At 65.7% G+C, this 112,864-nt stretch carries 103 protein-coding genes, 2 tRNA genes and 4 pseudogenes (2 of these 109 cut by a window edge); 53 read left to right on the forward strand and 56 right to left on the reverse strand.

Annotation, left to right across the window (positions count from 1 at the left end):
* Nucleotides 1-199: the end of a DMT family transporter gene (locus DEM25_RS03945; RefSeq protein ID WP_109767815.1), read on the forward strand. Its footprint begins 680 nt before the window's first position; 199 of the gene's 879 nt are visible here — the last part of the coding sequence; the start codon falls outside the window, past its left edge; the stop codon is at nt 197-199.
* Here the strand turns inward: DEM25_RS03945 and DEM25_RS03950 are convergent.
* From DEM25_RS03950 to DEM25_RS03960, 3 genes are all read right to left on the reverse strand, one after another.
* Nucleotides 193-666 (reverse strand): BA14K family protein, encoded by a 474-nt coding sequence (locus DEM25_RS03950; protein ID WP_196780265.1) that lies wholly within the window; start codon nt 664-666, stop codon nt 193-195. The two genes, DEM25_RS03945 and DEM25_RS03950, sit on opposite strands and share 7 nt — an antisense overlap.
* Before the next feature lie 96 nt (nt 667-762).
* Entirely contained in the window at nt 763-1,125 is a 363-nt protein-coding gene (locus DEM25_RS03955) for a DUF1801 domain-containing protein (protein WP_109767814.1), read from the reverse strand.
* Nucleotides 1,122-1,763: a DNA-3-methyladenine glycosylase I gene (locus tag DEM25_RS03960; protein ID WP_109767813.1), complete on the reverse strand. Its 642-nt coding sequence runs from the start codon at nt 1,761-1,763 to the stop codon at nt 1,122-1,124. The genes DEM25_RS03955 and DEM25_RS03960 overlap by 4 nt, the downstream gene beginning before the upstream one ends.
* A gap of 191 nt (nt 1,764-1,954) precedes the next feature.
* Here DEM25_RS03960 and DEM25_RS03965 point away from each other — a divergent pair, with 191 nt between their 5' ends.
* The 3 genes from DEM25_RS03965 (at nt 1,955) to DEM25_RS03975 (ending at nt 4,334) form a co-directional block, all read left to right on the forward strand.
* Nucleotides 1,955-2,704 carry a L,D-transpeptidase gene (locus DEM25_RS03965; RefSeq protein ID WP_109767812.1) on the forward strand — a complete coding sequence of 250 codons (750 nt, stop codon included), beginning with the start codon at nt 1,955-1,957 and terminating at the stop codon, nt 2,702-2,704.
* A 119-nt stretch (nt 2,705-2,823) separates the two neighbouring features.
* Nucleotides 2,824-3,480, forward strand: coding sequence for an outer membrane protein (locus tag DEM25_RS03970; RefSeq protein ID WP_109767811.1), 657 nt, complete (start codon nt 2,824-2,826; stop codon nt 3,478-3,480).
* Nucleotides 3,481-4,016: 536 nt separating this feature from the next.
* The gene (locus tag DEM25_RS03975; RefSeq protein ID WP_120222628.1) at nt 4,017-4,334 is read left to right on the forward strand and encodes an outer membrane protein; all 318 of its coding nucleotides are present in this window, start codon (nt 4,017-4,019) and stop codon (nt 4,332-4,334) included.
* Nucleotides 4,335-4,381: 47 nt separating this feature from the next.
* Here DEM25_RS03975 and glcF read toward each other — a convergent pair whose 3' ends face one another.
* From glcF to DEM25_RS03995, 4 genes are read right to left on the reverse strand one after another with little or no spacing between them, the layout of a single operon-like run.
* Nucleotides 4,382-5,737, reverse strand: coding sequence for a glycolate oxidase subunit GlcF (gene glcF, locus DEM25_RS03980; RefSeq protein ID WP_109767809.1), 1,356 nt, complete (start codon nt 5,735-5,737; stop codon nt 4,382-4,384).
* Nucleotides 5,738-5,768: 31 nt separating this feature from the next.
* Nucleotides 5,769-6,161: a DUF4870 family protein gene (locus DEM25_RS03985; protein WP_109767808.1), complete on the reverse strand. Its 393-nt coding sequence runs from the start codon at nt 6,159-6,161 to the stop codon at nt 5,769-5,771.
* A 26-nt stretch (nt 6,162-6,187) separates the two neighbouring features.
* Nucleotides 6,188-7,423, reverse strand: a complete 1,236-nt coding sequence (gene glcE, locus DEM25_RS03990) for a glycolate oxidase subunit GlcE (protein WP_109767861.1) — start codon at nt 7,421-7,423, stop codon at nt 6,188-6,190.
* A gap of 2 nt (nt 7,424-7,425) precedes the next feature.
* Entirely contained in the window at nt 7,426-8,829 is a 1,404-nt protein-coding gene (locus tag DEM25_RS03995; RefSeq protein WP_109767860.1) for an FAD-binding oxidoreductase, read from the reverse strand.
* A 312-nt stretch (nt 8,830-9,141) separates the two neighbouring features.
* Here DEM25_RS03995 and DEM25_RS04000 point away from each other — a divergent pair, with 312 nt between their 5' ends.
* Entirely contained in the window at nt 9,142-10,179 is a 1,038-nt protein-coding gene (locus DEM25_RS04000; RefSeq protein WP_109767859.1) for a LysR family transcriptional regulator, read from the forward strand.
* A 15-nt stretch (nt 10,180-10,194) separates the two neighbouring features.
* On the opposite strand, the gene DEM25_RS04005 is transcribed toward DEM25_RS04000, so the two are convergent.
* Complete coding sequence (locus tag DEM25_RS04005; protein ID WP_245412819.1) at nt 10,195-11,502, reverse strand: DUF3422 family protein; 1,308 nt, start codon at nt 11,500-11,502, stop codon at nt 10,195-10,197.
* 301 nt (nt 11,503-11,803) lie between these two features.
* Between DEM25_RS04005 and DEM25_RS04010 the strand changes: the two are divergent.
* Nucleotides 11,804-12,509: pseudogene (locus DEM25_RS04010) on the forward strand (FadR/GntR family transcriptional regulator).
* A 43-nt stretch (nt 12,510-12,552) separates the two neighbouring features.
* Here the strand turns inward: DEM25_RS04010 and DEM25_RS04015 are convergent.
* Both DEM25_RS04015 and DEM25_RS17725 read right to left on the reverse strand, forming a co-directional pair.
* Nucleotides 12,553-13,719, reverse strand: a complete 1,167-nt coding sequence (locus DEM25_RS04015; protein ID WP_109767805.1) for an alpha-hydroxy acid oxidase — start codon at nt 13,717-13,719, stop codon at nt 12,553-12,555.
* A 97-nt stretch (nt 13,720-13,816) separates the two neighbouring features.
* Entirely contained in the window at nt 13,817-13,963 is a 147-nt protein-coding gene (locus DEM25_RS17725) for a hypothetical protein (RefSeq protein WP_158585155.1), read from the reverse strand.
* Nucleotides 13,964-14,232: 269 nt separating this feature from the next.
* Here DEM25_RS17725 and DEM25_RS04020 point away from each other — a divergent pair, with 269 nt between their 5' ends.
* Nucleotides 14,233-14,787 (forward strand): hypothetical protein, encoded by a 555-nt coding sequence (locus DEM25_RS04020; protein ID WP_342633461.1) that lies wholly within the window; start codon nt 14,233-14,235, stop codon nt 14,785-14,787.
* A 31-nt stretch (nt 14,788-14,818) separates the two neighbouring features.
* Nucleotides 14,819-15,553 (forward strand): 16S rRNA (uracil(1498)-N(3))-methyltransferase, encoded by a 735-nt coding sequence (locus DEM25_RS04025; RefSeq protein ID WP_109767858.1) that lies wholly within the window; start codon nt 14,819-14,821, stop codon nt 15,551-15,553.
* Between the two features lie 10 nt (nt 15,554-15,563).
* Here DEM25_RS04025 and DEM25_RS04030 read toward each other — a convergent pair whose 3' ends face one another.
* A complete protein-coding gene (locus DEM25_RS04030) occupies nt 15,564-16,031 on the reverse strand; it encodes a YbjN domain-containing protein (RefSeq protein WP_109767802.1) in 468 nt (155 codons plus the stop codon).
* A gap of 153 nt (nt 16,032-16,184) precedes the next feature.
* Here DEM25_RS04030 and DEM25_RS04035 point away from each other — a divergent pair.
* Nucleotides 16,185-17,490: pseudogene (locus DEM25_RS04035) on the forward strand (glutamate--cysteine ligase).
* 11 nt (nt 17,491-17,501) lie between these two features.
* Here the strand turns inward: DEM25_RS04035 and DEM25_RS04040 are convergent.
* Both DEM25_RS04040 and DEM25_RS04045 read right to left on the reverse strand, forming a co-directional pair.
* A complete protein-coding gene (locus tag DEM25_RS04040) occupies nt 17,502-18,797 on the reverse strand; it encodes an NAD(P)/FAD-dependent oxidoreductase (protein WP_109767856.1) in 1,296 nt (431 codons plus the stop codon).
* Nucleotides 18,798-18,812: 15 nt separating this feature from the next.
* Nucleotides 18,813-20,258 (reverse strand): glutamine synthetase family protein, encoded by a 1,446-nt coding sequence (locus tag DEM25_RS04045; RefSeq protein ID WP_109767801.1) that lies wholly within the window; start codon nt 20,256-20,258, stop codon nt 18,813-18,815.
* Between the two features lie 133 nt (nt 20,259-20,391).
* Here DEM25_RS04045 and DEM25_RS04050 point away from each other — a divergent pair, with 133 nt between their 5' ends.
* The 3 genes from DEM25_RS04050 (at nt 20,392) to DEM25_RS04060 (ending at nt 23,488) form a co-directional block, all read left to right on the forward strand.
* Complete coding sequence (locus DEM25_RS04050) at nt 20,392-21,594, forward strand: M24 family metallopeptidase (RefSeq protein WP_109767800.1); 1,203 nt, start codon at nt 20,392-20,394, stop codon at nt 21,592-21,594.
* Nucleotides 21,591-22,586, forward strand: coding sequence for a N(2)-acetyl-L-2,4-diaminobutanoate deacetylase DoeB (doeB, locus tag DEM25_RS04055; RefSeq protein ID WP_109767799.1), 996 nt, complete (start codon nt 21,591-21,593; stop codon nt 22,584-22,586). The genes DEM25_RS04050 and doeB overlap by 4 nt, the downstream gene beginning before the upstream one ends.
* Nucleotides 22,587-22,675: 89 nt before the next feature.
* Nucleotides 22,676-23,488, forward strand: coding sequence for a DUF937 domain-containing protein (locus DEM25_RS04060; protein WP_109767798.1), 813 nt, complete (start codon nt 22,676-22,678; stop codon nt 23,486-23,488).
* A gap of 4 nt (nt 23,489-23,492) precedes the next feature.
* On the opposite strand, the gene DEM25_RS04065 is transcribed toward DEM25_RS04060, so the two are convergent.
* Entirely contained in the window at nt 23,493-24,446 is a 954-nt protein-coding gene (locus DEM25_RS04065; protein WP_109767797.1) for a DMT family transporter, read from the reverse strand.
* 207 nt (nt 24,447-24,653) lie between these two features.
* Between DEM25_RS04065 and DEM25_RS17550 the strand changes: the two genes are divergently transcribed.
* From DEM25_RS17550 to xseA, 3 genes are read left to right on the forward strand one after another with little or no spacing between them, the layout of a single operon-like run.
* On the forward strand, nt 24,654-24,989 hold the full coding sequence (locus DEM25_RS17550; protein WP_147393267.1) for a hypothetical protein: 336 nt from the start codon (nt 24,654-24,656) through the stop codon (nt 24,987-24,989).
* A gap of 8 nt (nt 24,990-24,997) precedes the next feature.
* Nucleotides 24,998-26,086 (forward strand): nucleoside hydrolase, encoded by a 1,089-nt coding sequence (locus tag DEM25_RS04070; protein WP_109767796.1) that lies wholly within the window; start codon nt 24,998-25,000, stop codon nt 26,084-26,086.
* Between the two features lie 57 nt (nt 26,087-26,143).
* A complete protein-coding gene (gene xseA, locus DEM25_RS04075) occupies nt 26,144-27,727 on the forward strand; it encodes an exodeoxyribonuclease VII large subunit (RefSeq protein WP_109767795.1) in 1,584 nt (527 codons plus the stop codon).
* 60 nt (nt 27,728-27,787) lie between these two features.
* On the opposite strand, the gene DEM25_RS04080 is transcribed toward xseA, so the two are convergent.
* Both DEM25_RS04080 and DEM25_RS04085 read right to left on the reverse strand, forming a co-directional pair.
* Nucleotides 27,788-27,864 (reverse strand) — tRNA-His (locus tag DEM25_RS04080).
* A gap of 194 nt (nt 27,865-28,058) precedes the next feature.
* A complete protein-coding gene (locus DEM25_RS04085; protein WP_158585156.1) occupies nt 28,059-28,544 on the reverse strand; it encodes a phasin family protein in 486 nt (161 codons plus the stop codon).
* Between the two features lie 213 nt (nt 28,545-28,757).
* On the opposite strand from DEM25_RS04085, the gene DEM25_RS04090 reads away from it, so the two are divergent.
* Nucleotides 28,758-32,240: an ATP-binding protein gene (locus DEM25_RS04090; RefSeq protein WP_158585157.1), complete on the forward strand. Its 3,483-nt coding sequence runs from the start codon at nt 28,758-28,760 to the stop codon at nt 32,238-32,240.
* Nucleotides 32,241-32,484: 244 nt separating this feature from the next.
* Here the strand turns inward: DEM25_RS04090 and DEM25_RS04095 are convergent, their stop codons facing one another.
* Nucleotides 32,485-34,437 carry an acetoacetate--CoA ligase gene (locus DEM25_RS04095; protein ID WP_109767792.1) on the reverse strand — a complete coding sequence of 651 codons (1,953 nt, stop codon included), beginning with the start codon at nt 34,435-34,437 and terminating at the stop codon, nt 32,485-32,487.
* Nucleotides 34,438-34,599: 162 nt separating this feature from the next.
* Here DEM25_RS04095 and DEM25_RS04100 point away from each other — a divergent pair, with 162 nt between their 5' ends.
* Together DEM25_RS04100 and DEM25_RS04105 are read left to right on the forward strand one after the other, a co-directional pair.
* Nucleotides 34,600-36,441, forward strand: coding sequence for an AsmA family protein (locus DEM25_RS04100; protein WP_109767791.1), 1,842 nt, complete (start codon nt 34,600-34,602; stop codon nt 36,439-36,441).
* A 90-nt stretch (nt 36,442-36,531) separates the two neighbouring features.
* Nucleotides 36,532-36,774, forward strand: a complete 243-nt coding sequence (locus DEM25_RS04105) for a DUF6460 domain-containing protein (protein WP_196780266.1) — start codon at nt 36,532-36,534, stop codon at nt 36,772-36,774.
* Between the two features lie 7 nt (nt 36,775-36,781).
* Here DEM25_RS04105 and DEM25_RS04110 read toward each other — a convergent pair whose 3' ends face one another.
* From DEM25_RS04110 to DEM25_RS04130, 5 genes and pseudogenes are all read right to left on the reverse strand, one after another.
* Complete coding sequence (locus tag DEM25_RS04110) at nt 36,782-37,597, reverse strand: ABC transporter permease (RefSeq protein WP_109767790.1); 816 nt, start codon at nt 37,595-37,597, stop codon at nt 36,782-36,784.
* Nucleotides 37,594-38,490: an ABC transporter permease subunit gene (locus DEM25_RS04115; RefSeq protein WP_109767789.1), complete on the reverse strand. Its 897-nt coding sequence runs from the start codon at nt 38,488-38,490 to the stop codon at nt 37,594-37,596. The genes DEM25_RS04110 and DEM25_RS04115 overlap by 4 nt, the downstream gene beginning before the upstream one ends.
* A gap of 24 nt (nt 38,491-38,514) precedes the next feature.
* Complete coding sequence (locus DEM25_RS04120) at nt 38,515-39,654, reverse strand: ABC transporter ATP-binding protein (RefSeq protein ID WP_109767854.1); 1,140 nt, start codon at nt 39,652-39,654, stop codon at nt 38,515-38,517.
* Nucleotides 39,655-39,717: 63 nt separating this feature from the next.
* Entirely contained in the window at nt 39,718-40,809 is a 1,092-nt protein-coding gene (locus DEM25_RS04125; RefSeq protein ID WP_109767788.1) for a polyamine ABC transporter substrate-binding protein, read from the reverse strand.
* Nucleotides 40,810-40,935: 126 nt separating this feature from the next.
* Nucleotides 40,936-42,643, reverse strand: a pseudogene (locus DEM25_RS04130) (glutamine synthetase family protein).
* On the opposite strand from DEM25_RS04130, the gene DEM25_RS04135 reads away from it, so the two are divergent.
* Nucleotides 42,612-43,478 carry a LysR family transcriptional regulator gene (locus DEM25_RS04135; protein ID WP_109767853.1) on the forward strand — a complete coding sequence of 289 codons (867 nt, stop codon included), beginning with the start codon at nt 42,612-42,614 and terminating at the stop codon, nt 43,476-43,478. The pseudogene DEM25_RS04130 and the gene DEM25_RS04135 overlap by 32 nt on opposite strands.
* A 6-nt stretch (nt 43,479-43,484) precedes the next feature.
* Here the strand turns inward: DEM25_RS04135 and DEM25_RS04140 are convergent, their stop codons facing one another.
* Nucleotides 43,485-44,921 carry a helix-turn-helix domain-containing protein gene (locus DEM25_RS04140; protein WP_109767786.1) on the reverse strand — a complete coding sequence of 479 codons (1,437 nt, stop codon included), beginning with the start codon at nt 44,919-44,921 and terminating at the stop codon, nt 43,485-43,487.
* A gap of 351 nt (nt 44,922-45,272) precedes the next feature.
* Between DEM25_RS04140 and DEM25_RS04145 the strand changes: the two genes are divergently transcribed.
* Nucleotides 45,273-45,521 carry an SMc00767 family acetate metabolism repressor gene (locus tag DEM25_RS04145; RefSeq protein WP_039722642.1) on the forward strand — a complete coding sequence of 83 codons (249 nt, stop codon included), beginning with the start codon at nt 45,273-45,275 and terminating at the stop codon, nt 45,519-45,521.
* A 228-nt stretch (nt 45,522-45,749) separates the two neighbouring features.
* Here DEM25_RS04145 and DEM25_RS04150 read toward each other — a convergent pair whose 3' ends face one another.
* Nucleotides 45,750-48,347: a bifunctional diguanylate cyclase/phosphodiesterase gene (locus DEM25_RS04150; RefSeq protein ID WP_109767852.1), complete on the reverse strand. Its 2,598-nt coding sequence runs from the start codon at nt 48,345-48,347 to the stop codon at nt 45,750-45,752.
* A 1,563-nt stretch (nt 48,348-49,910) separates the two neighbouring features.
* Here DEM25_RS04150 and DEM25_RS17555 point away from each other — a divergent pair.
* The 5 genes from DEM25_RS17555 to DEM25_RS04165 all read left to right on the forward strand — a co-directional run bounded on the left by DEM25_RS17555 (nt 49,911) and on the right by DEM25_RS04165 (nt 55,346).
* Entirely contained in the window at nt 49,911-50,513 is a 603-nt protein-coding gene (locus tag DEM25_RS17555; RefSeq protein ID WP_109767781.1) for a hypothetical protein, read from the forward strand.
* Nucleotides 50,510-50,821: a hypothetical protein gene (locus tag DEM25_RS17560; protein ID WP_109767780.1), complete on the forward strand. Its 312-nt coding sequence runs from the start codon at nt 50,510-50,512 to the stop codon at nt 50,819-50,821. Before DEM25_RS17555 ends, DEM25_RS17560 begins: the two co-directional genes overlap by 4 nt.
* Nucleotides 50,822-51,143: 322 nt before the next feature.
* Entirely contained in the window at nt 51,144-52,232 is a 1,089-nt protein-coding gene (locus tag DEM25_RS04155) for a retron St85 family RNA-directed DNA polymerase (RefSeq protein ID WP_245412820.1), read from the forward strand.
* Nucleotides 52,233-52,366: 134 nt separating this feature from the next.
* Nucleotides 52,367-54,145: an SLC13 family permease gene (locus tag DEM25_RS04160; protein WP_245412756.1), complete on the forward strand. Its 1,779-nt coding sequence runs from the start codon at nt 52,367-52,369 to the stop codon at nt 54,143-54,145.
* Between the two features lie 73 nt (nt 54,146-54,218).
* On the forward strand, nt 54,219-55,346 hold the full coding sequence (locus DEM25_RS04165) for a beta-ketoacyl-ACP synthase III (RefSeq protein WP_109767778.1): 1,128 nt from the start codon (nt 54,219-54,221) through the stop codon (nt 55,344-55,346).
* 77 nt (nt 55,347-55,423) lie between these two features.
* Here the strand turns inward: DEM25_RS04165 and DEM25_RS04170 are convergent, their stop codons facing one another.
* Together DEM25_RS04170 and DEM25_RS04175 are read right to left on the reverse strand one after the other, a co-directional pair.
* Entirely contained in the window at nt 55,424-57,061 is a 1,638-nt protein-coding gene (locus DEM25_RS04170; RefSeq protein WP_109767777.1) for a BCCT family transporter, read from the reverse strand.
* Between the two features lie 48 nt (nt 57,062-57,109).
* Nucleotides 57,110-57,532 carry a universal stress protein gene (locus tag DEM25_RS04175; protein WP_109767776.1) on the reverse strand — a complete coding sequence of 141 codons (423 nt, stop codon included), beginning with the start codon at nt 57,530-57,532 and terminating at the stop codon, nt 57,110-57,112.
* Nucleotides 57,533-57,844: 312 nt separating this feature from the next.
* On the opposite strand from DEM25_RS04175, the gene DEM25_RS04180 reads away from it, so the two are divergent.
* The 5 genes from DEM25_RS04180 to DEM25_RS04200 all read left to right on the forward strand — a co-directional run bounded on the left by DEM25_RS04180 (nt 57,845) and on the right by DEM25_RS04200 (nt 63,270).
* Nucleotides 57,845-59,278 (forward strand): circularly permuted type 2 ATP-grasp protein, encoded by a 1,434-nt coding sequence (locus DEM25_RS04180; RefSeq protein ID WP_109767775.1) that lies wholly within the window; start codon nt 57,845-57,847, stop codon nt 59,276-59,278.
* A gap of 129 nt (nt 59,279-59,407) precedes the next feature.
* Nucleotides 59,408-60,349, forward strand: coding sequence for an alpha-E domain-containing protein (locus tag DEM25_RS04185; protein ID WP_109767774.1), 942 nt, complete (start codon nt 59,408-59,410; stop codon nt 60,347-60,349).
* Between the two features lie 3 nt (nt 60,350-60,352).
* Nucleotides 60,353-61,156, forward strand: coding sequence for a transglutaminase family protein (locus tag DEM25_RS04190; protein WP_109767773.1), 804 nt, complete (start codon nt 60,353-60,355; stop codon nt 61,154-61,156).
* 34 nt (nt 61,157-61,190) lie between these two features.
* A complete protein-coding gene (locus tag DEM25_RS04195; RefSeq protein WP_109767772.1) occupies nt 61,191-61,931 on the forward strand; it encodes a proteasome-type protease in 741 nt (246 codons plus the stop codon).
* A gap of 154 nt (nt 61,932-62,085) precedes the next feature.
* Nucleotides 62,086-63,270, forward strand: coding sequence for an ABC transporter substrate-binding protein (locus DEM25_RS04200; RefSeq protein WP_109767771.1), 1,185 nt, complete (start codon nt 62,086-62,088; stop codon nt 63,268-63,270).
* A 90-nt stretch (nt 63,271-63,360) separates the two neighbouring features.
* Here the strand turns inward: DEM25_RS04200 and DEM25_RS04205 are convergent, their stop codons facing one another.
* A complete protein-coding gene (locus tag DEM25_RS04205) occupies nt 63,361-64,239 on the reverse strand; it encodes a hypothetical protein (protein WP_109767770.1) in 879 nt (292 codons plus the stop codon).
* A gap of 87 nt (nt 64,240-64,326) precedes the next feature.
* Between DEM25_RS04205 and DEM25_RS17565 the strand changes: the two genes are divergently transcribed.
* A complete protein-coding gene (locus tag DEM25_RS17565) occupies nt 64,327-64,539 on the forward strand; it encodes a hypothetical protein (RefSeq protein WP_147393268.1) in 213 nt (70 codons plus the stop codon).
* Between the two features lie 153 nt (nt 64,540-64,692).
* Nucleotides 64,693-65,427 (forward strand): glutamine amidotransferase, encoded by a 735-nt coding sequence (locus tag DEM25_RS04210; protein ID WP_109767768.1) that lies wholly within the window; start codon nt 64,693-64,695, stop codon nt 65,425-65,427.
* A gap of 6 nt (nt 65,428-65,433) precedes the next feature.
* On the opposite strand, the gene DEM25_RS04215 is transcribed toward DEM25_RS04210, so the two are convergent.
* The 9 genes from DEM25_RS04215 to DEM25_RS04255 all read right to left on the reverse strand — a co-directional run bounded on the left by DEM25_RS04215 (nt 65,434) and on the right by DEM25_RS04255 (nt 74,406).
* The gene (locus DEM25_RS04215) at nt 65,434-66,381 is read right to left on the reverse strand and encodes a DMT family transporter (RefSeq protein ID WP_196780267.1); all 948 of its coding nucleotides are present in this window, start codon (nt 66,379-66,381) and stop codon (nt 65,434-65,436) included.
* 114 nt (nt 66,382-66,495) lie between these two features.
* The gene (locus tag DEM25_RS04220; RefSeq protein ID WP_196780268.1) at nt 66,496-67,944 is read right to left on the reverse strand and encodes a branched-chain amino acid ABC transporter permease; all 1,449 of its coding nucleotides are present in this window, start codon (nt 67,942-67,944) and stop codon (nt 66,496-66,498) included.
* A complete protein-coding gene (locus DEM25_RS04225; RefSeq protein WP_109767767.1) occupies nt 67,941-68,966 on the reverse strand; it encodes a branched-chain amino acid ABC transporter permease in 1,026 nt (341 codons plus the stop codon). The genes DEM25_RS04220 and DEM25_RS04225 overlap by 4 nt, the downstream gene beginning before the upstream one ends.
* 1 nt (nt 68,967) lies before the next feature.
* Nucleotides 68,968-69,669: an ABC transporter ATP-binding protein gene (locus tag DEM25_RS04230; protein WP_109767766.1), complete on the reverse strand. Its 702-nt coding sequence runs from the start codon at nt 69,667-69,669 to the stop codon at nt 68,968-68,970.
* Nucleotides 69,669-70,475: an ABC transporter ATP-binding protein gene (locus DEM25_RS04235; protein ID WP_109767848.1), complete on the reverse strand. Its 807-nt coding sequence runs from the start codon at nt 70,473-70,475 to the stop codon at nt 69,669-69,671. Before DEM25_RS04235 ends, DEM25_RS04230 begins: the two co-directional genes overlap by 1 nt.
* Before the next feature lie 109 nt (nt 70,476-70,584).
* Nucleotides 70,585-71,211: a glutathione S-transferase family protein gene (locus tag DEM25_RS04240; RefSeq protein ID WP_109767765.1), complete on the reverse strand. Its 627-nt coding sequence runs from the start codon at nt 71,209-71,211 to the stop codon at nt 70,585-70,587.
* Nucleotides 71,208-72,023, reverse strand: a complete 816-nt coding sequence (gene proC / locus DEM25_RS04245; protein WP_109767847.1) for a pyrroline-5-carboxylate reductase — start codon at nt 72,021-72,023, stop codon at nt 71,208-71,210. Before proC ends, DEM25_RS04240 begins: the two co-directional genes overlap by 4 nt.
* Nucleotides 72,024-72,125: 102 nt before the next feature.
* Nucleotides 72,126-73,442, reverse strand: coding sequence for an O-antigen ligase family protein (locus DEM25_RS04250; RefSeq protein ID WP_158585159.1), 1,317 nt, complete (start codon nt 73,440-73,442; stop codon nt 72,126-72,128).
* Nucleotides 73,414-74,406, reverse strand: coding sequence for a glycosyltransferase family 2 protein (locus DEM25_RS04255; protein WP_109767846.1), 993 nt, complete (start codon nt 74,404-74,406; stop codon nt 73,414-73,416). The genes DEM25_RS04250 and DEM25_RS04255 overlap by 29 nt, the downstream gene beginning before the upstream one ends.
* 150 nt (nt 74,407-74,556) lie before the next feature.
* Between DEM25_RS04255 and DEM25_RS04260 the strand changes: the two genes are divergently transcribed.
* The 3 genes from DEM25_RS04260 (at nt 74,557) to DEM25_RS04270 (ending at nt 77,465) form a co-directional block, all read left to right on the forward strand.
* Nucleotides 74,557-75,732: a glycosyltransferase gene (locus DEM25_RS04260; RefSeq protein WP_109767763.1), complete on the forward strand. Its 1,176-nt coding sequence runs from the start codon at nt 74,557-74,559 to the stop codon at nt 75,730-75,732.
* A 66-nt stretch (nt 75,733-75,798) separates the two neighbouring features.
* Entirely contained in the window at nt 75,799-76,578 is a 780-nt protein-coding gene (locus DEM25_RS04265; protein ID WP_109767762.1) for a WecB/TagA/CpsF family glycosyltransferase, read from the forward strand.
* Nucleotides 76,575-77,465: a DUF6492 family protein gene (locus DEM25_RS04270; RefSeq protein WP_109767761.1), complete on the forward strand. Its 891-nt coding sequence runs from the start codon at nt 76,575-76,577 to the stop codon at nt 77,463-77,465. The genes DEM25_RS04265 and DEM25_RS04270 overlap by 4 nt, the downstream gene beginning before the upstream one ends.
* 6 nt (nt 77,466-77,471) lie before the next feature.
* Here DEM25_RS04270 and DEM25_RS04275 read toward each other — a convergent pair whose 3' ends face one another.
* The gene (locus DEM25_RS04275; RefSeq protein WP_245412757.1) at nt 77,472-78,761 is read right to left on the reverse strand and encodes a lipopolysaccharide biosynthesis protein; all 1,290 of its coding nucleotides are present in this window, start codon (nt 78,759-78,761) and stop codon (nt 77,472-77,474) included.
* A gap of 187 nt (nt 78,762-78,948) precedes the next feature.
* Here DEM25_RS04275 and DEM25_RS04280 point away from each other — a divergent pair, with 187 nt between their 5' ends.
* From DEM25_RS04280 to DEM25_RS04310, 7 genes are all read left to right on the forward strand, one after another.
* Nucleotides 78,949-81,183, forward strand: coding sequence for a GumC family protein (locus DEM25_RS04280; RefSeq protein WP_109767760.1), 2,235 nt, complete (start codon nt 78,949-78,951; stop codon nt 81,181-81,183).
* 105 nt (nt 81,184-81,288) lie between these two features.
* Nucleotides 81,289-82,188: a bifunctional methylenetetrahydrofolate dehydrogenase/methenyltetrahydrofolate cyclohydrolase FolD gene (gene folD / locus DEM25_RS04285; RefSeq protein ID WP_109767844.1), complete on the forward strand. Its 900-nt coding sequence runs from the start codon at nt 81,289-81,291 to the stop codon at nt 82,186-82,188.
* A gap of 92 nt (nt 82,189-82,280) precedes the next feature.
* Nucleotides 82,281-83,240 carry a GlxA family transcriptional regulator gene (locus DEM25_RS04290; RefSeq protein WP_109767759.1) on the forward strand — a complete coding sequence of 320 codons (960 nt, stop codon included), beginning with the start codon at nt 82,281-82,283 and terminating at the stop codon, nt 83,238-83,240.
* Between the two features lie 5 nt (nt 83,241-83,245).
* The gene (locus tag DEM25_RS04295; protein WP_109767758.1) at nt 83,246-83,758 is read left to right on the forward strand and encodes an ATP-dependent zinc protease family protein; all 513 of its coding nucleotides are present in this window, start codon (nt 83,246-83,248) and stop codon (nt 83,756-83,758) included.
* Nucleotides 83,755-84,678, forward strand: a complete 924-nt coding sequence (rimK, locus tag DEM25_RS04300) for a 30S ribosomal protein S6--L-glutamate ligase (protein WP_109767757.1) — start codon at nt 83,755-83,757, stop codon at nt 84,676-84,678. Before DEM25_RS04295 ends, rimK begins: the two co-directional genes overlap by 4 nt.
* Nucleotides 84,679-84,757: 79 nt before the next feature.
* Entirely contained in the window at nt 84,758-85,150 is a 393-nt protein-coding gene (locus tag DEM25_RS04305) for a hypothetical protein (protein WP_120222630.1), read from the forward strand.
* Nucleotides 85,151-85,228: 78 nt separating this feature from the next.
* Nucleotides 85,229-85,726: a copper chaperone PCu(A)C gene (locus tag DEM25_RS04310; RefSeq protein WP_109767755.1), complete on the forward strand. Its 498-nt coding sequence runs from the start codon at nt 85,229-85,231 to the stop codon at nt 85,724-85,726.
* A gap of 36 nt (nt 85,727-85,762) precedes the next feature.
* Here the strand turns inward: DEM25_RS04310 and DEM25_RS04315 are convergent, their stop codons facing one another.
* Nucleotides 85,763-86,395 (reverse strand): cation efflux transmembrane domain-containing protein, encoded by a 633-nt coding sequence (locus DEM25_RS04315; protein WP_109767754.1) that lies wholly within the window; start codon nt 86,393-86,395, stop codon nt 85,763-85,765.
* A gap of 72 nt (nt 86,396-86,467) precedes the next feature.
* On the opposite strand from DEM25_RS04315, the gene DEM25_RS04320 reads away from it, so the two are divergent.
* Entirely contained in the window at nt 86,468-86,881 is a 414-nt protein-coding gene (locus DEM25_RS04320) for a MerR family transcriptional regulator (RefSeq protein WP_109767753.1), read from the forward strand.
* A 48-nt stretch (nt 86,882-86,929) separates the two neighbouring features.
* On the opposite strand, the gene DEM25_RS04325 is transcribed toward DEM25_RS04320, so the two are convergent.
* Nucleotides 86,930-87,634: a class I SAM-dependent methyltransferase gene (locus tag DEM25_RS04325; protein WP_109767752.1), complete on the reverse strand. Its 705-nt coding sequence runs from the start codon at nt 87,632-87,634 to the stop codon at nt 86,930-86,932.
* Between the two features lie 215 nt (nt 87,635-87,849).
* Here DEM25_RS04325 and DEM25_RS04330 point away from each other — a divergent pair, with 215 nt between their 5' ends.
* The gene (locus DEM25_RS04330; RefSeq protein ID WP_109767843.1) at nt 87,850-88,278 is read left to right on the forward strand and encodes a DUF4399 domain-containing protein; all 429 of its coding nucleotides are present in this window, start codon (nt 87,850-87,852) and stop codon (nt 88,276-88,278) included.
* Between the two features lie 95 nt (nt 88,279-88,373).
* Here the strand turns inward: DEM25_RS04330 and edd are convergent.
* From edd to zwf, 3 genes and pseudogenes are all read right to left on the reverse strand, one after another.
* Nucleotides 88,374-90,197: pseudogene (edd, locus tag DEM25_RS04335) on the reverse strand (phosphogluconate dehydratase); the annotation flags it as partial.
* Nucleotides 90,198-90,242: 45 nt separating this feature from the next.
* Nucleotides 90,243-90,962 carry a 6-phosphogluconolactonase gene (gene pgl, locus DEM25_RS04340; protein ID WP_109767750.1) on the reverse strand — a complete coding sequence of 240 codons (720 nt, stop codon included), beginning with the start codon at nt 90,960-90,962 and terminating at the stop codon, nt 90,243-90,245.
* Nucleotides 90,949-92,421, reverse strand: a complete 1,473-nt coding sequence (gene zwf, locus DEM25_RS04345) for a glucose-6-phosphate dehydrogenase (protein ID WP_109767749.1) — start codon at nt 92,419-92,421, stop codon at nt 90,949-90,951. The genes pgl and zwf overlap by 14 nt, the downstream gene beginning before the upstream one ends.
* Before the next feature lie 131 nt (nt 92,422-92,552).
* Between zwf and DEM25_RS04350 the strand changes: the two genes are divergently transcribed.
* From DEM25_RS04350 to DEM25_RS04360, 3 genes are all read left to right on the forward strand, one after another.
* Nucleotides 92,553-94,040 (forward strand): aldehyde dehydrogenase family protein, encoded by a 1,488-nt coding sequence (locus tag DEM25_RS04350; protein ID WP_109767842.1) that lies wholly within the window; start codon nt 92,553-92,555, stop codon nt 94,038-94,040.
* Between the two features lie 7 nt (nt 94,041-94,047).
* Nucleotides 94,048-94,797, forward strand: a complete 750-nt coding sequence (locus DEM25_RS04355) for an SDR family oxidoreductase (RefSeq protein WP_109767748.1) — start codon at nt 94,048-94,050, stop codon at nt 94,795-94,797.
* A gap of 86 nt (nt 94,798-94,883) precedes the next feature.
* A complete protein-coding gene (locus tag DEM25_RS04360; protein WP_147393270.1) occupies nt 94,884-95,309 on the forward strand; it encodes a hypothetical protein in 426 nt (141 codons plus the stop codon).
* 3 nt (nt 95,310-95,312) lie between these two features.
* Here the strand turns inward: DEM25_RS04360 and DEM25_RS04365 are convergent, their stop codons facing one another.
* The 10 genes from DEM25_RS04365 to DEM25_RS04410 form a co-directional block, all read right to left on the reverse strand.
* Nucleotides 95,313-95,669 (reverse strand): DUF5368 domain-containing protein, encoded by a 357-nt coding sequence (locus DEM25_RS04365; RefSeq protein WP_109767746.1) that lies wholly within the window; start codon nt 95,667-95,669, stop codon nt 95,313-95,315.
* Between the two features lie 12 nt (nt 95,670-95,681).
* Entirely contained in the window at nt 95,682-96,983 is a 1,302-nt protein-coding gene (locus DEM25_RS04370; RefSeq protein ID WP_109767841.1) for an NAD(P)/FAD-dependent oxidoreductase, read from the reverse strand.
* Between the two features lie 116 nt (nt 96,984-97,099).
* Nucleotides 97,100-97,873 carry a SapC family protein gene (locus DEM25_RS04375; RefSeq protein WP_109767745.1) on the reverse strand — a complete coding sequence of 258 codons (774 nt, stop codon included), beginning with the start codon at nt 97,871-97,873 and terminating at the stop codon, nt 97,100-97,102.
* Between the two features lie 21 nt (nt 97,874-97,894).
* On the reverse strand, nt 97,895-98,407 hold the full coding sequence (locus DEM25_RS04380) for an invasion associated locus B family protein (RefSeq protein ID WP_158585160.1): 513 nt from the start codon (nt 98,405-98,407) through the stop codon (nt 97,895-97,897).
* A gap of 253 nt (nt 98,408-98,660) precedes the next feature.
* The gene (locus DEM25_RS04385) at nt 98,661-99,458 is read right to left on the reverse strand and encodes an FAD binding domain-containing protein (protein WP_109767743.1); all 798 of its coding nucleotides are present in this window, start codon (nt 99,456-99,458) and stop codon (nt 98,661-98,663) included.
* 13 nt (nt 99,459-99,471) lie between these two features.
* A complete protein-coding gene (locus DEM25_RS04390; RefSeq protein ID WP_109767742.1) occupies nt 99,472-101,832 on the reverse strand; it encodes a xanthine dehydrogenase family protein molybdopterin-binding subunit in 2,361 nt (786 codons plus the stop codon).
* Between the two features lie 54 nt (nt 101,833-101,886).
* Complete coding sequence (locus DEM25_RS04395; protein WP_109767840.1) at nt 101,887-102,357, reverse strand: (2Fe-2S)-binding protein; 471 nt, start codon at nt 102,355-102,357, stop codon at nt 101,887-101,889.
* Between the two features lie 67 nt (nt 102,358-102,424).
* A complete protein-coding gene (locus DEM25_RS04400) occupies nt 102,425-102,916 on the reverse strand; it encodes an SRPBCC family protein (RefSeq protein WP_109767741.1) in 492 nt (163 codons plus the stop codon).
* Between the two features lie 108 nt (nt 102,917-103,024).
* The gene (locus DEM25_RS04405) at nt 103,025-104,245 is read right to left on the reverse strand and encodes a vWA domain-containing protein (RefSeq protein ID WP_109767740.1); all 1,221 of its coding nucleotides are present in this window, start codon (nt 104,243-104,245) and stop codon (nt 103,025-103,027) included.
* Complete coding sequence (locus tag DEM25_RS04410) at nt 104,245-105,183, reverse strand: AAA family ATPase (protein WP_109767739.1); 939 nt, start codon at nt 105,181-105,183, stop codon at nt 104,245-104,247. Before DEM25_RS04410 ends, DEM25_RS04405 begins: the two co-directional genes overlap by 1 nt.
* 100 nt (nt 105,184-105,283) lie before the next feature.
* On the opposite strand from DEM25_RS04410, the gene DEM25_RS04415 reads away from it, so the two are divergent.
* Nucleotides 105,284-106,234, forward strand: a complete 951-nt coding sequence (locus DEM25_RS04415; protein WP_158585161.1) for an XdhC family protein — start codon at nt 105,284-105,286, stop codon at nt 106,232-106,234.
* A complete protein-coding gene (locus tag DEM25_RS04420; protein WP_109767737.1) occupies nt 106,231-106,803 on the forward strand; it encodes a nucleotidyltransferase family protein in 573 nt (190 codons plus the stop codon). The genes DEM25_RS04415 and DEM25_RS04420 overlap by 4 nt, the downstream gene beginning before the upstream one ends.
* A gap of 19 nt (nt 106,804-106,822) precedes the next feature.
* Here DEM25_RS04420 and DEM25_RS04425 read toward each other — a convergent pair whose 3' ends face one another.
* Together DEM25_RS04425 and DEM25_RS04430 are read right to left on the reverse strand one after the other, a co-directional pair.
* Nucleotides 106,823-107,290 (reverse strand): hypothetical protein, encoded by a 468-nt coding sequence (locus tag DEM25_RS04425; RefSeq protein WP_109767736.1) that lies wholly within the window; start codon nt 107,288-107,290, stop codon nt 106,823-106,825.
* 134 nt (nt 107,291-107,424) lie between these two features.
* Nucleotides 107,425-107,499, reverse strand: a tRNA-Phe gene (locus tag DEM25_RS04430).
* 184 nt (nt 107,500-107,683) lie between these two features.
* Here DEM25_RS04430 and DEM25_RS04435 point away from each other — a divergent pair.
* Nucleotides 107,684-108,748 carry a Gfo/Idh/MocA family protein gene (locus DEM25_RS04435; protein ID WP_109767735.1) on the forward strand — a complete coding sequence of 355 codons (1,065 nt, stop codon included), beginning with the start codon at nt 107,684-107,686 and terminating at the stop codon, nt 108,746-108,748.
* A gap of 5 nt (nt 108,749-108,753) precedes the next feature.
* Here DEM25_RS04435 and DEM25_RS04440 read toward each other — a convergent pair whose 3' ends face one another.
* Nucleotides 108,754-109,155, reverse strand: coding sequence for a hypothetical protein (locus DEM25_RS04440; protein WP_109767839.1), 402 nt, complete (start codon nt 109,153-109,155; stop codon nt 108,754-108,756).
* A gap of 151 nt (nt 109,156-109,306) precedes the next feature.
* Between DEM25_RS04440 and DEM25_RS04445 the strand changes: the two genes are divergently transcribed.
* Both DEM25_RS04445 and DEM25_RS04450 read left to right on the forward strand, forming a co-directional pair.
* On the forward strand, nt 109,307-109,654 hold the full coding sequence (locus DEM25_RS04445) for a DUF952 domain-containing protein (protein WP_109767734.1): 348 nt from the start codon (nt 109,307-109,309) through the stop codon (nt 109,652-109,654).
* Nucleotides 109,654-110,748, forward strand: coding sequence for a quinone-dependent dihydroorotate dehydrogenase (locus tag DEM25_RS04450; RefSeq protein WP_120222632.1), 1,095 nt, complete (start codon nt 109,654-109,656; stop codon nt 110,746-110,748). Before DEM25_RS04445 ends, DEM25_RS04450 begins: the two co-directional genes overlap by 1 nt.
* A gap of 2 nt (nt 110,749-110,750) precedes the next feature.
* Here the strand turns inward: DEM25_RS04450 and DEM25_RS04455 are convergent, their stop codons facing one another.
* Nucleotides 110,751-112,097, reverse strand: a complete 1,347-nt coding sequence (locus DEM25_RS04455) for an MATE family efflux transporter (protein WP_109766881.1) — start codon at nt 112,095-112,097, stop codon at nt 110,751-110,753.
* Between the two features lie 106 nt (nt 112,098-112,203).
* Between DEM25_RS04455 and DEM25_RS04460 the strand changes: the two genes are divergently transcribed.
* Nucleotides 112,204-112,864: the 5' portion of a histone deacetylase family protein gene (locus tag DEM25_RS04460; RefSeq protein ID WP_109766882.1), read on the forward strand. The gene runs 284 nt beyond the window's last position; 661 of the gene's 945 nt are visible here — the first part of the coding sequence; it begins with the start codon at nt 112,204-112,206; its stop codon lies off the right edge, out of view.

The following is a 112,864-nucleotide window of genomic DNA, read 5'->3' on the forward strand; positions in this document are numbered from 1 at the left end:
GACCGTGACGCAGGCCGGCATCGTGCAGCTCACCGTGCCGGTGATCGCCGCGCTCGGCGGCATCGCGTTCCTGGGCGAACCGCTGACGCTGCGCTTCGCCCTCGCCTCGACCGCCATCCTGGGCGGCGTTGCCGTCGCCATCGTCGCGCGCGGCCGGCGCGGGCCGGCACCGTCCGCCGTCACCCGGTCGGATCAGTAATAGGGCGACACGCAGGGCCGGCGCGGCCCGTGATAGGGCTGGAACGTGTTGTCGCGCAGCCTGTAGGACCGGTAGCGATGCTCGCACCATTGCTTGTGCGCGTGGCTCAGCCGGATGATGCGCGGATGCACGGCACGCGGCGGATGATAGGGCTGCACCGGAATGTAGCGGTAGCGCGGCACGACGACCACGAAGGCGCGGTGCGGGAACCAGTAGCCATGATGGCGGCGATAGCCGTGCCGCTGGCGGTGATAGCCGCGATAGCCGTTGTAGTAGACGTGGCCGCCGCTCCAGCGGATGCCGACGCTGACGTGGCCGCGCCCGCCGACATGGACGATGCCGGACGATCCGGCCGCCAGCGCGTCGGCGGTCAGCTTCGGCGCCGGCATGGCGTCGGCCGAGGGCGTCAGGGCCAGCCCCGCGGCCACGGCCATAGCCGCCGCGATTGCGATTTGCCTGAATTTCATCGGAACACTCCCGTGATGGTTTGCGGTCCCTACGCGGTTAATAAAGCATGAATCCCGGGAAAGGACCAAGAGACAAGGTGCGGCATGATTGTGTGGTTAATGCCGTCGAACGCGCCCGCTTTTCTTTTTGCGCCGGTGCCAGGTCAGCGCCAGCGCGATGCAGTGCCGGATCGCGGCCTCGTCAACCGGTTCGCCGGCGGGCAGCACGATGGCGCGATTGCCCTCGAATGCGAGCGTGTCGCCGTAAAGGTCGCGGAATTCATCGACCAGCCCGATATGGCAGATGAACATCAGCGCCTCGTCGCCGTTCGGCCGCTCCTGGATGCGCACCGAACTGCCGATGCGCGGCCTTGCGGGTGCAAAGCTCGGCTCACCCCATTTGACGCTCTCGGCCAACTCGCCGACGGCGTCGGTCTCGGCTGCGGCCTGAAGGATCAGCGTTCGCGCCCGCCCGCTCATGGCCGGACGAACGCGGCGCGGGCCGCCTCGACCGCCGGGCGGCAATGGCAGCCCTCCAAATGATCGTTGACCAGCCCCATCGCCTGCATGAAGGCGTAGACGGTCGTCGGCCCGACAAAGGACCAGCCGCGCTTTTTCAGTTCCTTGGATATCGTGGTCGATGTCGGCGTCTTGGCCATGGCGGTGAGCGCGGCATAATCGGCAATGGCAGGCCGCTCGTCCGCGCCGGGCTCTCGCGCCCAGAAAAAGGCGGCAAGCGAGCCGAACTCGTCGCGCATTTCGCGCGCACGTTTCGCATTGTTGATGGTCGAGACGATCTTGCCCCGATGGCGAACGATACCCGCATCGGCCAGAAGGCGCTCGATGTCCGCGTCGCCGAACCCGGCCACTGTGTCGAAATCGAAGCCGGCAAACCCGGCGCGGAAATTGTCGCGCTTTCTGAGGATCGTCAGCCAGGAAAGGCCCGACTGGAAGCCTTCCAGACAGATCTTTTCGAACAGGCGGCGATCGTCGCCGACGGGCATGCCCCATTCGGTGTCGTGATAGGCCATGTAGTCGGGCTTGCCGCCATGCCACCAGCAGCGGACCTTGCCGTCCTCGCCGCGCACAAGCCCCTCGGGCAATGGATCGTCCGTCATTAACCGTGTCCCTTAAGCCGCCATTCACCACCGCCGACAACGCGCCGCTAACCTTGCCAATCGGTTTCCGGCGAACGGCGCATTTTATGAAGCCCGATTCATATTTTGATTGGCGCGCGGAGTCATGGTCCGGGGCGAAGGTTCCTGACAGAGGTCCGGAACCATCGGCCAAACAGTAGTGAGTACGACCGATGACGAACCTCAGACACGGCGCGGCGGCACTGGCCGCGGCGTTCGCCCTTTTCATCGCCGGACCGGCCCAGGCCAACGACCGCTATGCGACGCCGCCGCCGATCGTGCTCAGCCCGGACTTGAGCCAGCCATGGGTGATGCAGCTGCAGAACCCCCGCGCGCAGGGCGTTCGCGCGTCCGTGCCGCGCGTCGTCACCCGCCGCCAGGCCGGCGAGCGCCGCGTCTATCAGCCGCGCCGCCAGCAGCAGCAGGCCGCATTGGCGCAGCCGCCGCAGCCGCAGGTGCGCGGCATCGATCCGATCTACCTGCCGCAGACGGTGGCCTATCATGGCAGCGAGCCGGCCGGCACGATCATCATCGAGACGACCGACCGGTTCCTCTATCTGGTCAATGGCGACGGCACCGCCAAGCGCTATGGCGTCGGCGTCGGCAAACAGGGGTTCGAATGGCGCGGTTCGGAGCGCATCACCCGCAAGGCCGAATGGCCGAGCTGGCGCCCGCCCGCAGAGATGATCGCCCGCGAGGCGCGCAAGGGCCGGCACCTGCCCACCTTCATGGAAGGCGGACCGCAGAACCCGCTTGGCGCGCGGGCGCTCTATCTCGGTTCGACGCTCTACCGCATTCACGGCACCAACCAGCCCTGGACAATCGGACAGGCGGTGTCTTCGGGCTGCATCCGCATGCGCAACGAGGACGTCAAGGACCTTTATGCGCGCGTCAGCGTCGGTGCCAATGTGATCGTGCGGTGACGCTCTTCAAGTGCCCCGGCGCAGGCGCATCGGGGAACTTGATGTCACACCGGGTCGGAATTTGATTGGCTCGACGCCCCGCATCCAGTATTGGATGGTCACGGATTGAAGAGACCATCATGATACGCACATCCCTGATCGCCGCCGCAGTCCTTGCGTCGTCCACCGCCGTCGCATCCGCCGAGTTCCAGTTTTCGGCCTATGGCGGCTGGCAGACCGCGCCACACAGCCTTGTGACCGTCACCGGCATCGGCGCGGAAAGTTTCACGGCGGGCTGGGACGGCCGGTCGTTCGAGATGCCGCCCTATTGGGGCCTGCGCGGCACGTACTGGCTTGAGCGGCTCGACATGCCGAAATGGGGCGTGTCGGTCGACTTCACCCATGCCAAGGTCTATGCGGACGCGGCGACCTTCCCCAAGACCGACAACTGGACACGGTTCGAGTTCTCCGACGGGATCAACATCCTGACGGTCAGCGCGATGCGGCGCTTCGACCGCTGGAACGGGTTCGAGCCCTATGTCGGTGTCGGTGCCGGCCTTTCCATCCCGCATGTGGAAGTGACGCGCCCAGAGGGCACCACCTTCAACTACCAGGTCGGCGGCGCCGCGCTGCAGGCGCAGGTCGGCGCCAACTACCATATCAACGACTGGCTGTCGGTGTTCGGCGAATACCAGTTCAACTATGCGATGAACAATGTGACGCTGACCGAAGGCGCCAAGCTGGAAACCAACATCATCCTGAACGCGTTCGTCGCCGGCGTTTCCGTCCATTTCTGACCGCGCGGTCGCCGGCTTTCATGCCACCAACGCCTGCGAACGGCGTGCCAATCGTCCCGTGGCGGCGCATGGCTGCGCGCCAAGGTTGACGACTTAACGCCGAATTAACCCCGCTCGTTAACCATGCGCGCATCCGGAAGGCGGCGCGTATGGTCGTGTCCGCCGGCTCCGCTCGTTCAGGACCAGATCCATGCGTACCCTTCTGCTTTCGTTCGGCATGAGCGCCGTATTGGTTGCCCCGCTGGCCCAGGCGGCCGATCTCGACATTGTCGAGGCGCCGATGGCCGGCGACTTCAGCGGCGCCTATGTCGCCGCGCGCATCGCCGGCGCCTTCACGCCGGATACCAATTTCAATCTGACCGTCGTCCCGACCAACATCGTCAACGATTATGACCGCTTGGGCTTTGGCGGCGCGCTCGCCGTCGGTTACGAATTCGACTGGGGCAGCAATGTCGCCCTGCGCGGCGAAATCGAGGGTGGCCTGATCTCGGCGGAGATCAAGAGCCACACCCTGGTCGCCATCGCGACGACGCTCGATGGCGGNGTTCAAGCCGTTCATCTCAGGCGGCATCGGCCTTGCAGAGGTCAACTTCAAGAACCATGGCGTCGGCCTCGCAGCGCCGGTGGGCCCCTTGGGTCCGGGCAATGTCACAGCGATGAACGACAAGGATTCCGGTCTTGCATGGCAGATCGGCGGCGGCGTGGGCTATGAGGTCGACGAGCGGGTCACGCTGGAAGCGGGCTACCGTTACTTCCAGGTCAACGACATCAGCCTGACGGCGGTCGATGGCACGGTGACCAACGTCCCGGTCAAGCAGCACCAGGTCATGCTGGGTGTACGCTACGGGTTCTGAGCCCCAACCGACATGGCGCAGTGAGGGCGGCCTGAGGGCCGCCTTTTTCATTCGGCCGCCTCGACCAGCGCTTCAAGACTGGTGCGCTTGCCGGCACGCGCTTCCGGCACACCCGCCGGCCGGTCGCCGCCATAGGCCCAGTTCAACAGCGCAACCGTGTGGACGATCGGGATGTCGGTGCCCGACGCGATCTGCGTGATGCAGCCGATATTGCCGGTGGCGATCACGTCCGGCCGGGTGGATTCGATGTTGCGGACCTTGCGTTCCTTCAACTGCGTGGCGATTTCCGGCTGCATGATGTTGTAGGTGCCCGCCGAGCCGCAGCACAAATGCCCCTCGGGCGGGTCCTTGACCGTGAAACCGGCTGCGGTCAGCAGCGTCTTGGGCAGCGTGGTGATCCTCTGGCCATGCTGCATCGAGCAGGCGGAATGGTATGCCACCGTCAAACCGGGTTCGACCGACGGGGCGGGCAGGTCGATGCCCGCCAGATACTCGGTGATGTCTTTCGCCAGCGCGCTGACCCGGGCCGCCTTTTCGGCATAGGCCGGATCGAGCCGCAGCATGTGGCCGTAATCCTTGATCGTCGTGCCGCAGCCCGAGGCGGTGATGATGATCGCGTCGAGCCCGCCATTGTCGACCTCACGCATCCAGGCATCGACGTTGCGCCTGGCGTCGGCGAGCGCTTTGTCCTCGCGGCCCATATGATGGACCAGCGCGCCGCAGCAGCCCTCGCCCTTGGGGACCACGACTTCCACGCCGATGCGCGTCAGAAGCTTGATCGTCGCCTCATTGATGCCCGGATCGAGAACGGGCTGGGCGCAACCGGTCAGGATCGCCACGCGGCCGCGCGTTTCGCTGGCCGGCGCATGGGCGCCGGGTCGGGCATAGGGCGACGGTCTGGCGATCTTCTTCGGCGCCAGATCGAGCATGGCACCGAAGCGCCTGAGCGGACCGATCGATTTGAGCAGAGGCGCGAGCGGGCGACCGAGCCGAGCCGCGTAGAGCGACGCCTTGAACCGCCCCGGATAGGGCAGGACCTGCGCCAGAATGGTGCGGATCAGACGATCCATGAAGGGCCGCTCATAGGTCTTTTCGATATGCGCGCGGGCGTGATCGACCAGATGCATGTAGTTCACGCCCGACGGGCAGGTGGTCATGCAGGCGAGGCACGACAGGCACCGGTCGATGTGCAGAACCGTCTTCGCGTCGGCCGGCCGGTCGTTCTCGAGCATCTCCTTGATCAGATAGATGCGCCCGCGCGGCGAATCGAGCTCGTTGCCGAGCGTGACATAGGTCGGACAGGTCGCCGTGCAGAAGCCGCAATGCACGCACGAGCGCAGGATCGTCTCCGAATGGGCGACGTGCGGATCGTCAAGCTGCTCGGGCGTGAAACTGGTCTGCATGGCGAGGTGTCCGTTGCTGTGGCTCGAATCTTCAGATCCACCAGGTGAGCGGATCGGAGATCGGCTCACCCCGGCCCAGCGCCTGGATGCCCTTGACCAGGCGGATGATCACCCAGACCGCGACCGCGATCATCAAGAGGAAACCGATGCCGACAAAGGCGAGGATGAAGCTGATCAGCGAGAAGAGGATGCCGATCCAGAAGGTGCGGATCAGCCAAGTGTAGTGGGTTTCCACATAGCCGCCAGCCTTGCCGCGATTGAGATAGGCCATCACCACGCCGATCAGCGCGGTCAGGCCGGTGATGATGCTGGCAAAATAAAGGATGTAGATCAGTTGTGCGTTGCGCGGACCGGCGTCGAACCAGCCTTCGGTGGAGATCGGCTGATTGCTGCCCGGTTCGGGCGGATTGGACGGATTGCTCATGATGGAACTTCCCTTGAACGATGGCGTCAGGCCGCATCGCGTCCGGAATTGAACGCGCGGCGGCCAGAGTTGAACACGCCATCGGGATCAATTGAAGCGCGAATCCGCTCGCTCAGCGCGGCAACCGGCGCCGGTTCGGGGTGGAAAACCGGCGTCCGGGCACGGACGTCTTCGGCGGCACGGACCAGAAGCGCATGGCCGCCGGCGTGGGTGGCGACGGCACCGCGTACCAGGTCCGCCCGGGCATCTCCGCCGTCGAACCGCAGCCAGACAAGCCCGCCCTGCCAGTCGAAAAAGGCCTGGCCGGCGGCGGCGCCGAGAATTTGGCCGGCGACGGTGTGGCCGGCCATCGGCGGCACCGAGATGCGCCAGACGGGGGTGTCGCTTCCATCGGCGAACGGGTGCACATCGCGGATCGCGATCCAGGCCCTTTGCGAGGCGGCCGCATCGAGTTCAGCGATCTGCCGTCCTGTGCCGATCTGCGGCTTGAGGCGCTTGATCCGTTCGGCGACCGAATCGGCGAACCCTTCAAGGCGGAGTAGCGTCGATGCGTGGTTTTCATGGCCGGCGCCGAGGACTGCACCGCTCAACGCGGCCGGCAGGTGCGCCGCACCGGAGACCTCGGCGCTGGTGCCCATGGCGGCGGTCATCAGGCGCGCGGCCTCGGCGCCGTCGGCACCGTCGATCACCAGCGTCGTCTCGGTCTCGGCGCGCGGCAGCACCTTGAAGGCGGTTTCGGTGATCAGGCCCAGCGTGCCCCAGGAGCCGGCCATCAGCTTGACCAGATCGAGACCCGTGACGTTCTTCATCACCCGGCCGCCATTCTTGATCGCTTCGCCCCTGCCGTTGACAAAGCGCACGCCCAGCAGCGAGTCGCGCGCGGCGCCGGCGATGATGCGCCGGGGGCCGGACATGTTGGTCGCCGCAATGCCGCCGATCGTCTGGCCCGCATCGGAGCCCAGAAGCCGGCTCCAGTCGGAGGGTTCGAACATCAGGGCCTGATTGTTGGCCGCCAGGGCCGTCTCGATCTCGGCGACCGGGGTGCCGGCCCGCGCGACGATCACAAGCTCTTCGGGATTGTATTCGACGATGCCCGACAGGCTGGTCGTCACGATGGCGGCATCGGCGGTGACCGGCCGGCCGATGGCGTTCTTGGAACCGGCACCGGAAATGGCGAGCGTCCGGCCGGCAGCTCTTGCCTCGGCCACCATGGCGCAGGCTTCGGCCTCGCTGGCCGGCGTCAACGTTTCTGGCGCGGCCATCGTCATGATGCCTTGCGCATGTCGAGTTCGAGCGGGAAGACCTTGGAGGGGTTGAGCCTCCAATCCGGATCGAAGGCGGCCCGGACCGCCATCTGCTGGTTCAGGTCCGTCTCGGTGAACTGGTGCAGCATCAGGTCGCGCTTTTCGACGCCGACGCCGTGTTCGCCGGTCAGGCAGCCGCCCGCATCGACGCACAGTTTCAAGATGTCGGCGCCGGCCGCCTCGGCCTTTTGCGCCTCGTCCGGATCGTTGACATTGTAGAGGATCAGCGGGTGCATGTTGCCGTCGCCGGCGTGGAACACATTGGCGACGCGCAGGCCGTAGCGCTCGATGATGGTGTAGGTCTCGCGCAGCACGTGGGAGAGCTGTCCGAGCGGAACGGTACCATCCATGCAGATATAGTCGGCGATGCGGCCGGTCGCGCCGAAGGCGGATTTGCGGCCCTTCCAGATCTGCGCGGCCTGGGTTGCCGACTGGCTTTCCTTGACCGACTTGACGCCGTGCTTCTTGGCGATGGCGATGATCCGCGCCAGCATCGCGTCCATCTCGGCGTCCGATCCCTCCACTTCGATGATCAGCAGCGCCTCGACGTCGAGAGGATAGCCGGCCTTGGCGAAGGCCTCGCAGATCTCGATGGCCGGCTTGTCCATGAATTCGATGGCGACCGGTATGATGCCCGAGCCGATGATTTCCGAAACGCAGGCGCCGGCGACTTCCGAGGAATCGAACCCGAACAGGACCGGGCGCGCGCCTTCGGGTCTGGCCAGAAGCCGGACTGTCGCCTCCGTGATGATGCCGATCTGGCCCTCCGAACCGCACAGGAGGCCAAGCAGATCGAGCCCGGGCGCGTCTAGCGCCTTGCCGCCCAGTTCGATGATCGTTCCGTCCATCAGGACAAGCCTGGCGCCGAGCAGATTGTTGGTCGTCACGCCATATTTGAGGCAATGGGCGCCGCCGGAATTCATCGCGATGTTGCCGGCGATCGTGCATGCAAGCTGCGAGGACGGATCGGGGGCATAGAAGAAGCCGTCCGCCGCCACGCGGTCGGAGATCGACAGGTTCGTCGCTCCCGCCTGCACCGTGGCGGTGCGGTTGTCATAATCGACCTCGAGAATGCGGCTCATCCGGCTGACGCCGATGACGACGGCATCCTCCTGCGGGATCGCGCCGCCGGCGAGCGAGGTTCCGGCGCCTCGGGGCACCACCGGCACGCCCTGTTCGGCGCAATATCTCAGCACCGCAGCCACCTCCCCAGTGGTCGCGGGCAGAACGACCGCGAGCGGCACGCGCCTGTAGGCGGTAAAGGCATCGGTCTCGAACGGCACCAGTTCGCGCGGATCGGTGACGAGGCCTTCGCCCGATAAGAGCGCGGCAAGGCCGGCGGCGATCTCCTCGCGGCGGGCCATGATGGCCGGATCGGGCTCCAGAAACGCGATTTCCTGCACGGTGTTCTCCTCCCGCCGACAAGGGCGATGCCATCTTATGGGTCGTGGCCGACAATGGCCACAGCACGGCGGCTCCGCTCCTCGGCTTTCACTGGTAAAGATTATTTACCACTTATCCCGTGACGTTGCAATGCGCGAATCTGCAACCGCGATTTCTACTTTTGCTGGACTTTCGCCGGAGGCGCCCCATTTCCCCGACTTGGACGACCTCAACCGACGGCCGGCGGCGGCTTGTCTCGCGCCGCGGCCGGCAACGATGGCATCCGAGTGGGCATGAGCAATTTTGGAGATTTGGAGATTTTCGCCCGGGTCGTGGCGGCCGGCAGCATGTCCGCCGCCGGGCGGGAACTGGGCCTGTCGCCGGCCGTCGTTTCAAAACGCCTGCGCCGGCTCGAAGACCGTCTGGGCACGCGGCTGTTGCAGCGCACGACGCGGCAGATCGCGCTGACCGAGGCCGGACAGGGTTTTTACGAACGGGTTGTCGCCATACTTGCCGGGGTCGAAGAGGCCGAGGCGTTCGTCTCGCGGCGGTCGGCGCATGCGCGGGGCACGTTGAAAGTCAGTGCGCCGACCTCGTTCGGCCGCATGCATATCGCGCCGCATCTTGCCCCCTTCATGAAAGCCAATGCGGACCTGTCGGTGAACATGCTCCTGTCCGACGATCTGGTGGATATCGTCGGCGAAGGGTTCGACGTGGCCATCCGCATCGCCGAGCTGGCCGATTCGAGTCTTGTGGCGCGCAAACTGGCGCCGGTGCGCCGGGTTCTGTGCGCGACGCCGGACTATCTGGCCGAGCATGGACGTCCCGAGACCCTGGCCGACCTGGCCGACCATAATTGCCTGACACACCAGGCATCGGACATCTGGCGGTTCGAGGGTCCGGACGGCGATGCGAGCTTCAGGCCGCAGGGCAATCTGCAAACCAACTCGTCCGAAGTGATCCGCGAGGCGGTGCTGGCAGGCCTCGGAGTGGCGCTGCGCTCGACCTGGGATGTCGGCGACGAGCTGGCCGCCGGCCGGCTGGTGCAATTGCTGCCGGACCATGAGAGCGCAACCAATGTGGGCATCTATGCGATCTATCCGTCGCGCCAGTTCCTGCCGGTCAAGGTCCGCCTTTTCATCGATCATTTCGCCGATCTGTTTGGCTCGGTGCCCTATTGGGAACGCGGCGCCCAAGCCGGACATGGCCGCGACAACAGGGCCGCGCCGGACGATGCGCCGCAGCGGCCGGGCAACCCGAAGGGTCCGCCGAGCGGCTATCGGGGCAATGGCGCCAACGGGCACGGGGACGGTGCTCCGGCAGGCGAATAATCGCCTCGTCCGCGGTCAGTCCGCCGTCTTGTCGCGTCCCAGATGACGCTGGCGTATGCGCCGCACGATCCACCAGATGGAAAGGATCGTCACCGGCACGAACAGCGCGGTCAGCGCGTCGGTGCTCAAGCCGGGCAACCGGCCCGGGACGCCTTTGATCGCATAGGCGAACAGGCCCACGATGTAATAGGAGACGGCCGCGACCGACAGACCCTCGACCGTCTGTTGCAGGCGCAGTTGCAGCTTGGCGCGGCGGTCCATCGATTCCAGAAGATCGCGGTTCTGCTTCTCGACCTCCACATCGATGCGGGTGCGCAACAGGTTCGCCGCGCGCGCCAGCTTGCGCGACAGGTTGGCCTGGCGCTCCTCGACGGCGCGGCACGTGCGCATGGCCGGCGCCAGCCGTCGTTCGAGGAACGAACGCCACGTGTCGTAGCCGGGGACCGAATCCTCGTCGAGCGCCGACAGCCGGTCGCTGACAATCTCGTCATAGGCACGGCTGGCGCCGAACCGGTAAAGGCTGGAGGCGGCGTCCGCCTCGAGCTGGCCCGCCAGCCCTATGATCTCGTCGAGCAGCACCTCGGCGCCGCCCGGCTCGATCTCGCGCATGCGGTGGGTCAGTTCGGCGAGCCGGTCCTCGGCCTTGCGCATGCGCGGCGACAGACTCTGGGCGACGGGCAGGCCGAGCATGGCCATTGTGCGGTAGATCTCGATGTCGAACAGCCGCTGCGCCAGCGATCCGGTGCGCTGCGGGGTCATGCCCTTGTCGAGGATCAGGATCCGGGTCAGCCCGTCCTGATCCTGCCGGAAATCGGTCGCCACGATGGCGCGGCCGCCCTCGGTCTGGGACAGGCACAGGGTCTGCCGGTCGAACGCCTGGAGCCACTTCTCATACCCGTCGCCATGCGGGCGGATGTCGATACGCACGCCGGCGATCAGCGAACCCGGCGCGGGAAACGCATCGCCGAACGGATGACCGGTCAACGTTTCGCCGGCGGCTTCGGGCAGCGGGCCCTCCCACAGATAGGTCGATGCCTCGGTGTGGCGTTCCCACCACAGGCTCCCCGGCCCGGTGCGAATGCGGTGATGGCGCGCGGTTTCCGCCGGCGGCGCGACGCCGTGCTGGCGCGACAGTTCGGCCAGCACGGCCTGATCGACCGATGCGCCGCCATCGGTGATGAAGCACAGTTTCAGGAGCGCGCGGGGCGCGGTGATCGACGGAGCCGGGCGCGCGTGCACCTCACCGGTGGCCGCCGAACGCTGGGGATGGACGGGAAATCCGAACGCGCCGGCGCGCTGCGCGTGTCCGGGCCGCGCCGGCAGCCGGTCGGCGTCCGTCTTTCCGGCATCCGTGCCCTTGTTTGGCTTGCCTGCCGGCGGGGAGACCTTTTCGCTGTCGGTGGTCGTCACTGATCTCTCCTCGTCGCGCGCCGCGTACCGTTGACGGCCCGGCATGGCTTGCCGGGCCGCGTTCGCCGCTTCACCATCATCTATAGGGCTCGATCGGGCGCAAGGAAAGCAATCGGGACGCCCTTGGGTGCCGGCAAATGGCCGGAATTGGACAATCAAATTGACCAGTCGCGGCACGGCTGGCTAGATTGCGGTCGGAGGAGCATCGGCGATCATGAGTGCAGCGCTTTTTTCGCGGGTCAATCATGCGCGAACCGCCGACGAGGTGGGTGCGCAGATCGAGGCGCTCGTCCTGGAAGGGGTGCTGCGGGTCGGCGACAAGCTGCCGGGCGAACGCGATCTGGCCCAGCAGTTCAACATTTCGCGCCCGATCGTGCGCGAGGCGCTCAAGCAGCTCGAGGAGCGCNATGCTGGAACTGATCGCCGACCATCCCAAGGCGACCGACGACTATCTGGAATATCGCCGCGAGGTGGAGGGTATCGCCGCCGATTTCGCCGCGCGCCGCGCCACGGACGACGACAAGGCGCTCCTGACATCGATCATCGAGCGCATGAAGGCGGCCCACCAGAAAGAGGATGTGGCCGAGGAAGCCGCGCTCGACGTCGAGTTCCATCAGGCGGTCAGCGAAGCGGCGCACAATGTCATTTTGATGCACACGCTGCGCTCGTGCTACCGGCTCCTGTCTAACGGTTCGTTCTTCTCGCGCAGCCTCGTCTACGGCTATCCGGGCGCGCGGGACCGGCTTCTGGATCAGCATCTGGCGGTCTACAAGGCGATCATGGACGACGATCCCGCCGGCGCACGGGCGGCCGCCGAAGCGCATATGGACTTCGTGCAGCAGTGCAAGAAGGACGCCGAAAAGGCCAAGGCCTGGCAGACCGTTTCACGGCTGAGGCGCCAACAGCGCAAGGCTGGCTGAACGCGCCGTCGGTCCGGAGCCGGTTTCCGGCCTTCATTCCGGCCTACATGTTGTGCGGCCAGGGACGGGACGGCTGCAGCAGATTGTGCCGGCCGACGCGGTTGATGTCCGTCTCGCCTGCCAGCCCCATCGTCACATCCAGCTCCTTGTGGATGATCTCCAGCGCCTTGGTGACACCCGCCTCGCCGAGCGCGCCGAGCCCGTAAATGTAGGCGCGGCCGATGTAGGTCGATTTGGCACCCAGCGCGATCGCCTTGAAGACGTCCTGTCCCGAGCGGATGCCGCTGTCCATGTGGATCTCGATCCGGTCGCCCACCGCATCGACGATCGGCGCGAGCACGTCGATCGAGGCCGCGGCGCCATCAAGCTGCCGGCCGCCATGGTTGGAGACGATCAGCGCGTCGGCACCGACCTTGGCGGCGATCTCCGCGTCTTCGACATCGTTGATGCCCTTGAGGATCAGTTTGCCGTCCCATTTCGATTTGACCCACTCGATGGCGTCCCAGTCGAGCGTCGGGTCGAACTGGGCATGGGTCCATTCGGACAGCGAGTTCATGTTGGTCACGCCGGGGGCATGGCCGACAATGTTGCCGAAGGTGCGGTTCTTGGTGCCCAGCATGCCCAGGCACCATTGCGGGCGCAGCGCCAGGTCGGCGATCGATTTCAGCGTCGGCTTGGGCGGCGCCGACAGGCCGTTCTTGATGTCCTTGTGGCGCTGGCCGAGCACCTGCAGGTCGAGTGTCAGCACAAGCGCCTCGCAACCGGCCGCCTTGGCGCGGGCGATCAGGTCCTCTATGAAGCCGCGGTCGCGCATCACATAGAGCTGAAACCAGAAGGGCGCGGTTGTCGCCTCGGCCACGGCTTCGATGGAACAGATGCTCATCGTCGACAGGGTGAATGGAATGCCGAACTTCTCGGCGGCACGGGCCGCGGCGATTTCCCCGTCGGGATGCTGCATGCCGGTCAGGCCGACGGGCGCCAGCGCCACCGGCATCGCCACGTCGCGTCCGATCATCTGCGTCTTCACGGAGCGCTCGTCTATATTGCGGGCGACGCGCTGGCGGATCTTGATGCGGCCGAACGCGTCCTCATTGTCGCGATATGTGGATTCGGTCCAGGCGCCGGAATCGGCATAATCATAGAACATCTTCGGCACGCGGAACCTGGCGCGCCGTTGCAGGTCCTTGATTTCGGTGACAGGTCCGAACATGCATTCACTCCGCTTGAGGTCGCAGAGTGTTAGCCTGTCGGCGGCACGGTGAAAAGATGGCGGAAAGTCTCGGCAGCGGCCATGCCCAGCCGGGGCGTTAGCGGGTCTTGGCGGCAATGGCCGAAACGCCGTAACCGTCGGCGGCGGCGCCTCCGGCCAGCGAGGTTTCGGAGTAGACGGCCATGCCCCACAGCGTAATGCCGAACAATGTGGCAAGCGACAAAAACGTAGCGCGCACGGTCATGATCTCCCCATCATCGGTGCAGCCGGTATTGCCTGAACGCGTTTGGGTGTCAGGGGTTCCGAGCCGCCATTGTCCGCGCGACCACAATGGACCAGAATTGCCTTCGGCAGAGTGACGATCGTCACATTCGCCGGGCCGCGCGGATGCGGGCTAGCCTGCCCGGCCGCCAAGTGCCAGCCCAAATGTTAGACAGTGCAGCAATTATGGCGCTTCAAAACCGTGTAACGCCGTTCGGTGTCATAATTGCAACAAAGGCGCGCGGCGCCTTCATGGGAAATCGCGGCATCATCCACAATGCCGACACCAAAACGCTGCATCCGGTGCGCCGCTGGACGCTCAAGGCCTGGCTGATATGCCTTTGCGATTTCAAAGGGCGGCGGCGGCCGGTGATGGGCAAGGGCAGCTACACCGAATTGTTTTTTCTCGACGAGGCGACGGCGCTGGCGGCCGGGCACCGGCCCTGCTTCGAATGCCGGCGCGCCGACGCACAAGCCTTCAGCGCCGCATTCGCCAAGGGGACGGGTCTGGCCGTGCCCAAGGCGTCGGCGATGGACCGCATCCTGCATGCCGAGCGGCTCGACGGGCGCGCCAAGCGGCTTCATCCGCTGTCGGCCGCACCCGGCCGGCTGCCCGACGGCACCATGCTCGCAGCGGGCACGGATGCCCTGCTGGTTCGGACCGGGCGGCCTTGGGTCTGGTCGCCGGAGGGGTACCGCCGGGTGGACCAATGGCCCGAAAACCTGACCATGCTGACACCGCCGTCCACAATGGCCGCGCTCGCCGCAGGATACCGCCCGCAGATCGATGCGAGCGCGGGCGCTTGACGCGTGGCCCGGCACGGTGCAACGCAGCGCCATGCGTGCCAACTACAAACTGCAGCGGCTTTTCATCGATGCCCCGCTTTCCGCCGGCGCGACCATCGAGACAGACCGGGGGCAGGCCAACTATCTTCTGAACGTGCTGCGGATGAAGGACGGCGCGGAACTGCTCGTCTTCAACGGACGCGACGGCGAATGGCGGGCGGCGCTCGAACCGAAAGGCAAGCGCGCCGCAACGCTCCGGGCAACGGCATTGGAGCGGCCGCAGCCGGCCACGCCCGATCTCGTCTACGCGTTCGCGCCGCTGAAGACCGGCCGGCTCGACTATATGGTCCAGAAGGCGGTGGAGATGGGGGCGGGCGTGTTGCAGCCGGTGATCACCCAGCACACGCAGCAGCCGCGCCTGAACATGGCCAAGGTGCAAGCCAACGCGCTGGAAGCGGCCGAGCAGTGCGGCGTTCTGGCGCTGCCCGACTGTCGCGACCCGGTCCGGTTCGATGCCTTCATCGAAGCATGGGATCCGGGCCGGTGGCTGGTCTTCTGCGACGAGGATCACGAGACCGACAATCCGCTCGAAAGGCTTGCGCCGCTGCGCGGGCGGCCGCTCGGCCTTCTGATCGGGCCGGAAGGCGGGTTTTCGGATGCCGAGCGGGCGCGGTTGCGGGCGCTGGCCTTCGTGACGGCCATACCGCTCGGGCCGCGCATATTGCGCGCCGACACGGCGGCGGTTGCGGCGCTTGCCGTGCTTCAGGCCGCCGCCGGCGACTGGTGACAGGGACGGCCTACTCTTCGAGCACGTTGAGCTTGAAGTCGGCCAGAACGAGTTGCCACCAGTCGATCGTGTCTTCGAGATTGCGCGTGGAAACACCGCCGAACAGGTTCACATCCATCTCGACGACCGGATCCTTGACGTCGTCCAGATAGGCCTTGCCGAACCGCTTGTCGGCGTTCCAGCTGCCGATCTTGCCCAGCGAGACATTGCCCGACGTTTCCCATGCGGCGCGGAACTGGATCGACTTGCAGTCGGCCCCGTCCTGGCAGCCATAGAACAGGACCAGAAAGCGGGTTCCGTCGATCCGCGCGACGATCATCGGATCGCCGGCATCGTCGGTCTCCAGTACCGCGCTGCCGAAGCCCCGCATGAGATTGATGATCGCTTCGGGATCGGTGGCATCGACCAGTTTCTGGGCCGACGCGGCGGTAACCGGCAGCAACAGGCCGGCGAGCACGCAAAGAGCAAATCTTTTCATGTCATCCTCAATCTTGAAAATACAAAAACAGGGCGCAAAACGGGATGCAGCCATCGCGGCCTTTCCCCCAAGGCAACAATGGCAAGACAAGGGCCTTGCCGCAACCGCCGGCATGCGTCATTCAGGCAAGCCAACGTGATCGGAACGGAAGACATGGCGCGCGACACGACCGACGAAAGACCGATCGAGACCGTCGAGGAGCTGGCGGCCGATCTGGAGGCGGGATGCAAGCCGGCCGAAGACTGGCGGATCGGAACCGAGCACGAAAAGTTTCCTTTCTATGCGGCCAACAATGCGCCGGTGCCCTATGGCGGCGAGCGTGGCATCGCCAAACTGCTCGAAGGCATGCAGGACAAGCTCGGCTGGCAGCCGATCATCGATGACGGCAACATTATCGGCCTTTACGAGCCGACCGGCACGGGCGGCGCGATCTCGCTGGAGCCCGGCGGCCAGTTCGAACTGTCGGGCGCGCCGCTGGAAACGATCCACCAGNGGCCTTGGCGCAAGCCCGAAATGGTCGCTGGACGACACGCCGAAAATGCCAAAGTCGCGCTACGACATCATGCGTGCCTACATGCCCAAAAAAGGCGCGCAGGGTCTGGACATGATGCATCGGACCTCGACGATCCAGGTCAATCTCGACTTCTGCTGCGAAGCGGACATGCGCAAGAAGATGCAGGTCTCCTACCGCCTGCAACCCATCGCCACGGCGCTGTTCGCCAACTCGCCCTTCACCGAAGGCCGGCCAAACGGCAAAGTGTCATGGCGGGCCGACATCTGGCGCGACGTCGATCCGGACCGCAGCGGCGTTCTGCCCTTCGTCTTCGCCGACGATTTCGGCTTCATGGACTATGTGCAATGGGCGCTCGACGTGCCGATGTATTTCGTGTTGCGCGAGGGCCGCTACATCGACTGCACCCACGTCACCTTCCGGCAGTTCATGGATGGCGCGCTGGAAGGCGAGATTCCCGATCCGCGCCCCAACAAGGGCGACTGGACCAACCATCTGTCGACGGTCTTTCCCGAGGTGCGCCTGAAGCGTTTCATCGAGATGCGCGGCGCCGATGGCGGGCCGTGGCGGCGGATCTGCGCCCTGCCGGCTTTGTGGGTCGGTCTTCTTTATGACGAGACGGCGCTCGACGCCGCCGACACGCTTACGCAGTCATGGAGCCACGACGATGTGGTGGCGCTGCGCGATGCGGTCCCGGTGGAAGGCCTGCACGCCCGCATCCACAACCAGTCGGTCCGCGAGATCGCCTATGAGGTGCTTGAGATCGCCCGCGCCGGGCTGAAGTCGCGCGCCAAGTTCAATCAGGACGGGTTCGACGAAGCGCATTTTCTGGCGCCGCTCGAAGAAATCGCCGCGCGCGGCACGACCGCGGCGGAGCAGATGGTGACCAAATATCACTCGGTCTGGGGCGGATCGGTGGAGCCGGCTTTTCTGGAGTATGCCTACTGAACCGATGAGCCCTAAAGCCGGTCCAGCATCGCGTACCAGGTCAGGGCCAGAGTCAGCAGCGGCTTGCGGAAACGCCGACCGCCCGGAAAAGGCGGCACATTCAGCTCCCTGAACAGGCTCAACCGGTCGCGGTTGCCGGCAACGGCCTCGGCCCACATCTTGCCGGTGAAATTGGACAGCATGACGCCGTGGCCGGAATAGCCGCCCATGGCGGTGACGCCGGGCATGACCTCGCGCACGAACGGCTGACGCGGCAGGGTGATGCCGACCGAACCGCCCCAGGCGTGGGTGATCTCGATGTCTTTGAGAGCCGGATAGACCTCGACCATCTGCCGACGCACGCCCGCTTCGATATCGGCCGGCGTCTCGCCGCCATAGGCTTCGCGCCCGCCGAACAGAAGCCGGCCATCCCCGAGCCGCCGGAAATAGCGCACGACGAACCGGCTGTCGTCGACGCTCTCGCGACCGGGCAGGATGGTCTCGGCGACCCCGCCTTCGAGCGGCACCGTCGCGCCGATGAAGGAACTGATCGGCATGACATGGCTCGCCATCGTCCGTTCAAGCCTTGCATCGCCATGGGCATTGACCGCGAGCAGCACGCGGTCTGCGGTGACCGTTCCCTCGCCGGTGATCACACGCACCTTGCCCGACGCCGATGCCAGCCCGATGACCTTTGTGTTTTCATGCAGGCGCGCACCGCGCGCGGCGGCCACCCGAGCGGTGCCCACCACCAGCTTGAGCGGATGGATGTGGCCGGTGCCGCCGTCGTAGACGCCGCCGAAATAGCGCTCCGATCCGACGATCTCCGCCGTCTCCTCACGGTCGAGGAACCGAAGATACGGATAGCCGAAACGCTCGGCCATCGTGTCGGCATAGGCGCGATAATCGTCCACATAGCGCGGCTTGTGGACGACCGAGACATGGCCCTGCGTGTAGTCGATATCGATGCCGTTTTCTTCGGCGAAAGCGAGCATGTGCCGCTTGGCTTCCTCGGCGATGTCGAAAAGCGCCTTGGCGCGCTCGAAACCGAGTTCTTTCTCCTGCTCGTCCGCCGACGAACGCTGGCCGGTGTTCAACTGCCCGCCATTGCGGCCCGAAGCGCCGTCGCCGCACCGCGCCGCGTCGAGCAGCACCACCGATGCGCCCAGGCGGGCGGCTTCGGCCGCCGCGGACAGGCCGGTGAAGCCGCCGCCGACGATGCAGATGTCCGCCGTAACGTCGCCGTCGAGCGCCGGATAGTCCGGCCGGTCGCCGACCGTGGCCTCGTACCAGGACAGGCCCGGAGAGATCGGGCTGCGATAATCGATTGCGTCAGTCACAGCTTACACATTCAGCAGCAGGTATTCACGCTCCCACGGGCTGATCACCTGCATGAAGGTCTCGAACTCGCCTCGTTTGACGCCGGCATAATTGGCCATGAACTCGCGGCCCAGAACCCCGTCGAAAGCGTGCTCCTCCTCGAACAGCGAGACCGCTTCGAGCAGACCGCGCGGCAGGTCGATCTCGCCCTCATTGGCCGTCTCGGCGGTCGGGTCGGTCGGCACCAGGCCATAGACCATGCCCAGATAGCCGCAGGCCAGCGAAGCGGCGAGCGCCAGATAGGGGTTGGCGTCGGACGAGGGCAGCCGGTTTTCGACGCGACGCGCCTCGGCGTCGGAGGCGGGAATGCGGAACGCCGTCGTCCGGTTGTCATAGCCCCATGCCGTGTTGACCGGAGCGGCGATCGACTGGGTCAGCCGCCGGTAGGAGTTCACGTAGGGCGCGATCATCACCAGCGCCTTGGGCATATAGTGCTGCATGCCGCCGACAAAGGACCGGAACAGGGGCGACTCGCTGCCGTCTTCGGCGGTGAAGATGTTCTTGCCGGTCTTGGCGTCGATCACCGACTGGTGGATGTGCATCGCATTGCCCGGCGCGCCCTGGATCGGCTTTGCCATGAAGGTGGCATACATGTCCGCCTTGAGCGCGGCTTCGCGGATCGTGCGCTTGAACAGGAACACCTGGTCGGCGAGCGCGAGCGGATCGCCATGGCGCAGATTGATCTCGAGCTGGCTCGGGCCTTCCTCGTGGATCAGCGTGTCGATCTCCAGCCCCTGCGCCTCGCAGAAATGATAGATGTCGTCGATCAGTTCGTCGAACTCGTTGATGCCGGCAATCGAATAGCTCTGCCCGCCGGCGATCGGCCGGCCGGAGCGGCCCGTCGGCGGCTGCAGCGGATAGTCCGGGTCGGTGTTCTTGGCGACCAGATAGAATTCGATCTCCGGCGCCACGACCGGCTTCCAGCCCTTTTCGGCATAGGCATCGACGACGCGCTTGAGCACCTGACGCGGTGTGATCCAGGAGGGTTCACCCGTGCGCTGGTCGACCAGATCACAGACCACCTGCGCGGTCGGATCGCTTTCCCAAGGCACGACGGAGAGGGTGGCAAGGTCCGGCATCAGCTTCAGATCGCCGTCACGCGGATCATAGCGGAACTCGCCGGTCTCCTCGGGATATTCGCCCGAGATCGTCTGCCGGAACAGGGCCGAGGGCAGCGCCAGCGCCGTGTTCGAGGTGAATTTGGACGAGGGCATCATCTTGCCGCGCGGCACGCCGGCAAGGTCAGGCGTGATGCACTCGATGTCCTCGATCGAGCGGGCGGCGAGCCAGGGCCCGGCCTCCGACCAGTCCGCAACGCCGCGCAGATTGTCGATGTAGGCCGGCGGGGGCGGCGTGATGGGCTTTTTTCGGTTTCTTGCAGGGCGCTCGGCGCGGGTGTCTTTCGACATCAATCACCTGGGTTGTTGTTTTCCTCCCTATAGTCGCCGCAACGGGCCGCGTGAAGCGGTTTGTCGCCGCGCCGACATCGGCTGTCGGGCTGGAGACTTGCCGGACCCGGCTTGTACGGCCGACACTGGCGTCATGACATCGTCCGCTTCCGACGACAGCGCCGGCACCGCCCTGCCCTTCGATCGCGCCGAGTATGGCGCGCGGCTGGCACGGACACGTGCCGCGATGGAGGCGGCGGGGCTCGACACGCTTCTGGTCAGCGATCCGTCCAACATGGCGTGGCTGACCGGCTATGACGGATGGTCCTTCTACACCCATCAGGCCGTGATCGTGCCCGGCGATGGCGATCCCGTCTGGTGGGGCCGGGCGATGGACGCACGCGGCGCGCGCCGGACGGTGTGGATGGATGACGACGCCATTGTCGGATACGAGGATCATTACGTCCAAAACCCGGATCATCATCCGATGGAAGCGCTGTGCGGCCTACTTGCGGAGCGCGGTCTGGCGCGCGGGCGCATCGGCGTCGAAATGGACAATTACTACTATTCCGCCAAGGCCCATCAGACGCTTGCCGGACGGCTCGACGGCTGCGATCTCGTCGATGCCGAAGGGCTGGTCAACTGGCGGCGGGCGGTCAAGAGCCCGGCGGAACTCGCCTTCATGCGCCGTGCCGCGCGCATCGTTCAGACAATGCACGGGATGATCGCCGAGATCGCCGAGCCGGGCCTTGCCAAGCATCTGCTGGTCGCCGAAATCATGAAGGCCGGCACTCTGGGCGCGGACGGGCATTGGGGCGACTATCCGGCGATCATGCCGCTGACGCCGTCGGGCATGGACGCGACCGCGCCGCATCTGACATGGGACGACCGGCCGATGCGTGCCGGGGAAGCCACCTTCTTCGAAATCGCCGGCGTCTATCGGCGCTATCATTGTCCGCAGTCGCGGACGCTGTTTCTGGGCACGCCGCCGCAGCGCTACCGCGACGCGGAGCGGGCGGTGCTTCTGGCGGTCGATGCCGGGATCGCGGCGGCCGAACCCGGCCGGACCTGCGGCGACATGGCGGACGCGTTCTTCGACACGTTGGAGGCGCAGGGCTTTTCCAAGGAGTCGCGCGCCGGCTATTCGATCGGCCTGTCTTATCCGCCCGACTGGGGCGAGCGGACGATGAGCATCAGGCGCGGCGACCCGACCGTTCTGCAACCGGGCATGACGCTGCATTTCATGCCGGCGCTCTGGCTCGACGATGGCGGACTGGAAATCACCGAGCCGATCGTCATCACCGAAACGGGCGCGCAATGCCTGACGCAAACGCCGCGCGGGCTCGTCGTCAAATGAGCGCTGCCAGCCCGATCACGGCATCGATCGTTCTTGACGCGGACGGCATCCGGCACGGCCATCTGCGCCTGCCGCACAGCCATGACGGCAGCGCATGGGGCCATGTGATGATCCCGATCACCGTGGCCCGGAACGGCGACGGCCCGACGGCACTTCTGACCGGCGGCAGCCACGGCGACGAATACGAAGGGCCGCTGGCGCTGATGGATCTGGCGAACACGCTCCGGCCCGAGGCCATGGCGGGCCGCGTGATCATCCTGCCGGCGATGAACCATCCGGCTTTTGCCGCCGCACGGCGCACATCGCCGATCGACGGCGGCAATCTGAACCGCGTCTTCCCCGGCGCGCCCGACGGCACGGTGACCGAGAAGATCGCGCACTATGTGGCAAGCGAAATCCTGCCGCGCGCCGACATCGTCCTCGACATCCATTCGGGCGGCAAGACGCTCGACTTCATTCCGTTCGCAGCGATCCACGAGACCGGCGACCCGTCTCAGACCGAGGCGGCGCGCGCGGCCATGGAGGCGTTCGGCGCGCCCCATGCGATGATCATGCGCGAACTGGACCCGGCCGGCATGTTCGACACGGTGGCCGAGCAGGCCGGCAAAGTGTTCGTGACGACCGAGCTTGGCGGCGGCGGCACGGCAACGGCGGCGAGTGTCGGCATTGCCCGGCGCGGCGTGCGCAACCTTTTGATCCATGCCGGCATCGTCGATGGCTCAATCGAGCCTGCGCCGAGCCGGCTTTTGTCGATTGACCATGAGGGCTGCTTCCACTTGTCGCCGGGCGCGGGCATCCTGGAACCGTGCCGGGATCTGGGCGTCATGGTTCAAGAGGGCGAACTCATCGCCCGCATCTGGCCTGCCGACCGCACCGGCGTCGCACCGGCCGAGATCGCTGCCCTTTCGTCCGGACTGCTGGCCGGCCGGCATTTCCCCGGATTGATCGCGATGGGCGATTGCCTGGCCGTGATCGCCCGGCCCGTCGGCTGAGCGGACGCCGCACACGGCACCATCGTCGTGATGGCGCCCGCCGACGCCTGTGCTAGGTTTGCGCCGATCACGGCGATGGAGGCGCACGCATGATGACCCTTTTCGACACGCTGACGCAGGCCCAGAACGGCGAGGCGATGCGGGCCATGGCAGCCCGGTTCGGACTGAGCGAAGAGCAGACACAGTCAGCCATCGAGGCGCTGATGCCGGCCTTTTCGGCGGGACTGAAGCGCAACGCGGCCGACCCGATGGGCGTGGCGAATTTCATGCAGGCGCTGTCGACAGGCCAGCACGCGCAATATTTCGAGGATATGGGGCGGGCGTTTCAGCCGCAGGGCGTGGCCGAAGGCAACGGCATTCTGGGCCATCTGTTCGGCTCCAAGGAGGTCAGCCGGGCCGTCGCCGCGCAGGCCGAGCAAGCGACCGGCATCGGCCAGGAGATCTTCAAGCAAATGCTGCCGGTGATCGCCTCGACGCTGATGGGCGGAATGTTCAAGCAGTCGACCGGACAGGTCAGCCAGGCGTCGGCGCCCGGCGGCAACTTCATGGCCGAGATGATGGAGCAGTTGATGCAGGCCGGCCGCCAACCGACCCGGCCGGCGCAGAACCCGATGGACAATCCGTTCGGGCAGGCGCTCAACCAGATGTTCGGCGGCGGATCGGACGGCGGCGGAAAGCCGGCCGCCAATCCGATGGCCGACAATCCCTGGGGCAAGCTCTTCACCGAGATGATGGGTGGCGGGCAATCCGAACCGGAGCCGGAGCCGAAACCGCGCGGCAACGCCTATGAGGAATTGTTCGGACAGATGTTCGAGACCGGCCGGCAGACGCAGGATACCTATCAGAAGGGCATCGACGACATTTTCGACCAGTATCTGCGCGGCATGATCAAGCACCGCTGACGCATCAGCGCCCGCGCATCACCAGCACATTGCCGGCGATCACCAGCGCCAGGCCCGCTATGGCGGTCAGCGTCCACTGATAACCTTCGAGCGCGGTGGAAATGAGCAGCGCGAAGATCGGGAAGACGACCGTCGCATAGCCGGCGCGCCCCGAGCCGATGCGGCCGACCAGCGTCAGATAGGCGGCAAAGGCGACGACCGTCGAGACGACGGCCAGGAAGATGAGCGACCACAGATAGTCGAACCGCGGGTCCCAGTTGAACGGCTTGCCCAGAACCAGCGCCAGAAACGCGCACCACAGCGCGCCATAGACCATGCCCCACGCATTGGCCGAAACCATCGGGATTTCGGCGCGGCGCCGGGACAGTTGCGCCGAGATCAGCGATCCGGCGGAAAAGCACAGCGTGCCGGCGATGCAAAGAGCCAATCCGGTTGCGACCTGATCGTCAAAGCCACCCTCGGTGATTTTTGGCCAGAACATCAGCGCGATGCCGGCAAAGCCGATGGCGCCGGCCAGCACGGTGTGCCGGGTCGGCAGGTCGCGCCAGACGAGCGCCGCGAGGAACACATTGGTCAGCGAGGCGAGCGAAAAGACGACCGACAGGAGCCCGCTGACCAGATAGGCCGAACCGTAATAGAACAGCAGGAAGTTGGTCGAGAAGATGCACACCCCCATGGCGGCGAAGCGCGCATGTTCGACCAGCGGAAAGCGCATGCGCCGGCCGCTGAGCGCCGCCCAGGCGACCATGATCGCGCTGGCGATGACGAACCGGTAGACGAGCGACACTTCATTGGCGACCACGCCCGGCTGCAGCGACAGCGCATACCAGGAGAACGACCAGGCCATCACGGTCAGCGCGTAAAGGCCGTAATCGATCGGTGCGAAGGCGCCGGTGGCGGGCGAAGCGGCCGGCGTCGGCGCGGCCGGTTCCGGCGCGATGGGCGGTTGGACGGACATGACGGTTTCCTCGACCGGCCCCTACGCCGCGCCGGCGCGGTTGGCAAGCCGACACTTCACCGTGCGACGGGCGGCTGAATTTCTCGACCTACGTTGAAGATCTTTTGTTTTGATTTTCCAAATCAATGAATTGCCGTTCAAAACCCACAAATGGTTTACCTTTTCCGGGAATGTAGATAATAATTGCTCCGATCTGGGAGCTGAAAGATGAAGTATGTTCTTCTTGTCGCATTGATTTTGTTGACGGGTTGCACATCGACGCCGGAGTCGAACGGGACGCAACTTTCAGCGTCCGAAGTGCAGTCGGTTTTCATCGACCGTCCTTGGCGGAGTCCTTCCGGTCGTTTCCTGTTCAAGTCCGACGGCACTTACACGTTCGTTGGCAATAATGGGCAGGTGAACCCTTCACCGTGGAACTACACGCTTCGTCCGGACGGGGTTATCGAAGGCGCCACGACAAATTATACGTTTTTCCGCAAAGCGGATGGCTCATATGTCTATCATCACAGCCGCTCGAACCGTCGCTATCGCGTTCTGCTTTGAACGTCGGCATGCGTGCGACCGTCAATCATAAATTCATGAATCCGGTCCGCGCGAGCGCTCCGTCGTACGCCGAAAAAATTGTCCATATCATCGTAGTGGCGATTGTCTTTGTCTCCTTTGCACTTTCGGCAGCGCTTGCAACCGACAGAGCCAGCACAGAGTTGGCGAGGCATTTTTTGTCCGACACACCAGCTTGTGTCCAGCCAGCGCCAAGCCCGGTGCTGCTGGTGGCGGACCTGACGCTCAACGGCGAGATAGACGACAGCGTCTCGTTGCACATCTACTCAATCCTGGAAGAACTCGGGTGCATTGATGTTCTTGGAGTGGTTTCGATATTCGGCAACGGCGGGTCAACAACCGCCGAAGTCCACCGAAATCTCGATGTCCGCCTTGCCAAACTCGGTGGAGGAACGTGGCGGCTTCTGCGTGGGCCTGATGAAAGCTATCGCAAGGTACGCAACAAACGAGCCACACGACCTCCGGCAGGGCAAAATGGCACACTGGCGGACCAAGAACGCCTTGTCCGGATCGCAGAAATAGTAAATGGGGCCAACGGGCAAGTCGTCATCGTCGAACTCGGGCCAATGACCGTTTCAGCGAGGCTTTTGTCCAGCGGTCTGATCCAGGAATCGAAGATCAGGAAAATACTGGCGGTCGGGGGCCGCAAAGGCGGCGAGAGGTTTGGTCGGCCGGCCGGCCTTGTCGGGCGGCTTGGATCGTTCACCGACTTCAATGTCCGAAAAGACACGAAAGCCGTGGACTCCTTGATTCGCAATTGGCCGGAAAAAATGTTTCTCGTAACCTACCGATCCGGCGTGGGCCAACGGATGATCACGGCCGATATGATCGCCAACGCGATACCGGCCATCTCGGAACACGCAACCGAGCGGCAACAATGGCTCCGGCGCATGCTTGGCTATGAGGGCATACCCTCCTGGGACACATGGACTGCTGTCTATTTCGTGCGTGACGGAAAAATCCGGCTCGATTGCGGGCTCCAGTATGGCCATGTGCGGATGGAAGACGGCGCCAGATGGCCGCGGCTTCTGATCGGAAACCAGCCGGACGATGGATGGCCGATCGAAATGTGTCGCTGACCTGCGTCTTACAAAGCCGATACTTGACCGTCCGCCGGGCGGCTGAAACAAACCGGCATGGCCAGTGATCAGCCCCTTGCCGATTCCCCCACTTCGAACGTCGCCGAATATTCCGTCGGCGAGATCAGCCAGGCGGTCAAGCGCACCGTCGAGGATGCATTCGGGCGGGTGCGCGTGCGCGGCGAGGTGTCGGGCTATCGCGGGCCGCATTCGTCGGGCCACGCCTACTTTCGCCTGAAGGACGACCGCGCGACGCTGGAAGCGGTGATCTGGCGCGGCACGTTTTCCAAGCTGGCCTTCAAGCCCGAAGAGGGTCTGGAGATCATCGCGACCGGCAAGCTGACCACCTATCCCGGCTCGTCGAAATACCAGATCGTGATCGATGCGATCGAGCCGGCGGGCGCCGGCGCGCTGATGGCGCTTCTGGAAGAACGGCGCAAGACGCTGGCAGCCGAAGGCCTGTTCGATGCCGCGCGCAAGCGCCCGCTACCCTTCATGCCGCGCGTCATCGGTGTCGTCACGTCGCCGACAGGCGCGGTCATTCGCGACATTCTTCACCGCATTGCCGACCGGTTCCCCTGCCAGGTTCTGGTCTGGCCGGTGCGGGTTCAGGGCGAAACATCGGCGCGCGAGGTGGCGGCGGCCATTGACGGCTTCAACGCGCTGGCGCCCGGCGGGCCGGTGCCGCGGCCGGATGTTCTGATCGTCGCGCGCGGCGGCGGCAGCCTTGAGGACCTTTGGGGCTTCAACGAGGAGAGCGTCGTGCGGGCCGCGGCCGGCTCGGCCATTCCGCTGATCTCGGCGGTCGGCCACGAGACCGATACGACTCTGATCGACCATGCCAGCGACAGGCGCGCACCGACGCCGACGGGCGCCGCCGAGATCGCGGTGCCGGTCCGGGCAGACCTTGAAGCCCATCTGGCGCAACTGGGCGCGCGTCTTGCCGGCACCGTCTCGCGGCTGGCCGACGACCGGCGGTCGCGCGTGCGGGCACTGGCACGCGGTCTGCCGCAGCCCGACCAGATCCTTGCCCTGCCCCGGCAGCGGCTCGACGGGCTCGACGGTCGGCTGCGATCCAGCCTCGATGCGCGGCTTGCCGAACGGCGCGGGCGGCTGGCGGCGCTGGGCGCCATGCTGGCGCCGGCCCGGCTTTCCGAAAAGGTAGCGCGCGACCGGCAGAGCCTTGACCGTCTGGCGCGCGATTTGCCGCTCGGCCTGTCGCGCGGGCTCGATCTGCGCCGGCGTGAGCTGGCGCATCGCGCGGCGCGCCTGACCACGCGCACCAGCCAAAGGCTGCATGGCGACGGCGTGCGGCGGTTGGCGCAGGCCGTGGCAAGGCTTGACCGGAGAGCGCAGGACAAGGCCGGCGATGCGGCTAGCCGCATAGCGGAAGCGGCGCGGCTGCTCAAATCGCTGTCCTACCAGAGCGTTCTGGAGCGTGGCTATGCGCTGGTACGCGATGCGGACGGCACGCCGGTGCGCGGATCGGCCGGCATTGCATCGGGCGACCGGCTGGCCATCCAGTTTGCCGGCGATGACCGGCTCGATGTGGTCGCCGACGGCAAGGCGCCAAAAAATCCCGGACGGCAAAAACCTGCGCGTCCGGCATCAAAAGGCGGCGGCCAGGGCAGCCTGTTCTAGGGTCAAAAAGCTGGAATTCTTCGGAACGTGGCGATGACGATGGGGCCACCCGGCAAGGGGTGGTACGAGCGGGTGGATTTGAACCACCGACCTCTGGAGCCACAATCCAGCGCTCTAACCAACTGAGCTACGCCCGCAAACCGTTGTTCGCGACGCTTCGCATAGTCCGCTGGCGGCGCTTTTGCAAGACTTGCCTTTGCCGTTCACGAGGTCCGCCAGCGCAAAGAAAAAGGCCGGGCGAACCCGGCCTTCGGACCCGTACTCGGTGATCGGGCCCGGGCCGGAGCGCCGCCGGGAGGAGGATGCGGCGATCCGGCAATTGTGAGGACGGTCAGTCCTGCTTGAGCGCGCCCATGGCCTTTTCGGCGACGGCCTTTGCAGGGGCAGTCATGTCCTCGCCGGCCTTCTGGTAAAGGCCCTGCATGGTCTTGGCGGTATCGACGGCCTTTTCGGCCTGTTCGCGCACGAAAGCGGTCTGCAGTTCGATCATCTCGGCGACCGACTTTACGCCGACCATCTTCTCGAGATGGCTGAACGTGCTCTCGGTGTTGGCGCGCATCGTGTCGATGGCGGCAAGCGAGATCTTCGAAGTGTTTTCCTGTGCCGAATGGATGCCGGCCTCGGCTTCCTTCTGCACATCGTCAAAGGCGGCTTTGGCCTTTTCCATGGCAGCTTTCGACTTGGCGAGGTTTTCCTCGGCCAGCGTACGGAACTGTTCCAGCATGTCGGCCGGATCGGGCATCTGGCCCATGGCGAATGCGTCCTGTGCGGCTTTGGCTGTCGGAGCTTCGGTTTTGGGAGCGGCGGCTTTGGCCATGTCATTGTCCTCCAAGGGTTGAATGAGACTGACCGCTATATAGCGTATCGAATTGTGCATTGCAACAATTTTGTGCGACGCACAATCACCGTTAACCAGAGATTCACTCCGTGACCGGGCCGCGCGGTTGAAAACTGGACGGGTGCCGCTCAATAAGACAATTAAGGTTTTGTTAAGAGCACGATGGCCGACGCGGCGAGCATGGCGGACGACATGACCAACTCACGAAACTGGGACGGGACATCCTTCATCGATATCGCGGTGCAGGACGGCGTCCGGGAGGCGATGCTGTCGGGCCAGGCCGCGCTGATCATCGACCGCAAGAGCGGCGCCCTGCGCTGGTCCAACGGCGCGGCGGCCGGGCTGTTCGGGCTGTCGGCGATCGGCAGCCGCGCGGGCGAAACGGCGCTTTCGCCGGCGGCGGAAACCGGCATGCGCCAAGTGCGCGCCGTGCTTGGCGCGCTGAAGGACGAGCCGCGCACGGCGCTGGTCCGCCTGCGCTCGGGCCTGACAAGCCGGCTGGTCAAGGCCCATGTGCGCCGCATCGATCTGGCCGGTGTTCGAGGCAAGCATGCGCTCGTGACGGCGCCGGCGCGCGATACCCAAATGAACGAGGCCGAATGTCTGGCGGTCGCCCTGACCGGCCTCGAGGACGAGGGCGCGGGGGCCGCCATCATCGACGGCGGCGGCCGGGTGCTCAGCGCCGGCTCTTCTTATGAGGCGCTTGGCGTGCCGGCGGACATCGCCCGCGATCTAGCAGCCCGGACACGCGGAGAAGCCGACCGCCTCGTCAAGCAGATCGTCGATCTGCCGGACACCGGATCGGCCGTTGCCGCCGGCGTCGGGCGTTTGGCCGACCTGCCCGAACGCTATCTGATCGTCGCACTGGCGCTTGCAGACCGACCTGCGGAACCGGCCTCGATCGCCGCCGCTGCGGCTGTGGACCTGATGCCCGGCGACTTCGCGACGGCGGCCGAAATGGATGTGGCGCCGGCCGCATCCCGGAACCCGGACGAGGACATATCCCCGGTCGCCACGGAAAGCGACGCGAGCGGTGTCGGCGCCGACGCCAACCGCAACACGCAAACCGCGGAAGAACCCGAAAGGGAGCCGGCGGAGATCGCCACCGTGCCCGCGCCGGCGCCCTTCACCGGACCGGACCTCGGATCGGGGCCGATACGTTTTGTCTGGAAGACCGATCGCGACGGCGTCTTCGTCGACGTGTCGCCCGAATTTTCCCGCGCCGTCGGACCCAATGCCGCAGAGCTTGCGGGACACGGGTTTGCCGATATCGTCGACCGGCTGGCGCTCGATCCGGCGGGCGAGATTGTCGCCGCCCTGTCGCGTCGCGACACCTGGTCGGGCAAGAGCGTGCTCTGGCCGGTCCAGGGCACCGACCAGCAGGTGCCGGTCGATCTGGCGGCCCTGCCCTATTACAGCCGCGAACGGGAATTCGAGGGCTATCGCGGTTTCGGCATTGCCCGCATGGCCGACATCGCCACCGATCCGGACGCGCGGGGACTGGCGCTGACCACCCCGCTCGGCGCTCCGGCCGAGACCGGTGCCGATTCGGCCGACGAGTACGTCGTGGACGATCAGGGTCCGGCCGCCGAAGCCGATGACGGCGCGGCGGAGACCGGCGAGGCTGCCGGCTCGGATGCGCCCGACCTGTCGCACGAACCGCCCGTGCTTGCAGTGGCGCCGGCCCACCCGATGCGCCGCAGGAGCGACACGATCGTCCCGTTCCCGGACGCCGCCGCCGAGGAGCGGAACAATGCTGCGCCCGGACCGCATCTGAGCGATGAGGAAGCCGAAGCCTTCCGCAAGATCGGACAAGCGCTCGGCCGGCGCGACGATGGCGTCGAGACCGGTACGTTCGAGGGCCAGTCAAGTCCCGCGTCGGCCGGAGACGATGCGACATTGGCGGACGAACCGGGCGAAGAAACCGTTGAGGCCGAACATCACCCGGCTCTCGAGCCGGCCATCGAAAAGGCTGCCGCCGAAGACCGCAAGGCCGAAGGCCATGATGACGAAGACGATCGCCACGACATGCCCGACGATGTCCTGGCGGTGGAAGCCGACGGCTCCACGCTTGAGGACGTGCCGCCCGGCGAGCCCTGGGCCGAAACCCCGGTCGACGGTGAGGCGCCCGTGCCAGCCACGGACGGGCTGGCGCCGGAGACGCTGGACGAATTGCCGTTGCCGCTCCTGATCGTGCGCAACGAGCAGGCGCTCTATACCAATGCCGCGTTCGCCGCCATGGCCGGCGATGCCGACACCGGGGCGTTGAACCAACGCGGCCTCGACATGCTGTTCGGCGGCAGCGCGCCGGACACCGAAGACGATGCCGGCGACCGCGCGATCACGCTGGTCGGCGCCGACGGGCAGCCGATCGCGGCCCGCGCGCATCTGCAGATCGTGCCCTGGATGGGCGCGCGGGCGCTGATGTTCGCGTTCGAACCGCGGCCGCTGGCCGACGACACGACGAGCGCGTCCGCCGCGTTGCCGGGCGATACCGCAACAGGCGGCGCGCCCGAGCCGTCCGACGTCGCCTCGCGGCCCGACCCCCATGCCGTCAGCGCGGCCGAAGCCGCCGAACTGCGCGCGATCCTCGACACGGCCACCGACGGGGTGATCCTGATCGGCGCCGACAGCACGATCCGCTCGCTGAACGGGTCGGCATCGGCGCTGTTCGGCTATCCGAACGAGGAAATCGAGGGCAAGAGCTTTTCCTTCCTGTTCGCCCATGAAAGCCAGCGCGCGGCCATGGATTATCTGCACGGCCTGTCCAACAACGGCGTGGCAAGCGTTCTCAACGAGGGACGGGAAGTGCTCGGCCGCGAACGCAATGGCGGCTTTCTGCCGCTGTTCATGACGATCGGCCGGATGCCGGCGAGCAACGGCTTCTGCGCCGTGATCCGCGACATCACACCCTGGAAGCAGACCGAGCAGGCGCTTCAGGACGCAAAGCGTCAGGCCGAGCAGGCGTCGAACACCAAGTCCGAGTTTCTGGCCAAGATCAGCCACGAGATCCGCACGCCGCTCAACGCGATCATCGGCTTTTCCGAACTGATGGCCGAGGAGCGGTTCGGGCCGATCGGCAATGAACGCTACCGGGACTATCTGGCCGACATCAACAAGTCCGGCCGGCACGTTCTGGACCTGGTCAACGATCTTCTCGACATCTCCAAGATCGAGGCAGGCAAGCAGGAGCTCGAATTCGAGAGCGTCGCGCTGAACGAGGCGATCGGCGAAGCCATCGCAATGGTTCAGCCGCAGGCCAACCGCAACCAGATCATCGTTCGCTCCAGCCTCGAGAGCACGGTGCCGCCGGTCGTCGCCGACCTGCGCTCGGTCAAGCAGATCGTCCTCAACCTTCTGTCGAACGCAATCCGCTTCACCCATGCGGGCGGACAGGTGATCGTTTCGACGAGCTACACCGGCAATGGCGCGGTGCTGCTGCGCATCCGCGACAGCGGCATCGGCATGTCGGAGAAGGAACTGGAAAGCGCGCTCAAGCCGTTCCAGCAGGTCACCGCGGTCGGCCAGCGGCGCGGCGACGGCACGGGGCTCGGCCTGCCGCTGACCAAGGCGCTGGTCGAGGCCAACCGCGCCGAATTCGGCATCAGTTCAGAACCGGGTCAGGGCACGCGGGTCGATATCATCTTCCCGCCCGCGCGCGTTCTGGCGAGTTGACACGGCGCAAGGTTCGCACACGTCCCCGCCAAAGAAAATGCCGGCCCCCTGCGGGAGCCGGCAGAATAAAGATCGCTGTGAGTGGAGGCGGCGCCAATGAGACCCGGTTTCCGACGGGCCAGTTGAAAGTGTTAACGCCAGCTTAAGCGCGAGGCCTTAACGGTTCCTTGCCGGCCATGGTTAACGAAGCGGCGCGCTGTTCCGTAACGACACCGTGGTTAACGTGGCGGCACCTGGCACAAGGTCACGGCTGCAATTCGGCCCGGTCGGCGAAATGCGCCAGCGCTTCGGGATTGGCGAGCGCTTCCTGGTTCTTGACCGGCCGGCCATGGACCACCTCGCGCACGGCCAGTTCGACGATCTTGCCCGATTTGGTGCGCGGAATGTCATCGACCGGCAGGACCACAGCCGGAACGTGGCGCGGCGAAGCGCCGGTGCGCACCTTGGCCTTGATCGCCTTGACTAGCTCGTCGGTGAAGGCTGCGCCTTCGGCAAGGCGCACAAACATTACCACGCGCACATCATTGTCCCACTCCTGGCCGATGCAGATCGCCTCGAGCACTTCGGGCATCTGCTCGACCTGGTTGTAGATTTCGGCCGTACCGATCCGGACGCCGCCGGGATTGAGCGTCGCATCCGACCGGCCATGGATGATCAGGCCGCCATGACCGGTGATCTCGGCGAAATCGCCATGGCACCAGACATTGTCGAAGCGCTCGAAATAGGCGGCACGGTACTTTTCGCCGTCCGGGTCGTTCCAGAAGCCGACCGGCATTGAGGGGAACGGTTTGGTGCAGACCAGTTCGCCCTTTTCGCATTGGACCGGCTTGCCGTCATCGTCCCAGACCTCGACGGCCATGCCGAGCCCCGGCCCCTGGATTTCGCCGACATGAACCGGCTCGCCCGGAACGCCGAGCACGAAGCAGGAGACGATGTCGGTGCCGCCGGAAATCGAGGCGAGATGGACGTCCGACTTGATGCCGTCATAGACGAACTGGAAGCATTCCGGCGACAGCGGCGAGCCGGTGGACGAGATCACCCGCACCGTAGACAGATCGTGCGTGTCGATCGGCCGGAGGCCGGCCTTGCGCACCGCGTCGATATATTTCGCCGACGTTCCGAAGTAGGTCATCTTCTCGCGGTCGGCAAAATCGAACAGCACGTTGCCGTCGGGCGCAAAGGGCGAGCCGTCGAACAGCAGCAGCGTCGCCCGCGAGGCGAGCGCCGTCACCAGCCAGTTCCACATCATCCAGCCGCAGGTGGTGAAATAGAAGACGCGGTCGCCGGCCTTGATGCCGGCATGGTAGCGATGCTCCTTGAGATGCTGCAGCAGCGTGCCGCCGGCGGAATGGACGATGCATTTGGGAATGCCGGTCGTGCCGGACGAATAGAGAATGTAGAGCGGATGGGAAAAGGGAAGCCGCTCGAACGCCACCGGGCGGGCTTCGAAGTCGGCAATGGCGGCGTCCAGCGAGCAGGCTTTCGGCGTTGCCTGGGCGGTCCGCTCCGCCGCGCCCAGATAATCGACGATGAGCACGTTCCTGACCGAGGGCAGGTGCGGCACGATCTCGGCCAGCTTGCCGCCAATGTCGTTGGGCTTGCCATTGTACCAATAGCCGTCGCAGGCGATGAACATGACCGGCTCGATCTGCGAAAACCGATCGAGCACGCCCTTGGGCCCGAAATCGGGCGAGCAGGACGACCAGATCGCGCCGATCGAACTGGCCGCCAACATGCCCGCGACCGCTTCGGGCATGTTCGGGATCATCGCCGCCACCCGGTCCCCGGCCTTCACGCCGTTTGCGACCATCGCCTGTTGCAGCCGCGAGACCAGCGCATGCAGATCGTCCCAGCTCAGCCGCCTTGTAACCTTGTCTTCGCCCTGGAAAACGATGGCTTCGCCCGGACCCGTTTGCCGCAGCAGGTTCTCCGCAAAATTCAGCTTCGCATCGGGGAAGAAATCCGCGCCCGGCATGGCGTTGCCCTTTTCCAGCACGCGTTCACCCTTGTCGCCGATAACGCCGGCATCGTCCCAGACCGCCGACCAGAACCCCTCGCGGTCATCGACCGACCAGCGGTGCAACTCGGCATAGCTGCCGAACGAGCGGCCCGCGCGTTGCGACGCAAAATCCATGAACGCCCTCACCGCCGATGTCTCGACGGCTTTCGGCGATGGTGTCCAAAGGGGTGACGTCATGATGGACCAGCCTCCTCATCTGCCCGATGAACGGTCTGGTACGCGCTGATCCCATCCATCGCAAGCCGGGGCGCCGACGGGCGCGACCAAAGGCGTGAGGATATCGGACAAATCGGCCAAAACCGTTTGTCGGGCCAACCGGTTTTTTGGTAGAGCTTGCGCATGGGTAAGTCTGTGTTGCGTGCTGCCGCGATCCTTGCGGTTCTGGTGGTTGCCATGGCCGGCGCCGTCGCGCTGACCCTGCCTTGGCTGGTATCGACCGACATCGTGCGCTCGTCTATCGAGCGGGAACTGGGCAACTTTTTCGGCACCGACGCCGAACTGGGCGGCCAGACCCAGGTGAGGATTTTCCCGCGACCGCGCACCACACTCAGAGACGTGACGATCGCCGGGCCGGGCGGGCGGGCGGCGCCAATCCTGACCATCGAGAGCATGGAAGCCGATATCGGGCTGGTGGGGCTCGTTATGGGCCGTCCTGAATTCTCCAACTTCCGGCTGGTGCGGCCGCATCTGAGACTGCTGGTCGGGCAGGACGGCTCCATCGACTGGGCGGCACAGAGCGGACGTGCCGGCCGGCTGTTCCGCCGGGCTGCCGACGCTGAGGGGGAGATGTCCGGCGACGCACTGGGTTCGGTGGTGACCGCCCAGGGCCGCATCACGTTCGAAAGGGGCGACGGCACGGTGATCGAGGACATCACGGCCGTCGATGGACAGCTGAACTGGCCGCAGCTCGACGCGCCGCTGTCGCTGTCGGCGGAGGCGATCTGGCGCGGCACCGCCGGCAGTCTGGCCTTCAACACACAATCGCCGCGGGCCTTCTTCCTCAACACGCCGTCCGAGACCGGCCTGACCGTCCAATCCGACGCGGTGGCGCTCGATTTCGACGGCATGGCGAACGCCGGCGGCCCGCTTTTCGCCGACGGCGCGATGAGCTTCTCGACCCCTTCCCTGCAGACGCTGATGACGATCCTCGGCACGGATCTGACGCCCGGACGGGCGCTCGGCGAAGTCGCCCTGTCCGGGCCCGTGCGGCTGGCGCAGCGCCGGATGCGATTTGAGGGGCTGGACATCACGGTGGATGGCAACAGCGGGTCGGGCGTGCTCGAAATCGGCATCAGCGCGCAACGCGCCGAGCCGGCCGTGACCGGCACGCTCGACTTCGCAACGCTCGACATCGCGGCATTCCTGTCGGCGTTCATCGATCTGCCGCAACTGGTTGGCGACGGCCCGCCCTCGATGGCCGATGTGGCGACCCAGATCAGCACCGATCTGCGCGTGTCGGCGGCCGCCGCCACGTTCGGGGACCTGTCGCTCGAAAACCTCGCCGCAACGGCCCAGGTCTCGGACGAAGTCGCGATCTTCGACATCGGCGATGCGCTGGCCTATGGCGGTCACGTGCAGGCACGTCTGGCATTGTCGTTTGCCGAGGGCGGACGGGCCGAGGTGATCCTGTCGGGGCAGGACGTCGATACGGCAGCCATTGGCGAAGCGTTCGCATTGCCCCGCGCGCTGCCGCGCGGGCGCGGCAATTTCTCGGTCACGATGCATGCGCCAACCACAGGTCCCATGCGGTCGGGCCGAACGCTTGACGGCATGGTGTCAGTCGAGGTCCGCAACGGCGTCATGCCCGGCTTCGGGTTCGGCCAGCTTTCCGGGCAGCGCGATATCGTCCGCTATTTTTCGCTCGATATGGAGGCCGGTGGCGAGACCTTTTCAAGTGCCCGGATCTATGGCGACATCGCCGAAGGGCTTTTGACGCTCAAGGACACACGCATCATATATCCCGACGGCGAGGTGCGGCTCGAAGGCATCGTCACGCTGAGCACCGGCAGCCTGGCGCTGACGGCGACCGCCGGCCCGGCAATCGCCGACGCCACAGCGGACAATGCCGGCGCGGAGCCTGCGGCGCCGGCGGAGGACCTTGCCCGCTTCTTCGTCGGCGGTTCGTGGAACCGGCCGTTTGCGGCGCCGGTGCTGCTGCCAATGCCGGGCCGCGATGGTTAGCAACCGGTTAATCCGGCCGGCAAAGTTTTAGCCGATTTTTACCTTCCTGGCGGACAATCACCGCATCGATCGGGCAGTCCGGGGTTTGGCGTGTTCCAGTTTCTCGCCATCACATTGAAGATCAGCGTCGCGTCCATGCTGTTGGGCGCGGGACTTTCGGCGTTCGACATCACGGCAGCCGAGCTTCTGGCGCAGGCTGGCCTGACCCCCGAGCGGCTCAGCGAAATGCTGCAACAAGCCTGGGCCTGGGCGCTGCCGAACATGGTGCTGGGCTCGATCGTCATCGTGCCGCTGTGGTGCGTGAGCTATCTGCTGCGGCCGCCGCGCGGCTGACATGCTCTCAGGCCGGGTCGGCCTGCCGCGCCCGCGCGTCGGCGACGACACGCTGCTTGGTCACAAGCGTCGCGGTGATGACGCCGATCGCAACCAGCCCGATCAGGATCGTGCAGACGGCATTGATCTCAGGCGTGACGCCAAGGCGCACCTGCGAGTAGATTTTCATCGGCAGCGTCGTCGCGCCGGGTCCCGACGTGAACGACGCGATCACCAGATCGTCCAGCGACAGGGTGAAGGCCAGCATCCATCCGGACAGAACGGCCGGGAAGATCACCGGCAGCGTCACCTTCCAGAACGCCTCGAACGGCGTGCAGCCAAGGTCCTGCGCGGCCTCTTCCAGCGACATGTCGAAGCTGACGAGCCGCGACTGGACGACAACGGCGACGAAGCACAGCGAGAAGGTGATATGCGCCAGCGTCACCGTCCAAAAGCCGCGATCCATGTTGATCGAGACGAACAGCAGGAGCAGCGACAGGCCGGTGATCACCTCGGGCATGACGAGCGGCGCGTAAACCATGCCGGTGAACAGCGTCCGGCCGGTGAACCGCGTGTAGCGCACCAGCGCCAGCGCCGCCAGCGTGCCCAGAACGGTGGCGACGGTCGCCGAAACCAGTGCGACACGGATCGTCACCCAGGCCGCGTCCATAAGCCCCTGATTGTTGAACATCTCGACATACCAGCGGGTCGAGAAGCCGGCCCAGACGGTGACGAGACGGGATTCGTTGAAGGAATAGATCACCAGAAGGATGATCGGGATATAGAGGAACGCAAACCCCAGAACGACCGAGGAGACGTTGAACCATGTCCAGCGGCCGCTCATGAACCCGATTCCTGCGCACGGGCCTGGGCGTTCTGGAACAGCACGATCGGCACCACCAGCAGGATCAGAAGGATGATCGCTACCGCCGAGGCGACCGGCCAGTCGCGATTGTTGAAGAACTCCGTCCACAGCGTCTTGCCGATCATCAGCGTGTCCGACCCGCCAAGAAGATCGGGGATGACGAATTCGCCCACCGCCGGGATGAAGACCAGGAGGCAGCCCGCCAGAACGCCCGGCAGGGCGAGGCGTGCGGTGACCTTCCAGAACGCGCCGAGCGCGGTGCAGCCGAGGTCCTGCGCCGCCTCGATCAGCGAATAGTCCATCTTTTCCAGCGTCGCGTAGATCGGCAGCACCATGAAGGGCAGGTAGGAATACACGATGCCGATATAGACCGCCGTGTCGGTGTTCAGGATCGTCAGCGGCTCGCCGATCAGGCCAAAGCTCATCAGGAACTGGTTGAGCAGGCCCTCGGGTTTCAAAATGCCGATCCACGCATAGACGCGGATCAGGAAGGAGGTCCAGAACGGCAGGATGACCAGCATCAAGAGGATGGGCCGCAGTCCCTCCGACGCGCGCGCCATGCCATAGGCCAGCGGAAAGCCGATCAGCAGCGTGAGGAAAGTGGAGACCAGCGCGATGCGCAGGCTCGAGAAATAGGCGTTGCGGTAGAGCGCGTCCTCGGTCAGCCAGACATAGTTGGCGAACGACAGCTGCGACAGTGACTCGCGAAGAGCAGCCCAGCCCTCGCCAATGTCGAACTGCGGCGCATAGGGCGGCATTGCCAGAACCGGCTCGGACAGCGAGATGCGAAAGACGATCAGGAAGGGCAGCAGGAACAGCGCCAGCAGCCATAGATAGGGGACCAGGATCGTCAGGCGGCGGAAGAGGTTCATGGATTGCGCCCCGCGATGGCCATGTCAGCGCTCCAGCAGAATGCCGCAGTCGGGGTCGAACGAGAGCCAGACCCGTTCCTCATAGCCGATCGGATCTTCGACGGCGCGTTCGGAATTGAGCACGGTCGCCTTGATGACGGCGCCGGAATCGAGCCGCACGTTGAAGACGGTCAGTCCGCCCAGATAGGCAATGTCCCAGACCTCGCCTTCGACGGCGTTGTGGTCCTGCTCGGGTTTGGTACGGGTCACATCGACCTTTTCGGGGCGGATGGCGAACCAGGCATGCTTGCCCGCATCCACGCCCGGCTGAGCCACGGCGCGGATGCCGAACCCGTCGCTGGCTTCCATCTCGGCCAGCCCGTTCTCGACGGCCGTGATCCGGCCCTCGAACATGTTCACATTGCCGATGAAGTCGGCGACATAGCGCGTGTTGGGCGCCTCGTAGATCTCGCCGGGCGTGCCGGTCTGCACGACGGTGCCCGCATCCATGACGGCGATGCGGTCGGACATGGTCATCGCCTCCTCCTGATCGTGGGTGACGATCATGAAGGTCAGGCCGAGCTGTTCCTGCAAGTCCATCAGCTCGAACTGGGTTTCCTCGCGCAGCTTCTTGTCGAGCGCGCCGAGCGGTTCGTCGAGCAGCAGAAGCTTGGGCCGCTTGGCCACCGAGCGGGCGAGCGCGACGCGCTGGCGCTGGCCGCCTGACAGTTGATGGGGCTTGCGCCGGGCGAACTGTTCGAGTTTGACCAGCTTGAGCATCTGGTCGACGCGCTCGGCGACGGCGCCCTTCTCCATGCCTTCCTGCCTCAGGCCGAAAGCGATGTTGTCGGCGACATTGAGGTGCGGGAACAGCGCGTAGGACTGGAACATCATGTTGACCGCGCGCTTGTGCGGCGGCACGCCCTTGAGCGGCTGGCCGTCGAGGAAGATATCGCCCGATGTCGGCTCCTCGAAGCCGGCGAGCATGCGCAGCAGCGTGGTCTTGCCGCATCCTGAAGGGCCGAGCAGCGAGAAGAACTCGCGCTCATAGACGTGCATGGTCAGGTTGTCGACCGCGGTGAAATCGCCGAACCGTTTGGTGACGTTCTCAAAAGCGATATAGGGCTTGGCCGAGCCGTCGGCCCATGGCGTGAACGATCGCCGCACATTGCCCAGTGACTTCATGAGACCCCCGAACGTCCCCGAAAACAAGAAACGCCCCGGGCCGTGCGGTCCGGGGCGGTGCGTTTACTGGCCGGTGGTGATCCGCGTCCAGGTCCGCGTCACGCTGCGCTGTTCGCGCTGCGTGTAGGGGGTGACGGTGTAGAGCCGTCCGATCGTCTCCTCATCGGGATAGATCGCCGGATCGCCGATCACGTCCTCGTTGAGGAACTCCTTGGAGGCGGCGTTGCCGTTGGCGAAATAGACATAGTTTGAGGCCTTCGCCATCACCTCCGGCCGCATCATGTAGTCGAGGAAGATGTGCGCCTGTTCGACATTTTCCGCGTCGGCCGGGATCGCCATGTTGTCGAACCACATCAGCGCGCCTTCCTTGGGAATGATGTAGTCGACGGTGACGCCCGCGTCGGCCTCTGCGGCCCGGTCTCGGGCCTGCAGCACGTCGCCCGACCAGCCGACCGCCAGGCAGATGTCGCCATTGGCGAGCGCGTTGATGTACTCAGACGAGTGGAACTTGCGCACGAACGGGCGGATCGGCGCATAGACTTCCTCGGCCTTGGCGAGGCTGTCCGCATCCCGGCCATCGGGGTCCATGCCGGCATAGTTGAGCGCGGCCGGGATCATCTCGGCCGGCGCGTTCAGGTGGAAGATGCCGCAATCCTCCAGCTTGGCGGCCGTCTCCGGATTGAACACCAGATCCCAACTGCCAAGATCCGCATCCTCTCCGAGGCGCTCCTTGACCATGTCGACATTGATGCCGATGCCGGTCGTTCCCCACATATAGTTGACCGCATATTCGTTGCCCGGATCGTAGAGCTCCAGCCGCTCGGCGATCGCCGGGTCCATGTTGGCCAGGTTCGGCAGCGCATCCTTGTTCAACGGCTGGAACACGCCGGCCTTGATCTGGTTGGCCAGAAACGTGCCGGTCGGCACGACGATGTCGTAGCCGGTGGAACCAGCCAGCAGACGCGTCTCCAGGATCTCGTTGGAATCGAACACGTCGTATACCACCTCGATGCCGGTCTCGGCGGTGAACTCCTCAAGGATCGATTCATCGATGTAATCGGACCAGTTGAAGACCTTCACCACGCCCTCGGCATGGGCCGCTCCGGCGGCCAGAACCGCTGCGGTCGTCGTGAACAGAAGGGTTTTGAAACGCATGTCAGAAGCTCTCCCGGTTTTTGTTGTGAGCGCCTTGGGGCGGCCCCGCCGCCCGCAATTGCGGGAAAGCCTATTTGTGTTTTCGGCGGCGCACAAGCGGTTTCGCGCAGCGCGCCGCCCGGCGGCCTACAGATAGGTCGAGCGCTCGAGCGGCGTGATTTCCGACCAGAAAGCAAGGATTTCCGCGCGCTTGAGATCGCGGTAGATGCGCGCCAGTTCCGGCCCCAGCGCGCGCTCGCAAAAGGCGCCCGCAGAGGTCAGCTGCAGCGCTTCATCCATGTCGTCGGGAAGCTGTTCGCCGACGGTCGTGTCGTAGGCGTTGCCCTCGATCGGCGGCGGCGGCGTCTCCATCTTTTCGAGACCGTCCATCATCGCCTGCAAGACGGCGCACAGAAGAATGTAGGGGTTGGCGTCGGCGCCGGCGATGCGGTGCTCGACGCGGCGGTTCTCTTCACCCGATGCTGGAATACGCAGCGCCACCGAACGGTTGTTGTGGGCCCATACGGCGCGGGTCGGCGCATAGGAGCCGGGCTGGATGCGGCGGAAGCCGTTCCAGGAGTTGATGAACAGCAAGAGTGCCTGCGGCATGGTGCGGATCAGTTCGGCGACCACGCCGCCCAGCCGCGCTTCGCCGTCGCCGCCGGCAAAGATGTTGTTGCCGGCCTCGTCGACGATGGACGCGTGCACATGCATGCCGTTGCCCGCATATTCGATGAAGGGCTTGGCCATGAAGGTCGCNCGGGTCGCGGCGGTGTTTGAGATTGACCTCGAACTGGCCGGGCGCGGCCTCCTTGACAATCGTATCGATCGGCACCGACTGGGTGTGCGCGGCGGCGCGTATGTCCTCGAACAAGGGGCCATATTCGGCCAGATCGTCGAGCCCGTACATGCGCTGCCTGTCGGGGCCGACCGCTGTGCCGACGGGCTGGGGCGTCCGTTCGCCGGAAGCACCATCGGCCTCCAGCAGATAGAATTCCAGTTCGAAGGCAACGACCGGATGCAGCCCGCGCTTGGCGAGCGCCTTGGTGATGCGGCCGAGCGCGTTGCGGCAGTCAAAGCGCAGCGGCGTCCCGTCCGGCGCATGGCCGCGCAGCAGCACCTGCGCCGTCTTGCGCTTGGCCCAGGGCACGATGGTCAGCGAGCCGGGCACCGCGCGGAAGAAACCGTCCAGATCGCCGCTTTCGATGTGAAGCCCGGTCTCGACGACCTCGCGCCCCCAGACATCGAGTCCATGGATCGACATGGGAAAGTTGACGCCGTCGCCGAAAGCCTTTTTGAGCGCGTCGGCCGGCGCCCATTTGCCGCGCAGCACGCCGTTCGGATCGACGATCAGGAATTCGACCGCCTGAAGGTCCGGGTGCGCGGCCATGAAGGCGTCATACTCGGCCATATCCGGGTCGCCGGTCGCCCCCGGCTCCACCTCGGCATCCTTCAACGGCACGGTCATGCTTGCTCGATCCTTGTGTTCGACGCGCGAACTTGAAGGCCGGCACGGCGCACTTGTCAATCGCCCCGGCAGGGGTATTGCCGGACCGAAGAGCGGGACCGGCTTTGCCGGGCCGTCCGCCCCAAAGGCGGGCGACGGGTACCAGCAGCGCACGAAGGCGATAGCCGAATGCGTTGCCATGGACCTCGTAGAAACGCTGTTCGGCGTCGCGGGATCGGGCCGGCGGGCGCGGTTTCTGAAAGATGGGCGGCGGCATGATGCCGGACATGAGAACACCTCTTGTTTTTCATGCCTCGAACCTAATACCATCTCCTTCGGCCGAAAATTCCATGAAACCGCAAAGCATTTTGCAAAAATGAAAAACCTGAACTGGGACGATGTGCGCATCTTCCTGCGCGTGGCGCAATCGGGCGGCCTGTCGGCTGCCTCGGCCTCCACAGGACTGAGTCCGGCAACGATCGGCCGCCGTGTGACGGCGCTCGAACAATGCGTCGGCCGCGTCCTGTTCGAACGGTCGCAGACCGGCTACCGGCTGACAGCCGACGGGCGCACGCTGATGGACAAGGCGCTCGCCATGGACGCCACCATGCAGCCGATCACGGACTGGTCGCGCACGAGCGGGCAAAAGCCCGGCGTTCGGATTTCCGCCGGCACATGGACCGCCGAACTGCTTGCCGCCGAATTCGCCGCGCTGTGGACGCCCGGCGATGCATTCCACGTCTGCTTCAAGACGACAGAGGCGCGGCTCGACATCGCCCATCGAGAAGCCGAGATCGCGCTGCGCAGCCAGTCGCCCGATGGCGGCAATCTGGCGGTGCGCAAGATCGCCGATGTGGCGTTCGCGCCCTACCGCGCGGCATCGCCCGCCGCCGACGCGACGCCCGGATGGGTGGCGATCGGCCGCGACGAGGCGCTGACCGCATCGGCGCACTGGCTGCTCGACCAGGAACGCGTCGAGATCGTTGCATGGGCCAACACGCCGCACACGCTGCGCGCGCTGATCCGCGCCGGCGCAGGACAGGGCGTGATGCCCTGCTTTGCCGGCGATCGCGATCCGCAGCTTGTGCGCGCCGGGCCGGTGATCGGCGACCTGGCGCAAGTGCAATATATGGTCACCCATGCCGACGACCGGCATCGCCCCGAGGTGCGCACGCTGATCCGCCGCATCACCGCGCTCGCCGAGGCGAACGCCGCGCTGTTTCGCGGCGAACGCCCGCAATGAGGCCGGTCAGACGAAGTCGAACACGCTGAAGCCGGTCGTCATGTCGTCGAGCCCGAGCGGCCTTGTGATGGGGGGTTCGGCCCGGGCGAGACACCCGGCGCGCTCGCAGACCCGGCAGGCCGGGCCGACAGGCAGCGTCTGCACCCGGCCCGGCGCATCGGGCACGCCGCGCAGCACCGCGCCATAGACGATGTCGTTGCGGTGGGCGATCTCGCAGCCCAGAAGGATCGCCGTGCGGCGCGGCCGTTCGTGAAAGGCGCCCTGCGGCCCTTCGAGCGTGCGGGCGATGATCAGGAACTCGACGCCGTCGGGCATCTGCACGGCTTCCACCAATATGTGGCCGGGCGTGTTGAACGCCTCGTGCACAGGCAGTTTGGGACACGAGCCGCCGAACCGCGCCTGCGGATAGCCGCGCGCGCCGGCGCGGCGGAAGCGGTTTCCGGCCTGGTCGATCTCGGCCATGAAGAAGGGCACGCCCGCCGCGCCGCGCCGCTGCAGCATGGTCAGCCGGTTGGCCGCCTGCTCGAACGACACGCCAAAGCGCGATTTGAGCACGTCGAGATCGTATTTCTCGCGCACCGCGACCTGCAGGAACCGCTCATAGGGCATCATCAGCGCGTGGGCGGCATAGCGCGCCATCTCGAAACGGGCGATGCGCCGCGCTTCGTTCGATGACAGTTTGAGATCCTCGATCTCGGCGGTGATCGCCACCTGCATGCGGATCAGCGCCGCCTCCATCGCCACTTCGCGCTTCTGGTCGAACGGCGAAAGGCGCTCGGAGATGAACAGCCGGTTGGAATGGCGGTCATAGCGGCGCTTCCAGTCGGGCATCGCCTCGACCGGCAGCACCTTGACCGAGATGCCGTGGTCGGCGCGCAGCCAGCCCGTCAGCGCGCCCATCAGATCGTCGCCCGGCGAAAGCAGCTTGGTGAAGCTTTCGGCCTCCTCCTCGAGCCGCGCGAAATGGTTGGGCCGCTTTTCGAGCGTGTCGCGCACCTCGTCGGCAGGCAGGCGCGCCGAGGCGATGCGCGTCTCGCGGCCCTCCCGGGCGAGCATGTCGGACAGATCGCTCAGCCGCTCCTGGCTTTCGCGATAGGCGCGGTAGAGCTTGACGAGCGCCGCGGACACGTTGGGCGCGCCTTCCGAAATCTCGATCAGTTCCTGGTCGCCGGGCAGTTCGCCGGCGAGCAGCGGATCGGCGAACATTTCTTTCAGTTGCGGCAGCACCTGTTCGCCGCCGCCCTGCAATTCGTTGACATCGACCTTGTAGACCGAGGCGAGCTTCAACAGGAGCTGGACGGTGAGCGGGCGCTGGTTGCGTTCGATCAGGTTCAGATAGCTCGGCGAGATGCCAAGGTCTGCGGCCATTGCCGTCTGGGTCAGTTCGCGCTGGGTGCGGATGCGCCGGATGCGCGGTCCGGCGAAGATCTTCTGGTCGGCCATGGCAAGGCTCCTGCGGCTGGCCGATCCATGCCCGATTGTGACAGTTTTGACAAGTTGACGAAAGCAGGCCGTCAAAGCCGCTACCGGCTCACGCCAAAAGCACGGCAGTGCGGCAGATGCCTGTTGTCTTTGCATTTTTGCGTGGCATTGTCGGCATCGGGCGCCACCGGCCTCGCCTTGTCACACGCCGGACCATGATGATCGGTCAATCGCTTTGACCGGTTTTTACCAGGTCCGGCGGATGGCAGGACGGGCGCGGGCCGCGTCCGGACCTGAACCAAAAGGGGCAGTGGACTTTTGTGCGCCGCCCCGCCAATAAGGGCCAAAGGCCACCACGCCACGGAGCATGACATGTCGAGCCACGAACGCCCCAAGACCCACGTCAAGGAACGCGCCGAAGAGCAGTCGTCCACCATGGGCGCCGACCAGCAGGCGGCGATCCGCATGCTGGCCAACGATCTGCACCGGCTCAACCAGTCCGTGATGAAGGCGGTGGAGGCGGGCGTGTCGGTGGAGCTGGTGCGCTCGGCCCGCCACCATGGCGGCGACGGGAACTGGGGCGACCTCTTGATCCCGGTCATCGTCACCCAGGGCAAGTAGACGCGCGCAGGCGCTTCTCGGCTCCCCTCACAGGGGCAGCGCATTCCCGCAACCGGCGCCCCCAACTCGTTATCGCCCGGGCGCAACGCGACCGCGCATCGCCGCTTCTTCGGCGCCAACGCGCCGTCGTGCCTTGTCAGCGGGACTGGCGCGGCCGCAGCGAATGGAACGCCGGAAGCTCTGCGCCGAGTCGGGCGCCGGTGCGCCTGGCCGCCGTAACCGTCAGTGCTAGGCCGCCCGCCGCCAGCTTTCCTGGCGTATGAATTCGATCAGTTGGGCCGAGCGCATCGGCCGTGCCAGCGCGAACCCCTGCAGCGCATCGCAGCCAAGGCTCTTGAGCAGAGCGGCGTGCTCCAGCGTTTCAACGCCCTCGGCGACCGCTTCGATGCCGAGCGAGTGCCCGATCTCGATGATGGCGGCCACCAGTTGGCGCTCGCGATCGGACGCCACCATCGGCATGACGAGCCCGCGATCGATCTTGAGCCGCGCCGGCTGCAGGTGAATCAGGCTGCTGATCGATGCGTAGCCGGTGCCGAAATCGTCTATCTCGATATCCACGCCCAGCGAACGAAGATGCTCCGCATTGCGCACGATGCTGTCGTCGCTCTCGTCCAGGAAGATGGATTCCAGCAACTCGAAAGAAACGCTGCCGGGCTGGATCGGGAGACCGGACAGGCTCTCGGCAAGATCGGAATCGCGAAGCCGCGACGCCGAGACATTGACGGATAGCTTCGGGATTTCGATGCCGGCCGCCAGCCAGCGGGTGCGCTGGAAGAGCGCCTGCTCGAGGATGGTGCGGTCGATCAGCTTGGCAACGTTCAGCTCCTCGGCGATCGACAGGAAAGCCGCCGGCGCCAGCAGGCCGTCGGTGGGGTGCTCCCATCTGGCGAGGGCCTCGACACCCACCAGATCCAGCGTCTTGGCATCGAACTGGGGTTGGAAAAACGGCAGGAATTCACCGTTTTCAAGCCCGCTCAGTACGGCGTCGGACAAGCGCTTGGTGCGAACGATGTCCGCGCGCAATTCATCGGAAAAGAATTCGAAGCGATCGCGGCCGTTTCTCTTTGCCCGATAGAGCGCGATGTCGGCATCGACCAGCAGACGCCTGGCGACCTCCTCGTCCCAGGTGCCCTTGTCGGCAATTGCGATGCCGATGCTGACACCGCACCGGCAGTGGGTTTCCTCGAACGGCAACGGCCGCCGCATCTGTTCGATGATCCGGCCGGCAAGGTCCGCCAAGCGATTTTCGTCGGTCGATCCCAGCACCGCAACGACGAACTCGTCACCGCCGATGCGCGCCACGAAGTCTCCCGGCTGCGCGTTTTCCTGCAGGACCGAGGCCGCATGCCGGAGAACCTCGTCGCCGGCGGCGTGGCCCAGCGTGTCGTTGATCTGCTTGAAACGGTCCAGATCGATGTGGAAGAGGGCCAGTTCACAGCCGGCGCCGCGGCCCGAAAGCCATTCGTCCATGTAGCGCCGGTTCGGCAGCCCGGTCAGGCTGTCATGCAACGCATTGTGCTCCATCTTCGAGCGCGCGTCTTCCAGCAGGACGGTTCTCTGTTCGGCGCTTTCCTTGGCCGCCAGCAGGTGTTTTCGAAGCTCGACATCGCTGGAGAAATCCCAGTTGACGCCCATGATGTAGCGATGGCTGTCGATGTTTGTGTGGACCGCGCCGATCGCCCGGATCCAGCGTGTGGTGCCGTCCTTGAGGACCACGCGGAACTCCGACCTGTAGGCGCCGTTGCTGGCGATCGCACTGTCGAACTCCGCTTCTGCCTTGGCCCGGTCATCGGGGTGCAGGGCGGTCGACCAGACCTCGTAGGATGCCGCATCTTCGTCCGCAGCGATGCCGTAAAGCTCCTTCATCCGGTCGTCCCAGGTCAGGGCACCATTGTCCAGATTGAGCTCCCAGACGCCGATCTTCGACGTATCGAGCGCAAGTTCGAGCCGATGCGACAGGCGCTGCAGCTGCTCCTTTCGCCGCCGCAGTTCCGCGACATGCGAGCGGCGCTCGTCGTAAAGGCGCCCGGCCAGGAACATCGGCACGACCAGAAGCAGGCCGGCGAGCACCACGGCCATCCGCACCTGCCAGGTGTTGGACGGGCCGGCGGGCCATCCGCCGCGGGGCACGGCCGCGACCTGCCAGGTCACCGACGGCAAGGCAATCGTCGCGACCACGGGCGCGTCGGCGAAGGTGGCGGCCGAACCCATGAAGACCGAACTGCCGCGGCCGAACGGATCGACGCTGGCGATGGCGATATCGATGGGCAGGTCGCCGGCAAGAACGCCGCTGTCCTCGAACAGTTCATCGACGTCGATGACCGCCGAGAGCAGCCCCCAGACGGTCCGGCCTTCCCCCTCCGGTCCGGTGAAAACCGGAAAACGCCCGATGAAGGCGCGGCCACCCTGCACCAGGTCCACAGGACCGGCGAGGACGATCTCGCCCGTCCGCACCGCCCGCAAGACGTCGCCGCGCTGCTCGCGGTGTTCTCGGTAGTCGAGACCGATCGCCCGCTCGTTGCCCTCCACCGGGTACATCAGTTCGACGACCAGATCGGGGGCGGCGGCCAGGTTGCGAATCTGGGAATGGCTGCCGACCATCTGGCGCGCGATGGCCGCGAACTGCGCCTGGTCGATGTCGGGCCGCGCCGAAATCACCGCGACGAGTCCGCGGGCCAGCTGCAGGTTGGCGTTGATATTGCCTTCCAGCCGTGCCCGGACGAGGCCAAGCTGTTCGTTTACCTCGGCCCGGACGCTCTGCTGGTGCAGTTTCCGGTTTTGCTGTTCGGCGAAGATGCCCGCCGTCAGCGTGACTGCCAGCGCCATGGCCGCGGCGAGATGGCCGATCTGGAAACCGGAACGAAGGCGCGACAGGCCGGACCTGTCCCTGGGATCGGTGTGCGAACGCTTGTTCACGCGTTGGAACCACGTGCGGGTTGGTCAAAGGTCGCCCAAAATTAGACCGAAATCCGAAAGAAAACCCTAACGCACCACAAAGCGGGCCGGGGTGTGGAGGCGCATGTCCGCCACCGCGCTTCCCTGCAAAGACGCGGATCCGCCTGCCTCATCCCAAGGTGCGGGCGCCAATCCCCGCCCTTAAGCGTCGCGCCGCCGCGCTCGCTGGCGGGGACCCCGTCTCGCCGACCTTTCGGCGCGCACGCGCAGCCGTCCCGCGCCAGCGGGACTGGCGTGAGCGAAGTCTTCTTTAATCGCCCAAGGACTTGCGCTTCGCGCCGTTCCGGCGCTCAACGTGCGCCTTGGGCTGGAACAACGGGCGGTTTGGTGAGCCGCGATCCGAAGTTTTTTATGTTGCGGTCGCCAAACCGCCCGTCCGGCGGGCTTGCGGTGAACGCCGTGCGGGGCGCCGGCCCTTGGGCCACTGTCCCGAAGCGTTGTGACACCTTCATCTGCCGCACGGCATGACCGCCGCACCGAATCTCGGCCGCTCCGGGTCGGCCGCCTGAACCCAAATGCACCGGCCGATCATTGCCGGTACGGGCCAAACGGCACACTCCGCACCTTCATTCCGCCCTGCCGTGGGGATTCAGCATCCAGCGCCGCACCTCTGCGCCGCCCGGCAGGCCGCCGTCCCTTTCCCCGGATGGTCGGTTCTAGACCCGAGGTTCCGCGAAAGGGATGGCCGGGAGTGTAGGGGCGGTAGCGGACGGTTGGATAAGTTTTTTGGGGGCCTCCGCACTTCCGTCATCCCTGTGCTTGTCACAGGGATCCATTCCAGAGGCTTCGACGGCTGATCGCTGAGCGAGAACCGGGCTGCGCGTCGGCAAAAGGCAGCGCACCTTGTCTCTGAGCGACGTCCCGTTCCGCCGACCGCGATTGGTTCGGTGAGCGGCCAGGCCCGCCTCTGCCAGCGAACCCGCGCAATCGGCCGGAATGGATCCCTGTGACAAGCACAGGGATGACGGAGGAACGCGCGGCCCGCTGCCCTTCTTTCGTCGGCATTCATGCCGGACCGCCGGCAACACCAAATGAACCGGGTCAGGTTCACGGACACTGCGCAAAGCCGGGGTGCGAGGGGATAGCGGGGAGTTTAAGGGCGGTTGGGAGTAGGGGGATAGGTTTGTCATACTTGGGGGCTGACGGCCCGAAGCGGTCTTTTAATAGGTCGCGCGATGCCGCAACGCGACCCGTTAAACCGGCCATTTGCTACGGGCGCACGATTGCAGGCATTCAAGCGGTGGGAGTGTGGGCAAAACGCAATCAGAGCTGCGAAACAATGGGCGGATCGCAGGACCAGTTGTTTCTGCTCTCCATCACGAAGTTTGTGGGGCAGCCTAACAGTAGGAAGCTACTGGTAACCGCGCGCAATCGCTTGTTTTGATTGGATGACTTAGGCTAAACTTATCAACTTAGCGGATGGAGAGATGGGGCGTGACTGTAAACAAGCCACCTGCGCGCACGCTGAAGATGTTGGATCAGGTAGCGTTTCAGAATGCGGCAACCGCCGCTGGCCTTCAATTCAAGGTTTTCCTTGCTGGGCCGTACATTGAGTCGACTGGTAAAAAGCCGGGTCGTGGCGAAAAGAATAAAGCTAAGCGTCTCAGGTATGCGCTCTATCACTGGCTTTCGGACTTCAGTTGGGTTGTCACTATGGGGGAATACAAGCGTCTGGTCGACGCGGCCAATCCGTTGCTGGGACCACGCAACAATGCGGCGAGCGCGGAGCTGCTACACGCTAAGCGTTCAGCTGATGCTATTGTGATGCTCCCAAGCAGTCCCGGTTCCTTTTTGGAACTTGGCGCGTTCTCGTTGCATGAAGATGTCTGTCGAAAAATGCTTATCATAATTGATAAAAAGCACGAGGCGGATGATCCAAACTACCTGAACACCGGACCTATTCCCGCAGCAACAAAGAAAGGTGCTCAGGTTTTATTTATAGATTATGATAATCATGACGCCTGCTGGAAATCTGTCGAAGAATTCGTAGTTGAACAAGGTCATAGAGTGGCAGAAAACAAGCTGCTATCGCCATGAAAAAGGTTGAGCCACTTTTTGCCTATTTTGCGATACTCGCCGTTATCCAGCCAGCGCGAATTCAGGATATTGAAGCTAGCGCAAAACAATTGCTCAGTCCCGACTACGCGGACTTGCTAATTGAAGGCGGGCACTTTCGAACGGCGCACGAAACTGCGCGCGAACGTGGTTTGATCATTCAAGTCCGTCGTGGGGTCTATTTTACAGCGCCTAAAGCTCGACATCTGGTGCGGCGGGAAGGCCTTGAACGCTCTATCGACAACCGGCGTTTTTTCTTGATGAAAGCACAACGTAGGAGGTACAAGTGACGTGCGAGTTGGTATCGCGTTCAGCTTGTTCGTTGTTTCGGCGAGCCGTTGTTCAGGTTTGGTTTGAAGGGGCTCGTGGCCTAGGTCGAAGAGGNCGTTTTGCCGGACCTTGCCGCCAAAACGCCTCTTCGACCTAGGCCACGCGCTCAAGGCAGTCTTCACTTCAAAGACTGGAAGTTGCTGTAGATGCCAACTCGCTCCTACTACTTCCCTAAAGATTTTGCCCACCTTGAAGAGATACTTCGCGCGGAACAAGGAGGCTTGCCCGAAGAGGAAGCTGCAATTTTCCGTGAACGGGGGCTGCCGCCCATACCGACCACCGGTGCATTGCCGCTGTNTTCTTGGGATCAGCCCAAAGACAATTTTCTCAATCCGACATCGTCCTCAGAAGCATTATCGTTCCTTCCCTTTAAAAAAGAAGGACGGCTCCAAACGCGACATCGATACACCCCGGACCTACCTAAAAGTCATCCAGTGGTGGATTCTGGACAACATCCTGAACCAGGTTGAGTTCGCTGAGTACGTATTCGGATTTGTGGCTGGACGAAGTGCTGTCCAAAACGCTGAGTACCACCTTGGCGCGAAGCACGTTCTCAACACTGATATTCGACAGTTTTTCCCGTCAATCACAATCGATCAGGTGCAAGCAATCTTTAGGTCGTTCGGCTACCAGGACGACGTCACAAACATGCTATCAGAACTGTGTTGTCTCGACGGTCATGTGCCACAGGGCGCGCCAACCAGTCCGGCTATCGCAAACCTCGTCTTGCAGGAGTTGGACATGGAGCTATCAGTCTTAGCCGAGAGGGCTGGTCACCGATATTCGCGATATGCTGATGACCTAACATTCAGCTCCCAGTCATGGATTGAAAGAGATTTCCTCAATTTGGTTGAGTCAGCAGTTCAAGTCGCAGGATTTGAATTGAAGCCTGAAAAGACCCGTTTTTCGGGCTCTGAAGGACGGATGGAAGTTACAGGGGTGGTGATTAACGAGAAGCCCCAACCTACACGGCTATGGCGAAAACGTGCGCGGGCAACGCTTCACAAACTAAGCCTACTGCCTCGGCTGACCAGGCGTGAACTGTCGTACCTTCAAGGCGTGGTCGGGATGGCGGGCCAGTTTCCCAAGAGCGCACAGATGCAGCAACTTTCAGAAAGTGCACGTTTAGTCATTGAGAAAAAGTCGGCGACTATTATCGGGGTGGGCACAAAGCCGACGCTTCCAAACGGCTTGACCTTCAGGCAAGCGGAGGCCCTCGCCAGTCTTGCTCCACGGAGAACGAACATAGAGATCGCACTCCGACTTGGTGCCTCCGTGGCCGCCGTGAAGAAGAGGTTGCAGGAAGCCTATAAAAAAATTGGCGTCAATGATCGACAGGAAGCAATGATTTGGGCGACTAGGAACCTGTAGACTCAATGTCCGCTTCATCGCCTCATGGTTCTTCGGCTTGTATGTGCAGCAAATGCCTGCTCTCCGCCCACTGCAGACCTTGACTATGTACCCCACCCCTTCCCCTCCACCCCATCCTGTGCCACCAGACTTGCATGAGTGGGGACATCACCACCGACCAGATCTTTCTCTTCGGCCTGTTCGGCATCCTGTTCGCCATGCTGGTCTGGGGGCGGGTGCGCTACGATCTGGTCGCGTTCGCCGCGCTCCTGATCGCCGTCCTGGCCGGCCATGTGGACCCGGACGCGGCCTTCGCCGGCTTCGGGCACCCGGCGGTGGTGATCATCGCGCTGGTGCTGATCGTCTCAAGGGGCCTCGTCAATTCCGGCGCGGTCGAACTGATCGCGCGCTTTGTCGTCGCGCCCGACCGGCCGCTGCCGGTCCATATCTCGGTGATGGCGGTGGCCGGCGCGGCGCTGTCGGCGGTGATCAACAATGTCGCCGCGCTGGCGCTGTTGATGACGCTCGACATGGATGTGGCGAAGAAGGCCAGGCGCGCCGTGTCGCTGACCCTGATGCCGCTGTCGTTCGCGACCATCCTTGGCGGCATGATCACGCTGATCGGCACGCCGCCCAACATCGTCATCGCGCAATACAGGCAGGACGCGCTCGGCGCGCCGTTTTCCATGTTCGATTTCACGCCGGTCGGGCTGATCGTCTCGGTGGTGGGCATCGCGTTCGTCGCGCTGGCCGGCTGGCGGCTGATCCCGGCGCGCGACGGCAGCCAGCCGCTCGACGAGGATGCCGGGCTCTATGTCGCCGAGGCGCGGGCGCGCGAGGGGTCGCGGGCGATCGGGCGGATGGTGCGCGACCTTTACCCGGACGCCGCCGACAAGGACGTGCAGATCATCGGCCTGGTGCGGCGGGGCAAAAGGCTGCCCGGCTTTGCGCGCACCGAGGAAATCCGCAAGGGCGATTTCCTGGTGCTGGAGGGCGATCCCAAATCGATCGAGGCGTTCATGGGCACGGCGGAGCTCGATTTCGCCGGCTCGGAGAAGCATGGCGGCCTGCGCGGCGCCAATCTGACGCTGATCGAGGCGATCGTGCCGGACACGGCGCGCATCGTGAACCGTTCGGCGCTGGACGTGCGGCTGCTCTACCGCCACGGGGTGACGCTGCTGGGTGTTTCGCGCGGCGGCAAGCGCTTCCGGGACCGGGTGCGCAAGCTGGCGATCCGGCCCGGCGACGTGTTGCTGCTGCTCGGCCCGGACGACCGGATGGACCAGACCGCCCAGTGGCTCGGCGTCTATCCGCTGGCCGACCGCAAGACCGCGCTGATCCAGCGGCGCAAGGCGGCCGCGGCGATCGGCGCGTTCGGCATCGCCATCGCGCTGGCGGTGACGGGCATCACCACGCTGGCCATCGGGCTCAGCGCCTGCGTTGTCGCCTATATCGCCATGGGGCTTCTGGGCGGCGAGGATTTCTACGCGATGATCGAGTGGAAGGTGATCGTGCTGCTCGCCTCGCTCATTCCATTGTCGGCGGCGCTGGAAGCCTCGGGCGGCACGGAGCTGATCGCCAACGCCATTGTCGGCGGCACCAATGGCTGGCCGGCCTGGGCGATCCTTCTGGTCCTGATGGTCGTCACCATGACGATGAGCGACTTTCTGAACAATGTGGCGACCGCGCTGATCGCCGCGCCGATCGGCGTGTCGGTGGCGGGCTCGCTGGGCGCCAATCCCGACCCGTTCCTGATGGGCGTTGCGGTGGCGGCCTCCTGCGCCTTTCTGACGCCGATCGGCCACAAGAACAACACCATCATCATGGGGCCGGGCGGCTACCAGTTCGGCGACTATTGGCGCATGGGGCTGGCGCTGGAGGTGATCGTCATCGCGGTGGCGGTGCCGGCGATTTTGTGGGTGTGGCCGTTGTAGGGAACGCCCCGTTTACGGTAGGTGCACATCAAACAGGCACAATCGGCGATAACAGACAGAAGGGCCGATCATCATGAGCACCGTCGCCATCACGGGAACCGGCGTCTTCACGCCGGAACTGGTCGTCACAAACGACGAACTGGTAGAAACCTTCAACGCCTGGGCCGACCGGCAGAACGAAGCCAATGCCGACGCCATCGCGGCCGGCGAAACGGAGCCGGTGCCGCATTCGTCGTCGGAGTTCATCGTCAAGGCGTCGGGCATCGAAAACCGGCATGTGCTGAACAAGTCCGGCATTCTCGACCCCGAGATCATGCACCCCGTCCTGCCCGAGCGCTCCGAGGACGAGCTCGGCGTGATGGCCGAGATGGCGCTCGACGCGGCTAAAAGGGCGCTGGCGCAGGCCGGCCGCACGCCCGCCGACATCGACGCGGTGATCTGCGCGGCGTCGAACCATGAGCGCGCCTATCCCGCGATCGCCATCGAAATTCAGGAGGCGCTCGGCATCGAGGGCTTTGCGTTCGACATGAATGTCGCCTGCTCGTCGGCCACCTTCGGCATGCAGGCCGCGCACGACATGATCGCCAACGGCTCGGCGCGGGCGATCCTCGTCGTCAATCCGGAGATCTGCTCGGCGCATCTGGAATGGCGCGACCGCGACTGCCACTTCATCTTCGGCGATGTGTGCACGGCGGCCGTTCTCGAACGCGCCGATGCGTCCGACGCGGCGGGCCGGTTCGAGATCGTCTCGACCCGCTGCAAGACGGTGTTCTCCAACAACATCCGCAACGACAATGGCTTTCTGCGGCGCACCCGGCCCGGCCACATGGAGGACCGGCGCGACATGCTCTTTCGGCAAGAAGGCCGCAAGGTGTTCAAGCAGGTGGTGCCGATGGTCGCCGAGCTGATCATCGAACACCTGGCCGACAACAATATCGCGCCCGACCGGATTGCGCGGCTCTGGCTGCACCAGGCCAACAAGGCGATGAACGATCTGATCGGCGCCAGGGTGCTGGGCCGGACGCCGGAGCCGGGCGAACAGCCCAACATCTTGCAGGAATACGCCAACACCTCGTCGGCGGGCTCGATCATCGCCTTTTCGCAGTACAATGACGATCTCAAGCCCGGCGATCTGGGCGTCATCTGCTCGTTCGGCGCCGGCTATTCGGCGGGCAGCGTGATCGTGCGGAAGGTGGGTTAGGGCGATTTGCGGCTTAAACAAGGGAAGGCCGGCCGCGAGATGTTCGGGCCGGCCTTTCTTCGTCGCTGCGTTCTCCGTCAGTCCCTGGGCTCGTCCATCAGGCCTTTGACGATGGCAAAGCAGGCCAGAAGCAGGACGATGGTGAACGGAAAGCCGGTCGAGACCGCCATCGCCTGAAGCGCGCCCAAGCCCCCGCCGAGCAGCAGCGCGATCGCCACCAGCCCCTCGAAGGTGCACCAGAACACGCGCTGCGGCAGCGGCGCATCGACCTTGCCGCCGGCGGTGATCGTGTCGATCACCAGCGAGCCGGAGTCCGACGAGGTGACGAAGAAGACGATCACCAGGACGATCGCGACGAACGAGGTGATCGCGGCCAGCGGATATTGCGACAGCATGACGAACAGCTTGAAGTCCTGCCCCGCATCGGCAACGCCGGTGAACCCGTCATTGACGATCTGGTGGATGGCGGTGCCGCCGAACGCCGTCATCCAGAGCACGCAGACGGCGGACGGGATCAGCAGCACGCAGATGATGAATTCGCGCACCGTGCGGCCGCGCGAGACGCGGGCGATGAACATGCCGACGAAAGGCGACCAGGAAATCCACCAGGCCCAGTAGAACGCCGTCCAGCCCTGGCTGAAATTGGCGTCCTCGCGGCCGAACGGCATCGACAGGGCCGGCAAGTCGGCCAGATAGACGCCCAGATTGGTGAAGAAGCCGGTGATGATCGCCAGCGTCGGGCCGACGATGATGACGAACGCCAGCAGCAGCATGGCCAGCACCATGTTGATCTCCGACAGGCGCTTGACGCCCGCATCGAGCCCGGCGACGACCGACATCAGGGCGATGGCGGTGATCGCCAGGATCAGGATCACCTGAAACGTGTCGGTGTTGGGAACGCCGTAAAGGTATTCGAGACCGGCGCTTGCCTGCGAGGCGCCGAAGCCGAGCGAGGTGGCAAGGCCGAACAGGGTGGCAAAGACGGCCAGCGTGTCGATGATGTGGCCGGTCCAGCCCCATACCCGGTCGCCGAAGATCGGGTAGAAGACCGAGCGGATCGTCAGCGGCAGGCCCTTGTTGTAGGAGAACAGCGCCAGCGACAGGGCGACGATCGCATAGATCGCCCAGGGGTGCAGGCCCCAATGGAAGATGGTGGCGGCCATGCCCAGATTGGCGGCCGCCTGTTCGTCGCCGGCCGCGCCGCCCAGCGGCGCCCAGTCGGTGCGAACGCCATTGTCCATCGCGGTTCCGCCGAGCGACGAGGTGAAGTGCGAGATCGGTTCGGAGACGCCGAAATACATCAGGCCGATGCCCATGCCGGCGGCGAACAGCATGGCGAACCAGCCCATATAGGTGTAGTCGGGCGTCGCGTCGCGGCCGCCAAGGCGCACCTTGCCGAGCGGGGTGACGATCAGCACCAGACACAGCAGCACGAAGACATTGGCTGCGGCCAGGAAGAACCAGTCCAGCGTCGAGGTCAGCCAGCCGCGCAGGCCGTTGAACAGCGGATCGACCTGGTTCTGGAAGGCCAGCGTCAGCACGACGAAGGCGACCACAGACAGGCCCGAAATCATGAAGACCGGATTGTGGATGTCGAGCCCGAACGGGCCGATCGAGGTCTCGATATTGTCCTGACCGACCTCATAGTCGGTCTCGATCAGATTGGCCGGCCCTTCGGGCTGCGGCAATCCGGTGGAGATTGTCTCGTCGCTCATGGCGCTGTGCTCCCGTTTGTTGTGTCGTTGTCGCTTCGGCCCGGCGCGTCAGCGCACCAGGAACACCGAAGCCTTGGCCTGTTTGGCCATGGCGCCGCCATGGGACGGCCAGAGGTGCCAGAAATGGTCGGCGATGCCGGGCGCGTGCGTGGCCATGACGACCAGATCGGCGCCGATGTCCTCGACGGCCTTTAGCAGGCTCCGGTCGAGATCCGCCGCCGGGTCGTGGCTGACAACGGCATGGGTTGCGACACCGATCCCCTGCGCCTTGGCCTGCTCGGCGGCGAAGGCGTCGAGGTGGGCCCGGTATTCGTCGGGGTTGTGGCCGCCCGGTCCCGGCGTGGCTGCCGTTACGCCGATATAGGTCACCTGTGCGTCATGAAGCCTTGCCAGATCGGCGGCGACCCCGATGGCCTTTTGAAGTTTGTCACTGTGTGCCAGGTCCACCGGCACGGCGATTTTCTTGTACACGATGCCCTCCCATTGTTGTGCGCCCGGCGCGCTCCCGGCACGCGGACATGTTGCTTTGATTGTGACCGTCTGCCGCAGGCAAGATCATTCCTGCTGCGCAATGGCGGGGCGCATTTGGGACAAATACGGTCGGTTTTTGCGCGTGGCCCCGTTGGCGCGCGTCTGCCGCGCGCCGGCCGTCCGGACACGGCAACGGGTCACGGACGGTGCCCAAGGGCTAACGCGTTCATGGTTGGCGCGCAACCGCGCGCTGCCGAAAAATTGGGCAACGTTCCGGCTTGCGCAGAAATTCCAATGGCCTAAGCTGGCTCAATGTCGGAGGGCGCAGCGAAACATTTCGACGAGATGACCGGCCGGGGCGATGGCGTCCGTTCACCCTATTTCGCCTACCGGAGCTGGTTCGAGGCGGAAGACCCCGCCCGCCTCAAGCACAAGGCGGCCGAGGCCGAGACCTTCTTCCGGCGCATGGGGATCACCTTCAATGTCTATGGCGAGGCGGACGCGACCGAAAGGCTGATCCCGTTCGACGTGGTGCCGCGCATCATTTCGGGCCGCGAATGGGCGCGGCTGTCCCGCGGCATCGAACAGCGCGTCACCGCCATCAACGCCTTTCTGCACGACATTTATCACCGTCAGGAGATCCTGCGCGCCGGCCGCATCCCGGTGGAACTGATCGCCGGCAATGACGCCTTCCTGCCGCAGATGATCGGCGTCAAGCCGCCCGGCGGCGTCTACACCCATATCGTCGGCACGGATCTGGTGCGCACGGGCGAGAACGATTTCTACGTGCTGGAGGACAATGCGCGCACGCCGTCGGGCGTTTCCTACATGCTGGAAAACCGCGAGACGATGCTGCACATGTTCCCCGAACTGTTCTCGTCGGTGGCGGTGCAGCCGGTCAGCACCTATCCGCGCAACCTGCGGCGTTCGCTCGCCGCCTGCGCGCCCGCCAACCGCGCCAACGGCACGCCGACGATCGCGGTGCTGACGCCGGGCATCCACAATTCGGCCTATTACGAGCATGCCTTTCTCGCCGACCAGATGGGCGCCGAACTTGTCGAAGGGCACGATCTGCGCGTCGTGGACGGGCGCGTGGCGATGCGTACGACGCGCGGCTACCAGCCGTTGGACGTGATCTACCGGCGCGTGGACGACGATTTCCTCGATCCGCTGAACTTCAACCCGTCCTCCATGCTCGGCGTACCGGGCATTCTGGATGTCTACCGGGCCGGCAACATCACGATCGCCAATGCGCCGGGCACGGGCATAGCCGACGACAAGGCGATCTATTCCTACATGCCCGAGATCGTCGAATTCTATACCGGCGAGAAGGCGATCCTGAAGAACGTGCCGACCTGGCGCTGTTCGGAAAAGGATGCGCTGGCCCATGTGCTCGACAATCTGGACAAGCTCGTCGTCAAGGAAGTGCACGGCTCGGGGGGCTACGGCATGCTGGTCGGGCCGGCGGCCTCGAAAAAGGAAATCGCCGCCTTCCGGAAGAAGCTGAAAGCGCGGCCCGGCAGCTATATCGCGCAGCCCACACTGTCGCTGTCGACCGTGCCGATCCTGACCAAGTCGGGACTGGCGCCGCGCCATGTCGATCTGCGGCCGTTCGTCCTGGTGTCGCCCAACGGCATCAAGATCACGCCCGGCGGACTGACGCGCGTTGCGCTCAAGAAGGGCTCGCTGGTGGTCAATTCGTCCCAGGGCGGCGGCACCAAGGACACATGGGTGCTCGATGAGTAGGGCGAGCGAGCGGGGTTTGCGGTACAAATGTGCGACGCAGCCTCGCCCTTCGGGGCTGCGGGCGCGCGATCACACTCCGTCAGGCGCAACCGGCCCTGAACCGGGCAAGCTCGCCGGAGGGCAGCGCTGATGCTCGGAAAGACGGCAGGCGGCATATTCTGGATGTTCCGCTATCTGGAGCGGTCCGAAAACACCGCGCGGCTGGTCGATGCCGGTTTCCGCATTGCGCTGACCCGGTCGGCGACGGCCGAAAAGGAATGGGAATCGGTGGTCGCAACGGCGGGCGTGCGCGATGCCTACATCGAGCGGCACGGCCAGTTCGAGGCCTCCGCCGTCATCGATTTCCTGCTCCGCGACCGCACCAACTCCTCAAGCGTCCTTTCCGTCATCGCCGAGGCGCGCGACAATGGCCGGATGGTGCGCACGGCGCTCACCCGCGAGGTCTGGGAAGCGGTCAACGAATGCTGGATGACGCTCAACGAGACGTTGTCGCGGCCGGTGCGCGACCGCGACCTGCCGTCCGTGCTCGCCGCCATCCGCCAGCAGAGCGCGCTGGTGCGCGGCGCGCTGCACGGCACGATGCTGCGCAACGAGATTTTCGACTTCGCGCGGCTGGGCACCTTTCTCGAGCGGGCCGACAACACCGCCCGCATCCTCGACGTCAAATATTACGTGCTGCTGCCGTCCCTGTCGCTGGTCGGATCGACCATCGACAATGTGCAGTGGGAGACGATCCTGCGCTCGGTTTCGGCCTACCAGTCCTACCGGTGGGTGACGCGCGGCGATCCCAATCCGCGCGACATCGCCCACTTCCTCATTCTCGACCGGCGGCTGCCGCGAAGCCTCGCCTTCTGCTATGCCAAGATCAACGACAATCTGGGCTATCTGGAAACCGACCATGGCCATCGTCCGCATTCGCACACGATGGCCGACTCCTGCTTCCATCGCTTCCGGAACCGCTCGATCGACGAAGTCCTCGATGAGGGCCTGCACGAGTTCCTCAGCGGGTTCATCGCCGACAATCAGGCGCTCGGCGCGCAGATCGAACGCGATTACCGGTTTCATGAGTAAGCCATGCTGCTGACAATCTCACACACCACCCGCTACCAGTATGACCGGCCCGCCCGGCATGCCCTGCAGCAGGTGCGGCTGACGCCGAAGTCGCGCGCCGGCCAGTCGGTTCAGCAGTGGCAGACCGACATCACCGGCGGCAGCAAGCAGCTGTCCTATGACGACCAGCACAACAACCATGTCGAACTGATCAGTTTCGACCCGGACGCGACCGAAGTGGTGATCCATTCGCACGGCACCGTGGAATCGACCAACGGCACGGGCATTGTCGGACCGCAGGGCGGGTTTGCGCCGCTGTGGTACTTCCGGCGGCAGACGGCGCTGACCAGGCCGGGCCCGGGCCTGCGCAAATTGATGCGCGATCTGGCGCAAGCGGGCGCGAGCGACGACGTGGCGAACATGCATGCGCTGATGAACGCCATCGAGGCGGCGGTGCGCTACGAGACCGGCGCCACGCATGCCGAAACCACCGCCGAAGAGGCGCTCGAAGCCGGCCATGGCGTGTGCCAGGATCATGCCCACATCTTCATCACGCTGGCGCGGATGCTCGGCTATCCGGCGCGCTATGTCTCGGGCTATCTGATGATGAACGACCGCGTCGAACAGGACGCGACCCACGCCTGGGCCGAGGCGCATATTGCCGGCCTTGGCTGGGTCGGCTTCGACGTCTCCAATGCGATTTCGCCGGACGAGCGCTACGTGCGGGTGGCGACGGGGCTCGACTATCGCGAGGCGGCGCCGATTTCGGGACTTCTTGTGGGCGCGGGAACCGAAGAGATGGCTGTCACGTTGCAGGTGCAGCAATGATCGCTGCGGCGGCAAGCGATTCGGAGAACCCCACATGACCTACTGCGTTGGCTTGACCCTGAACAAGGGGCTGGTCTTCATGTCCGACACGCGCACCAATGCGGGCGTCGACAACATCTCCGTCTTCAAGAAGATGTTCAACTGGCAGACGAAGGGCGACCGCGCCATCGTGATGATGACCGCCGGCAATCTCGCCACCACCCAAGCTGTCGTCAGCCTGCTGGACGAACGCTCCAAGGCGCCCGGCGACCGGCAGCCCACCATCCTTGAAGCGCCGTCCATGTTCCAGGTGGCGCGGATGGTCGCCGATACCTTGCGCGAAGTGGTGCAGAGCCATGCGCCTGCCGGCCAGAGCGCCGATGCGGCCTTCAACGCGACCATCATACTGGGCGGCCAGATCAAGGGATCCGACCCTCGCCTGTTCCTGATCTATCCGGAAGGCAATTTCGTCGAGGCGAGCGGCGACACGCCCTTCTTCCAGATCGGCGAGACCAAGTACGGCAAGCCGATCCTGGTGCGCGCCTACGATCCGGACATGAGCTTCGAGGATGCGGTCAAGCTGCTGCTGGTCTCGTTCGATTCCACCATCAAGGCGAACCTGTCGGTCGGCCTGCCGCTCGACTTCCAGATCTATGAGCGCGACGGTTTCGAACTGGGCGCCTGGGGGCGCATCGAACAGGGCGATGCCTATTACGCGACGATCTCCGAGGGCTGGAGCGAGGCGCTGCGCAGCGCCTTCCATTCGTTGCCGAACTTTTCGTTCGACGGTCGCTGAACTGGTCGCCAACCGGCGAAACCCGTTCACCATTCGGTAACGGTTTGGCTTGTCTTGCGTCCGCCGTTGCGATTAACTCCGCCCACGTGGCCCGGCCCCCCGGATTGATGGGCGCCGCCGGGCGGACGGAGTTCAACAGGGAGTTTACTCAGTCATGAAAAAAACGCTTCTCGCCGCAGCCAGCGTGCTGGCCCTGACGGCGGCCGCACAGGCCGAAGACGTCAAGATGGGCATCATTCTTGGCTTTACCGGTCCGATCGAATCGCTGACGCCCGACATGGCCGCCGGCGCGGAAATGGCCATCAGCGAGGCCAACGAATCCGGCCAGTTCCTGGGCGGCATGACGATCGAGCCCGTGCGCGCCGATTCCACCTGCGTGGACGCCGCCGCCGCCACCGCCGCGGCCGAGCGTCTGATCACCTCCGACGGCGTCGTCTCGATCATGGGTGCCGACTGCTCGGGCGTGACCACCGCTGTCGCCAACAACGCAGCCATCCCCAACGGTGTGGTGATGATCTCGCCGTCGGCCACCTCGCCGGCGCTGACCACCATCGAGGACAACGGCCTGTTCTTCCGCACCGCGCCGTCCGATGCGCGCCAGGGCGAAGTGCTCGCCGAAGTCGTGATGGGCAATGGCGTCGAATCGATCGCCATCACCTACACCAACAACGACTATGGCAAGGGTCTTGCGGATTCCTTCCAGTCGGCGTTCGAGGCGATGGGCGGAACGGTGACCATCACCGCGGCCCATGAAGACGGGCGCGGCGACTATTCGGCCGAAGTGGGCGCGCTGGCATCCGCCGGCGGCGACGCGCTTGCCGTGCTCGGCTATGTCGACCAGGGCGGCCGCGGCATCATGGAAGGCGCCATCGACACCGGCGCGTTCGAGACCTTCTATCTGGGCGACGGCATGATCGGCGATTCGCTGCTCGACCTGCCGGGGCTTGGCGACGTCACCACGATCGGCACCGCGCCGGGCGCCGAGGGCGATTTCGTCGACACGTTCAACGCCATGTTCGCCGAAGCCGTCGGCGACGGCTCGGGCCCGTACCGCGGCGAGAGCTATGACGCGGCCGCGCTGATGATCCTCGCCATGCAGAAGGCGGGCGAAGCCGACCGCGGCGCGATCGCCGGCAACATCATGGATCTGGCCAACGCGCCGGGCGAACCGATCGGCCCGGGCGAACTGGGCAAGGCGCTCGAGATGGTCGCCGCGGGCACCGACATCGACTATGTCGGGGCCACCAATGTCGAGTTCACCGATGTGGGCGAAGCCGCAGGCACCTACCGTGTGCTGCAGGTGACCGACGGCGCCTGGGAGACCCTCGAGGTCAAGTGACGCCAAGCGCCAGCGCCAACGGGCGCATCGAACGGAAAACCCCGGCCGGCGGCCGGGGTTTTTCTTTGCCTTCGGATGCTCCGCGGCCCGTCAGGACGGCTCACGGCGGATGAAGCTGTTGTAGACATATCCCTGCTGGCCCTCAAAGACCGCCGCGCACCAGTGCTCGCAGCCCTCTTCGGCGGCAAAGGCCGCATTGCCGGGAATGATCGCAAGGATGGCCGCGTCATTGTCGGGGCCCGCGCGCAGATTGACATGTTCACGCGCCCAGGCCGGCGGCAGATCAGCCGATGGAACCGGCTGGGCGGCGGCGGTTTCGGCCCGAGGCTGTGAAGCGCCCGCCGCCGGCTCGATCGCTTCCGTTCCGGTTTCCGGCGGCAGAACGAAGTTGGGGTCGCCTTGTGCGGCCAGCCGCTCTTCGATGGCGAGCACCTCGGCTTCGGTCGCCGCCACTTCGACGGGGCCGGACGGGGTCCCGGCGGGCAACGGCGCGCGGACGGGCGCCGCGCCGCCGGCAAAGGCGGCAAGGCCCGGATCGGGCCGGCCGGCGTCCGATGCGGGCGCGGCAATGCGCGGTGCGGTCTGCAATGTGCCGGCTGTGCCGCCGAACCGTGCGGCCAGCGGCGCATCGACGGCGGGCGCCGACGGCGTTTCAACCGAAGCGGTGCCCGTTTCGGCGATGCGGTCATCGGTCTGGATCGCCGTCTCGGTTGCGGCCGGTCGGGCAGGACGTTCGGCGGGGGCCGGCAAGGCCTCGGCAACGGGGACGGTCGCGGCATGCATGGTGCCGAGGTCGGGCTGGCGCGCAAGGCCCGCCGCGATGAGCATGGCGCCGGCGGCAAGACCGAGCCCGGCCAAACCGGTATAGAGCGCCGGCGGCGGCGGTGCCCAACTCTCGGTCACGACTGCGGCGCGGGCGCGATTGACGCGTGGCGGGTGGCCGCTCCAGTGGATCTTCGTTTGACGCATAATCTTACTCCCATAGCCCGGCGAGCAGATGCTGGCGGCCAAATCGCGCGAAAGTTCGGCGCCGGGAGCATGCGCCGATCACGTTTCGTGTCAGTCAGACGCCAATGGGCAGCCGCGCCGGTCGTGCGGCGCAGCCGGAATGCGCGGGGCGGCGAGACCGCGCCTGTCTATTTCGACCAGCGGGCAAGCGAAACGCAGACCGCGACCGTGGTTCTGCCCGACGGACGCCGTGCAGCGGTCACGTTCGATGATCCGGCCAAGGCCGCGATGGTCGCCGATCGGCGCCAGTCGGTCGAATAGCGGCCGCGGCGCGATCCCCCATAGGCGGCCGAAGACGACCTCCCCCGGCTCCCTTTCGAGGCAAGCGCGACGCGGACCATGCCGGCCGAACGAACCGCCGCCCGCTGAACGGAAAAGATTCCATCGGGCCATCAAACGCTCTATCAGGCGGGCATGAAGCCGTTTCTCGTTCTGCAGCTGCGCCCGGAAACCGACGCCTCGGACGGCGAGTATGAGGCGCTGCTCGACAAGGGCGGGCTGGAGCGGAGCGAAACGCACCGCATCCGCCTCGACCGCGATCCGATTCCGGCCGATCTCAGTCTGGACGATTATGCCGGCGTCATCGTCGGCGGCGGGCCGGGCTGCGTCAGCGATCCCGAGGACACCAAGTCCGACATGGACAAGCGGATCGAGGATGCGATCTTCGGGCTGATGCCGGAGATCACCGACCGGGACATACCCTATATGGGCTGCTGCTATGGCATCGGCATCCTCGCCGCGCATCTGGGCGCGCCCGTCGGCAAGGACCGTTATTCCGAGCCGATCAGCGCAGTCCAATGCCACGTCACCGAGCAGGGGCGGGCCGACGCGCTGCTCGCCGGGTTGCCGGACGATTTCCTCGCCTTTGTCGGCCACAAGGAGGCGGTGCAGGCGCTGCCCGAGGGCTGCGCCCATCTTCTGGCGTCGGAGACCTGCCCGTTCCAGATGATCCGCCACAAGGACAATGTCTATGCGACGCAATTCCACCCCGAGGCCGATGGCGCGGTCTTCGAGCAGCGCATCCGCATCTACAAGGATCACGGCTATTTCGACCCGGCCGATGCCGACCGGCTGATCGCGGACTGCCACGCACAGAGCGTCACGATGCCCGAACGGATCCTCAGGCGGTTCGTCGAACGCTACCGCTGAACTTGTTCACGCCGGCACGGGACGCTTGCGGGCATCGGCGAGGATCAGCCCGTAAATGCTCACCGCGACGATGGTGAAGGCGACGACCTGGTAGGCGGCCACCGGCTCGCCCAGAAAGGCGATGGCGAGCACCATGGTGAGCGCAGGCCAGGGCACGGTGATCGAACTGGCGAGCGACACGTCGATCGTCCGCACGGCGTGGAACCAGAGGATCAGTTCGACATAGTAGACAAGGCCCATGACAAGCGCGAAGGCCTGGAACGGCAAATTGGCCAGATCGTCCAGCACGGTTCGCATGTCTGTCGTGGCCAGCACCACGATGCCGAGAAACACGCTGGAGACCAGAACGCGGATGAAGGTGATCTGCGCCGGCGTGATCGGCGTGCGTCCCAGCATCTCCTTGATGATCACATGGGCGACGCTCCACAGAAAAGGCACGGAGAGCGCGAACAGGAACCAGACCGAAAAGCCGTCGATCCGCCAGGTTCCGCCGGTTGCCAGATAGAACAGCGCGATGACGAGAAGACCGGTCAGGCCAAGCTCGAACACCGACTTGCGGCGGCCGAGGAACAGCGTCTCCCACAGGATCGCGAACAGCGGATAGGAGACGATGGCGATGGCCGCGCTGACCGCGCCGGCCTTTTCGACGGCCAGAACATAGGCATAGGTGGACAGGCCGAAAATGATGCCGGTCGAGACGAGGACCGTCAGGGTTCGCCGCCTTGTCGCCGGATCGACCGCGGCGTCGAAAATGCCCCTGTCCGGGGAAGCGATCCCGCGCAGCAGCAGCGGCAGCGAAAAGACCAGCTGCCAGACCGACAGGAAGAAGGCGAAGGACAGCGCGCCGAAACCGCCGGGCCGGCTGTTGGCGATGATCGGCATGACGCCCAGGATCACAAGGCAGATGCCGGCCAGCATGACGCCGGTCTTCGAACTGTTCGGTTGCGCGCGCACACCAGACCCCCAAAGCGTGACGAAGGATCCGACATCGCATCGGCGAGGCGCTGGCCTCAAGGCGAAACTTGTCTCCGTGACAATCGCGGCCTCAGGCGGCGAAATGGGCCTGCATCAGCTGTGCCGAACCTTTTCGGGCAGGATTCCCTTGGGCGAAAAGCGCAGGAAGAGGAGCAGCACGAAGCCCATCACGAAAAGCCGGAACGGCGCGGCGATGTCCTGCAGATGCTGGTAGAGCGGCGTCGACGGGTCCATGTCGCGGGTGATCTGTTCGATGATGAAGGCGCCGGCCGGTTCGGCCTGCACCCATGTGAACCAGATGACGAAGCCGCCCAGCACCGCGCCCAGATTGTTGCCCGAGCCGCCGACGATCACCATCACCCAGATCAGGAAGGTGAAGCGCAGCGGATTGTAGGTGCCCGGCGTGAACTGGCCGTCGAGCGTCGTCATCATCGCGCCGGCGATGCCGATGATCGCCGAGCCCAGGATGAAGACCTGCAAATGGCGCCGCGTGACATCCTTGCCCATCGCGGCGGCCGCTTCCTCATTGTCGCGGATGGCGCGCATCATGCGGCCCCAGGGCGAATTGAGCGCGCGCACGCACAGCGCCAGAAGGATCAGCAGCACGACGGTAAAGAGCCCGGCATAGGCGATCTTCACGAAGTGGCCCGAGCCCTCGACGATGAATTGCCGCAGCGCATCCTCGCGCGCCGCCGCGTCGGTGATCGCGGCCAGCTGGCCGGCATGGACCCGTTCAACCAGATCGGCGAACCAGGGCTGCTGCTGCAATTCGATCTCGTAGGGCACCGGACGCGGCAGGCCGGTGACGTTCTTGACGCCGCGCACCAGCCAGTCCTCGTTCTTGAGAACCGAGACAACGATTTCGGAGATGCCGAGCGTGGCGATGGCCAGATAGTCGGTCCTGAGACCCAGCGCGACCTTGCCGATGATCCAGGCAACGCCCGCGGCGACCACCCCGCCGGCGACCCAGGACAGGGTGATCGGCAGGCCGAGCCCGCCGATGAAGCCGGTGCGGGCGGGGTCGACCGCCTCCACCGCGCCGACCGCGGCGCCGAAGACGGGGCGCAGGGCGATATAGCCGGCGACGACCGTCACGAAGATCAGGAAGGACCGGAAACGCCCGCGCGTCGCCGAGGCGATGAAGGTGACCGTGGCGATGATCGCAACGACGATCAGGAACGACAGGGCCAGCCCGCGTCCTCCGGCGCCGAGCGCCTCCATGACGGGCGGGTGGGAGATGACGACGGCGGTGGCGCCGCCCAGCGCGGTAAAGCCCATCACGCCGGCATTGAACAGGCCGGCATAGCCCCATTGCAGGTTCAGCCCCATCGCCATGATCGCCGAGACCAGGCTCATGTTGAGGATGGTCAGCGCGACGGCGGGCGACTGGAACACGCCGGTGGCGATGAGGGCCAGACCCATGGCGGCAAAGGCCAGCGGCGCGCGCCAGGGCGACGCCTTGCGCTCGACGATCGCGTGGACCGGCTTGTCGGTATCGGCGGATGCGGCCTGTTCGGCGGTATCGACGGTCGTGTCGGTCATTTGATCACCGCCCCCCTGAAGATGCCGGTCGGCCGGATCAGCAAGACGACCACCAGAATGATGAACGAGACGGCGAATTTGTAGTCCGTGCCCAGAAACTGCAGCAGCCCCTCCGGCGCCCAGTTTTCAGGCACCAGATAGGTGACGAAGCGCTTGTAGGCATAGGTCATCATCACCTCGGAAAAGGCGACGATATAGCCGCCCACGACCGCGCCGATCGGCTGGCCGATGCCGCCCAGGATTGCCGCGGCGAAGATCGGCAGCAGGAGCTGGAAATAGGTGAACGGCTTGAAGCTCTTGTCCAGCCCGTAGAGCGCGCCGGCGATGGTGGCGAGCGCGGCGGCGATGATCCAGGTGATCAGCACGACGCGGTCGGGATTGATGCCCGACAGCAGCGCCAGATCCTCATTGTCCGAATAGGCGCGCATCGCCTTGCCTGTTCGCGAACGGCGCAAAAAGATGAAAAGCGCGGTCACCGTTACGATGGCGACGATGACGGTCAGCGCCTGGGTCGTCTGGATCGCCAGCCCCTCGTCGAGGCCGGTCATCTCGCGGAACTCGCGCGCCCGGATGATGAAGCGCTCGCCGTCGGTGAAGCGGCGATCATCGGTTCCCATGATGAAGCGGACGATGGCCGACAGCATGAACATGACGCCGACCGAGGCGATGACGAGGACCACCGGCGCGGCGCGGCGCTTGCGGTAAAAGCCGAAAACCGAGCGGTCGATCAGGATCGCGGCGACGGCGGTGACGAGGATCGCCGGCACCAGCGCGATCAGGGCGGTCGGGACCGGTCCGGCGGTGATGCCCTGCGCCTGCAGCCCCCACGTTATCAGGATGACCATCGTCGTGCCGAACGCCATCAGGTCGCCATGGGCGAAGTTGGCAAAGCGCAGAATGCCGAAGACCAGCGTCACGCCGAGCGCGCCGAGCGCGAGCTGGCTGCCATAGGCGAGCGCCGGCACGAACACGAAGTTGGTCATCAGGACCAGGGCATTGAGAATGTCGGTCGCGTCCGGCATGTCAGCCCCCCAGGAAGGATTTGCGCACTTCGGGATCGGCGAGCAGTTCCTCGCCCGTGCCCTCGCGCCAGTTGACGCCGCCGACCAGAACATAGCCGCGGTCCGCGATCTCCAGCGCCTGGCGTGCATTCTGCTCCACCATCAGCACCGCAAGGCCGGTGTCGCGCACCTCGATGATCCGGTCGAACAGTTCGCCCATGACGATCGGCGAGACGCCGGCGGTCGGCTCGTCCAGCATCAAGACGGACGGCCGCGTCATCAGCGCGCGCCCGACGGCGACCTGCTGGCGCTGGCCGCCCGACAGTTCGCCCGCGTTCTGGCGCCGCTTTTCCTTCAGGATCGGGAACAGGTCATAGACCTGGGCCATGGTCTGCCGGATGTCGTCGCGGCGCAGATAGGCGCCCATTTCGAGGTTTTCCTCGACGCTCATGCCGGTGAAGACATTGCTGGTCTGCGGCACGAAGGCGATGCCCTCGCCGACCCGTGCCTGCGGCGTCAGCGCGGTGATGTCCTTGTCGCCCAGCCGCACATGGCCCTTGCGGATCGTCAGCATGCCGAGCATCGCCTTCATGGCGGTCGACTTACCGGCGCCATTGGGTCCGACGATCACGGCGATCTCTCCCTTGTCTACACCGATCGTGCAGTCCTTGATGATGTCGGCGCCGCCATAGCCGCCCGTCATGCCCTGTCCGGTCAGATACATCAGGCGCCTTCCCCGGCCTGTTCGGCGTGTTTCCTGCGCGGCGCGTTCTTCAGGCCGCGACCGAGATAGGCCTCGATCACCTGTTCGTTGTTGCGCACCTCGTCTGCGGTTCCGCGCGCCAGAACCGAACCCTCGGCCATCACGATCACCGGGTCGCAGAGCCGGCCGATGAAATCCATGTCATGCTCGATCATGCAGAACGTGTAGCCGCGCTCGCGGTTGAGCCGGACGATGGCATCGCCGATCTCGTTCAAAAGCGTGCGGTTGACGCCGGCGCCGACCTCGTCGAGCAGCACGACCTTGGCATCGACCATCATGGTACGGCCCAGTTCGACCAGCTTTTTCTGGCCGCCCGAGAGATTGCCCGCCAGTTCCTGTGTCAGATGGGTCAGGTTGAGGAAGTCGATCACCTCCATCGCCCGCTCGCGGATCGCCTTTTCCTGCTGGCGCACCTCGCCATAGGAGAACCAGGCGCTCAGCAGGCTTTCGCCGGCCTGGTCGCCGGGCACCATCATCAGGTTCTCGAGCACGGTGAGCGTCGAGAATTCATGGGCGATCTGGAAGGTGCGAAGCAGACCCTTGGCGAACAGTTCGTGCGGCGGCAGGCCGGTCACATCCTCGCCGTCGAGCCGGATCGTGCCGCTTGTGGGCGCAATGTTGCCGGCGATGATGTTGAACAGCGTCGTCTTGCCGGCGCCGTTCGGACCGATCAGCCCGGTGATCGACCCCTTGGCGATGTTCAGCGAGGCATCCTGCACCGCGTGCACGCCGCCGAACTGCTTGGAAACGGATTCAACTGTGATCATGCGGCGCTGCGTCAAGCCCTATTGTGCCAATTGTCCTCATTTGCGGACAATTCGCGCGCTTGTGCAATGGCTGAATGGGTGCGTCAAGCGGTTCCGGACACCGCGATCGTCAGCTTTCCGGACCGGTCCGGGCCGCCAGCGCCTCTTCGGCGGCGATCGCGCGCGCGTAGGCGGGCCGCGCCAGAACGCGCTCGAAATAGGCGGCGACCGGTTCGCTGCCGATCGGAAACTTGGCATACATCGCCCAGCGTCCGCAGTGGCCCAGGATCACGTCGACACAGGTGAAGCGGTCGCCCATCGCATAGTCGTTGTCGCCGAGGCGCCGGTGCAAGGTCTTGAGTTCACGCGCAAATTCCGCCGCGAGCCATGGGCCGACATCGAGCCTCATCTCCTTTGGAAGAAGCACGCGATGCTTGATCTTGGTCCACATCACGGCCTCGAACTCGGCCAGCGCGAAGAACAGCCAGCTTTCCATCTGCGCCCGTTCGCGCGCGTCGCGCGGCCCGAAACCGGCATCGCCATGCTTGTCGGCGAGATAGAGGCAGATCGCGGCGCTGTCGGTCAGGACGAAACCGTCGTCCACAAGCACAGGGCCCTTGTTGGACGGCGACAGGCCGACAAGGTCTCGCGTGCCGAGCCGGGCATGGACCAGTTCATAGGGCTCGCCGAGCTCTTCGAGCATCCAGGTCACCCGTGTCATGCGCGAGATCGGCGAACCGTGGACGCGGTAGCTCATCGGCCGAGCTCCACGGCGCGATCGCGCGCGGCTGTGACCGCCTCCCCGATCAGCGCGGCCAGCCCGCCCGGACGCATCAGAACGTCGAGCGCGGCCGCCGTGGTGCCGTTGGGACTGGTGACCTGTTCGCGCAGCGTGCCCGGATCGTCGGCGCTTTCGCGCGCATAGGCGGCGGCGCCGAAGACCGTCTGCATCGCCAGCCGGCCGGCGATCTCGTCCGGCAGCCCGACGGCGCGGCCGGCCTCGCTGAGCGCCTCGATCAGGTGAAACACATAGGCCGGACCCGACCCCGAAACGGCGGTGACCGCATCCATCAGCGCCTCGTCAGCGATCTCGGTCACCTCGCCGCTCGCCGCCATCAATTGCCGCACGGCCGCCAGTTGCCGGTCGGTGACGGACGGGTTGGCGCACATCACCATCGCGCCGTGGCCGACCGCGGCGGGCGTGTTGGGCATGACGCGCACGACCGGCGCGCCGGGGGCGAGCGCATGTTCGAGCCGGTCGATCCGCACGCCGGCGGCGACCGAGACGAAAATGGTGTCGCGGCCGGGCTGGGCGTAGCGGCCGTAATCGGCAAGCACGTCGCCGATCACCTGCGGCTTGACCGCGACGATGACGATGGCCGGCGCAAGCGCGGCGGGCAGCGAGGCGGCGGTGGAATGCACATTGACGCCCTGGTCCTCGGCGCGCAGCCGCAGCGTGTCGAGCGGTTCCACCACATGGACATTGCCCGGCGGCAGCGTTCCGGTCCCGATCCAGCCGCGCAGCATGGCAAAGCCCATATTGCCGCATCCGACCAGAACGACGCTCATGTCCCTTGCAAGCACCCGGCATTCTCCCCTGTCGGTTCCGGCGCGCAAACCTGCAATGGCCCGCCGCCCATGGCAAGCCTTCAGAGCGGGATCGGGGCCCGATCAGGCGCGCAGCGGCAGCCGGGCGCTCAGGCGCAGGCCGGCCAGCGCGATCACCATGGTCAGCCAGATCGGATCGGCGCGGCGGAAGAAGAAGCTTTCGAGCGCGGAGACCAGAACGGCGAAGACGATGATCATGAAGAACAGGTCGGCCAGCGCACCGTCGCGCGACTGTGCTCCGGCGCGCACATAGTCCGCCGCCGGTGCCAGAACGGTGAGCCAGACGGTGAGGAGCAGACCCGGCACACCGAGAAACAGCAGGATGTCGATGAAACCGTTGTGGCCGTGGACGATGCCGCGCGGGTCCCATGACCGGTCGAAGGGCTGTTCCGTCGATCGCAGAAAATCGTTGCCCCAGAAACCGTCCAGGCCGAACCCGGTCCAGGGCCTGGCGAAAAGATAGTCGCCGGCGAAATCCCAGATCGCGGTGCGGCCGGTGAAGGTCGTTGTCTCGTGAAAGCTGCGCAGGACCGCGTCGAAGGCCGGAACGAACACCGAGCCCACGGTCAGCGCATGAGCGGCAGCGATAGACGCGATCGCCGCGATGGCGCCGATCAAGCGCAGGCCGAAAAGCCCGGGCAACAGGACCAGCGCCATGGTGACCGGCGCCACCGCCAGCGCGGTCTTGGAGCCGGCATTGTAGGCAAAGAAGAAGGCAAGCACCGCGATCAGGCCGCCCGACAGCCATTGCCGGCGGCGCATCAGGAAGATGCCGCCGAAGCCGACCATGACCATGACCGGACCGGCGATGTTCTTGTGGGTGAAGACGCCGCGCCAGAGCCCGGCATGCTGGGCCTCGAGGTCGGCCGCCTGATGCATGGCGGCGCCCGGATCGAGCACGAGACCGGCGTAGCAAAGGGCAAGAAGCGCGAGCGAGACGGTCTTGAGCACGGTTTCGAAATCGCCGCGCGTTGCCGGCAGCAGCGGCAGGGCCGAGGCCATGCCGAGCGCGATCAGCGTAAAGGCGACCGAGCGCCATGCGCCCGCCACGTCCGTGGTGAAGGCGGATGCAGCGACGATGGCGGCCATGATCAGCCAGGGCACCGAGACAAAGCGCGCCAGAACGCGCCGGTCGACGAATGACAGGATGGCCGCCAGCGTCAGCGCGGCCATCGCCGAATAGCCGAGCTGGTTGATCAGCCGTCCCTGGTCGAAAAGGCTCGCTTCGTTGCGTCCGAACAGTCTGCCGGCGGCGAACGGGTCGAGCGAGATCCAGATCAGCGCGAGGACGGCCGTCGCCAGGACAAGCCGCAGCGCGCCCGCGGTGACGCGGACGGGGCCGTGAAGGCCGTCAGTCCGTGGGGTTGCGATACTGCTCATTGGCATGGCCGAACTCGGATTGTATCCGGCCCAGCGCGATGTGCACCGGATAGAGCGCGTTGAGCACCGACCGGTTGCGCGCATAGCTCAGCGCGGCGCGCAGCGGCGACGCGCCGGCCAGCGCCAGGCTGTGGGCGATCGTCTTCGACCAGCCCAGCGGCTTGGACGCGTTCCGGCGATGGGCGATGCGTGCAGACAGCTGGCCGTTGCGCAGCGATCGCTTCTGGATCCAGTCCCATGTGACGCGGCTTTCGGGGATGGTCTCGTAGACCGGCGCTTCCTGGCACCAGCCGGTCTGGAAACCGGCGTCGCGCGCGCGGCGCAGAAAGTCCGCGTCGCCGCCGCCGGTGAAGTTGAACTGCAGGTCCATGAAGGGCTGGGGCTGGGTCCGCAGCACGTCGTTGCGGATCAGGAGATTGCCCGAGGAGAAGATGATCTTGACCGGGCCGGTCTCGCCATAGTGCGGCGTGAAGACCGGATGGGTCTTCCACTTCTCCTCCGGATTGCCCTCGAAGACCGGCCATTGCGGGCCGCCGACCAGCGCGCAATCATACCGTTCGGATGTGGCGCACAGATTTTCGATCCAGTGCGGATCGGCGATCTCGTCATCGTCGATCACGCAGACATATTTGAGGTTGGGAAACTGTGTGAAGGCGGTGAACCAGCCGGCATTGTAGGCATGGCAATTGCCGCGGTCGTGGGCGACGATCAAGAGCCCCTGATAGGTGCCGTCCTCGAATTTCGGCGCCGCGACCGTCGCGCCCTCGCGCTTTTCGGCCTCGTTTTCCATGACGACGACCGCAAAGCGCCGTCCGGTCTCCTGCGCGGCGATGCTGTCGAGCGTGCGGATCAGATGTTCGGGGCGCCGGAAGGTCGGTATGGTGACCGCCACTTCGACGGCGTCCATGTCGAGGCCGGGGGAACGGGCGACATGCGAGATGTTGTTGGTAAGACTCTGGTTCATCGACCCGTCTGCTCCTTTGACCGACCCGCCCGCTTTGCCCTGCATAGATCACGAAAGGCGTTAAGGATGGGTTTCATGGATGCTGCCGTTAAGGCCGCTTTCAGACCTGCGGACGCATAAGGGCCGTGTTTGCAACCGGGTCGGATTTCGATGCACTTGGTATTCGCCTCTTCCCTTGTCCCGTGCGGCGCGCCCGAAAGCGGGTTCGAAATCGCCAACGCAGCCATCGTCGACGGCCTCGAGCGTGCCGGGGCGACGGTCAGCCACATCGGATTTCAATGGCCGGGCAGCAGTCTCAATGCGCCGGAACGGACCAGGAGCCTTGGCGAACTCGACGTCAAGACCGACAATGCCTCGACCCGCCAGAAACTGGCCTGGCTCGCCAGGGCGATGGCCGGCGGGCTGCCGTTCGCCTCGGCCAAGCTGCGCGTGCTTGGCGATGCGGCGTTTCGCGCCGCGCTGGACGAGATCGGGCCCTTTGACGCCGTCGTCATCAACGGCGTCGGCCTTGCCGGCGCTTTCGAAAAAGCGCTCACGGACCAGCCCTATCTTTATGTCGCGCACAATGTCGAACACCAAAGCGCGGCCGAAGCCGCCCGGCAGGCCAGCAGCCCGGTCGAACGGTTCATGTATCGCCGCGAGGCACGTCATCTGCGTGCGCTGGAAGAACGGCTCGTCGCCGGCGCGCGCCATGTCTGGACGCTGACGCAGGAGGACCGCGCAACCTTCGGGCTCGAAGGGTCGGAGCGCGCTTCGGTGCTGCCACTCGTCACGCCCCTTTCGGCGACGGCCATCCCCGCCGGCCAGCGGGTGCCCGCCTTCGATGCCGGCATGATCGGCACCTGGACATGGACACCCAACCGGATCGGGCTTGAATGGTTCCTGCAGGAGGTGATGCCGCATCTGCCCGAGCAGGTGACGATCGCCATCGCCGGGGCGCTGCCGGCCGGGTTCCCACAACGCGACAAGCGCGTGACATTCCTTGGCCGGGTGGTCGATGCCAAGCAGTTCATACGCCAATGCCGGATCGTGACGCTGACCGCCCGCGCGGGCACCGGCGTCCAGCTCAAGACGATCGAAGCGTTCGAGATGGGGCTGCCGGCCGTCGCGACGCCTTCCTCGCTGCGCGGCATCGCCGACGTGCCGGCGAATGTGCGCATCGCCGACACGGGGCGTGAATTCGGCAAGCTTCTGGCCGAGCAGATCGTCGGTCACCGCACCGGATCGGTGACCGATCTGGATGCGACCGCGTTCCGCGCCTCGCAGATCGCCGGCATGGACGCAGCAATCGCACAGGCTCTGAGCGCATTTCGGGCGGGCCATTAACGCAAACACAAGGCCGGAACGCTAGGATTGCCGCATTGCCGATGATCAGACCATAGCAGACTGGCCATGACCGACATTGCCGCGACCCATTTTGACGAGCCTGCCGGCCAGCGTGACATTTTGGGCGTTGCGGTGGCCGATCTCACCGAAAAAGGCGCGCTGGACATGGTCCATGCCGCCATCGATCGCAAGACCTATCGCCCGATCGCCTTCCTGAACGCCAACAACGCCAATATCGGGGTCGATGACGCGGCGTTTCGCGCCGTCCTCTCGCGGTTCACCGTGCTGTCGGACGGCGTCGGCGTCGATGTCGCCGCCAAGATGCTTTATGGCACGGCGTTCCGCGCCAATCTCAACGGCACCGATTTCGTGCCTGCCCTGTTCCGTTCGGCCAGGCGGCCGATGAAGGTCGGGCTTTTCGGCGCACGCCCCGGCGTCGCCGAACTGGCGGCCGGCCATTTCGGCACGGTCGATCCGCGGCACGATTACCGCGCGCTGGCCGATGGCTTCGTCGATGCGGCCGGCGAGGCCGCGCTTCTCGACACGCTGACGCAATGGAAGCCCGACATCCTTCTGGTCGCGCTCGGTGTGCCCCGGCAGGAAAAATGGATCGTCGAGCGGCTGACGCCGGATCATTGTACCGTTCCGATCGCCGTCGGCGCGCTGTTCGACCTGAGCACCGGCGAGGTGCCGCGTGCGCCGCTCTTGCTGCGGCGGGCGCGCAGCGAATGGGTCTACCGGCTGTGGCGGGAACCGCGCCGCCTCTGGCGCCGCTACATCGTCGGAAATCCGGTCTTTCTGGCCCGGGTTCTGCGCCAGCGGCTGAAGGGGAGCCACCAGCCATGACCGCCAGGACGAACGCCATCGTCACGCCGTCCCATGCGCCTGACTTCGAGCGCTGCGCGATCCTGTGCGAGAGCATCGACCGTTATGTCACCGGCTATTCGATGCATTATCTTCTGGTCGACACGATCGACGCGCCGCTGTTCCGCAGGCTCGAAGGCCCGCGCCGGCGCATCATCACCGAGACCGAATTGCTGCCCTGGTGGCTCCGGCGCGTTCCAAGTCCCTTGTCGCCGGGCGGCCGGCGCGTCTGGATCGGCCCGCGCACGCTGCCGCTTGTCGGCTGGCACGTCCAGCAGATCAAGCGCATCGCCATAGCCGGGCTGATCGACGATGACGGCCTGCTCTATTGCGATTCCGACACCGCCTTCGTGCGCCCCTACGATCTCGCCGACATGTGGGTCGGCGACGCGATGCGCTTTTACCGTCACGACCATGGCGCGCGGGAGGTCCGCGCGGGCGACCATATGGACTGGGTCGCCCATGCCGCCGACGCGCTCGGCATCGAGAAGTCTCTCCGTCAGGACCATGACTATGTCGGCCAGTTCACCGCCTGGAAGCGCAGCACAATTCTGGGCATGTGCGCGCGGATGGAGCAGGTGCACGGCCGTCACTGGGTCGCGGTGATCGGCCGCAAGCGCAAATTCTCCGAATGCATGCTCTACGGCGCCTATGTCGATGGCGTTCTGGGCGGTGCGGGCCACCACGCGGTCGACCGGCTGACATGCGAAGTGCGCTGGTTCGACCCGGCACCGAGCGATGCCGAACTCGACGCCATGATCGCCGGCCTCAAGCCGGGCCAGGTCGGCATCGGCGTCCAGTCGTTCGTGGACATGGCGCCCGAGCGCTTCCGCGCCGCGGTGCTGGGCCGGCGGGCAGCAGCGGCCTGACCGGCTTCAGACGCGGATGGCGGGCTGCGCCAGGGCGCGGTAGGTCACGGCGAACGACACCGCGTAGAGCGCGGCGAAAACCCCGTTGAGCCAGACCAGCCATTGGCCGCCGGCCCAATCGTGCGACAGAAGCAGCACCATCAGGGCCGCCTTGAGCGTGCCGACCAGCGCATAGAGCACAAGGCGTGTCACCGTCTGGCCGCGCCCGTACAGAAGCTCGGCCTGATATTCGATCAGGTTGCGCAGCGCCGGTACGAACAGGACAGCGATGACGAGCGGCGCGGCCTGGGCGACATTGTCGCCCAATATGTCCGGCTTTACGGCGAAGACGGCGGCGATCGCCAGAAGGCCCAAGGTCGAGAGCAAGAAGATACCCGCTTCGAAAAGGGCACGCATGGGCACGCTTTCGAGCAGTTGCGGGCGGCGCATCAGGCGCTGGGTGAGCAGCGTGGAAAAGGTGCGCACCGGCATCGCCGTCAGATCGACCAGCCGCATCACGATCGCATAGAGCCCGGCGAGGGCCGGCCCGCCCAGGGCGAGGACGATCAGCTTGTCGAGTTCGTTCTGGAGATAGAACAGGATTTCCGCGCCGCTGACCGAAAGCGCGTCGCGGATGCGCCGCCCGAACAGGCGCAGCGGCAGGCGCAAACGCAGCCGGGGATAGAAGACGGCCACGGCAACCAGCGCCATCAGCGCCTGGGTGACGATGTAGATCTGCGCCCAGACCATCAGATCGGGCGCGGGCGACAGCGCCAGGGCAAGGGCTGCGGCGGCCTTGGCCGAAAAGCCGAACACGATGACGATCGATGCGCGGCCGAACCGTTCCAGCCCCTTGTTGACGATGATCACCACTTCCAGCGTCCGCCAGAACAGCACTTCCGTGCCGACGATCATCGCAAAGGCGGCCAGCGGCATCGCCCCGGCAAAAAGCGCCCCATGGACGCCGAGCCCGATCGCCGCGACCAGCGGCAATGACAGCAGCAACGCGGCGATGTAGCCGCCCGTATAGGCGCCGATCAGATGCGGCTTGACGGTCGCCACCCGGTAAAGCGGCGACACGAAGCCGAAGCCCGCCAGCCGCGACAGCACGATGCCGACCGACGAGGCGGTTGCGAACAGGCCGAACTCGGCGATCGTCAGCGTGTTGGCGACGAGATAGAAATAGAAAAGCTGGATGAAGACCCGCGCGCCGTCGCCGGAGAAGGCGCGCGCATATTTGCCCGCAAGCTGGGCTGCGGTCTCCGGTCCCCCATGCGCCATGACCGGGGGCGCGCTTTGTGCGATGGCCTGTTTCACGGGCACCAGCCTTGCAGAAAACCTTTAAGATCGGGTTGTGTGGCGGGGATCGGAACCCGACCGAACTGCCGTTGCGGAAAGCGGGCGCCGACCACGAAAATTAACCTTTTGTTTCCCATGGCTCTTTAGCCTGCGTTTACCAATTCGGCCGGAATGGGCTGGCCGAGTTTTTCGTCATGCGGGCACCATGTTCGATCCTCCCTCCACCGGCGCAAGGCGATCGCTCTTGATGCGCGCCCGCGCGGACGCGGCCGAACCGGCCGAACGCGCACGGGAACAGGACAACGCCCGGACATTCCGTACGGCCCGCGCCCGCCGTGCCGCGCAAAGGCCGAACCCGCTGCTTTCGGCGCTGGCGGGCGAGCCGGAAAAGACGTCCCCGGACGCCGAGCCCGCCACAGAACATGGCGGCCGGCCGATTTCCGCCGACGACCGGCGAACGCGTCCGGCGAGGGCGACGGCCGCGACAGACGATCCGCGGCGCCAACCCGCCATGCCGCAGCCGCAGACCGGCCAACCCATGGATGGCGCCTTGATCGACCCGATCGCGATGATCGCGACGATCTGGCGCTGGCGCTTCATCATCGCCGGCCTGACGCTTGCCGGCGCGGTGCTGGGCGTTCTGGTCGCCCTTGGCACACCGCAGCGCTACACCGCCTATTCGGAAGTGCTGATCGATCCGCGCGAGGTGCAGCTTGTCGGCCGCGACCTGGAGCGCGAGTTTCTGGCCAATGAAGCCGCCTTGGCCATCGTCGACAGCCGGCTGTCGCTGGTCTGGTCGCGCCCGGTGCTCGAGCGGGTGATCGAGACCACCAACCTCGATCAGGACCCCGAGTTCAATGGCGAAGCCGGCGGCGGTGTCGGATTGCGGGACGGCATCGGGGTGATCCTGTCGCTGTTCGGCGGCGAGACGCCGGTGGAGACCAGCAACCGCGAAACGCTGGAGAATCTGCGCGACGCGATCAGCATCAACCGTTCGACGCGGACCTTCGTCATCAATATCGGTGTGGAGGCCCGGTCGGCGCAAAAGGCCGCGATGCTGGCCAACGAGGTCACGCTTGCCTTCGTCGAGGAACAGGGTTCGATCAGCTCGGACAAGGCGCGCGACGCCAACGAGGCACTGACCGGCCGGCTGGACGAATTGCAGTCCAAGGTCGAGGCAGCCGAACGGCGCATTGAGCAGTACCGGCTCGAAAACGGGCTGATGACGACCCAGGGCCGGCTTCTGAGCGAGGACGAACTGGCGACCGCCAGCGCGCAACTCGCCGAAGCCCGCGCGCTGACGATCCGTGCGCGCACCAAGGCCGAACAGGCCAGCGAGATCAGCGTCGACGCGGCCATTTCCGGATCGGTGCCGGCGGACCTGATCACCTCGTCGCTGGAGACATTCCGCGCGCAGCATGCCGCGCTGCGCCAGAGCGCGGCGCAGTTGCAAAACCAGCTCGGCCCGCGCCATCCGCGCCTTGAAGCGGCCAATGCGGCGATCGAAGCAGCGCGCCAGGACATAGCCGGCGAACTGCAGCGCATCGTGCAAGGCGCGCAATCGGAACTGCGCCGCACCGTGCAGACAGAGCAGGAACTGGCCGCCCAGGTCGCCCGCGCCAAGGCGCAAGTGAGCGAGCAGACCGATGCGCTGGTGACGCTGCGCGATCTGCAGGCCGAGGCCGAAGCGGCGCGCGCGATCTACAATGGCGCGCTGCTGCGCGCCCGCGAGACCGGCGAGATCGGCGCGCTCGGCACCGTCAACGCCGCCGTGCTCGCCGAAGCCGAACCGCCGCGCAGCGCCTCGTCCATGTCGCGCAAGACGATCGCCGTCGCCTTTACCGTCGGTCTTTTCCTCCTCGGCCTCGGCCTTGCCGCCGCAGCGGGCCTGCGCAAGGCGCTGCGCCTCGACGCGTTGACCGTTGCCGATGGCAGCGCCCCCGACCCCGGTCCCGACGCCCCCGCCCCCACTCGCAACCGCACCAAGGACACGAGCACCATGTATCCCGGCTATCCCCATGCGGCCTATGCGCCGCAGCCCGCCGCTGCCCAGCCCCAACCGGCCGCACATGCCGGCGCTCCCGGCTGGCCGCAGCAGCCGCCCGTGCCGCAAGCCTATCCGCCGGCCGCCTGGCCGCCTGCACCGCAGCCTTGGCCGACGCACGACCCTTATGCGCAGCAGCCGGGGGCATGGCAGCATCCGGCCATGCCACCGATGCCGGCACCGCAGCCACCGCATCCCGCCGTCTGGTGGCAGGCGGGATATCCCGCACCCGCTGCACCTCAGCCGGCCGCCGCACCGGCTCAGCCCGCACCTCCACAGACCGCGCCCTCGCGCGATGCCGAGGAAATGGCCGAACTGCGCAGGTCGATCGGCGAAATCCGCGATGTCGTCGAGGAACTGGCCGCGCGGCGCGGCAATGTGCGCCGTTTCGGCTAGAGCCTGCTCGCCGCCTTTCCAAAAACGCCACCTTAGGGCGTGAAAATGGTGTCGCTCGCGGCACCGTTTTTGCTTTATGCCGGTCGAACAGCACGGGGGTTGGACATGGCACAGATCATCGACGGCAAGGCGGTCGCGGCGGAAGTCACCGAAGGGGTCAAGACGGCAGCCGAGATGCTGAAGGCGCAGACAGGCATGCAGCCGGGTCTGGCCGTCGTCATCGTCGGCGAAGACCCGGCCTCCAAGGTCTATGTCGCAAACAAGGGCCGCACCGCGCGGGCCTGCGGCTTCCTGTCGGTCGAGCACGCGCTGCCGGACGACACCGGCCAGGAAGCGCTGATGGGGCTGATCGACGAACTGAACGGCGATCCGGCCATCCACGGCGTCCTGGTGCAATTGCCGCTGCCCGGCCATATCGACGAGGGTGCGGTCATCCAGGCGATCGCGCCGGACAAGGATGTCGATGGCTTCCATTTCACCAATGTGGGCAAGCTGGGCACGGGCGTGACCGACAGCGCCTTCGTGCCGTGCACGCCGGCGGGCTCGATGCTGCTGATCGAAAGTGTGCTCGGCAAGGATCTGTCGGGCAAGAACGCGGTCGTCGTCGGCCGCTCCAACATTGTCGGCAAGCCGATGTTCAACCTGCTTCTGGCCGCCAACGCCACGGTGACCGTTGCCCATTCGCGCACAAAGGACCTGCCCGGCCTGTGCCGCACCGCCGACATACTGGTCGCCGCCGTCGGCCGGCCGCAGATGATCAAGGGCAACTGGGTCAAGCCGGGGGCGACGGTGATCGATGTCGGCATCAACCGCATCGCCGCGCCCGAAAAGGGCGAGGGCAAGACGCGGCTCGTCGGCGATGTCGATTTCGATGACGCCGCCGAAGCCGCAGGCGCCATCACCCCGGTTCCCGGCGGTGTCGGGCCGATGACGATCGCCATGCTGATGGTCAACACCATCGTTGCGGCATACCGGTCGGCGGGACGCACGCCGCCCGTTTTCTGACGCGCCGGCCGGGCACCGTTCGGGGCTTGCGCGGCCCCGGCTTTGGCGTCAGTGTCCCGGGCCGTCCAACATATGTGACAGCAAGACCAGTCATGACGTCCGACGTTCCATCGCGGCATTTCGCCTTCATTCTCGCCGAGGAATTCTCCATGTTCTGCGTGTCGGCGGTGATCGACGTGCTGCGCACGGCCAACCTGGTGTCGGGCACCGGCTATTATCGCTGGTCGACGGTGTCGCACGATGGCGAGCCGGTGCGCGCGTCGAACGGGCTGACGCTGAAACCGGCCCATTCGGTCGACACGCTCGAGCCTGCCGACCTGACATTCGTCGTCGCTTCGATGACCCTCGATTTTCCGGGCAGGCAGAAGATCGTCAACGCGCTGCGCACGCTGGGACGGCGCGGGGCAAGCCTCGGAGCCCTTTCGGTGGGCAGCCACATTCTCGCCCAGGCCGGGCAGCTCGAGGGCCATCGCTGTACGATCCACTGGGAGAACCGCGCCGGCTTCCGCGAGGCGTTCCCGCACATCGAATGCACATCGAACGTCTACGAGATCGACCGGAAGCGGTACACGGCGGCGGGCGGCACGACCGGCATCGACCTGATGCTGGAGATCGTGCGCGCCGATTTCGGTGCCGAGATCACCAACAAGGTGGCCAACAACTTCCAGTATGAGCGAATCCGCAGCCATGAGGACCGCCAGCGTGTCGGCCGCGAGCCTGACCTGACGGGCAAGTCGGAAAAGCTGCGGCGGCTGACCGAACTGATGGCCGACAATCTGGAGGAGCCGCTGTCGGCTGGGGTTCTGGCGCAATCGGTGGAGCTTTCGGTGCGGCAGGTGGAACGGCTGTTCCTCAAGCATCTCGAATCGACGCCCGGGCGCTACTACATGACGCTGCGCCTTGAACGCGCCCGGCAGCTGCTGCGCCAGACCAACATCCCGATTCTGGAAGTGGCGCTGTCGACGGGCTTTACGTCGCACTCCTATTTCGCGCAGAGTTACCGCATGCAGTTCGGCCGGGCGCCGAGCGATGAAAGGCGCAAGAGTTTTTGACCACCATGGACCACAAGCCCAAGGCGGGCGTGGCGCGGCACGATCTGATCGCGCACGGGTTTCAGATCATCGGCTGGCGGGAAAAGCTGGCGCTGCCCGATCTGGGCGTCGATCGCATTCGCGCCAAGATCGATACCGGTGCGCTGACATCGGCGCTGCATGTCGACAATCTGGAGTTCTTCGCGCGCAATGACCGAAGCTGGGTGCGTTTTCATCCACCCGGCGCCAACGGTGCGCCGACGCCGGAGCCGGCCGAGGCGCGGATGCGCGAGTTCCGGGAGGTCAAGTCGAGCAGCGGCCAGGTGGAGCGGCGGTGCGTGATCGCCACGCGCTTCGTCATCGGCGCGGAGACGTTTCGCGCCGAGGTGACGCTGACCGACCGCACCGACATGGTCTACAACATGCTGGTGGGGCGCAGCGCCATGCGGATCGGCCGCCTGATCGTCGATCCGACCCGGTCCTGGATGGCAGGCAATCCCGCCTGGCCCGATCCGCCGACCGACAGGGAAACGCCATGAAAATCGTCATGCTCGCGCGCAATCCGGACCTTTACTCGCACCAGCGGATCAAGACGGTCGCCGAGGCGCGGGGGCACACGCTCGACATCGTCAACACGCTGCACTGCTACATGAACATCACCTCGCGGCGGCCTTCGGTCTACTACAATGGCGAGAAGATGACGGGCTACGACGCGGTCATTCCGCGCATCGGCGCCTCGATCACCTTCTACGGCATGGCGGTGCTGCGCCAGTTCGAGATGATGGGCGTCTATCCGCTGAACGAATCGGTCGCCATCGGCCGCTCACGCGACAAGCTGCGCTCGATGCAGTTGCTGGCTCGGGACGGTGTCGGCCTGCCGGTGACGGCCTTTGCCTACGATCCCAAACGTGCCGAGGATATCGTGCGCATGACGAGCGGACCGCCGACTGTGGTCAAGCTTCTCGAAGGAACGCAGGGAATCGGCGTCGTGCTCGCCGAGACCATGCAGTCGGCCAAGTCGGTCATCGAAGCGTTCCGCGGCGCCAAGGTGCACATCATGGCCCAGGAGTTCATCAAGGAAGCCGGCGGCACCGACATCCGCGCCTTCGTCGTCGGCGGCAAGGTGGTGGCGACGATGAAACGGACCGGCAAGGCGGGCGAATTTCGCTCGAACCTGCACCGCGGCGGCATGGCCGAGGCGATCCGGATCACGCCGATCGAGCGGGCGACGGCCGTTCAGGCCGCCAAGACCATGGGCCTGGATGTGTGCGGTGTCGACATGCTGCGCTCGAGCCACGGGCCCGTGGTGATGGAGGTCAATTCCTCGCCCGGTCTGGAAGGCGTGGAAAAGGCGACCGGCAAGGATGTCGCCGGCAAGATCATCGACCTGCTGGAAGCCAATGTGGAACGCGCGCAGGCGACGCGGCGCGGCAAGACCAAGACGCGCGGCCGCGGCTGAACGCGGGCGCGGTGCGGTGTGCTGCCGCAGCGACGGCCGGGCGCTTGCGCACGCGCAGGTTTCGCGTCAAACAATGCCCATGAACCGCTTGGCTCCCGGCAGACACGACGGTGCCCGCGCCGTCCTCGTGCGGCTGGCGCTGATCGCCGCGCTGGCGATGGCTGCGTTCGCGCATCGGCCTGCCGCCGCGACACCGACAGGCATGAGCGCTCTGGAGATGGCGCACTATGTGCTCCCGGACGGCTCGATGCCGGTCCGGTGCCTGCCTGAAGACGACGGCGGCATCTCGGGCAGCCTGTGCGAATTCTGCCTGATCGCGGGCGGAGCGGCGGTGCCGGGACCCGGCAACTGCCTTCCGGCCATGCGGCTGCGGGCGGAGACCGGCTCGCCTCTTGTCACCCGCACCGGACCGCCGATCGCAGCGGCGCATCTGGAAACGGCGCCGGTGCGCGGTCCGCCGCCCGCCGGCTGACACGCGACATCTGCCAAATCCCGATCCCTTTGCCAGTGCCGCCCCACGGTGGCCCGCACACAAACCATGAGACATCCCATGAACAAGTTCATTCTGACCGCCGCCGCCACCGTCCTGGCGGGCGCATCCGCCTTCGCCCATGAAGAACACAAGGCCGGCGATCTCGTCATCGACCATCCGGTGGCACGCGCCACGCCCGCCAACGCGCCCGTTTCGGGCGGCTACATGACCATCCGCAACACCGGCGAGGAGGCCGACCGGCTGATGGCCGGCGCCGCCGACTTCGCCGGCAAGGTGGAAATCCACGAAATGGTGATGGATGGCGACGTGATGAAGATGCGCGAGATCGAGGGCGGCGTTGAAATTCCCGCCGGCGGCGAAGTGGTGCTCAAGCCCGGCGGACTGCACGTGATGTTCATGCAGCTCGACCAGCAGCTCGAAGAAGGCGCCAAACTGCCGGCGACGCTGACCTTCGAAAAGGCCGGCGACGTGACCGTCACATTCAATGTCGAGAGCCTGGAACAGATCCGCGAACATCTGGGCGGCGGCATGGAGCACGGCTCCATGGACCAGTAGGGCCGTCCCAACCGACCGGACGGTGCGCGGCGGGGCCTATTCCGCCGCCGCCGCCATGGCCTGACGCTTTTCGTCCATCGCCTGGCGGATAATCTGGAAGGCCGAGGTCAGGAACAGGCCCGCCATGATCGCCGCGACGATCAGGTCCGGCCAGCCGGTCGCCGTGCCCCAGACGCCGAGTGCGGCGATCATCACCGCGACATTGCCGATCGCATCGTTGCGCGAACACAGCCAGACCGAGCGTACATTGGCATCGCCATCCTTGTAAGCGACGAGCAAGAGCACGCTGGTCACGTTGGCGGCAAGCGCCAGAAAGCCGATCACGCCCATGACCGGCGCCGACGGCACGCCGGCAATGAAGACGGCGTGGAATGTCGAGCCGAACACCCAGACGCCCATCGCCAGCAGGCTGACGCCCTTGAAAAGCGCGGCATTGGCGCGCACCGACAGCGACGAGCCGATCACCGCCAGCGAAATGCCGTAGGTCAGCGCATCGCCGAAGAAATCCAGCGCATCGGCCTTGAGCGCCTGCGAACCGGCCCAGTGGCCAGCGGCCATTTCGACGGCGAACATCGTCGCGTTGATGGCGATGACAGCCCACAAGCGGCGCTTGTAGTCCGCGGACATGCCGTCAAATGTCGTTTCGTGATGGCCGCAACCCGCACCCATGACCGTCTCCTTGATGTATGGACATCATCAACCTAATCTCTCTAGCGGCTATAGGTTCAAGAGGGTATTTCGATGTTCTCGATCGGCGATCTGTCGCGGCGCACCGGCGTCAAGGTGCCGACGATCCGCTATTACGAGCAGATGGGGCTGATCGCGGCGGCGGGGCGGACCGAGGGCAACCAGCGGCGCTACGACCGGGACGGGCTCGAACGATTGTCATTCATCCGGCACGCGCGCGATCTGGGCCTGTCCATCGAAGCCATCCGCGAGCTTGCCGAGCTTTCGGCCCATCCCGAAGAACCCTGCGCGGACGCGCATCGGATCGCCCGCGAGCACCGGGCGGAAATTCACGCCAGGATCGAGCGTTTGAGACGCCTTGAGGCGGAGCTCGGCCGCATCGAACAGATGTGCGATGCGGACCGGGTCGGCGAGTGCCGGATCATCGAGGCGCTGGCCGATCACGGCCTGTGTTCCGGAGAACACTGACGGTCCGCCAGGACCGCCGAGGTCCCGGGTCTCTTCGGGAGGCGTGCCTTATGCGGCGCGGCTGGCCATGATCGACTTGGGCAGGCCGGCGACCCGCTCCATGGCGATATCCGCATCGGGGAACAGATTGGCCATGTCATGGCGCGTCAGGAGCTTGACCTCTTCGACGATCGACCGTGCCTTGCGATAGTCGGGCTCGCGGTCGTAAAAGCCGAGCCTGCGCATCTGCAAAAGATGCGTGCGCCAGCGGGCCGGCAGCCACTGATAGCCCGGCACCCGGAAATGCGGCTCGAGCGGAAACCAGAAATTGGGCGTCTGGACGAAATAGCGCGGCGCCAGGCGGCGCACATTGTCGGCAAACTGGCCGATCCGGTCCCATCCGCCGACATGTTCGATGACCGAGTTGGAGTGAACCAGATCGAAGGCGTTTGCCTTGTAGCTGTGCGTGTCGCAGGCGTCGCCGGCATGGGCCTCGAACAGGCCCGTATCCCTGACCGGCACCAAGTCGCTCTCGAGATTGACCAGGTGAATCCTGACGCGCCCGCGATGGCGCGCCAGAAACTCGGCGCCGACGGTCCAGTAGATCTCGCGCCCGCCCAGATCGATGATGTCGATCGCCTTGCGGTTGTCGAGCGCCTGCTCGATCAGCGCCTCGACCCGGGCAAAACGGGCGCGGCGGAAACGGCTCTCAATGGATTCCGGGTTGGAATAGGGGTCGGCGATGGTCTCGGCGGCAAGGGTCTGGCTGGTCATCGGTTATCACTTCTCGAAAATGCGTGCGTGCCGAGCCGGCCAGCCCGACGCCAATGGCCGCCTGTATGCACGCGGAGAAACCGATTGTGAAACAAGACCTTCAGTTTGGGTTAACAATCCTGTCCCGCAAAGGCGCACCGGTCGCAACGATCACGATCGATTGCCCTTGGGTGAGCCTGCGCTAACTCCTCTTCTTCTAAGTGGAGGAAATCGACATGCACAAGACGTTGGCCGCAACGGCGGCGCTTTTCACATTGCTTTCAACCGCCGCGCTGGGGCAGGGGACGCCGTCGGCGGACGGAGCGGAGGTTTACATCGTCAATCTGGACGACGGCGCCGCCGTGCAGAGCCCGGTCAGGATCGTGTTCGGCATGCGCGGCATGGGCGTCGCGCCGGCGGGCATCGAGATGGAGGGCACCGGCCATCACCACCTGTTCGTCAACCGGGCGCCGTTTGGCGACGCGGATGCCGCCGGCAACATTCCGGCCGATGACAATCACATCCATTTCGGCGGCGGTCAGACCGAAGTGACGCTTGAGCTGCCCGCGGGCGAGCACACGCTGCAGCTCGTCACCGGCGATCACAATCACATTCCGCACGACCGGCCGGTTGTTTCGGAGACGATCACGATCACCGTTGAGTAAGCCAAGACTTACCGAAAGGCATCGTCCGCCAGCGGCACGCTGACCGGCCGGGCGGAAGACGGCGCGGCGCCGCCGGCCGGCGCGGGCGGCGGCATGAACACGCTGGCGCCCTGATCGGCGCGGGTGGCCACCCGGCGGAACGTCTCGAACAGTTCCCGGCCGATACCGTGCGTGTTGGCGGTCAGATCGACCTTTGCCGGCTCGCGGCTTTCGAATTCTGTCGCGTCGACCAGCACTTCGAGCGTTCCGTTGATCGCGTCGATGCGCACCATGTCGCCGTCGCGGACCTTGGCGATCGGCCCGCCATCGAGCGCCTCGGGCGTCACATGGATCGCCGCCGGCACCTTGCCGGACGCACCCGACATCCGGCCGTCGGTAACCAGCGCCACCTGATGGCCGCGATCCTGCAGGATCCCAAGGCACGGTGTCAGCTTGTGCAGTTCGGGCATGCCGTTTGCCTTCGGGCCCTGGAAGCGGATGACCGCCACCATGTCGCGATCGCATTCGCCGGCCTTGAAGGCGGCTTGCAGATCGTTCTGGTCGTGGAAGACGCGCGCCGGCGCCTCGATCACGTGCCGGTCCGGCTTGACCGCCGAGATCTTGATGACGCCGCGGCCCAGATTGCCGGTCAGCATCTTCAGCCCGCCATTGGGCTGGAACGCCTTTGCCACCGGCGCCAGCACCTTCTCGTTGCCGGACTTTTTGGGCGCCGGGCGCCGCTCGACCGTGCCGTCCTCGCGCCCAAGCGCCGGCTCGATCATGTAGGGGTCCAGCCCGTGACCCCAGACGGTGCGCACGTCGCGGTGCAGAAGGCCATGGTCGGCCAGTTCACGGATCATGAAACCGAGCCCGCCGGCGGCATGGAAATGGTTCACGTCGGCAAGGCCGTTGGGATAGACGCGCGCCAGAAGCGGCACCGCGTCGGACAGGTCGGATATATCCTCCCATGTCAGCGTGATGCCGGCGGCGGCGGCCATCGCGATCAGGTGGATGGTGTGATTGGTCGACCCTCCGGTCGCGTGCAGGCCGATCACGCCATTGACGACCGACCGCTCATCGATCATCTCGCCGACCGGGGTGAACTCGTTGCCGAGCGCGGTGATCGCCATCGCCCGCCGGGTCGCCTCGCGGGTCAGCGCGTCGCGCAGCGGCGTGTTCGGATTGACGAAGCTTGCACCGGGAATGTGCAGGCCCATGATCTCCATCAGCATCTGGTTGGAGTTGGCCGTGCCGTAAAAGGTGCATGTGCCGGGGCCGTGATAGGACGCGCTTTCGGCCTCCAAGAGCTCGTCGCGGCCGATCTTGCCTTCCGCATAGAGCTGGCGGGTCTTGGCCTTTTCGTCATTGGGCAGGCCGGAGGTCATCGGACCGGCGGGAATGAACACCGCCGGCAGATGGCCGAAGGTGAGCGCGGCGATCAGAAGGCCGGGCACGATCTTGTCGCAGACGCCCAGATAGACCGCCGCGTCGAACATGTCGTGCGACAGGCCGACGGCGGTCGAGAGCGCGATCACGTCGCGCGAGAACAGAGACAGTTCCATGCCCGCCTGACCCTGGGTGACGCCGTCGCACATGGCCGGCACGCCGCCGGCGACCTGGGCGACGCCGCCCGCATCGCGCGCGGCCTGCTTGATGAGCGCTGGAAACGTCTCGAAGGGCTGATGCGCCGACAGCATGTCGTTGTAGGCGGTGATGATGCCAAGATTGGCGACGGTATCGCCTTTCAGGTCCGCCTTGTCGGCCGGCCCGCAGGCGGCAAAGCCATGGGCGAGATTGCCGCAGGACAGTTTCGAGCGCTTCGGCCCCTGGCTCGCGCGGTCGGCCAGTCGCTCCAGATAGAGTTCGCGGCCGGCTCTCGAGCGCTCGCGCATCCGTTCGGTGACGGCGGAAATGGTGGCGTTGACATCATAGGCGGTCATGGCGTGATCTCCGGATCGGGCATTCGGGTCCAGTGCGGGCGCCGCTCATGGCGCCCAGAAGACATGGACCGGCGTTGCGGTCTGGTGCAGCACCGCGCGAACGGGCATGGCATCGACATCGGTGCCGCCGAGCGCGGTTTCAAGCGTCGTGCGCTTCTCGGCACCCTCGATGTGCAGGGCGACGAAACGGGCATCGAGGATCGGGGGAAGCGTCAGCGTCAGACGCGGCTCGCCCGCGCCTTCAGCAAAGATGGGCAGCACCTTGTCGTCACCCTCCGGGTCGAGCGCCTCGGCAAGACGGTCGCCGCCGGGAAAGAAGGACGCGGTGTGGCCGTCCGTGCCCATGCCGAGGATGCACGCGTCGAGCCGGTGGCCGTCCTGCTCGAAGGCGGCCTGCGACAGGCGCGCGCATTCGGCGGGCGTGTGGCCATCGACGACATAGGGCACGAAGCGCGCCTCAGCGGCGCGGTTCTGCATCAGATGACGCCGCACCAGCCCGGCATTGGCCCGCTCATGGTCCGGCGGCACCAGCCGCTCGTCGACCAGCAGCACCATGACCGAAGACCAGTCGAGCCCGGCCTTGGACAGAACCTCGAAGAAGCGCTTGGGCGTCGAGCCGCCCGAGACGGCCAGCGAGGCGTGTCCGCGCGTCGCGATCCCGCCGGCAAGCTTGGCCGAGACACCGGCGGCCAGCGCCTCGGCGAGCTGGTCGCGCGTGGCATAGTCGTGCCGGTGAAGCCCGGCCGGCGCGTCAGTCGCTCTCATGCCAGGTCCGTCCGTCGCGCTCGATCAGCGCGATCGAGGCCGACGGTCCCCATGTTCCGGCCGTATAGCGCTGGCATTGCTGGCCGGTCTCTTCCCATGCCGACAGGATCGGATCGATCCAGCGCCAGGCGGCCTCGACCTCGTCGCGGCGCATGAACAGGGTCTGGTTGCCGCGGATCACGTCCATGATCAGCCGTTCATAGGCGTCGGGATTGCGCACGTTGAAGGCGGACGCGAAACTCATGTCGAGCGGGACGTGGCGCAGCCGCATGCCGCCGGGGCCCGGATCCTTGATCATGATCCACTGCTTGACGCCCTCGTCCGGCTGCAGGCGGATGACCAGATTGTTGGCCGACATCCGCCCGCCGGCCTGACCGAAGATCGAGTGCGGCACCGGCTTGAAGGCGATGACGATCTCCGACACGCGCGTCGTCATGCGCTTGCCCGTGCGCAGGTAGAAGGGCACACCGGCCCAGCGCCAATTGCCGATCTCGGCCTTCAATGCCACGAAGGTTTCGGTGTTGCTTTCGCCGCCTTCAAGCTCTTCCAGATAGCCCTTGACTGGACCGCCGGCCGAAGCGCCCGCCCCGTACTGGCCGCGCACGGTGAGCTTTTCGACATTGTGCTCGCCGACCGGCTCGAGCGCGCGCAGAACCTTGAGCTTTTCGTCGCGGACGGCATTGGCATCCATCGAGGAGGGCGGTTCCATGGCGACGAGACACAGAAGCTGCAGAAGATGGTTCTGCACCATGTCGCGCAGCGCGCCGGCCTTGTCGTAATAGCCGGCGCGGCCCTCGAGGCCGACCGATTCTGCCACCGTGATCTGGACATGGTCGATATGGGCCGAGTTCCACAAAGGCTCGTAGAGCGCGTTGGCGAAGCGCAGCGCCATCAGGTTCTGCACCGTCTCCTTGCCCAGATAATGGTCGATGCGGAAGATCTGGTATTCGTCGAACACCTCGCCCAGCGTGTCGTTGAGCGCGGTGGCCGATTTGAGATCCCGACCGATCGGCTTTTCGACGATGATGCGGGTTTCGGGCGTGATCAGCCCGCTGTCGCGCAGACGCGTGGCGATGTCGCCGAACAGGGACGGACCGACGGCGAGATAGCAGGCGCGCTTCTTGCCCGTATCGGTCCCGAGCGTCTTGGCCAGCGCGTCCCAGCCGCGCTCGGACTTCACATCGACCGAGACGTAATCGAGCTTGGCGAGAAACTTCTCGACCTCGTCGTCGTCGAGTTCATCCTTGACGTGGGTCTTGAGCGCGGTCAGCGCGAAGTCCCGGTATTCATTGGGCGACAGGTCCGATCGCGAGGCACCGACAATGCGCGTCGGCTCGGTCATCTGACCGTCCTTCTGGCGATGATAGAGCGCCGGCAGGAGCTTGCGTTCGGCGAGGTCGCCGGTGCCGCCGAAGATGATGCAGTCAAACGGATCGACGGGAATGATCTGGCTCGACATCGGGAGTATCCGGTGATTGGGCGTGATGCCGCCACCATAATCTAATCGATTTAAGAATGCCAGCGCCCAGATTGACGCAACCGGGAAAATCATCGAACGTTCATGTGCCGCGGCGGCCAAGGGAGGTGGACATGCTGACAAAACCGGATTCCGATCTCGCGCGCCGCGCCGGCGAAGGCGCCCCTGGGCACAATGTCTTAGGCGGCGCATTGGCAGCGGCCCGGTCCGGTGCCGTGCTGGAGGTCACGTCTCCCTCGGATGGCATCGGCTTTGCCAAGATCGCCCGGTCTGACGCCGCCGATGTGGATGCGGCGGTGGCCGCCGCGCGCGCCGCCTTCGAGGCCGGTCCCTGGGCGAAGATGGCCGCTGCCGAGCGGGGACGGCTTCTGACGCGGCTCGGCGACCGGATCGCCGATCATGCCGGCGAACTGGCGGCGCTTGAAAGCCGCGACACGGGCAAGCCGCTGCGGCAGGGCATTGCCGATGTGACCGCCACGCTGCGCTATTTCGAATATTATGGCGGCGCGGCCGACAAGGTGCATGGCGAGCAGATCCCGTTTCTGGACGGCTACACGGCGCTGACCCTGCGCGAGCCGCATGGCGTCGTCGCCGGGATCATCCCGTGGAACTATCCGCTGCAGATTCTGGCGCGCGTCGCCGGCGCGGCGCTGGCAATGGGCAACACGCTGGTGATCAAGCCGGCCGAGGATGCCTCGCTGACGGCCATCCGCGTCGCTGAACTGGCGCTGGAGGCCGGATTTCCCGATGGGGTCTTCAACGTGGTCACCGGACTTGGCTCGGAAGCCGGTGCGGCGCTGTCGGCGCATGCCGACGTCGATTATGTCACCTTCACCGGCTCCCCGGCGACCGGAACGGCGATCCAGACGGCCGCCGCCGAAAACAATCGCGGCGTGACGATGGAGCTTGGCGGCAAGTCGCCGCAGATCGTCTTTGCCGATGCGGACATCGAGGCGGCGCTGCCGGTGCTCGTCAATGCGATCATCCAGAATGGCGGGCAGACCTGCTCGGCCGGCAGCCGCATCCTGATCGAGCGCCCGGTCTATGACACGGTGGCGTCGGAACTTGCCGCGCGCTTTGCGGCCCTGACCGCCGAGCCGCACTGGGCCGATGGCGATCTGGGCCCGCTGATCAATGCCAAGCAGGCCGAACGGGTCGCCCGGTTCGTCGCCAACGCCAAGGCGGCGGGGACCGATGTTCTGGCCGAGGGATCGATTGCCGCCGACGCGCCGAAGGGCGGTCACTATCAGGCGCCGGTCCTGTTCGGCGCGGTCGAGCCCGACAGCGCGCTTGCCCGGGAGGAAGTGTTCGGGCCGGTCCTGTCGCTGTTCGTCTTCGACGGCGAGGAGGAGGCGGTGCGTCTGGCCAACGGGACGGATTATGGCCTTGTCGCCGGCGTCTGGACGAAAGACGGCGGGCGCCAGCACCGGATGGCCAAGCGTGTCCGGGCCGGCCAGGTCTTCGTCAACGGCTATGGCGCCGGCGGCGGCATCGAATTGCCGTTCGGCGGCTTCAAGAGATCCGGCCATGGCCGCGAAAAGGGTTTCGAGGCGCTGCGCGACATGAGCGCCACCAAGACCGTCATCTTCAATCACGGATAGGATCATCATGGGCAGACTGGACGGCAAGGCCGCCATCATCACCGGCGGGGCCGGCGGATTCGGCGAAGGCATGACGCGGCGCTTCATCGAAGAGGGCGCGCGCGTCCTGATCGCCGACATGAATGCCAAGCGCGCCGAAACGCTCGCCGCCGAACTGGGCGAGGCGGCGGTGCCTCAGACGGTCGATGTGTCGCTGGGCAGCGACATAGAGCGGATGGTGCGAACGGCGCACGATGCGTTCGGCCGCGTCGACATCATGATCAACAATGCCGGCTACAGCCACCGCAACGGCGACCTTCTGGACGTTGACGAGCACGATTTCGACCTGATCTTCGCTGTCAACATGAAGGCGATCTATCATGCGACGCGCGCGGTCGTGCCGATCATGGAGGGCCAGGGCGGCGGCGTCATCATCACGACCGCGTCGACAGCGGGCCTCAGGCCGCGGCCGGGCCTGACATGGTACAACGCATCCAAGGGCTGGGCGATCACGGCGACCAAATCCATGGCCGTGGAACTGGCGCCGAAAAACATCCGCGTCAATTGCCTGGCGCCGGTGGCCGGCGAGACCGGCATGCTGGCGACCTTCATGGGCACCGACACGCCGGAGATGCGCGACAAGTTCAAGTCGGTCATCCCGCTCGGGCGGTTTTCGACACCCGCCGACATCGCCAATGCGGCGCTCTATCTGGCCTCCGACGAAGCCGCCTTCATCACCGGCGTCGCGCTGGAGGTGGATGGCGGGCGCTGCGTATGACGGTATCGTAAGCCAATCGCCGCCTTGTTGCCCGATTTGCGCCGCGCCCGCGCCATCTGACCGAGCTACCGCTTCTGGCGCAATGCATGGAGCGAGGTCGGGTGATGAAGGAACTGGTGGTGGTGCTGACGCTGATGGGCTGCGACGATGCGGGCGCCCATTGCGACTACATCGATACGCCCGACGGGCGCTGGTCGACGATTGCCGCGTGCCAGCAGGCCGGCGAGGCGCTGCTGACCCGCATCGAGGCCGACTATCCGTCGACGGCGGCGCAATGCGAGGCGCTCGACGCGGGCACGATCGCGGTTGCAAGCGACATGGTTCCCGCCGAGCGCCCGCTCAGCGACATCACCGATGAGGCGACGGTGACCGTCTCGCCGCCCACGCGGCGCGGCATGGTGCGCCGCTGGGTCACGGTGCGGGTTCAGACCGTCGCCGACAAGCCCGCGCGCATCGCCGGGTTTGTCGGCGACACAGCCGACCGCGTCACGGCGCTGCTGCCGGCCTGGTAGGCGTCACGCCTCGCCGCGCTTGCCGCCGACGACGGCCTGCACGGTGTAGGCGAGAAAGGTCAGACCGACCGCGCCGGCAAGGCCGATCATGATCAGCGCGATCACGTCGATCGGCCCGCCGACATCGCCCAGCCCCGAACGGGTGATGACGAAGACGAACCAGATCGCGGCGATGGCCCCGATCGGCGCCAGCAGTTCGGCGCGCAGGAACCAGCGGCTGCGCAGCGAACGGTCGCGCACGATGACATAGACAAAGGCGGCGGTGACCAGGGCGGCGATGACGACGAGCCCCCAGAAGAGGCCCCGGCCGAACATTTCCTCGAGCACGGCGATCAGCGTTCCAAACGTCAGTTCTTCCATGATTCTTCCTCCTCAAGCCCGGCCGCGCAACATGGCGTTGTAAGTCGCCTTCAGCGCGATTTCCTTCATCAGCCACGAGACCCACAATTCCTCGAGCGGCGCGATCACGCCGGGGAAGGACGGCACCAGATTGTTCTTGTAGTCGAACTCGATCAGCATCGCCCGGCCGACGCGGGTGATCAGCGGACAGGACGTATAGCCATTGTAGGTCTCGGTGCCCTCCTGACCGGCGATCTGCGCGACGAGCTGGTCCTCGACAACGGGTACCTGCCATTTGGCCGATGCCGCCGTCTTGCCCTTGGGCACGCCGGCCACGTCGCCGGCGGCGAACACGTCCGGGTAGCGATTGTGACGCAGCGTGTACTGGTCCACCTCGACATAGCCCTGGCCGACCCACTTGTCGGCCCATGGCAGCGGCGAGTTGCGGATCACGTCCGGCGCGCTCATTGGCGGGATGACGTTGGTGAAATCGAACGGGATTTCCCGGTCGCCTTCCGGCGTTGCGAAGGTGGCCACCTTGCGGCCCGGATCGATCGCCTTCATCACATGCTCATAGCGTGTGTCGAAGCCGCGCTCGCCATAGAGCATGCGCACCTTCTCGTTGACGATCGGCACGCCGAACAGCGATTTTGAGTGTGCGGCGTAGATGATCTCGGTCTTGCCGCGGTTGCCTTTCCGCCGTGCGTAGTCGTCGGTCAGGAAGGTGTATTTGAGCGGCGCGCCGGCGCATTTCATCTCGGTGGCCGGACGGCTGAACAGGCCCACGCCGCCCTCGTCGGTGAACCGGTCCATCTCGCGCCATGTGGCTTCGGCCGCTTCGGGGCTCGCATAGACCGAGCCGATGCCGTCCTTGCCGATCAGACCGACATCCATGCCCTCGATCTGGTCGTAGTTGAGCTTCAGCCCCGCCGCGACGACGAGATAGTCATAGCTGACCTGCGTGCCGCTGTCGGTCGTCACCGTCTTCGCCTCGGGATCGATCTCGGCGGCGCCCTCCTCGATCCAGTTGACCGCGCGCGGCAGCCAGTCGCTGGTGCTGCTGACCGAATAGCCGGCCGGTTTCAGACCCGATGCGATCAGCGTGAAGCCGGGCTGGTAGAGATGGCGCTTGCGCGCGTCGATGATGGTGATCTCGGCGCCGTCGAGCCGAGCGGCCAGCCGGTTGGCGAGCGATGAGCCGGCCGCACCGGCGCCGATGATGACGATCTTGGCCGACGTCGCCACGCGTTGCGCATGCGCCGGACGCGCGGCCCCCAGCGCTGTCGCGCCGAGCGCGGCCGCCAGAAAGGCGCGCCTGTCGAGCTCAAAAGACATGTGGAATCTCCCGATGGTCATAAACAATCGGGCGGATCGTAACGCCGCCGGACGCCCGGCGGCATGATCTATATCAATTTTTTCTTATATAAGAGACGACATCTATGCGGACCGGATCACTTCGAGCCGCCAACGATGTTGCGCCAGTTGCGCATCGAGATCAGGTGGCAGTAGATCAGCGCCAGCGCGCCGTTCTTGCGCAGCGACAGGAAGGTCTCATCGTCCAGTTGCGCCAGCTTCTCCTCGTCCACCACCTGGAAGCCGGTGATCCGGCGCTTGGTCTCGTCGGGCAGCGTCACATCGGCATTGCGGTCGACCAGAAGGCCGGTCCCGGCGATGGCGGCCAGGAGCTTGTCGGTCTCCAGAAGCTGGTTGTGATACGTCTGGCAGAAACTCATCGCGTTCTGCGCCGCTTCGCTCGGCTTTCCGTCCTCGAACAGCCGGTCGCCCTTTTTTGAATCGAACCAGCGGCTCTTGAGATCGGCGGCAAGCGTCAGCCTGTCCTGCGCCTTGTCCTCGACAAGGATGAACGGATAGCGCCTGACATAGGCCGGGATGTAGCTGCCCGAACGCCATTTGCCGCTCTTTTCGACAAACCGGTTCTCGCCGGCCGAGTGGCCGGTGATCACATGCGCGGCGCGGCGCCCGTCCTGTTCGCTGAAGACGAGCGGATAGTGCAGCGCCGCTTCCGGAAACTCGGCGGCCGCGACAATGATGGCGTTCATCTGAGATGCGCCATTGAAGCGGTTGGCCGGGGTGAAGCGCAAATCGCCGTGCAGCCCGGCCGACAGGACCGCCACGGTCTCGTACATGGCCGGAAGGCCGCCGCTTTCGGCTCCGTTCGCATCCTTGCCGGCAGCGGTTCTTTCCTCGGTTTTCGTCTCGGTCATCACGTCCCCGTTCAGTGCGGATTACTGGCTGCGCGCGGCCAGCGTTGCGAGCGCTTCGGTGAGCCCGTCGGTCGACACGCCGATCGCGAGCGTCTGGCCGCTGGCAACGGGATAGCGGATCGCCGGGGTTTCGGCGCCGATAAGAAGCTGCGCAATGTCGTCGCCGCTCTCGAACTGGACAAAGCAGAAACCGCTCGTGCAGCGCGTTATGCGGCCCGACAGCAATGCCGTGTCGCCATCGGCCAGTTCCGGTGCGCTGCCGAACGACACGTCGGCGATGACGCGCATGGCAACGACCGTCGCTCCGTCCTCGGGATTGCGGCCGAAGGCGAGACGCGCGATTTCGGCGCGGTTGTTGGTGCTCGAATAAACCTGCACGGCCTCGCATACGCGGCGCGGTGCATCCTGCGGGCCGTCATCGTCGGCGGGCGTCACGGCAAGCGTGCAATCGACACTCCAGTCGCCAAACGATTCGGACGAGCGGCTTGGCGTCGGCGAAGCGTCCTGGGCCGTCGCCGGCGCTGTGGCTGCCATCATCCCCGCAACGCAAACCGCGGCGCCCAAAGCCGTCAGATTTCGAACAAGCATTTCTTTCCCCTTGTCTTTCCGGCCGGCGCGACTGCCTTGCCGGCCAGTATGTTTCATGCCCTGACTATCCGATGGACAAGGGGTTGGCCAGTGATCAGCGCCGGTTCATCTTCCCCGCATCATGCAAAAAGGCCGGACGCATGCATCGCGCCCGGCCATTCCTTGGCCCATTACCGCAATTGGGGTATGCCGACGCCCGTCAGCCGGCGGCCGCCACGGCGCGCTTGGCCATCACCTTGATCAGGTGGGCGCGATAGTCGGCCGAGGCGTGGATGTCGCTCATCAGCCCGTCGGCGGACACCGCCACCGCGTCCACGGCATCGGGCGACCAGTTCGTGCCGAGCGCCTGTTCGAGACCGTCATGACGGAAGACGCCGTCCTCGCCCGCCCCGGTGACGGCGACGCGCGCGCCATCGCCGGTCTTGGCGACAAAAACACCGACCATGGCGTAGCGCGAGGCCGGGTTTCGGAACTTGGCGTAAGCCGCCTTGCCGGGTGCACTGACGTTGATCGCGGTGATGATCTCGCCATCCTCAAGCGCTGTCGTGAACATGCCGGTGAAGAATTCGTCGGCTGCGATCTCGCGATTGTTGGTGACGATGGTCGCGCCCAGAGCCAGAAGGCCCGCCGGATAATCGGCGGCGGGATCGTTGTTGGCGATCGATCCGCCGATGGTGCCCATGTGGCGCACCGCCGGATCGCCGATCCCTGCGGCGAGCGCCGCCAGAGCCGGGCACACCGAACCCACCTCGTTGCTGCCGGCCACGGCCGCATGGGTGGCCGCCGCGCCGATGGTGACGGTGTCGCCGCGCACGGCGATGTCGGTCATGCCGCCAATGCCGCGAATGTCGATGACATCGGACGGTGCGGCCAGGTGCTGCTTCATGGTCGGCAGAAGCGTCTGGCCGCCGGCGAGGATCTTGGCCTCATCGGCGCCGCCAATGGCGGCAACCGCATCCTCGATGCTGGCCGGCTTGTGATAGTTGACTGCATACATCGATCGATCCTCCCTATTCGGCCGCCTGCGGCAGGCCGACTTCCTGAATGGCGGCCCACACCTTTTGCGGGGTGGCCGGCATCGTCAGATTGTTGTTGCCGATCGCGTCGGTGATCGCGTTGATGACGGCCGGCGGCGAGCCGATCGCTCCGGCTTCGCCGCAGCCCTTGACACCGAGCGGGTTGGACGGGGCGACCGTCGTCGAATGTTCGAGCACATAGGAGGGCACATCGTCGGCGCGCGGCATGCAATAATCCATGTAGGAGCCGGTGATGAGCTGGCCGTCCTCGTCATAGACGACGTTTTCCAGAAGCGCCTGTCCGATGCCCTGGGTGACGCCGCCATGCACCTGGCCCTCGACGATCATCGGGTTGATCACCGTGCCGAAATCGTCGGCGGCGGTGAACTGCACGATCTCGACGACACCGGTCTCGGGATCCACTTCCACCTCGCAGATGTAGGTGCCCGACGGGAAGGTGAAGTTGGTCGGATCGTAGAAGGCGCCTTCCTTGAGGCCCGGCTCCATGCCGTCGGGCAGATTGTGCGCGGTGTAGGCGGCAAGGCCCACCTCGTGCCATGCCATCTTCTTGTCGGTGCCGGCGACCTTGACCTCGCCATCCTCGATGACGATGTCGTCCTCGCTGGCCTCCAGCGTGTGCGCGGCGATCTTCTTGACCTTGGCCTCGACCTTGTCCATCGCCTTGACGATGGCGTTCATGCCGACCGCGCCCGAGCGCGAGCCGTAGGTGCCCATGCCCATCTGCACCTTGTCGGTGTCGCCATGGACGATGGTGATGTTGTCCATCGGCAGTCCGAACCGGTCCGACACCACTTGCGCGAAAGTCGTCTCATGGCCCTGGCCGTGGGCATGGGAGCCGGTCAGGATTTCGATCGTGCCGACCGGGTTGACGCGCACCTCGGCCGATTCCCAGAGGCCGACGCCGGCGCCGAGCGAGCCGACCGCCTTGGAGGGCGCGATGCCGCAGGCTTCGATGTAGCACGAATAGCCGATGCCGCGCAGCTTGCCGCGCGAGGCGGCCTCGGCCTTGCGCGCCGCAAAGCCGGCCACATCGGCTGCCGCCTGGCCCTTTTCGAGCAGCGCGTGGAAGTCGCCGGAATCGTAGGTCATGATCACCGGCGTCTGGTGCGGGAACTCGGTGATGAAGTTGCGGCGGCGCAGTTCGGCCGGGTCCATGCCCATCTCGCGCGCGGCGGTCTCCATCAGCCGTTCCATCACAAAGGTCGCCTCCGGGCGGCCGGCGCCGCGATAGGCATCGACCGGAACGGTGTTGGTGTGCACCGCTTTGACGTCGCAATAGACGTTGGTGATGTCGTACTGGCCGGACAGAAGCGTGCCGTACAGATAGGTCGGCGTGGCGGTCGCAAACAAAGACGCGTAGGCGCCGATATTGGCCACCGTGTTGACCTTCAGCCCGACGATCTTGCCGTCGGCGTCAAAACCCATGCGGGCCTTGGTGACGTGATCGCGCGCATGGGCGTCGGTCATGAAGGCTTCGGAACGGTCCGACGTCCACTTGACCGAACGGCCGGTCTTCATCGACGCCCACAGGCAGGTGATCTCCTCGGGATAGATGTAGATTTTCGAGCCGAAGCCGCCGCCGACGTCGGGCGCGATGACACGCAGCTTGTGCTCGGGCGCGACATTGTAGAAGGCCGACAAGACCAGCCGCGCCACATGCGGGTTCTGGCTGGTGGTGTAGAGCGTGTAGTGATCGTCGATGTCGTTGTAGACGGCGATCGCCGAGCGGGGCTCGATGGCGTTCGGCGCCAGCCGGTTGTTTACGATATCGAGCTCGGTGATGTGCGCGGCGCCGGCGAGGCCCGCATCGGCGGCGGCCTCGTCGCCGATCTCCCAGTCGAAGATCAGATTGCCGGGGACGTTGTCGTGCAGGAGCGGTGCGCCGTCCTCGAGCGCCCTGGTGGCAGCGGCGACGGCGGGCAGTTCCTCATAATCGACCTCGACCGCCTCGGCGGCAAGGCGCGCCAGCGCCTGGCTTTCGGCGATGACGATGGCGACGGGTTCGCCGACATGGCGCACGCGGGCTGTCGCCATCGGGTTCCACGCACCGACATTCATCGGGTTGCCGTCCTTGGAATGGATCGCCCAGCCGGTGATGATATCGCCGATGCCGTCTTCCTTGAGTTCCGGCCCGGTGTGCACGGCGATCACGCCCTCCATGGCAAGCGCGGCGGTCGCATCGATGCCCCTGATCTCGGCATGGGCGTGCGGGCTGCGCACGAACGCGCCATAGGCCTGGTTTTCCATGCGGATATCGTCGGTATATTTGCCCCGACCCGTGATGAACCGCTTGTCCTCCTTGCGCTTGACCGCAGCGCCGATGCCTTCGCTCATATGCTCGTTCCTCCCAAATGCCTCATGATGCCGCCCGGATGATCCTCCGCATGCTCACATGCTGGCGGCCGCGTCTTTGATCGACCGGACGATGTTGTGATAGCCGGTGCAGCGGCAGATATTGCCCTCCAGCTCGTGCCGGATCGCGTCGTCGGTCAGCTCCTTGCCCTCGGCCTTGTAGCGGTTGATCATGTCGATGCCGCTCATGATCATGCCCGGCGTGCAGAAGCCGCATTGCAGCCCGTGATTTTCGTTGAAGGCCACCTGCATGGGGTGCAGTTCGCCATTGGCGAGCCCCTCGACCGTGGTCACCTCGGCACCGTCCAGCGAGGCGGCCAGCACGGTGCACGACTTGACCGCCTTGCCGTCCACATGGACGACGCACGCGCCGCACTGGCTGGTGTCGCAGCCGACATGGGTGCCGGTCAGCCGCAAATGCTCGCGCAGGAAATCGCTCAGCAGCGTCTCGCCCGGCACATCGCCGCTGGCGGCCTTGCCGTTCACGGTCATCGTCACACTGGTCATCCATTCCTCCTCTTTTCCGGTGTCGCGCCCGTCCGGGCCACCGGCATGGTGATGCACGCGGGTCCGGTCAGGCCTTTTCGGCCGTCTCTGCGTCCCCGGCGACTTCGTCCCGGGCGTCCTTGCCGCCCAAATGATCGTGGAAGTTCTCGAAGAACTTGTCGGCCAGCTTCTTGGCGGTCGAATTGATCAGCCGGCTGCCGAGGCGGGCCAGCTTGCCGCCAACGGTTGCCTGCGCCTCATAGGTCAGCAGCGTGTGACCGTCGCCATCGGTCAGCCGCACGTCGGCGCCGCCCTTGGCAAAGCCCGCAACGCCGCCCTTGCCTTCGCCCTGAATGGTGTAGCTTTCCTCGACGATGATGTTGACCAGTTCGACCTCGCCGGCGAACTTCGCCTTCACGGGGCCGATCTTCTGGACGACCTTGGCGGTCATGGTCGTGTCGGAGGTCATCTCCAGCTCTTCACAGCCGGGAATGCATGCGCGCAGCACGTCGGGATCGTTCAGTGCCTGCCAGACAGCCGCCCGCGGGGCGGCAATCTGGTATTCACCCGTCATGTCCATGACGCTCCTCCGGTGAATGCTTGTCGTTGTTGTCCTTCGATGATGGCGCGGCCCAATTTGGAATGCAACTCATTCTAATGTCGCGGATTGCGCTTTTTCGATGCGGTCTCACGCGGCGCGCATATCCTGCCGGCCTTCGGTCAGTGCGCGCGTCAGATCGGCCAGGCTGTCGAGCGAATGGCAGGCATGGAACCGGTCGACATGGGGCATCATCGCGCGGATGCCGCCGGCGAGCGGCGCGAACCCGTCATAGCGCAGGAGCGGGTTCAGCCAGATGAGCTGCCGGCACGACAGGTGCAGCCGCTCCATCTGGGCCGAGAGCAGGTCGGCGTCGCCGCGCTCCAGCCCGTCGGTGATCAAAAGAACCACGGCGCCCTGGCCGAGCACGCGGCGCGACCATTGCCGGTTGAACGTCTCGATCGCCACGCCGATGCGCGTGCCGCCCTCCCAGTCCGTCGCATCGTGACCGACCGCCGCCAGCGCCCGGTCGGGGTCTTTGAGGTGAAGCGCGCGGGTGATGTTGGTCAGATGCGTGCCGAAGGTGAAGGCGTGGACATGGCGCCAGTCGCGCACCCGCGCCCAGGTCAGCGCGTGCAGGAAATGCATCATCATCCGCGAATAGGTGCTCATCGATCCGGAAATGTCGCACAGGGCGACAAGGTCCGGCGGCCGCTCGCGCGGTACGATGGTGACGACCCGCTCGATCTCGCCGGCGCGGCGCAGCGACCCGCGCATGGTGGCGCGGAAATCGGGCCGGGTTCCGACCGGCGAACGGCGCGCGCGCCGCGTGCGAACCGGGCGGACGGGCAGGCGCATCGCCTCGATGGCGCGCGCGGCGCGCGCCAGCTCGGTGGCGCTCATCTGCTCGAAATCCATCGCCCGCAGCGTCTCGGTTTCCGACCAGGACAGTTGCGCGTCGATCTCGACCTCGGTGCGCACCGGCGCGTCGGCAGACGCCTTGGGCGCATCGCCCAACGCCTCGGAGGCGCGCCGTTCGGCGGCCTTTTTCTTCTTCTCCTCGGTCTCGCCCCGGATCATCGGCGACAGAAGGCGGATCATCTTTTCGAGATATTCGGGATCGCGCCAGAACATGGTGAACACCTGGTGGAAGACGTCCAGATGCTCGGCGCGGGTGATCAACGTCGCGCGCAGCAAATGGTAGAAATCGTCGCGCCGTGAAAAGCCGGCGACCGCCGCCGCGCGCACCGCATCGCGGACCTGGCTGGTGCCGACCGGCACGCCGGCCTTGCGCAGGGCGCGGGCGAAATGAACGATATTGTCGGCCAGACGGCCCTTGGCGGGCTTTTCGGCGGCGGGCGCCCCGGCCATCAGCTGCCGGTGTCGGCGAGCTTCGCCCGCGCCTCGTCGAGAATGCGCGTGACCTCGGAGCCGGCCATGCGGGCAATGTCGTCCTGATATTTGAGGATCGCCCCGAGCGTGTCGGAAATCACCTCGGGCGACAGCGCGACCGTGTCAAGCGCGACAAGGCACTTGGCCCAGTCGATGGTCTCGGCAACGCCGGGGTTCTTGAACAGGTCCGCCCCGCGCAGACCCTGGACGAAGGCGACGATCTCCGCCGAAAGGGTTTCGGTCGCTTCGGGCACGCGGGCGCGCAGGATGTCCATCTCGCGCTCGAAGTCCGGATAATCGACCCAGTGATAAAGGCAGCGGCGCTTGAGCGCGTCATGGACCTCGCGCGTCCGGTTGGAGGTCAGGATCACCAGCGGCGGCTCGTCCGCGCGGATCGTGCCAAGTTCCGGGATCGTCACCTGATAGTCCGACAGGGCTTCGAGCAGGAACGCCTCGAACGGTTCGTCCGTGCGGTCGACCTCGTCGATCAGCAGGACGGGCGGGCCCTCGGCGTGCGGCTCCATCGCTTCCAGAAGCGGCCGGCGGATCAGGAAGTCGCCGGTGAACAGCTCCTGCTGCAACAGGTCGCGGTCGGCGTTGCCGGCGGCCTCGGCGGTTCGGATGGCGACCATCTGGGCCGTGAAGTTCCACTCATAGATCGCCGACGCGGCATCGAGACCCTCATAGCATTGCAGGCGGATCAGCCGGCGGCCGAGGCCGGAGGCGAGCGCCTTGGCGATCTCGGTCTTGCCGACGCCGGCCTCGCCTTCAAGAAAGAGCGGCTTGTCGAGCGTCATCGACAGGAAGGCGACGGTGGCAAGGCCGCGCCCGCAGACATAGTTCTCGCCGGCAAGAAGGGCGATCGTCTCGTCGATCGAGACCGGCGCGGGCGTGGCGGTCGTGTTGGCGGCATCCATCATGACCACAAGAGTTAGCGGGCATGCCGGCGCCTGTCCATTGCGCCAAGGGCGCAAACGCCTTGCCGCCCGATGGCAAAGCGATACAATCGCCAGCATCATGCTGACACGCGCACAAACCGTCCCGCCGCTCGATTTCGGGCCCAACCGCGCGCCGCTGGCCGCACTGGCGACGGCGCAAGAGGACGGCGTTCTGGCGGTCATCACCCGCACCGAAGGCCCCTCCTACCGCCCGGTCGGCGCGGTGATGGCGTTCCTGGCGGACGACATGCGTATCGGCACGCTGTCGTCGGGCTGCATCGAATCCGATCTGGCGCTCCATGCCGCCGAAACGCTCGACACCGGGACGCCCAAGACCGTGCTCTACGGACGCGGTTCGCCCTATATCGACATCCAGCTTCCCTGCGGCGGCGGGCTTGAAATCCTGCTGGTGCCGCGGCCCGACAAGGAGGCGCTCGCGAGAATGATCGAAACGCTCGACGCGCGCCGGCCCGCAACGCTCGTCATCGACCGCCAGACCGGGCAGATCGAAGAGCAAGAGGATGCGATTGCGTCCGAGAAGGGCCGGTTCGCGATCACGTTCGAGCCCGAACTGCAGTTCTTCATCTTCGGCAAGGGGCCCGAAGCCAGCACATTCGCCGGACTGGTCCAGTCCGCAGGCTATCCCAACCTTTTGCTGTCGCCCGACGAGGAAACGCTCGAAGCGGGCCGCGCGGCGGGGTGCGCCACGCATCATCTGGTCTCCAAGGGCGTGCCATCGGGGGTCGCTCCGGACGGCTGGTCGTCGGTGGTCCTGTTCTTTCACGATCACGACTGGGAACCGCCGATCCTTGAGAGCGCGCTCGAAACCGATGCGTTCTATATCGGCGCGCAGGGCAGCAAGCGGGCGCGCGATGCGCGCCTGGCCGAACTCGAGGCGATGGGCGTTGCGGCGGAGGCACGCGAGCGCCTGCACGGGCCGATCGGGCTGGTGCCTTCGGCGCGCGATGCGCGCACGCTCGCCGTCTCGGTTCTCGCCGAGGTGCTGGCCGTCGCCAAAGCCGCCGCATGAGCCGATGCGGCCTTGTCCTGGCGGCCGGGCGGTCGGCGCGGTTCGGCACCGAAAACAAGCTCCTGGCATCGTTCCGGGGCAGGCCGCTGGGCGCCCATGCGGCGGAAACCATGGCTGCCGTTCCGCTCGATCACCGGCTGGTCGTGGTCGCCGACCCTGCGGTCGCCGCGCTGTTCGAGGATTTCGACGTGCTGACGATCCAAGGGCCCGACGCACCGCAATCGGCGAGCCTGGCGCTCGGCGCCCGGCACGCCATGCAACTGGGCGCGACACGGCTGCTCGTCGCGCTGGCGGACATGCCGCTGGTGAACGCCGCACTGATGGGCGCGGTGCTGAACCGCTGCACCGATGACAGCCCATCGGCGGCGACCGACGGCACGCGCGCCATGCCGCCCGCCTGTTTCGGCGGCACACGGATCGACGCGCTCACGAAACTGTCGGGCGATCGCGGCGCGGCCTTGCTGCTTGCGGACCTGCCGCCCGACCGTCTTGTCGCGGCTCCGCCGGGCATGCTGGCCGATGTCGATACCGTCGCCGACCTTGACCGGATGCGTGCCGGGACGGATTGAAGCGCCGGACCGCGCGGCATCAGTGGGCGGCGAACAGGGCCTCGGCGTCCACCTTGCCGCCCCTTGGGCGGGTGTCGAGGCCGCGGAGGGCGGCCCCGTGGCGGCGGGCGACCGCATCGGCGGCGATCCGAACATCCTCGATCGCTTCGGCGAGCCGGCCGTGGAACCGCGGATCGGATGCGCCCATGGGCGCGATGTCGGAAAAGCGCAGGCGCCGGGGCAATGCGATACCGGCGGCTTGAAGGGCCGCGATCAGTCCATCGGCCAGAGCCGCGCGGCTTTGCGCGCCGCGCTGGAAATCGGTGACGTGAACATCGCCGCCCAGCGGCCGCTTGACCCGGACCCAGAACATCGGATCGCGCGCGCAGGCAACCTTGATGGCAAACTCGTCCACCGAGACCGCGTGCGAGAGGGTCGCTGCGCGGTCCTGCCGCGCCCGATCCAGGCTGATGATGTTCCCCGCCATGCGAACCGTCCCGATGCCCACTGCCGGTCTTACAGTGCCGGCTCTGGCGACGGCGCTCAAGCTTATGGTTGACAAATGGTTAACGCGCCGGCGGCAAGCACGGCACGATCGCAGCCCGTTACGGACTTCGGGACGGTTCCTGACTGGTGAAGAAATGGTGCCCGGGGGCGGATTTGAACCACCGACACGCGGATTTTCAATCCGCTGCTCTACCCCTGAGCTACCCGGGCACGGGCGTTCGCGATCACAGGATCGGCCGGGCCGGAGGCCCGCTCAGAACGCGCGGGTTATAGCACCAAATACGATGCTGTCCAGACGAGCCCAACCGCTTTTTTGCCGGCCGCCGGCGTTGGGGAATTGTTGATCGGTTTGCCGCACACTGGCGCCACGATAGGCCAATCAGGCGGGCGGATCATGGCGGGACAGACCGACGACACCAAACAGGACGGCTTTGGCTGGGGCATCTGGGCGACCGGCGCCATTGCGGCGCAGTTCGCCGCCGATCTCGACCATGTGCCGGGCGCGCGCCGCGCAGCGGTGTGCTCGCGGTCGATGGAGACCGCGCAGGCCTTTTCAGCCAAGCACGGGTTCGCATCGGCGCATGCCGATCCGGACGCGTTTCTCGCCGATCCGGCGGTCGATGCGGTCTATATCGCCTCGCCCCATACCGAACATTGCGCGCAGGCGCTTCGGGCCATCGCGGCGGGCAAGCCGGTGTTGATCGAAAAGCCGGTGGCGATGACTTCGGTCGAGGCGCGCACCATCGAGGACGCCGCGCGCAATGCCGGCGTGTTCGCCATGGAGGCGCTTTGGACGCGGTTCCTGCCGGCCGTGCAGCGCGCCAAGGCGCTGATCGACGATGGCGCGATCGGCACCGTGCGCCGTGCCGAAGCCAGCCTCTTGTTCCACCGCCCGTTCGATCCGGAGCACCGCCTGTTCGATCCGGCGCGCGGCGGTGGGGTGCTGCACGATCTGGGCGTCTATCCGCTGTCGCTGGCGGCGTTTCTTTTGGGGCCACTCGCGCTTGAGCGGGGACGCTGGCAGGCCGCGCCGACCGGCGTCGACCGGGCGGCGGAGGTGGCGCTGACCTGCGGCAGCGTGCCGTTCACCGCCAAGGTCGGTTTCGTGGAGGACCCGGCCGCGGAGGGGCGCAACGATTTCATCGTTTATGGCGAGACGGGCACGCTGCGGATCGACCGGCATTTTCTGTCGGGGCCGTCGCTGACGCTGTGGGACAGGCCGCTCGAGACCACGCCGGACCCGCGCGGATGGGGCGAGAAGCTGGCGCGGCGTTTGCCCATGCCCGGCCGTACGGTCATGGATTTCGCCCGTCCCTCGCGCGGGCTGAACTTCCAGGCCGCCGCCGTGCAGGCGGCCATCGCCCGCGGTGAGACCGCCCATCCGGCGATGCCGCTGTCCGACAGCGCGGCAGTGCTTGCAATCATCGAACAGGTGCTGGCCGCCCCGCCGGAGAACTGATCGCGTCAGGTCCGGTCGGGTGCGCCCTCGAATTCCTCCACGATGCCCATGAAGCGGCGCATGAACTCTTCCATATAGCCAAGACCGCGCTCGAACTCCTCGGGATCGGGCAGGCCGTCGCGCTCGATCGCCGATCCGGCGCCGGAATTGAGCCGCCGCTCAAGTACCGCGACCCGCGCTTCGAGAGCGTCCAGCGCATCGAAGAAGGCGGCGCGCTCGTCGGCGCCCAGCCGGCACACCACCTCGTCGCCTTCCAGCGCGCAGACCGACATCTCGCCGGTCTCGGTGTCCATGCGCACGAAACCGTCCTCGGTCGGTTCCATCACATAGCGGCCCGCGTCGGCGGCCACCGGGCCCGCCATGACGGTCAGGGCGGCAAGGCTGCCGCCGATGATCATTGCTCTCATCTGTTCCTCCTTGGCCGGTGCGCGGCCGGCATGTCCCTTTGCCGCTTTGTTTCCCACGACATTGCGCGGAATTTGTGATGGCCGGTGGACAAGGCGCGGCGGAACGCAAGCCGGTCTTCCGCCGGCACGGCGACCGGTCTAAAGGGTCGGCATGGGCACGCTCATCTACAAGATCGCGACGCGGGCGCAATGGGCCAAAGCCGAGGCCGATGGTGTCTTTGCCGGCGCGCCGATCGATCTGGCGGACGGCTACATTCATTTCTCGACCGCCGACCAGGCGCGGGAGACCGCCGCCAAGCACTTTGCCGGGCAAAACGATCTCCTTCTGGTCGCGGTGCGCGCCGAAGCGCTGGGCGCGGCTCTCAGACATGACGTCTCGCGCGGCGGGGCGCTGTTTCCGCATCTTTACGCGCCGCTCGACCTGACCCATGTCGCCTGGGTGCGACCGCTGCCGTTGGGCGATGACGGCGCGCACATCTTCCCGCAAATGGACGCGTGATGCGCGATCGCCTGACCGATCGGCTCGGGCGCTGGCTGATGTTCCGCTTCGACCCGGAGACGGCGCACGGGCTGGCGATCAAGGGGCTGAAGTCGGGATCGCTGCCCGCACGCCCCGCCGATGCCGATCCGCGTTTGGCCGTTGCGATGGCGGGCGTCGCCTTTCCCAATCCGCTCGGCGTCGCCGCCGGGTTCGACAAGAATGCCGAGGTGCCCGACGCGCTTCTCAGGCTCGGTTTCGGCTTTACCGAGATCGGCACGGTGACGCCGCGCGCCCAGCCGGGCAACTCCAAACCGCGCATCTTCCGGCTGACCGGGGACCGCGCCGTCATCAACCGGCTGGGCTTCAACAATGACGGTCACGGCGCGGCCTGGCACCGGCTCGATGCGCGGCACGACACGGGGATCGTCGGCGTCAATATCGGCGCCAACAAGGATACCGACGACAAGGCCGCCGACTATGTGGCCGGGCTCGAGCGGTTCTATGCGCTCGCCGCCTATTTCACGGTCAACATCTCCTCGCCCAACACGCCGGGACTGCGCGATCTGCAGACGCGCGGCGCGCTAGCCGATCTTCTGGCGCGCGTCGGCGAAGCGCGCATGAGGCAGATCGAGGAGACGGGCCGGCGCGTGCCGGTCCTTTTGAAGATCGCACCGGACATCACCGAGGCCGATCTCGACGACATCGTCGCCGAGGTGCTCGACAAGGCGATCGACGGGATGATCGTCTCCAACACGACCCTGTCGCGGGCCGGGATTTCCGACGATCCGGGCGAGGCGGGCGGGTTGTCCGGCGCGCCCCTGTTCGAGCGCTCGACCATCGTGCTGGCCAAAGCGCGCCAGCGCGCCGGGCCGGATCTCGCCCTGATCGGCGTGGGCGGTGTCGACAGCGCGGAAACGGCGCTCGCCAAGATCGAGGCGGGCGCCGATCTGGTGCAGCTCTATACGGGCATGATCTATCGCGGTCCGACGATCGCCGGGCGCATCTGCGCAGGCCTTTCGGACGCACTCGACGCGCGCGGCGCCGACCGGATCGGCGATCTGCGCGATCTCAAGGTCGAGGACTGGGCGTCGAAACCGATCCCGCCGCAATAGGTTCAGCCGAAGACGCGCCGCGCGCGCGACGGCAGGATCGCCAGCAGCGTCAACCCGCGCAGGCCCAGAAACAGGTTGAGCGCGAACCACAGACCGTGATTGCCGAAGACCGGCGTCAGCCCGTAGCCGGCGGCGATGAAGACGGCCAGCGACAGCAGCATCATGTTGCGCATGTCGACCGACCATGTCGCGCCGATATAGACGCCGTCCATCTGGAAGGCGAGGACGCCGGCGATGGCGGTAAAGGCCGCCCAGACAAGGAAGATGCGCGCCTCGGCCCGCACCTCTTGGGCCGTGGTCATGATCTCGATGAACCAGTTGCCGGCCACCAGCACGACCAGCGTCGTGAAGCCGGCCAGCACGAACCCCCAAAACGCCGTCAGCCGGACAGCGCGCCAGAACGGCTTCGGATGGCGGCCGCCGACGGCGCGCCCGACCAGCTGTTCGGCGGCAACGGCGAAACCGTCCAGATAGTAGCCGGCGATGAAGAAGAAATTCATCAGGATGGCGTTGGCCGCCAGCGTGACCGCGCCGAACTGCGCGCCGATGCGCGTGAACAGCGCGAAACTGGCGACCAGGGCGAAGGAGCGGATCATGATGTCGCGGTTGAGGACGATCAGCGCGAGGAAGGACGGCCGGTCGAGGATGCGCGCCCGGGACGGGGCATGGCGCCTGTCGAAGCCGCGCCACAGCCAGACGAGGGCGCCGATGGCGACGACACTTTCGCCGATGACGGTCGCCCAGGCGACGCCGGCAACGTTCCATTCCAGCCAGAGGCCGAGCGCGATCGACAGGACGATGTTGATGCCGTTGATCAGCGACTGAACGATCAGCGCCGCGACGGCCCGCGCCTGTCCCAGCAGCAGGCCAAGGACCGCATAGTTGACCAAAGTGAACGGCGCGGCGAGGAAGCGGATCGTCACATAGGTGCGCGTTGCCTCGGCCACTGCATCGCCCGGCGCCATGAACCACAGGCCGACGTCGCGGATGACCGGCGCGAGCGGCAGCAGAAGCAGCCCGCCGACGAGTGCGATCAGCACCGCGCGCCAGAAGACGGCCTGCTGCTCGGTTGCGTCGCCGCGCCCGACCGCCTGGGCGACGAGACCGGTCGTGCCCATGCGCAGAAAATTGAACATGATGAAGACGACATCGAACAGGATGGCGCCGATCGCCAGGCCGCCGATGAGCGCTGCGTCGCCGAACTGGCCGACCACCGCCGTGTCGACAATGCCGAGCAGTGGCGTCGTCAGATAGGCGAGCGTCATCGGCACGGCGATGGCGAACACCATGCGATTTGTGACCTCGAATTCCGAGGCGTCTTTGCTCCGGGCCGGATCAAGTGCGGACATTGCCATGCCCTGCCCGATGGGATGCTGCCGGACAAGCCGACAATTGTATCGGTGACAAGGCTGCCGACAGTTTGACTTCGGCCATGCGATGCTTACCTGCGGAACAATGCCGCTGCCGATCCTGCACAATCCCGCCTATGACGCGCTGTTCGATCCCGAGCACCGGTTTCCGATGGGCAAATATGCGCGTCTGGCCGAAGTGCTCATCGAGGACGGGCTGGCCGCGCCCGGCACCTTCATCGTGCCCGCGCCGGCGCCGCGCGACTGGGTCAAGCTGGCCCATGACGACACTTACGTGGATCAGGTCTATGCGTTCGACGTGCCGCGCGCGATCGAACGCGAGATCGGTTTCGAGGTGACGAAACGCACCTCGCTGCGCGCGCAATGCGCAACGACCGGCACGGTACTGGCCGCGCGGTTGGCGCTGGAACACGGCATTGCCTGCAACACGGCGGGCGGCAGCCATCATGCCCGCCATGCCCAGGGCGCCGGCTTCTGCACGTTCAACGATGTCGCGGTTGCCGCGCGGCTGCTGCTTGCCGACGGCGAGATTTCCAGCGCGCTGGTGCTCGATCTCGACGTTCACCAGGGCGACGGCACGGCGGAGATCTTCGCCGCCGACGCACGCGTCTTCACCGCATCGATCCATGCCGAGAAAAACTATCCGGTGCGCAAGAAGGCCTCCGACTTCGACCTCGGCCTGCCGGACGGAGTCGGCGATTCAGCCTATCTCAAAACGCTGGCGCTGGTGCTCGAGGAACTGCGGG

It is taken from the genome of Oceaniradius stylonematis, assembly GCF_003149475.2.
GTDB classification, from domain to species: Bacteria; Pseudomonadota; Alphaproteobacteria; order Rhizobiales; family Rhizobiaceae; genus Roseitalea; species Roseitalea stylonematis.

What these genes read in the sequence shown, in the direction of transcription:
- DEM25_RS04375 (WP_109767745.1), bottom strand. Translation starts at nt 97,873, where the DNA reads ATGACCGAGACGAAAACCGAGGAAAGAACCGCTGCCGGCAAGGATGCG.
- DEM25_RS04135 (WP_109767853.1), top strand. Translation starts at nt 42,612, where the DNA reads ATGAAAAACCTGAACTGGGACGATGTGCGCATCTTCCTGCGCGTGGCG.
- DEM25_RS04380 (WP_158585160.1), bottom strand. Translation starts at nt 98,407, where the DNA reads ATGGCAGCCACAGCGCCGGCGACGGCCCAGGACGCTTCGCCGACGCCA.
- DEM25_RS04145 (WP_039722642.1), top strand. Translation starts at nt 45,273, where the DNA reads ATGTCGAGCCACGAACGCCCCAAGACCCACGTCAAGGAACGCGCCGAA.
- DEM25_RS04385 (WP_109767743.1), bottom strand. Translation starts at nt 99,458, where the DNA reads ATGTATGCAGTCAACTATCACAAGCCGGCCAGCATCGAGGATGCGGTT.
- DEM25_RS04150 (WP_109767852.1), bottom strand. Translation starts at nt 48,347, where the DNA reads ATGGCGCTGGCAGTCACGCTGACGGCGGGCATCTTCGCCGAACAGCAA.
- DEM25_RS04320 (WP_109767753.1), top strand. Translation starts at nt 86,468, where the DNA reads ATGTTCTCGATCGGCGATCTGTCGCGGCGCACCGGCGTCAAGGTGCCG.
- DEM25_RS04180 (WP_109767775.1), top strand. Translation starts at nt 57,845, where the DNA reads ATGTCGGAGGGCGCAGCGAAACATTTCGACGAGATGACCGGCCGGGGC.
- DEM25_RS04260 (WP_109767763.1), top strand. Translation starts at nt 74,557, where the DNA reads ATGCACTTGGTATTCGCCTCTTCCCTTGTCCCGTGCGGCGCGCCCGAA.
- DEM25_RS04165 (WP_109767778.1), top strand. Translation starts at nt 54,219, where the DNA reads ATGAGCACCGTCGCCATCACGGGAACCGGCGTCTTCACGCCGGAACTG.
- DEM25_RS04170 (WP_109767777.1), bottom strand. Translation starts at nt 57,061, where the DNA reads ATGAGCGACGAGACAATCTCCACCGGATTGCCGCAGCCCGAAGGGCCG.
- DEM25_RS04350 (WP_109767842.1), top strand. Translation starts at nt 92,553, where the DNA reads ATGCTGACAAAACCGGATTCCGATCTCGCGCGCCGCGCCGGCGAAGGC.
- DEM25_RS04090 (WP_158585157.1), top strand. Translation starts at nt 28,758, where the DNA reads ATGACCAACTCACGAAACTGGGACGGGACATCCTTCATCGATATCGCG.
- DEM25_RS03950 (WP_196780265.1), bottom strand. Translation starts at nt 666, where the DNA reads ATGAAATTCAGGCAAATCGCAATCGCGGCGGCTATGGCCGTGGCCGCG.
- DEM25_RS03960 (WP_109767813.1), bottom strand. Translation starts at nt 1,763, where the DNA reads ATGACGGACGATCCATTGCCCGAGGGGCTTGTGCGCGGCGAGGACGGC.
- DEM25_RS04330 (WP_109767843.1), top strand. Translation starts at nt 87,850, where the DNA reads ATGCACAAGACGTTGGCCGCAACGGCGGCGCTTTTCACATTGCTTTCA.
- DEM25_RS04190 (WP_109767773.1), top strand. Translation starts at nt 60,353, where the DNA reads ATGCTGCTGACAATCTCACACACCACCCGCTACCAGTATGACCGGCCC.
- DEM25_RS04395 (WP_109767840.1), bottom strand. Translation starts at nt 102,357, where the DNA reads ATGACCAGTGTGACGATGACCGTGAACGGCAAGGCCGCCAGCGGCGAT.
- DEM25_RS04455 (WP_109766881.1), bottom strand. Translation starts at nt 112,097, where the DNA reads ATGTCCGCACTTGATCCGGCCCGGAGCAAAGACGCCTCGGAATTCGAG.
- DEM25_RS04265 (WP_109767762.1), top strand. Translation starts at nt 75,799, where the DNA reads ATGACCGACATTGCCGCGACCCATTTTGACGAGCCTGCCGGCCAGCGT.
- proC (WP_109767847.1), bottom strand. Translation starts at nt 72,023, where the DNA reads ATGAGCGTCGTTCTGGTCGGATGCGGCAATATGGGCTTTGCCATGCTG.
- DEM25_RS04200 (WP_109767771.1), top strand. Translation starts at nt 62,086, where the DNA reads ATGAAAAAAACGCTTCTCGCCGCAGCCAGCGTGCTGGCCCTGACGGCG.
- DEM25_RS04195 (WP_109767772.1), top strand. Translation starts at nt 61,191, where the DNA reads ATGACCTACTGCGTTGGCTTGACCCTGAACAAGGGGCTGGTCTTCATG.
- DEM25_RS04445 (WP_109767734.1), top strand. Translation starts at nt 109,307, where the DNA reads ATGGGCACGCTCATCTACAAGATCGCGACGCGGGCGCAATGGGCCAAA.
- DEM25_RS04100 (WP_109767791.1), top strand. Translation starts at nt 34,600, where the DNA reads ATGGGTAAGTCTGTGTTGCGTGCTGCCGCGATCCTTGCGGTTCTGGTG.
- DEM25_RS04315 (WP_109767754.1), bottom strand. Translation starts at nt 86,395, where the DNA reads ATGGGTGCGGGTTGCGGCCATCACGAAACGACATTTGACGGCATGTCC.
- DEM25_RS03985 (WP_109767808.1), bottom strand. Translation starts at nt 6,161, where the DNA reads ATGAGCAATCCGTCCAATCCGCCCGAACCGGGCAGCAATCAGCCGATC.
- DEM25_RS04120 (WP_109767854.1), bottom strand. Translation starts at nt 39,654, where the DNA reads ATGAAGTCACTGGGCAATGTGCGGCGATCGTTCACGCCATGGGCCGAC.
- DEM25_RS04390 (WP_109767742.1), bottom strand. Translation starts at nt 101,832, where the DNA reads ATGAGCGAAGGCATCGGCGCTGCGGTCAAGCGCAAGGAGGACAAGCGG.
- DEM25_RS04305 (WP_120222630.1), top strand. Translation starts at nt 84,758, where the DNA reads ATGAACCGCTTGGCTCCCGGCAGACACGACGGTGCCCGCGCCGTCCTC.
- DEM25_RS04270 (WP_109767761.1), top strand. Translation starts at nt 76,575, where the DNA reads ATGACCGCCAGGACGAACGCCATCGTCACGCCGTCCCATGCGCCTGAC.
- DEM25_RS04365 (WP_109767746.1), bottom strand. Translation starts at nt 95,669, where the DNA reads ATGGAAGAACTGACGTTTGGAACGCTGATCGCCGTGCTCGAGGAAATG.
- DEM25_RS17550 (WP_147393267.1), top strand. Translation starts at nt 24,654, where the DNA reads ATGAAGTATGTTCTTCTTGTCGCATTGATTTTGTTGACGGGTTGCACA.
- glcF (WP_109767809.1), bottom strand. Translation starts at nt 5,737, where the DNA reads ATGCAGACCAGTTTCACGCCCGAGCAGCTTGACGATCCGCACGTCGCC.
- DEM25_RS04230 (WP_109767766.1), bottom strand. Translation starts at nt 69,669, where the DNA reads ATGTATCTGACCGGACAGGGCATGACGGGCGGCTATGGCGGCGCCGAC.
- DEM25_RS04015 (WP_109767805.1), bottom strand. Translation starts at nt 13,719, where the DNA reads ATGTTCGGACCTGTCACCGAAATCAAGGACCTGCAACGGCGCGCCAGG.
- DEM25_RS04255 (WP_109767846.1), bottom strand. Translation starts at nt 74,406, where the DNA reads ATGAACCAGAGTCTTACCAACAACATCTCGCATGTCGCCCGTTCCCCC.
- DEM25_RS04370 (WP_109767841.1), bottom strand. Translation starts at nt 96,983, where the DNA reads ATGTCTTTTGAGCTCGACAGGCGCGCCTTTCTGGCGGCCGCGCTCGGC.
- DEM25_RS04450 (WP_120222632.1), top strand. Translation starts at nt 109,654, where the DNA reads ATGCGCGATCGCCTGACCGATCGGCTCGGGCGCTGGCTGATGTTCCGC.
- DEM25_RS04240 (WP_109767765.1), bottom strand. Translation starts at nt 71,211, where the DNA reads ATGAGCTACCGCGTCCACGGTTCGCCGATCTCGCGCATGACACGGGTG.
- DEM25_RS03995 (WP_109767860.1), bottom strand. Translation starts at nt 8,829, where the DNA reads ATGGCCCGCCGCGAGGAGATCGCCGCCGGCCTTGCCGCGCTCTTATCG.
- DEM25_RS04435 (WP_109767735.1), top strand. Translation starts at nt 107,684, where the DNA reads ATGGCGGGACAGACCGACGACACCAAACAGGACGGCTTTGGCTGGGGC.
- DEM25_RS04125 (WP_109767788.1), bottom strand. Translation starts at nt 40,809, where the DNA reads ATGCGTTTCAAAACCCTTCTGTTCACGACGACCGCAGCGGTTCTGGCC.
- DEM25_RS03965 (WP_109767812.1), top strand. Translation starts at nt 1,955, where the DNA reads ATGACGAACCTCAGACACGGCGCGGCGGCACTGGCCGCGGCGTTCGCC.
- DEM25_RS04440 (WP_109767839.1), bottom strand. Translation starts at nt 109,155, where the DNA reads ATGAGAGCAATGATCATCGGCGGCAGCCTTGCCGCCCTGACCGTCATG.
- DEM25_RS04295 (WP_109767758.1), top strand. Translation starts at nt 83,246, where the DNA reads ATGGACCACAAGCCCAAGGCGGGCGTGGCGCGGCACGATCTGATCGCG.
- DEM25_RS04160 (WP_245412756.1), top strand. Translation starts at nt 52,367, where the DNA reads ATGAGTGGGGACATCACCACCGACCAGATCTTTCTCTTCGGCCTGTTC.
- folD (WP_109767844.1), top strand. Translation starts at nt 81,289, where the DNA reads ATGGCACAGATCATCGACGGCAAGGCGGTCGCGGCGGAAGTCACCGAA.
- DEM25_RS04140 (WP_109767786.1), bottom strand. Translation starts at nt 44,921, where the DNA reads ATGGCCGACCAGAAGATCTTCGCCGGACCGCGCATCCGGCGCATCCGC.
- zwf (WP_109767749.1), bottom strand. Translation starts at nt 92,421, where the DNA reads ATGTCGAGCCAGATCATTCCCGTCGATCCGTTTGACTGCATCATCTTC.
- pgl (WP_109767750.1), bottom strand. Translation starts at nt 90,962, where the DNA reads ATGAGAGCGACTGACGCGCCGGCCGGGCTTCACCGGCACGACTATGCC.
- DEM25_RS04095 (WP_109767792.1), bottom strand. Translation starts at nt 34,437, where the DNA reads ATGACGTCACCCCTTTGGACACCATCGCCGAAAGCCGTCGAGACATCG.
- DEM25_RS04360 (WP_147393270.1), top strand. Translation starts at nt 94,884, where the DNA reads ATGGAGCGAGGTCGGGTGATGAAGGAACTGGTGGTGGTGCTGACGCTG.
- DEM25_RS04115 (WP_109767789.1), bottom strand. Translation starts at nt 38,490, where the DNA reads ATGAACCTCTTCCGCCGCCTGACGATCCTGGTCCCCTATCTATGGCTG.
- DEM25_RS04420 (WP_109767737.1), top strand. Translation starts at nt 106,231, where the DNA reads ATGAGCCGATGCGGCCTTGTCCTGGCGGCCGGGCGGTCGGCGCGGTTC.
- DEM25_RS04025 (WP_109767858.1), top strand. Translation starts at nt 14,819, where the DNA reads ATGCGTGCCAACTACAAACTGCAGCGGCTTTTCATCGATGCCCCGCTT.
- DEM25_RS04060 (WP_109767798.1), top strand. Translation starts at nt 22,676, where the DNA reads ATGATGACCCTTTTCGACACGCTGACGCAGGCCCAGAACGGCGAGGCG.
- xseA (WP_109767795.1), top strand. Translation starts at nt 26,144, where the DNA reads ATGGCCAGTGATCAGCCCCTTGCCGATTCCCCCACTTCGAACGTCGCC.
- DEM25_RS04405 (WP_109767740.1), bottom strand. Translation starts at nt 104,245, where the DNA reads ATGGCCGGGGCGCCCGCCGCCGAAAAGCCCGCCAAGGGCCGTCTGGCC.
- DEM25_RS04045 (WP_109767801.1), bottom strand. Translation starts at nt 20,258, where the DNA reads ATGTCGAAAGACACCCGCGCCGAGCGCCCTGCAAGAAACCGAAAAAAG.
- DEM25_RS04220 (WP_196780268.1), bottom strand. Translation starts at nt 67,944, where the DNA reads ATGACCGACACGACCGTCGATACCGCCGAACAGGCCGCATCCGCCGAT.
- DEM25_RS04355 (WP_109767748.1), top strand. Translation starts at nt 94,048, where the DNA reads ATGGGCAGACTGGACGGCAAGGCCGCCATCATCACCGGCGGGGCCGGC.
- DEM25_RS04185 (WP_109767774.1), top strand. Translation starts at nt 59,408, where the DNA reads ATGCTCGGAAAGACGGCAGGCGGCATATTCTGGATGTTCCGCTATCTG.
- DEM25_RS17725 (WP_158585155.1), bottom strand. Translation starts at nt 13,963, where the DNA reads ATGACCGTGCGCGCTACGTTTTTGTCGCTTGCCACATTGTTCGGCATT.
- DEM25_RS04210 (WP_109767768.1), top strand. Translation starts at nt 64,693, where the DNA reads ATGAAGCCGTTTCTCGTTCTGCAGCTGCGCCCGGAAACCGACGCCTCG.
- DEM25_RS04280 (WP_109767760.1), top strand. Translation starts at nt 78,949, where the DNA reads ATGTTCGATCCTCCCTCCACCGGCGCAAGGCGATCGCTCTTGATGCGC.
- DEM25_RS04250 (WP_158585159.1), bottom strand. Translation starts at nt 73,442, where the DNA reads ATGAGCAGTATCGCAACCCCACGGACTGACGGCCTTCACGGCCCCGTC.
- DEM25_RS04290 (WP_109767759.1), top strand. Translation starts at nt 82,281, where the DNA reads ATGACGTCCGACGTTCCATCGCGGCATTTCGCCTTCATTCTCGCCGAG.
- DEM25_RS04070 (WP_109767796.1), top strand. Translation starts at nt 24,998, where the DNA reads ATGCGTGCGACCGTCAATCATAAATTCATGAATCCGGTCCGCGCGAGC.
- DEM25_RS04225 (WP_109767767.1), bottom strand. Translation starts at nt 68,966, where the DNA reads ATGCCGGACGCGACCGACATTCTCAATGCCCTGGTCCTGATGACCAAC.
- DEM25_RS04085 (WP_158585156.1), bottom strand. Translation starts at nt 28,544, where the DNA reads ATGGCCAAAGCCGCCGCTCCCAAAACCGAAGCTCCGACAGCCAAAGCC.
- DEM25_RS03955 (WP_109767814.1), bottom strand. Translation starts at nt 1,125, where the DNA reads ATGAGCGGGCGGGCGCGAACGCTGATCCTTCAGGCCGCAGCCGAGACC.
- DEM25_RS04235 (WP_109767848.1), bottom strand. Translation starts at nt 70,475, where the DNA reads ATGATCACAGTTGAATCCGTTTCCAAGCAGTTCGGCGGCGTGCACGCG.
- DEM25_RS04310 (WP_109767755.1), top strand. Translation starts at nt 85,229, where the DNA reads ATGAACAAGTTCATTCTGACCGCCGCCGCCACCGTCCTGGCGGGCGCA.
- DEM25_RS04065 (WP_109767797.1), bottom strand. Translation starts at nt 24,446, where the DNA reads ATGTCCGTCCAACCGCCCATCGCGCCGGAACCGGCCGCGCCGACGCCG.
- DEM25_RS04110 (WP_109767790.1), bottom strand. Translation starts at nt 37,597, where the DNA reads ATGAGCGGCCGCTGGACATGGTTCAACGTCTCCTCGGTCGTTCTGGGG.
- DEM25_RS04415 (WP_158585161.1), top strand. Translation starts at nt 105,284, where the DNA reads ATGCTGACACGCGCACAAACCGTCCCGCCGCTCGATTTCGGGCCCAAC.
- DEM25_RS04325 (WP_109767752.1), bottom strand. Translation starts at nt 87,634, where the DNA reads ATGACCAGCCAGACCCTTGCCGCCGAGACCATCGCCGACCCCTATTCC.
- DEM25_RS17560 (WP_109767780.1), top strand. Translation starts at nt 50,510, where the DNA reads ATGAAAAAGGTTGAGCCACTTTTTGCCTATTTTGCGATACTCGCCGTT.
- DEM25_RS04000 (WP_109767859.1), top strand. Translation starts at nt 9,142, where the DNA reads ATGAGCAATTTTGGAGATTTGGAGATTTTCGCCCGGGTCGTGGCGGCC.
- glcE (WP_109767861.1), bottom strand. Translation starts at nt 7,423, where the DNA reads ATGGCCGCGCCAGAAACGTTGACGCCGGCCAGCGAGGCCGAAGCCTGC.
- DEM25_RS04205 (WP_109767770.1), bottom strand. Translation starts at nt 64,239, where the DNA reads ATGCGTCAAACGAAGATCCACTGGAGCGGCCACCCGCCACGCGTCAAT.
- rimK (WP_109767757.1), top strand. Translation starts at nt 83,755, where the DNA reads ATGAAAATCGTCATGCTCGCGCGCAATCCGGACCTTTACTCGCACCAG.
- DEM25_RS03970 (WP_109767811.1), top strand. Translation starts at nt 2,824, where the DNA reads ATGATACGCACATCCCTGATCGCCGCCGCAGTCCTTGCGTCGTCCACC.
- DEM25_RS04400 (WP_109767741.1), bottom strand. Translation starts at nt 102,916, where the DNA reads ATGGACATGACGGGTGAATACCAGATTGCCGCCCCGCGGGCGGCTGTC.
- DEM25_RS04050 (WP_109767800.1), top strand. Translation starts at nt 20,392, where the DNA reads ATGACATCGTCCGCTTCCGACGACAGCGCCGGCACCGCCCTGCCCTTC.
- DEM25_RS04410 (WP_109767739.1), bottom strand. Translation starts at nt 105,183, where the DNA reads ATGGATGCCGCCAACACGACCGCCACGCCCGCGCCGGTCTCGATCGAC.
- DEM25_RS04020 (WP_342633461.1), top strand. Translation starts at nt 14,233, where the DNA reads ATGGGAAATCGCGGCATCATCCACAATGCCGACACCAAAACGCTGCAT.
- DEM25_RS04030 (WP_109767802.1), bottom strand. Translation starts at nt 16,031, where the DNA reads ATGAAAAGATTTGCTCTTTGCGTGCTCGCCGGCCTGTTGCTGCCGGTT.
- doeB (WP_109767799.1), top strand. Translation starts at nt 21,591, where the DNA reads ATGAGCGCTGCCAGCCCGATCACGGCATCGATCGTTCTTGACGCGGAC.